We start from the raw sequence: 114,849 nt of genomic DNA, 5'->3' as shown, positions 1-114,849 counted from the left end.
TTTGTGATGGGCGTGGTGAGCGATGCCAATCCTACCAACCATCTGCATCAAGAACAGAATGATTTTGCCGCTGACGGCGTTACCGAATTATATGAAGTGGCTTATCACAACGATTCTTCAGGCATATATATTCGCGCCCAGGACGGACAGGCGTTCGACCTGAAATCTATGCGGTTTTCGGCTCCCTGGTCCACTTCCAGCCCGTTTGTCAATCGTAGAGCTGGCGCCTGGGAGATTTTAGGCTTCAGCCAAGCGCAGAATCTCAGTTTATCCAGTGGAGACGGCACTAATTATGCGACACGAGCGGCTTATAAAAGTGTTAATAACACCAGCGCGGACAGCTTTAACGGCATCATGGTACTGGGGAATGATTTTAAAAATATTTACGCGGTCTGGATTCATTTTATCGGCGAACCCGATTCGTTCATCACTGCCGGATCCGCCTACAAAATGCGCCTGGATGACGTTAGTTATTCCCGGCTGACTGGCGCCGACGCCGCGACAATTGCCCAATACAATCAGCAAGTCTCAGCGATCAACGCCATGCAGGCCAACTTGTTTCAACAGTTGGTGATCGATGCGTATAGAAATGTCCTGAATCGGATGATTCCACCGATGTCCTCCATCGTCCAAAAATATCAACAGCAACCGCTGGAAACCCGCACCATGCCGACTTTCAGCGGCAAATATTATTTTGACGACAACACCTTGGCGTTTTCCGGCGGCATGTCCGAAGAACCTGACTTTATCTCCAATTTCGGCTCAGTGACTTTAAGTCACGAATTTAACAACAAACTAAGTACCGTATCCGCTGGTTACAATATTTCCAGCAATCAAATTACGCGAAGCACCGACGCCGCCCACGGCGCAGCCGACGAACACACGCATGGCGATAATGACAATTCTCCCAATTATCAGGCACTGAATGAGACCAGCGCATCCCATGGTTTTAATCTAGGTTTTTCGCAAATTTTAAGCAAAAACACCCTGTTCCATTCGTCTGCCAGCTATACACGGCAAAACGGCTATTTGAGCAACCCTTACAAATACGTGTACATCCGTGGCGAAGTGACTCCGGAGGAATACTATCAAATCTATCAAGGCTCTAACGGTGCGCCGATCGACTGGAATGCCATCACCAAACTGGAAATGGTTGGCACGGAACTGTTTCGGGAAGTGAGACCGGATCTACGCAATCAATGGTCTATTTCCAACCGCATCAACCAATATATTCCTTCACTGGATGCCTCGGTGCATTTTGATTACCGTTTTTACGCCGACGATTGGGGAGTGAATTCACATACTGTTGAGCTCAAATGGTATCAATCCTTACCGATGGGCATTACCATCACGCCAAGCTTTCGCTATTACTCACAGTCGCAAGCCGAATTTTTTGCGCCGTATTTTTTAGCGCCGCGCGCTGATGGACATTATTCCAGCGATTTTCGCCTAGCGGATTTTGGCGCCTTGAGCGGCGGGATTACCTTCAGCAAACAATTCAATAAAGGTGTGACGCTGGATGCCGGCTTTGAGTATTACACCCGGCAAAGCGGTTTGAAGTTAGGCGGCGGTCTGGATAACAGTTACGCCGACTACAGCTATTACATGGTGCATGGCGGATTGAACGTCAATCTATCCGCGTTAAGTTCGCAGTCCGGCGAACATGCTAATCACATGCATCACAACCACGGCGCACCGCTACCCGCCGGCGTTATGTTCGGCCACATGATGAACACCCCCGGTGAGCTGATGGTCGGCTACCGGTACGCCTACACCAATCAAACCGGCGGCATGCAATTTGGCTCGGGCACGGTGGACGACGCATCTTTGTTGAACTCAGCCTGCGGCAACTACCAATGCGCCTCGCGTCCCAGTGAAATGAGCATGAATATGCACATGCTGGACATCATGTATGCACCCACCGATTGGCTGAATTTGATGTTGATGCCGCAAATCATGGACATGAAAATGTCGTTATCGAACATTCCCGGTTCCACCGCTAGTAATGAACATGGCAGCGGCCATAGTAGCGGCGGCCTCGGCGATACCATTATGACCGCCATGTTCAAAGCCTTCGACACGCCCAACCATCACCTGCATGTCGGGCTTGGTGTCAGCGCTCCCACCGGCAGTAACGAAGTGACCGTCGATGGGCAAGACGCCCTGACCAGCCAAGTCCAGGATTATGGGATGCAGCTCGGCAGCGGCACTTGGGATTTCAGACCCAGCTTGACCTACACCGGTCAATTTGCAGACTGGTCTTGGGGTGCACAAATGAGCGGCATCAAACGCATGCAGGATAGAAATCGCGTTGGTTATGCCCTGGGCGACGCATTCCAATCCACCGCATGGGGTAGTTACAAAGTATTAAATTGGCTTTCTACATCGTTGCGCGGCATTTATTCCGAACAAGGCGCGATTAAAGGTCAATTCAACCGCAGTCACTCACTGAGCTCAACAGTTGACCACACCGGCAATTATGGTGGACGCTTTTGGGATATCGGTTTGGGTTTAAACGCCACCCTTCCCGACGGCGCGCTCGCCGGTCACAATTTCAGCATCGAATGGCTGCAACCGATTGCTGACGATTTCAATGGACACCAGTTGGAAAGAGAAGGCACCTTAAATGCCACTTGGACTTTCGGCTTTTAACCTTGCCAGCCCCCGTTAGCAACAGTTTTATATCCCTGACCACATGCTCCATATTTCTCGCCAAAAAACATAACCGTCCGCGAAGTAGGTTACTAAAACACTCTTTAGCGATAACTTGAATAGCCTTCCATTTGAAATTAGGTCATTTCACACAAAGTGCGGCATATCACGCACTCATGACGACAAAAGGCATTTATTTCTATAAATTTCATGTAATTACGAATGGCATACTATGTGCTTTTAACCGAGTGTGCCTCCGTTAACTCAGGCACATCATTTTGAAGACCTACAGTGATCGTCGATGTTAATTAGCTTTTAGAACAGCTTCACCGCCGCCACACATTCTTCTAAATGTAACTAAGGCCGACCCCCTCCCCCTTTTCAAATCGGCAAACATATATTATTGCGAGGAATTACATGCTAAAAACCAAGTTATCTCAGGCCATTGCTTTTGCCTTGACTGGCGTCACCATTACCGCTATTTCCACATCGGACGCCGCTGCCGCCGCTACTGTCTCGTATAATGCGTTCAACCATGACCGTTCCGCGCCTAACACATTGGTGTCCGGTGGCAATGGAACGGATGGCTGGATGAGAACCGGCACTAATGCGTGCGGTGCGGCAGGCAGCACCTGCGGGAATGGTCCAACCACCAGCAATAATCCGACAAAGGTTGTTGCCGCAGGAAATGTGGCAGTACCCTGGGTTGGCAACGATGCACGTACCGATTCAAACTTCAACTATTCAGGCACACAGACATTAAACTGGACTGCGGTCATCGGCGCCGGCGAAACCGCAGTCGTGTCCAGGCTGGACTCCAACACCCGCTACGGCGGCACGGTCCTGGCGGACGGCACGACGTTCAACTATGCGGATATTGATACCGCAAAAGGCGCATGGCACGACGGCGCTAGCGACGGTTGGAAACACGACACCGATATCGGTTTGTTCAAGTCCAACGTCACTCAGACTGTCACCCTTTCGATTTCCAGCCTGCTGGGCAATGGCACTCTTAACGAAACTCCGGATTATGGATTTACTGTGTTTGAAGGCAAAAATACTGGAACCGCCAACTATTCTCACCACGGCGCCTGGCATTCAATTGATCCGGCCAGCGCGCAAGCCGTAGGTAATAATGACACCCAAATTACCGACCCCAATCCCTTTGGCGGCAGCGGACTCACCGCCCTGATACTCGATGACGTCATCGGCAATAGCGCTACATTTACTGCTGAGGCCGGCAAAATATACACCATCATGCTGGGTGGCTTTCAAGCGGGAGACTGGATAGAAACCCGCAACGACTATCAATTGACGATCGCAGCGGTTCCCGTTCCGGGCGCGGTATGGTTGTTTGGTAGCGCTGTGACGGGTTTTATTGGCTTGCAACGCCGTAAACGCGCACTTGCATAACACTCAAAGCCATTAAGCCGTATTAACCTGTTCGGACCATGCTCGGCCGAACAGGTCTATCTGCTCCAAAATAATGAATCAGCAATAGTCGCCAGAATTACTTTTCCTTAGCTCTTCCGCCTGAGTGACACTCTCTCCCACCTGTAACGTAAAATAACAAAAACAAACGGGAGAGGTATTCGCGGGACGTCAACGAACGCCATCTCACAAACCTTTTTTGAAGCTTGAATTAGCAAACCATAATTACCATGACCCCATTCATGCATCTCGGCCAAACCGCCGTCCAACAGAAAAACTTCAGCGAAGCCGTGGCATGGTTTACCAAGGCGGCTGCGGATAGCCCCAAAGATCCGCAAATCATGGCCTGCCTCGGACAATCGCTCTGTTGGCTGGGTAAGCGCGAGGAAGGCTTGGCACACCTTCATCAGTCCGGGCAACTGCTTTTAAAAAAGGCCCGTAAAAGCCGCGACATTGGTTTGGCTCTGGATTTAGTGGACCAATTGCAGTATTGGAACGATTTTCCTGGCGCACTGGGGATATGTAAACAAGCCGTGCAAATAAACCCAGGATACCTGCGCGGCTATCAATTGTTGGCCTTGACACATTCCCGCCTAAATCAGAAAAAGCCCGCCCTCGCTGCCGGCAGACAAGCATTGAAACTGGCGCCAAACAGCGCGGTTCTATCGATTCTTCTCGCAACCTTGGAAGCTGCGGACGGCCTCAACCACGAAGCCAGACAACGATTGGAAAAGGTATTGCAAAATCCCTTACTGACTGCGGAAGAACAGTTCCGAGCCAATAAAGAGTTAGCTCGCATCCTGGACAAACTCGGTGAATACGACCGAGTCTTCGTTCATTTGCATGCCGCTGCCGAAGTAGCGCCGCGTTTGCCTGAGGTAAAACGCCAAGACGCCGGTTTAGTCCCTAAAATGCTGGAAAACTATAAGGCGGAATTTGACAGCGAATTGCTGGGACACTGGGCCAATGCCGACTTTCCGGCCAATCAACCCGCGCCGACTTTTCTGCTGGGTTTTATGCGCACCGGCACCACACTGACCCAGGAAGTACTGGCCGCCCACCCGGACGTTTTTGTCGCCGACGAAACCGATCTGATTGCCTCAGTGGCGAAGGAATTGGACCGCCTTTCGAATGGACAAGGTAGCCTGCCAGAACAACTGCGAAAACTCGACTTAACCGGCGTGTTGCATTTACGGGCCTTTTACTGGCATCGGGCCCACGCCTTGTATGGCGATAAAATAGGAACCCGGTTATTGCTGGACAAAACCACCATGAACACCATTGACTTAGGCTTGATCAACTGCATTTTCCCGGACGCCAAGCTGGTGTTTTTACTGCGCGATCCGCGCGACGTTTGTTTGAGTTGCTTCATGCAAACCATGTTGCCGACGCCATCAACTGTGCAATTAATAAACTGGAAGAGCACTGCCCGGTTTTATGCCCAAGTCATGGATTGGTGGCTGACTATTAGACCCCAATTAACGATGCGCTTTATCGAATTCCGATACGAAGACGCGGTATTCAACTTCGAACCGGCATTCCGTAAGGTGTTTGATTTTATTGGTTTGGAGTGGGATCCGGCAGTCGCTCAATTCCATAAAAAAGCAGCTGAAAAATACATCGCCAGCCCCAGTTTTAGCCAAGTCGCGCAACCTTTATATTCATCATCGGTTGGCCGTTGGCAGCATTATCGAGCGGAATACACAACCATCCTGCCTGAGCTGCAAACATTTATAGAGGAGTTTGGCTACGAAAATTAGCTTAATTAGGGGCTGGGAAGCGAAATTCATGCCTGTGAACGCCCGGCCTATTCAAAGCGATCACATTTCCTAGCCATTAACCGGGAACACCCGATTCACATCAACTGTAAGCGGTTTTGCCGCAAGCCACTCAGTTCGGCCGCAGAACCCTGACAATCTGGAAATTAAGGGAAATCACCTAGTTTCTGACGCGTGAAATATACAAAACTTACTTCCCATAGGAATCCGTACGCAAAAACCAGAAAGTTTATGTTGGAATTTGCCATACAAAAAAATATTTCCTACAAAATCCTCTAATAAAACTGTTTATAGAAAACTTACAGTAATTTAAGCGCCGGCAATCTAAATAACTGTGTCATATAACGCTCACCTGAGGCATATGACCCATTCACCCGGAAGCTAAAAGTTTGACATATCGAAAAAATCATCTAGCGGCCCTCTTATGCTTGACCCCAACTAGCAAAATCAGAACACAAAAACGTCTTGCAATTGATTTTTAAGACATTTTTATACCAGATTTCTATGAAACATAATCAGGCATGGCTATTGCTGTTGCGAAGGGGATGCCGCGCTGGAACACAATTCAATTGGTTACCATGATCAGAAACATCGGGAACCGTGCTTTCTATCAAATCCCGTCGTTGTCCGCCGCATCAGCCTTATTTAGCTCAACCCAGGATTATAAGCATGAAAAAACAATTAAAAATTCCCTTGGCTTTTGTCGCCGCAATCGCTTTGGGCTATGCTCTCACCCCCAAACCGGAAACCCCTTTCACCGGCCATGGCAATGCCGACGCCTTGAATAAAGTGTACGAACGCTGGAAATCCGCGCACGAAGAACAAGGAAACCTAGAGGTTTTACGTGTCGGCTTGAGTTTTTCGCGAGCGCAATCTCGACAATTTACCGCCGCCAGCGGCGAAGCAGCGTTGAATCTGGTCAACGGCCGATTACAAGTCGCGGTCAACGGCTTATCCAATCAAGAACAGTACGATGTTTGGCTGCTGGACAATCACAAATCCGGCGATAACCCGAACGAGAAAGCGGTCAAAATCGGTCCTTTGTCGGCGCGTGACGACAAACATATACTAACAACTCAACTGGACCGCGACCGTTTCGCCGGCTTTACGATGGACGCCGTCGCAGTTGCCAAGTCCGGAGAGACACCACAAGCCGGCGGCCTGTTATTCGGCTCGCCAAGCCTACTGCAAAGGCTTTACTACACCGAGCGCTATTGGCCGGCGGCAACGATAGGCTCTGTCTCAACGGAAAAAAATACCCCACCCGCACAAACTGCGTTCGAATTTTTATTACCCAAAACCGCGCAAGCGGCGGTGACGTCCTCTGCTGCCACCTCTCCCGAACAAATGACGCAATTGATTGCCACCGGTCAACAGCTGTTTACCGAACAAACCTTTAACGGTAACGGCCGTACTTGCGCCACCTGCCATAGGCCGGACAATAACCACACGATCGACCCTGGTTATATTGCCAAGTTGCCGAAAACCGATCCACTGTTTGTTGCCGAAACCAATCCGGTGCTGGCCGATCTGGAAAAACCTGCGCTGCTTAGACAGTTTGGTTTATTCGTGGCCAACGTCGATGGCTTCGATAGACCGCCGGTGTTGCGCAGCTCGTCGCATCTGCTTGGTATAGCCAACACCTTGACCTTCGAAAAAACCGTCAATCCAGGTTACGGCAACGGCGAATTTACTCAGGATACCGATTATTTCAATGCTCACGATCCCGAAGCGCAGCAATCCGGTACGCATACTCATGCTATCGGTTGGTCAGGAGACGGTGCACCCGACGGCGGATCGCTGCGAGATTTCGCTAAGGGCGCCATCATTCAGCATTTACCCAAAACCCTGACTCGTGCCGAAAACATCGACTTTAGATTACCCACCGAAGCCGAACTGGACGCTTTGGAAGCCTATATGTTGTCTCTTGGTCGCAGCGAAGAAATCAATCTTGCCAATATGTATTTCAAGTCGCCGCTGGTACAAAACGGCTTGTTATTGTTTAACACCAAAAACAATCCGAAACTTGCGGACGGTACGGTCTTATTCGGCACCACCGGCAACTGCAACGGCTGTCACTCCAACGCCGGCGGCATCAGCTCCACCACCAATGCCAATCCTACCCGCGACACCGGCGTAGAGCGCATGCGCGACCAGTTGCATCATTTGGCCGATCCTAATCTGGCCTACGATGGCGGTTTCGGACAAACACTACAAACCGATTGCGGTCCGAACTTTAACGAAACCTGTTATAGCGACGGCAGTGTTGCACCCGCCGGCACCACTACTCGTCCTACGGGCCATCACGGCTTGAATCGCTTCAACACCCCGTCGCTAATCGAAGCCGCCGATACCGCGCCGTTCTTCCACAACAACAGTGTGACTACGCTGGAAGAGACCGTAGCTTTTTACAGCTCCGACGCATTTAACAGTTCGCCAGGCGCATTCACCTCAAGCAAAGCTAATCGTCAAGGCAAGCTGGATTCTTCGCAAGTTATTGCCGTAGCCTTATTCCTGCGTTCGATCAACGTACTGGAAAACATCCGCAGCTCAAATCTTTTGGACCAAAAAGCCATTGCATTGAGCGGCGATCAAAGCGTTAAAACCTTGAAATTGGCGATTGCCGATACTCAGGATGCTATCGACGTGCTCAAGGAAGCGGTGATCAATCCCTATCCGGATGCGTTGGACAAACTGCAACAAGCGCTTTATTACGAAACACAAGCCACGAATAAGTTTTATCCAAACCGCTCGACACTCATGCAAAACGCTATAAATCTGAAGAATCAAGCGCGAACTATGATCGTCAGCGGCGGTTAGTAACTGCTGCCGGGGCTGCCATATGTTCCAGTCCCGGCACTTCGGCAAGCTATTAACCCAGCCTTTAAATATCGTTTCTCCTGCATGAGCCGAAGCCTAGTTCTCTCGTTTTTTGGGAGTGTCGGCTCCGGGGAACTTAAACGCCGGGTTAATAACCCCCATTCGCAAGGCACTTGTCATACCTGCCGAACCGGAATGGTTTCTTATTCAAACTGAACCAGAACAACAATGAACACACAGCTCAAACAACTATTTAAAACCAGCCTGATTGCACTAATCCCAATATGCGCGGTCAGCAACGCTCACGCCGCAATACTTACTTTTAGTTTGGATTACAGCGGCTTAGCATTTGGAAACGGTGCCACAGCGCAAGGCATCATCAGCCTGGACGACCAACTGATTCCTAATCCAGGCTCGACTTTTCTTGACTTGGGTAGCAATGAGGTAATCAAAGCTTTCACATTGACCGTTTCCAACGCCACAGGCGGCTTAGGAAACGGCACTTTTCAGATGACCGATTTCGATTTTGCCACCTGGGATAGCGCAGGAGAAACGCTGGACTTAAGCCAACAATTGCTTGGGCAGTGGACGCAAGGTGGCGGCTGGGGAACGAGCGCTAGATGGGACGGCGGCGCGGGTGAATTTAACCTTTATGCCAAAGCCGGGTCCTACGCACCAACCAGTTCCGGTTACTTCACCCTGGCGGCGAATAACGACTTTCTGAATGGCGATTTGTTGAGATTGGTGTCGTTCAAACCTGTGTCCGGCTCCGTTCAGCCAGTTCCATTGCCCACACCAATTTGGCTATTCGGTAGCGCTCTCGGCGTGTTCCTTAGCAGAAAAACAGCGAAGAAAGGCAATTATTAACCCTGCCCTTAAATATCGAAATATCGGCGCTCCCGCTAAGGCGGGAGCCTAGGGAGCCATACTGGATTCGCTTGCGCGGTTTAACGCTTCCAGCCTTCGAGGGAATGACGAGTTGCAAATGCAAGGTTCATAAAGATTAACACTGATTTACCACTTGGCACTAAGACTAAGAATTGACGATGTATTTCTCTAAAAGCAAACCAATGTTTGCGTCCAATAAGTACATCAAAAACCCTGATCTAAAATCGATACCTACGCTGACTTTATAGCCCATTGCATGCATAAACTGCTCAACCTCAGCTAGCAAGCATCAACTATTGCATTACCGAGTTAGAGATATATGAATCCGATATTTTCAACAGACATAAAAAAACCGGATGGAGCACTAGACTCCATCCGGTTTAAAAGCCCGAAATACTTAGGCTTGAACGGCCGCTTTACGACGACCGGTATACAGGAAACCCAACAAAGCACTCGTCATAAACCATACAGAGGCAGGGAGAGGTACGCCTGACACAGGATTTTGATCTGCTGCGGGTTTTAAATCAAATCCATACAAAAAGCTCAAATTATTAGTCAAACCTGGCTTAACAAACGCCAACATAAATGTATTGGGAGCGCTCAGTGCGAAATTTCCAGCCTCACTCACCCAACCACTTGTTGTCAACAGACCCAATTGAAAAGGGCTTGCAGATGAAAAACTGCCTACACCGGAAAAGGTGTATACAGGCGCATCTGTACCCAGATTAGCGGTAGCTGAAAAAATACCGAAAGTGTCGCTTGAAGGGAATGGGAATGATGAAGCACCGAAGGAGATAAAATTGCTATCGCCATCAGTTGATTCCCAAATGATGCCAGCCGAACTTGCAGTCGAAACTGCAAACAGGCAAACAGCAAGCCAAAGTTTTAAAGATAAAAGCGTTTTCATGGATATTCCCCATTTAAAATTAACGTTAACAATTGGTCATCCTTTTGACCACCTTACTCCGTAGCTGAAATTGTTCCTCAATCCCAACTAAGAAGGGGAGTGGATATGTACAAATATCCACTCAAACACAGTATAGCAAATACAATGCCATATTTATTTTTGTTTTTTTTCAAAAACTTACAGACGCACAAAGCACGAGGTGTAAATATTACCGACACGTTACGAAGGATTTTTGCCTTTTAGATAAAAAAGTCACCAAATCGGTGCGTTTTGAATTTGAAACCGCGACTAGGTAATTCTGCGCACATAAAAAAGCCGGATAAAACTAAATTTGTCTCATCCGGCTCAAAATCACTTAAAGCGTCAGTATCAACGCAGTCGGCATCAGGCGCTTATTTCAACGCATTTCCGCAGTCTAAATCGGCCAGACGTGTGTACCCAACATTCTTGAAAGTAGTGCCCTGGGCCGCAACGAACCGAATGAACAATTCATCTCGGAGCTTGTTGCGCTGCCTGATCTCCACTTTTACACCTTGGTCGGCCAACTGATTTTTATAAAGCGTTGCGCGCTGCCGGTCGTTGAACACTCCGAGCGATATAGCCCCCTTGATGTCGCCATCGCTTACCGGCCACACATCGTTAAATCCTTTGGCTTTTAACATCATCTTATTGATACGGGTTTGCTCGGCATCTTTTCCAGCGGGGTAGTAAACCTGGAAATCCGACGCGACAATTATTGACTTGTTCATGGCTTTGAACTCAGCTAAACGCTCAGTATTGGCCCATCGCCGCAACGCGTCCTGATCGCTGAACGGTCCAGCCTCGTAACAATGATTGATCGCGGCTTGCTGCCTACCGGAAACTGCTGGCTTAGGAGCATGGGTGCTGGTTTTGAATATCCAAGCAGCGTGGGGCGGATTCAAGCGTTGCAGAATGTCCGTCGCTTGCTTAGCTTGTAATTCAGCGGCCGCGCTATCCAGATAAGTAGAAATTTGTGCTCCACGCCTAGCCGTTTGTCTTTCGCTTACCATTAATAATGCCGGAATATTACTGGCTGGTTCGACCGATGGCGTCAGCGCACCAAAATGTAGCTTCCAGAAAAAAAACAACACATTCAGCAGACATAACAAAAAAAACAGCGCTTTCATGAGACGTTTTCATTTCGGCAATAATTGAGCAAACCTTTAAAGACCAAATCGCCGTCGACAATGCTTGGAACTGTCAGGTGTCTGGCTAAGGTCTCGCCGTCGCCTCCGCTCAACACCAGCCGATACGCTTTGGGCTGTCGCGCCAAGGCGGCCTCTACCAGACCTGCCGCTGCTAACAACGTACCGTTATTGATGGCTGCCGCTGTGACGACCGCCAAGCTTGTCTCTGCCTGCTCTTCGCTAAACGGCAGCGCGGCGGTATTTTGCGCCAAGGATTTTTTCATTAACAACAGCCCCGGACTGATTAAGCCGCCAAGATGGCTACCATCGGTCTCGATAAAATCTATTGTAATGGCGGTACCGCAATCGACAATACACGTATCCCCCGGATAATAACGATGTGCCGCCTGCAATGCCAACCAGCGATCCACCCCCAACTTTTCCGGTTGTGCATACGCATTTTTGACATTAAAAGCCGTTGGCGAAGACTGCGGAATGATTACCTCAATGCCGGGCCATAGTGCCCGCGCCATGTCAACCAGCAACAAGGTCAGAGAATTTTCCGATACCGACGCAATAGCTATTTGCTTGGGAGCTGGGATATTCAGCCAAAACTCACGCAAACGTTCTAAAAAATCCGCTTGCCGATAATCCATAAAAATCGTCGGTTGCAGCCGGTCGGCATCTACCTGGATCCATTTCAGACGCGAGTTGCCAATATCGACCAGTAAAATCATAGGTGTCGGAAACTCACTTCGCCCGACGCGAACGCGCGGATTTGACCATCCGCTAGTTCTAGCAGCAATAGGCCTTGATCGTCGATGCCCGCTACCACGCCGCTAAACGTCTGTTCGTGCATAAAAATATCGACCTGCTTGCCTTGCATGCAATCGTAGCCACGCCATTCTTCAAGATAATGACCCAGCGAACGGGTCTCGTACTCCGCCAGCACCGGTAACAACTGATTCAATAATTCGCCTACCAGCCCATTGCGTTTACCGTGAATCGATTCTGCCAAAATACCGTGCAAATCGACCCAATCCTGCTCGATACCCTCCCCTTCATGCGCCGGCAAATAGACATTTAAGCCCAAGCCCATCACCGCGTGGCACGGTCCGCTAGTTTCTCCGGACACCTCTATCAAAATCCCGGCCAATTTACGTTGCCGCCAATAAATATCATTCGGCCATTTCAAACCCACATCGGCAATCCCGAAACCTCGCAACGCGCGGATTACCGCCACGCCCATCGCCAGACTCAATCCGGTGATCGCTGCCGGCCCACCCTGGAAGCGCCACAAAATCGATAAATAAATATTGTGACCAAACGGCGAAACCCAATGCCTACCGCGCCGCCCTTTCCCCGCGGTTTGCCGTTCGGCCAGACAGACCGAGCCGATGTCAGCGCCCTGCCGCGCCTTTTCCAATAAATAGGTATTGGTAGAATGAATCTGATCGTGAATTTCCAGCTCAGCGAGTAACGGTCTGACCCAAGACTCCAAATACTGATCGATCAGTTGCGCTTCCAGCAGTTGTAGGGGGCGATGCAGACGGTAGCCTTTGCCGGATACCGCTAGTAACTCAACACCGAATTCAGATAAAGCGCTTAAGTGCTTCCATACTGCCGAACGACTGACGCCGAGCAAGCCCGCCAATTCGGTCCCAGAATGGAATTGACCGTCTGCCAGGACATGTAACAACTGTTTGAGTTTAGGAGAGATCAATCGTCAACCTGCCGAACGTGCTGTAGAACTGCACTACGCAGCTAAAACTCGTTTTTATCACGCAATTGCTGTAGTTGTTTTTTAACGACATGCTTGATCAACAGCTCTCTATCGTCTTCAGTGAGGTTGACGTACTCGACGCAAATAGAATACGGCCGCTCCGGGCTCTCTGCCGAAATATCCTTACAATGCACGACATTGGCGTAGGCAACGATGACTGCCATACACGAGGTCAGCAGCATCCGCAGTTCCAATAGCTCACCAACCTCTATCGGCGTTTCATTACTAAAAGCCAACCCGGTCGCGCTGAGACTCACTTCGCGGGTATCGTGCTCGGAAAACTCCTCGCTCTGCGCGCTGATCGCCTGTGCGATCAGGTTGATCTTGGTGTCGATGATCTTAAGGTATTCGAACATTTCCGGATCGCGTCTTTCCAGACGCGGCGACAACATTCGCGCTTCTTGCGCCAATACGTCCAACGCGGACGTCAATGAACAATTTCCCAACACATCATTCGAAACATGACTCAAGGCGTCGACGTGTTTTTTGTCGATGACTTTGTGCAGCAGATTTATCGTGTCGTTGACTCGGAAATAGCGCCTTTTTTCTTCAATTTCATCCGCCATGGTGTGCTCGTCCTCGGTCTATTTAAGTGGGGTAATATTTCGAATAAGGAATTTTAGCTTAAGCGGCTTCAACTGCTTAATTCCATCGCGTCAATCAGGAATAATAAGGTCATAAGTGCGCATCAAGCCGCTAACTTCGGCGCGTGGCAGACTGACAACAGGCAAGATCAAATCCGTGGATGTTAGCCCGGCCGCCTGCAAAGACTCTTGTTCTATGAACACATCGTTGACGTCGTAAATTTGCAAGGCCTGGAAAATTGCCGAGGTATCCTTTAAACCTAATCCGGCCGGCTGCTGCTGATTTTTCAATTGCCACACGGCATCGTCGACGAATAGTAATGCAACGTGCTGATCAAAGGCAGCCGCAGTCAAAATCACGTCCAGGGTTTCTTGCAGATGAGTACCGCTGTAAGGCAAGCGACGCATAATAAACAGATAGCGTTTCATTACAGCTAACCGAAGACAATACTGCGGTCCGCCAATAGTGTGGCTTCCAGCCATTGCCCCAAACCGGCTATCCGAAACCCTGGCGCCGTATCGTCATCCTGCTTATCCTGCCGCACCGCTTCATCGGCACACAACAAACCCCGGCGCTGTGCGGCTGAGATGCATACCACTAAATCCAAGCCATATTGTTCAGCCAAAGCAGACCAATGCTGGGTAATCGACAATTCGTCATCCGGAGGATTTGCATAACGAAAAGCATGATAGATGCCTTCCTTGTAAAAAAATACTCGCAGAATTTGGTGCTCGGCCGCCAACGCAGCTTGAATAAACCGGTAGGCATTCAGGCCGGCATTGCTGGCGTAAGGACTGGCATTAACTTGTACGGCATATTTCATCGCGCTGTAAAATAATCGTTAAACTGATATCTGGCGTATTTTAATACGAGCACACTCAAGCTGCCCGTTTTTGCCGCGCATTGTTTTGCCTTTGAACCAAATTTACCGCTTCCAGTCCGAGCTTCCATGACACTTAAGCCTCTTATTTTTAGCCTTGGCCTGATCCTGTTCTGTTCTTCGCCGCGAGCCTTGGATATCGAAAAAATCCAACTGCCGGACATGGGCGATTCGGCTGGCGCCATCATTTCACCCGCCCAGGAAAAGGAATTCGGCGAAGCATTTTTTCGCAATTTGCATCAACAAACCGAGATTAATCAGGATGTGGAAATCCAGCAATACATCCAGAACATAGGTCGGCAATTAGCGTCCCATAGCGATACACCGTCCAATCCCTTCCACTTTTTTGTCGTGATGGACCCCAATATCAACGCCTTTGCCGGCCCGGGCGGATACATCGGGGTAAATTCCGGCTTAATTCTGTTGACCGAAGCAGAAAGCGAACTGGCGTCGGTAATGGCTCACGAGATTGCTCACGTTACCCAACGTCATCTATATAGATCGATCGAAAAAGCCAGCAAAATGTCGATTCCGACAGTCGCGGCCACGTTGGCGGCCATTTTAATCGGCACCCAGTCGCCCAACATGGGTCAAGCGGCTTTGATGGCAATCCAAGCCGGCAATATTCAGTTTCAAATCGACTTTACCCGCGACCACGAAAAAGAAGCCGACCGCGTGGGTATGCAAACCTTGGCAGGCGCCAATTACGACCCGCGCAGCATGCCGACCTTTTTCGAACGCTTGCAGCAGTCCACCCGTTATTACGGCAAAGGCGTACCGGAATTTTTAAGGACGCATCCGGTATCCGAGAACCGCGTCGCCGACACCCGCGGCAGAGCGGAAATCTATCCGTACCGGCAATATCCGGATTCATTAGCGTATTTGTTGACCAAAGCCAAGCTTACCGTGCTATCCGCACAGGACAAACGCACTCCGCTACAGCATTTCACCACGCTTGAAATGCAAGGCACGCAGGAGCAGAGAGCTGTCGCCCGCTACGGCATAGGTTTGGTGTATTTGGAAAATCAACAGTATGCCGCCGCTAGCGAAATTTTTCAAAAACTCACCGAGCAATATCCGACTCAACCGCAATATATATCAGCCTTGGCCCGCACGGCCATGGATGCTCACGACTACGAAAAAGCCGGCAAATTATTTGAAAAAGCGATTAATACCTTTCCCAGCAACGACGCCCTGAAAATCCAATATACCCGCAGCCTAGTCAAAAACGCTCAACCGCAACGCGCGAAGCAAGTATTACAAAGCTTGTCGGACAGCGAGAAAGACCAGCCATATTATTACGAACTACTCGCGCAGATTTTCGCCGACCTCAAGCAGCCAGGGGAATCGCATCGCTACATGGCCGAGTACTATTACGCCAGCGGCGAAACCGAAGCGGCGATCATGCAAATCAGATTGGCAAAACAGCAGAACGTTCTGAGCTTTCAACTACAGGCCATCCTGAACGAACGGCTTAATTTCTTTCTCAGCGAGGAAGAATCGCGCCGAGCGGAGCGCTAATTTCAAACATTAGAAAAACCTGATACTAGCTAAGTTTTTGTTTAAGAAAATTAATTTCGTGGCGAAACTATTTCCCAAAATAAAACTGCTTTTTTTGTTGGACACCCGGTTTTTTTTAAAATACACTTCGCCCACCTTGAATACGGAGTGCGTTCAACCTTAACGGGTTGTATCTTTGAGGGGGGAGGGAAACAGCCAGTAAAATGGCTGATAATAATAACTATAAAATAGTAATTGCTTGACTAAACTGCCCTAAGGCAGGCGTCCAACACAATAACAATAATAATTACAACAAACAGGACGGGCCCGCGTATAGCGGGCTTTTTATTGCCTGTCGTTTTACCTTCTCCAGCTATCCGCTTGCAGCCTCGATTGGCCTAAGTGCGCCATTTATCTTATAATTCAACCTTGTCCGCTCGATACTGTTACAGTCTACCGGGCAAAGCTCCCCCGCAAACTCAGATAAGGTTTAATCATGGCACGCGTTACCGTTGAAGATTGTTTGGAAAATGTTGAAAACCGTTTCAAATTGGTGTTACTCGCCAGCAAAAGAGCACGGCAGTTGGAAAAAGGCGCCGATGAATTCATTCCGCGCGGCAAAGACAAAGACACCGTATTGGCGCTTCGCGAAATTGCTGCCGGCTTTGTCAACGAAGAAAATATCGACCGTTTGCATCGCGCGGGATACGTTTCGGAAACCCATCTGGAAATCTAACGCCCATGCCCGAGATAGCTGTCAAACTCGCACCAGCGCTACCTGCTATCGAGCATCCTGAAGAAAAACTTCTTCATCAGCTCTGCGAAATCCTGCGCAGCTATCTCGACCAAGAACAAATCAACGATGTGATCCGCGCCTACCATTTCGGCGCGGCTGCGCATTCCGGGCAATTCCGCAGAAGTGGCGAAGCCTATATCTGCCATCCGGTATCCGTAGCGATCACTCTGGCCAGCATGCACATGGATCACCATGGCATCATGGCGGCCATCCTGCACGATGTAATCGAAGACACCCCTATCAGCAAGGAGCAACTGGGCGAGCAGTTTGGCGTCGAAGTTGCCGAGCTGGTTGACGGTGTGACCAAACTCTCCAAAATCGACAGCCGCTCGCGCGCGGAAGCACAAGCGGAAAACGTCAGAAAAATGTTCCTGGCCATGGCGCAAGATCTGCGCGTAATTGTCGTCAAACTCGCCGACCGTTTGCACAATATGCAAACCATGGGCAATATGCCGGTCGATAAAAAACGCCGCATCGCCAAGGAAACGCTGGAAATTTACGCCCCGATCGCTAATCGTCTGGGTATGAACGATGTTCGGCATCAGCTGGAATCGTTGGGCTTTAAAGCGCTCTACCCCAACCGCTATACGGCCATCAATAATGCCGTAAAAAAATCGCGGGGTAACCGTAAGGAAATCATCGATACCATCCAGAATGCCATCCAAAATCGTCTAAACGAATCCAACTTGGACGGTGCTGTAGCTGGACGAGAGAAAAATATCGCCAGCATTTATCAAAAAATGCTCAGTAAACGGATTTCCTTTACCGACGTCTTCGACGTTTACGCCTTCCGGATTTATTGCCAACAAGTCGACGACTGTTATCGGGCTTTAGGCTGCGTACATAATTTATATAAACCCGTTCCCGGCCGCTTCAAGGACTACATAGCCTTGCCCAAAGCCAACGGTTATCAGTCGCTACATACAATATTGATAGGCCCTTACGGGGTGCCCATCGAAATTCAGATTCGCACCCACGAGATGCATCGTCTTTCGGAATCGGGGATTGCTGCGCATTGGCTGTATAAATCCGACAACGATAAAAGCGAAACCATCCAGGCCCGCGCTAACGAATGGCTGCGTGATTTATTGGAGATTCAAAAGTCCGCTGGCGATTCGCTTGAATTCATCGATAACTTAAAAGTCGATCTTTTCCCGCAAGAAGTTTTCGTGTTTACCCCCAAGGGCAAGATCATCAAGCTGCCGCGCGGCGCGACCATCGTCGATTTTGCTTATCTGGTGCATACCGATGTCGGCAACGCCTGTATTTCCGCGCGGATCGACAAGAAACTGGTGCCGCTGCAAACCAAGCTGGAAAACGGCATGACGGTGGAAGTGATCACCGCCACCTGGGCCAGACCGAACCCCTTATGGTTAAACTACGTCACTACCGCCAAGGCTCGCAGTTGCATCCGCGCCTATTTGAAAAACTTCAACCAGCAGGAAGCGATCAATCTTGGCCGCCGCCTGCTGGAAAAAGAATTGCAGAGCCTGGGTATTCAACTGGAAAATGTCGACAATACCCGCATCATTCAGGTATTGCAGGTGTTGAAAAAACACTCGATGAACGAGTTGCTGGAAGACATCGGCCTGGGCAATCGCATGCCCTTCCTGGTGGCCAAACGCATCAGCCAAACCGATGTGAACGCAGCCGTCAAACTCGACGATAACGAATCCACTCATAAAACCCCTTTGATCATCAAAGGCACCGAGGGCATCGTAGTCAGCCTGGCCAAATGCTGCCGGCCGATTCCCGGCGACTCGATTATCGGCTTCTTCAATCCCGGCAAAGGCATCGTCGTCCATCATCACGAATGCCGTAACAGCAACGAAGTCAGAAAGAAACAGACTACTTGGCTGGACGTGGAATGGAGCCCGGAAGCCAGCGGCGAATTCCCCGCAGAAATCCGCATCGAATTGCTGAACCAACGCGGCTCGCTGGCCACCATAGCCTCGACCATCTCCAGCATGGATTCCAATATCGAAAATATTACCGTGGTCAGCCAGGATGATCGCGTCTCGGTGGATTTGCTGACCTTAGCCGTAAAGGATCGCGTGCATCTAGCCACTATCATCCGCAAACTGAAAAAACTCTCCATCGTTTTAAAAATCACCCGCATCAAGGCATAGTATGAACAAGGAAATCATCTCGACGCCGTTGGCCCCGCAAGCCATCGGCACCTATTCCCAAGCCATCAAAGTCGGCGAGACTGTTTACTTATCCGGACAAATCCCGCTCGATCCGGAAACCATGCAAGTAGTGGATGGCGACATTGCCGTGCATATCCGCCGGGTATTCGATAACCTGAAAGCCGTAGCCGAAGCCGCCGGCGGCGACTTCAACGACATCGTCAAACTCAATGTGTTTCTAACCGATTTAAGCAACTTTCCTATCGTCAACGAGATCATGGCCGAATATTTCAGCCAGCCCTACCCCGCGCGCGCCGCGATTGGCGTTGCGGCATTACCGAAAGGTGTTGGCGTGGAAATGGACGGCGTGATGGTATTGCGCAACGAATACTACTGATAAAGCCAACGGGGCGCTTTAACCCGCCTCATTTGTGTATTCATGAATCATCCGGAACCGCATAAACAGCCTGTCACCGCGCTGACAGGCATCGGTTCACAATCCGCCGCCCGCCTGGAAAAACTGGGTATCCATACCCTCCAAGACTTGCTGTTCCACCTGCCCCTGCGTTACCAGGATCGCAGCCGCATCGTGCCCATATCCCACTTATCACCTGGCATGACCACGCTAGTCTGCGGCACGGTCGAATTTACCGACAGCATTCAACGCGGCCGTCCCAGTGTGATTTGCCGCATCGCCGACGACAGCGGCAGTTTGTCGATTCGGTTTTTTCACTTCAGTGTCCAACAAAGCCAACAGCTTAAACCGGGCACCCTACTAGGCTGTTTCGGCGAAATTCGTTACGGTTACAACGGCCTGGAGATGGTGCATCCGGAATATAAAATCGTTTCTGCTGCCGAGCAACTACTGGAAACTACGTTAACACCGGTCTACCCACTGACCGAAGGCATTTCTCAATCCACGCTCCGCAAAGCCATCAAACAGGCATTAACACTTTGCTTGCAAAGCGACAGCGCGATCACGGATTGGCTGCCGGCTAATTTATTGACCGAGCATGGCTACCCTTCCCTGAACGACGCTCTGCAAACCCTACATAATCCGCCGCCGCATTTGTCCGCAGAAATCATCAGTGGCGGTTCCTTACCAGCATTAAAACGCCTAGTGTTCGAAGAGTTTCTGGCCCACCATCTGGCGCTACTGCAAGGCAAATTGGCTTACAAAAGCTGGCAGTCGCCGGTCTTTGAATTAAACAATGCAGCCAAACAAGCATTCCTGAAAAGCTTGCCGTTTCAGTTGACCGGTGCGCAGCAGCGCGTCAGTACCCAGATCGAAAGCGATTGCCGCCAAACACAACCCATGCTGCGCCTAGTGCAAGGAGACGTTGGTTCCGGCAAGACCGTGGTAGCTGCTCTGGCCAGCTTGCTGGCGCTAAACTCGGGTTATCAAGTCGCGATCATGGCGCCCACGGAATTATTAGCCGAACAACACTTTCGTAACTTCAGCCTATGGTTCGCCGAAACCGGTTACCAAATGCTGTTTCTGACCGGACAATTGAAAGGCAAATCCAGACAAGCCACGTTGGAGGCACTAACCGACGGCTCCGCTAACATCGTGATCGGCACGCACGCACTCTTTCAAGATAGCGTGCATTTTCATAGGCTGGGCTTGATCGTCATCGACGAACAGCACCGCTTCGGCGTCCATCAGCGCTTGGCCCTGCGCGAAAAAGGCCAGCATGGCGGATTACGTCCGCATCAATTGATCATGACCGCCACGCCCATTCCGCGTACCTTGGCGATGCTGCAATATTCTGACCTGGACATTTCCATTATCGACGAGCTACCGCCGGGACGAAAACCCATCGCCACCAGCGTGATTTCCTCGGAACGCCGCGAAGAAGTCATCGGCCGTATCGAACACTGGGTCGCACAGCAACGCCAAGCCTATTGGGTATGCACCCTAATCGAGGAATCGGAAGTCCTGCAATGCGAGGCCGCCGAGAAAACCGCCGCTTATCTGTGCCAAGCCCTGCCGAACGTACGCGTCGGCCTGGTGCATGGCCGGATGAAAGCCGCTGAAAAAGACGCTGTGATGCAAGCTTTTAATAATCGCGATTGCGATTTACTGGTTGCCACCACGGTGATAGAAGTGGGTGTGGACGTGCCGAACGCCGGCCTGATGATCATCGAAAACCCGGAACGTTTGGGTTTATCGCAATTGCATCAGTTGCGCGGCCGGGTTGGCCGCGGCAATCAGGATAGCTATTGTCTGCTGCTCTATCAAGCACCACTCTCGCAAGCCGGCAAACAACGCCTGGCTATCCTGAAAGAAAGCAATGACGGCTTCGTCATCGCCGAAAAAGACCTAGAATTGCGCGGCCCCGGCGAAGTAATGGGCACCCGCCAAACCGGGCAGATGCAGTTCAAAATCGCTGACTTGAGCCGCGACAGCGACCTGCTGGAACTGATCCCGGCCGCGGCGCAATTGATCCATCGCCAACATCCAGACGCCATTCAACCGCTGATCCAACGCTGGATCGGCCATAGCCGCCATTACGCCGAGGTTTAGCGCTTGCCCGACAAAAGTTTTTTATTCAGCCGCCCGCCTGTCTGGAAAAGCCACGAACAGAGCAGCCAACGGCAACTACCTGCTGACTTGCAATCCTGGCTCAATGAAACCGGCTCGCTGACCAAACGTCTACGCGGCATACACGGCAACCGTTTCGGCGTAAAAGTGTTATTCCACCGCTGGAAGCCGGCTTTCATAGACGAATGCCGACTATTAGGCTTGCCGCCGTGCCGCTATCAATTGATCCGCGAAGTGATGCTACATGCCAATGGCGTGCCTTTGGTGCTGGCCCGTACTATTTTGCCTGAGCCCACGATAGAAATCGCCCACCGCAATCTGTCCCACCTCGGCACCCGGCCGTTGGGCGAAGTGATTTTCGCCTATCCGGATTTGGAGCGCCGCCAGCGGCAATTTAGCCGGGCCGACAGCAGCGTTTGGTCGCCAGGTCTGCAAACGGCGGTTGGTGTTGACGATGCTATTTGGGGGCGCCGAACGGTTTATGCGATCCATCGGCAACCGTTGCTGGTGGCAGAGTTTTTTTTACCTGCGGTGCTGGCGCCGGCAGTTGAACACATGCCGGAAACCGCTAAGCCGTTTATTCAAAAATCTTGAACAACACTTCGGCTACCGACGCCACTAAATCGCCATCTACGCTCTGTTCGCCGTAGCTTTGTTGCGGCCGAGAATAGTCTTTCCGAAAGGCTTTTTTGAATTGCTCGGCACTGGCTTTTTCTTGTTTGGCAGCGATTTTTTTCTGATTCAAAATCTGGCCGCCGGCTTTTTTCCACTCCAACAAGTGACTGATCTGTCCACCATCCAGCCAGATGCCATGGCTCCTGCATTGGTCGATAATCACTCCACTGCGATAACCATAGATCACCCGATTCATCAAAACCTGGCACACCGGGCATTTAAGATATTTTACCGTAGCATTTTTTGGATAACGGTCTTGGTTGATGTTGCTCAGCAGTTCTAAATTAACGGTAACGACCGGCGCTACCGCACTATCCAACAAGGTTTCAATTTCACCAGGATCGAAAAACAAGCCGTAACAGTTGGCGCAACGCTCTATGTGCAAGGAACCGGCGGTATCCAGACTAATGGTTTGCAGGCTTTGTGCGCATTCCGGGCAAACTCGCTCGCTGGTGGAATCGACGACTTGGTAGTCGTGCTTGCCTAGCAGATCAATATCGTTGCGGACTCCGCAATAACTGCAATATTGCGTGTTGGCTGGTAAGGGCGCAGAACAACTTGTGCAATTGGCCATGCTAAAACTTAGCCAATATTTGTTGTTTCTTGGCCGCGTATTCGGCTTCGGTAATCAGTTGCGCCTCGAATAACTGCTTCAATTCGGTCAATTTCGCAACCGTTTGATTACTATCGGCAGCCGCCTGATTAGTCGTCGCGCTCAGCGATTGCGCCATCCCTTGCCCCAAGCCGATGCCGGCCCCCATCCCCATACCAAGACCTGCCCCACCGCCTTCGTTACGAGCCGCTTCACGCAAGGCATCCAGCTGTTGCACCTTGGCGTAATCCAGACCCACGGCTTGCGCGGCTTGCGCTTCAGCGGTCAGATCGGCAATACGATTGATACGGCGCAAGGTGTCTTCATCAAAATCGGTGCCTTCGATGCGAAAATCGCTAATGCTAAAGCCCAGCTTTCGAAACACGATGGCCAGTTTAATGGCTATGCCCCGGGCTATTTCGTCGCGGTTGGCGTCGATGTCTGCAAAGCTATGCTGACACTCCGCCAGGTAATCGGAAATGGGATTGATGATTCGCGCCGAGAGAATATTGCGGAAATCGTCTATGCGCATTTGGTTATGGCTGCCGACGATACTCACGAAGAAATCGCTGGGGTCGGCTATCTGATAGCTATAGTTGCCGTAGGCTTTTAAAGCGACCGGGAAATGATATTTCGGGTCCTGATATTTGATTGGCGAGGTAGTGCCCCATTTCTGATCCAGAATTTTGGTTTTGCGGAAGAAATAAATCCCCACCTTGTGTTCGCTCTCAAAAAACTGCATGAATTTTTTGATCGTGGTCCAAAACGGCACGTTGTCGGTTTCCAGATTGATCATGCATTGCTCTTCGATAATCCCCTTGACCTGCCCCTGATACACAAAAATACAGCCCTGCCCCGGACCGACGATTAGCTTGGAAGCATTTTTGATTTCGTCGCCGTTTTCGGTCCATTGCGCCAACAACAGATCGGGATCGGGATTTTCCCATTCGATAACCGAACGCAGTTGCCGTTTGATACCGTCTATGAATGCCATTACTACCCTCGCTGGACTGGAGAAGAATCGATTAATTGCGTAACATCGCGGTTTAATTATGGCAAAAAACGGGAGTTGCGGTGGCAATCAGAACATATAAAGGCAAACAGCCAAAAGTCGGCAAAAACGTGTATATCGACGCAGCAGCGGTAGTGATCGGCGATGTGACAATCGGCGACGATGTATCGGTTTGGCCAACCACGGTGATACGCGGCGATGTGGAAGCCATTACCATCGGCTATGGCACTAACGTTCAGGACGGCGCGGTGTTACATGTCTCCCACGCCGGCGATTATTCGCCGCAAGGCCATCCTTTGACAATCGGTAAAGGCGTAACCATCGGTCATCGCGCCGTGGTGCATGCCTGTACGATAGGCGATTATTGCCTTATCGGCATAGGTGCTATTGTGATGGACGATGCCGAACTGGGAGATCATGTGATGTTGGGCGCCGGCGCGCTGGTGCCGCCAGGCAAAAAACTGGAAGGCGGTTTTTTGTATGTCGGTTCACCCGCCAAACAAATCCGGGCGCTGACCGACTCCGAAAAAACCTTTCTGGAGTATTCGGCAAAACATTACGTAAAGTTGAAAAACGACTATTTGGCCGAATCCGCAATATAAACACTGTTCTGTGTAGCCGAAACGATTATTAAAACAGCGCACTCCTCGCCACACTAGCCATTGGCTCTCATCGGACTTTTACGTCGAATATCTTTTATCTTGTTAACTAGCCGACTTGGATGCTTTGCCGGCTAGTTCCCAGCTAGCATTAGTTAATGAATGTGCACTTCCCGAGATTTGGATTTATCGCTTCTTGCCAGCGTATAGTCGTCCTGGTCGCCCAGCATGGGCGTACCATCGCTGTTGAGTTGAATCAACGTCCCTTCGTCTTTAATACTAAATTTGCGATTGAGATCGTTTTTATTGGCGGTTAACGACAGTATGTGGGTTTTGTCATCCCAATCGTACTTACCTTTTTCGTAAAACTCTCTGGAGGAGGCTTTTGCGTATTGGGTTACCAATAAATAATTGTTTTTTTGTTTCAAAGACAAGGTCATTTTGAAACCATCGCAATCTTTTTCCTTGCAGGGCAAATAACCGTAAAACACACCACGAAATCCCTCTGTTTTGTCCGCCAGGTCGGTATGGGCGGAATGATCCATGTCTTTCTGATGAATCATTTCCCGCGCCTTGAGCGTTTTTTCCTGGAGCTGCTTATCGGATTCCGCCCAAGCCGGGTTGAGTGTCGGAAGCAACGCACCTAAAAAAATCACGGTCACATTTTTTTTAATTTTTCTAGTTAATGTTTGCATATGAGATTTTTCTATTTCTGTGAGTAAAGTAATTAGACAAGATCAAAACCGAAGACTACCAGGATAATCGCCAATTTCAACTTGGCGAGTATTCTATCGCCAAATGTGCGCCCCGTTTTCCAGACTTTTCAAATAAAGCGCCGTGGGCTTTGTAAGCCAAACCGCGTCAAATCAGATTGGTGGAAGCGGATGATAGCGCAAAATCCAAGCGCTATTTGCGGACAGTCTTTGCGGAAACAACGGCAAACTCATAATATTGATACGATATTTGTTTGACAAGCCCGCTCATTTCTTTTATTGTTTCGATTCGCTACCATGAAGCAGACCGGAAATGCCTAAATCAGGCTTTTTCAATCAGGAACTGCTTATTTGGAGGTGTAACGCAATTCCTGGCTGATGCATTCAATGCTTTCAGCGAAATATTCGATCTGGCTCTGCGGCGCAAGCAGGCTGTTGGTATCGGAGAAATCGCTTTGATTGACGTCAAATCAGTGCCGGCCCTGATATAGGGCGAACAGGTTTTTCAATACAAATTCGGTTCGGCACTGACCGATTTACTATTACAAGAGGTAAAACCATGACAGAAGTAAAACAAGAAAAAGATAACTTCGTGTTGTATGTGGTGCTGGCTACCGCAGTTGTTGTTGGCGCCATCCTGGCGGTCAAAATGAGCGAAAACGAAAAATTTGCACCAATCAAAGACCAAATTGCCGAAGAAAACCGCTTAATGAACATCCGCGTTATCGGCAATCGCGAGGATTAATATGATGAAAACGACTTTTATCGGCACGCTGTTAGCCTCTTTATTGTTAGCCATCCCTGCCCAGGCTACCGAGTATATTTACCGCGACATTATGGCGAACACCTTGGCCCCTGAGCACTGCCAAGTTGAGAGTAAAGCCAAGGAGAATGCCTCTAAAAATTACAACATCGATAGATTCAGCAAGAAATTCTGCCAATCGCAAGGTTACGGCTGGCATGTCGATGCGGTAACAAGCACTGGCAATACGGTTTGCGACACTTGCAGCAATCCACAGGAAGCAAAATGCCGTCAGGAAGACGTAGTGGTTAGTTGTAAACGGATTAAACCGGGTACGGTAGGCATGTTACCCGGCAAAGGATAATCAAAGGCGGACACCCAAGGGATAAGCAATCCCGGATACTTCACACCTGTCGCCGCCGGAAAACGAAGGTTACCGGCGGCCCAGTCGGCGCTTAATCAGGGCTGCAACCATTCGATAATATGATCTTCCAGATCGGTGACTTGCGACTCCTTGATCGCATAGCTGCTAATAGACACCCCAGCCTCTTTGACTGACTCGCTAGTCCCCGTAAGCAAAGGATGCCAGCCAGGTAAAGGTTCACCGTCGGTTAACAAGCGATATGCGCAGGTTGAAGGCAACCAGTTGTATTCGGCGAAATCGTGTTGCTTCAAGTCGATGCACTCCGGCACCAGCGTGCAACGTTCGCTATATCGCGTACAACGGCAGCTCTCCAAATCGATCAAATCGCACGCCACGCTGGTAAAGGCAATTTCACCGGTGTCTTCGTCTTCCAGCTTATTCAAACAACACTTACCGCAGTTATCGCACAGCGATTCCCACTCTTCCGTGCTCATTTGCGCCAAGGTCTTGGTTTCCCAAAATTTCATAGGCTTATTGCGGTTTAAGTTGGCGCAATTGATAGTGCAGCACGGCCCAGGAGCCGACTACCGCCAATACCGACGAGATCATCAATAGCAAAATAAACTCCGAGAAACTCAAAAACAGTAAGTCGAAAGAACTGTTGTACAAGGTCGATAACTTCTCTACCGGCGTTTCCAGGATCAACAGCATGATCGTCATGATCAGCCAGCCGAGAAAACCCGAGATAAAACCCAGCCAAAAACCGGTGTACAAGAATGGCCGCTGAATAAAAGCATGGGTCGCGCCGACCAATTTGGAAATAAATACTTCATCCTGGCGATTCTGCAATTCCAGCCTAATAGTATTGCCGGTAATGAACGTTACCGCAAAACCCAGCAACAAGCTGACCAACATCACGCCACGGCTGGCGATCAGCATGATGGTTTGCAAGCGTGCCACCCACTGCATATCCACCTGCACGAAATCGACTTGCGGGAATTGCTTAAAATCGGCCATCAACTTTTCGATGTCTTCGTTGTTCTCCAGTGCATTTTTCGGCACTACTTGAATCACACTGGGCAAGGGATTGCGTTCCAGCGCATTCAACGCATCGCTGAAGCCGCTATTAGCTTTGAACTCCTCCAACGCTTGCTTCTTACTGATGAATTTAACGTCCACGACACTACCGTTTTGTTGTATCTGCTCGGCAAGCTTCTGCCCGGCCGCATCGGTAATGTTGTCGTGCAAAAACAAGGACATCTGATTGCTGGACTCCAGATTACCGGTCAATTGCTGAATATTGGCGACGACAATATAAAAGCTACTGGCCAAGGAAATGGCAATGGCCAGTACCAATATGGTCATGACAGACGTAAACGGCGTGCGGCTCAAACGACCCAGGCTGGAAAACAAGCCGTGAGCATGATTAAGCAGATAAGCCTGGAATAATTCCACCAGCCTGCTGCCGGCTTGTTTGCGGTGATTGCGTTTCATCGTCAACTCGCAACCAAATGGCCTTTATCGAGTGTCAATACTCGATGGCCGAGATGATTAATCAACTCTATATCGTGGCTGGCTATCAACACCGTCACCCCGACTTGCTTGAATTGCTCGAACATGAACATCACTTCGGCGGACAGATCAGGGTCCAGGTTACCGGTCGGCTCGTCGGCCAGAATTAATTTAGGTTTATTAACTATGGCTCGGGCGATACCCACGCGCTGTTGCTCACCACCGGACAGCGCCAAGGGATGTTTTTTTTCCTTACCCAACAACCCGACCTTATCCAAGGATGCCCGCACCCGCCGCGCCACTTCCTGATGGTTATACCCAGACACCACCAACGGCAAGGCCACGTTATCGAATACCGTTCTATCGTTCAGCAATTTGTAATCCTGAAAAATCAGGCCCAAATTGCGGCGCATATAAGGAATCTTCCGCTCGCCGATGCGAGTAATATCCTGACCGTCCAGTGATACGCTGCCGCGCGTGCATTGTTCCATCATCGCGATCAACTTCAGCAAGGTACTCTTGCCGGCGCCGGAACGGCCGGTTAAAAATGCCATTTCGCCGCGATGCAAGTGAAAACTGACATCGGTCAAGGCCTCACCGGCATCGGGATAGCGTTTGCTTACGTGTTCGAATCTCAACATGGGATCAGTCTATTACGCGTCATTCTTGAACAAATAAGGCATCGACGAAGTTTTGCGCATTGAAGTCCTGTAAATCGTCAATCTGCTCGCCCACGCCGATAAACCGAATGGGGATATGCAGTTGATTGGCCAGCGCGAAAATAATCCCGCCCTTGGCGGTACCGTCCAGCTTGGTTAAGGCGATGCCGGTCAATTCCACTGCTTCGTTGAATAGTTTAGCCTGCGACAGAGCATTTTGCCCGGTGCCGGCATCCAGGATCAGCAATACCTCGTGCGGCGCCGACTCGTCCAGTTTGGTCATGATGCGTTTGATTTTTTTCAACTCGTCCATCAGGTTGGACTTGGTATGCAACCGTCCGGCGGTGTCAGCTATCAGTACATCCACCCCTTTGGCTTTGGCGGACTGCAAGGCATCGAAAATCACCGATGCGGAATCCGCGCCGGTGTGCTGCGCCACAACTTGAATATCATTACGTTCGCCCCAGGTCTGCAACTGCTCGACTGCCGCAGCCCTGAAGGTATCCCCCGCAGCCAGCATCACGCTATGGCCTTGTTGTTGCAGGCGTTTGGCCAGTTTACCGATCGAAGTTGTCTTGCCGGCACCGTTAACACCTACCACCAGAATTACGAACGGCCCATCCTGCTTGGGAATTTGCAGCGGCAAACTGCAAGGCTCCAGCATCGCTAATAAGTTTTGCTTCAAGGTCTGGCTTAACACCTGACCATCTCTAAGTTGATCACGCTCTAAACTATCGGTCAGTTGTTTAATCAATTGCGTGGTGGTTTCGATACCCAAATCAGCCATCAATAACTGGGCTTCTATATCCGCCAACAACTCCTTGGTAACCGCTTTTTGCCCGAAAGCCAGACTGCTCAGCACACCGCCAAGACCAGTTCTGGTTCTTTTCAGCTGGGTGGTCAAACGCAGATATAAAGAATCTTCTCTGCTGACCTGTGGTTGTTCCGGCGCCTGTTCAGCTGAAACAACCTCATCAGCTTCAAAGCTTAAGATTTCGTCTTCAGCGCCTGTGCTGTATCGGCTATAAAACAAAATTCCCAGCAAGGGCAACATCAACAAGGCCGCGAACGCATTGTGCGCGACAGCCAAAGCCAATGGAAGCTGGTACTTGACGCTAAAAATCCCCAGCGCGATCTGCACCAATAACAGCATACTGAGAATATTTCCCGCCAAACGTACCGGTTTTGGATAACGTTCCGAAGTAGCGGACAACATTAAGGCACTTAAGACCAGGAAAGTAAAAGCCGCCAAAACCCGATGCAGCGCCTGAATCGCCATTTTCGCATCGGCCGACAGACCGCTGTCTCTGAACAGATCCAAAATGCTCAGATAATCGGCGCCCGGCAACCATTCGCCGTTGCAGCGCGGAAAATCGCTACAGGCCAACCCGGCATAGTTGCTACTGACCCAGCCACCCAGCACTATCTGCCCCAGTAACACCAGTATCGCCAAACCGGTAAATACTACCGGACCGGAACGAACCGGCCTTAGCGAGGCAGCCGGATTAAGTCGTAAATAACTCCAGCCCAGCGTCCAAAACGTGAAAAACCCCAGTAACAGATGCGCCGTTACGACACCAGGTCGTGTGCCGGATGTCACCGCCCACATGCCTAAACCGGCTTGCCCGACTATCAACAGCAATACCAAGGTGGTCAGCATCACTGCGGGCGCTCGGGGCTTTTCCCTCCACGCCAGTCCAAACCAAACCAACACTAATAACGCCAAGCCGCCAGCCAAATAGCGATGCGCCATCTCTTTCCAGGCTTTTGCGGTATCCAAGGCATACTGCGGAAATCCTACGGCAGCGTCGGCTTTAAATGCCGCGCTGTCGCTGACGAATGCTTTGCCGTAACAGCCAGGCCAGTCCGGGCAACCCAAACCGGCGTGCGTGAGCCGGACATAAGCGCCGACGAGTATGACGAGCAGCGCCAAAAACGCGCAGCACAGAGTTAATTTTCTGAACATATTTCTAACCGATTTGTGAAATTCTGAGTAATTTGCTTAAGTCGCTTTTGACTTGATAAGGGTCGTAACCTGGGGCGTATTGCATCATCAGATTCCCAAGTGGATCCATGATGATCAGCATTCCCTCTGGCAAAGGCTGCACGCTTAATTGCTTTAATTTTTCCTGCAGCGAGACGGCTGGCAAGGCTTTTAATAAACGCCCGTCATCGCGCCATTCGGCCGGCAACTGATAAGTTTTATCGAACAGCACCGCCAAGCGCCGAATCCGGGCAATATCCTTACCCATCATTAATGTCAGTTGATTAGTTTTATACAAGGCATCGCGACATGTTTCCTCGCAATTCTTCGGCACCGGATTGACTAAAACCCAGTGGCCTTTCAACTCCAGCATGTTTTGCGCGGAAAATGTATCGTAGCCGGAAAACTCGTCAACAGAGGTTACTTGCGGCGGACTAATTAGCGCACCATTGTTGGTGCCAAGCTTAACGATGTCCGGATTTTTCGCCAAAAACCATGCAAACCCAAAGGGCACAATGGACATGGCAAATATCACTATGATCGTGATGCGGTTTTTTTTATATTGATTATCCACGGGGTATTTTTCGACTACTAGTCCAAACAAATAGGGCTGTTAATGTCAGCGCCAAACCGAACCATTGTACTGCATAGGCTCTATGTTTTTCAGGCGGGATTGCGACAGCAATCTTCCATTGCCGTTGATAACCCTCGGACTGGGCCGGGTCCAGTTCGATCTGATAATCAGCCAACGCATACCCCAATTTATCCGCCAAGAGTTTGCTATCTAAAACTTGCACCCTGACCGGCCATGCTTCCCCTGGAATTTCCGCACCTTTTAATTTCAGACCAGGCTCCGGAAAACGGTTGATTCTGCCTCGTACTTGCTGAGCGACCATGCTGATACTGATGTCCGGCAAAACGTCACGGGAGACGCCTAAAGCGACCCAGCCGCGGTTAACCAATATGCCAGGCTGACCGCCGTCGGGCAAAAACGGTGTTAAAACCAGATAACCGGGTTTACCGTTCAGCATTTGGTTATCAATCAAAATCTGATGCACAGCATCATAATGGCCGCTGACTAAAACGGGCCGATAACGTAAAGCATCACTATCGATTCCGGTTTGCAGAGTTAAATCCAAGGCTTCAGCGTTGCTGGCCTCTTGCTGTTGAGCTAACAAAATCGTCTTCTGCTCGCCTCGACTCAGCTGCCACAACCCCAAACTGCACAACAAGCCGAATAACAGCAGGTATCCGCCCAATGCCGGTAGCGAACAACGGAATTCGATACCGCCCGTAGTCAATTTGATCATATGTGAAAACTCCAGTATGAATATGCGCTATTGGCAAGCGTACCCGAATCGCCGAGAATGCAGGTTTTTATTTATTAACGCCGCCATGCTCATCAAAACGCTCACTATCGTCGCATTCCTGGCCATCGTCATCAGTCTTGGTTCCGCGCTGTTTCATATTGTCAAACACAAGGAAGACAGCGATTCGGCAAAGACTGCCAAGGCGTTGACCATGCGGATCGGCCTATCGCTGGCTTTGTTCATTCTGCTGTTCATCGCCTACGCCAGCGGGATGATCCAACCCCACGGCATTGCTGCGCGCATGCATGCCAATCAAAACCCGCCAACAGCAACTTCAACCCCATAAGAGCCGACAAAAAAAAAGCGCGATCTGCACAGACCGCGCTTTTTCCGGTGTAGTAGATCGGTGTTACATCATATAAACAAACACGAACAGACCCAACCAAACCACGTCAACAAAATGCCAATACCAAGCCGCCGCTTCAAAGGCAAAGTGGTTTTCCGGGGTGAAATGACCTTTCCAGCTTCTGAACAACACCACGGATAAAATAATCGCACCGACACAAACGTGGAAACCGTGGAAACCGGTCAACATGAAGAAGGTTGAACCATAAATACCGGAACCCAGTGTCAGACCCATTTCGTGGTACGCTTCGTAATACTCGGTTGCTTGAAATCCCACGAACAAAAAGCCCAAACCAACAGTAGCGATTAAACCTTTGATCAGTTGGTCGCGGTTTTTCGCCAACAGGCCATGATGTGCCCAGGTGCAGGTTACGCCACTAGACAACAGCAATAGCGTATTCAGGAACGGTAAACCAAAAGCGCCCATCGGCTCGAAATCGCCGCCTACTTTGCCCGGACCGTTAGTCGGCCAAACCGCTTGGAAGGCAGGCCATAAAGTATCGTGTGTCGAACGGCCCGGTCCACTTGGAAGACCGGTTTCACCCAACCAAGCCACCGATAGATTACGCGTATACCAGAGTGCGCCAAAGAAAACGGCGAAGAACATGACTTCGGAAAAAATGAACCACATCATACCCATCCGATAGGAAATACCGACGCCATGGTTGTACATACCGGATTCGCTCTCGGTGGATTGCAACGCAAACCACAAACCCAGCATCACCAAAAAAATTACGAAACCCGTCAGCATCATCCCGGAACCTATCGACGAACCGTTCAAATGATTGGCAAAGCCGGCCAGCGTCATCATCAAGCCGCCGGTAGCCAAAACCGGCCACACGGCTTTATGCGGTATGTAATAACTATCGTGTGTAGACATATCCTTCCCCTCTATTTTTTACTGATGTTAGTGTTATCAAAAAAAGTGTATGCAAGCGTGACGGTCTTATAGCGTTCGGGTAACGTCGGTTCTACGACGAAACGGACCGGCATGGTTTTTTCTTCGTTCGCAGCAAAGGTTTGTTCGGTAAAGCAAAAGCACTGGGTCTTTTTAAAAAACTCTGCGGCCAGGCCCGGCGTAATACTGGGTATGGCTTGGGCAATCATCGGCATGTTAGTGGTATTTTTGGCATAAAAATTAACCGTGTAGTATTCACCCGGATGCACTTTCATGCTTTTCACTTCTGAGCGAAACAGCATCGGAGTGGACTCGTTTAAGGACGTGAGAAACTCTACTGTCACTTCCCTACTTTTATCCACCTGATACGCCGTTTCTTGAACGGCTTGACCTTCAACCTTACCGTTCAAGCCGGTCAAATCGCAAAGCACATCGTAGAGCGGCACCAGAGCATAACCAAAACCAAACATGGCAATTGCGACAAGCGCCAATTTACGGACTAACTTGGTATTTTTTTGCCCAATATCCTCGCTCATTGCGAGATAGCCTTAATGACCGCAAATACGTATATCGTGAAGGCCACCGCAAACAACACCAAAGCCGTCAAAATGTTTTTCTTTTTTGTATCCATTTATTTACCCGATAGGCCATGTCAAACGACATGGCCCATTTCAGTCACTCATTTCAAGCCTTAAAAATGCTCGGTAGGGATTCTCGCCGGCGGCGTGCTGAAGGTGTGATAAGGCGCAGGCGAAGGCACGGTCCATTCCAGACTGTGTTTGCTGGCATCTTCCCAAACCTCGTCGCTCACTTTTTCGCCGGTTCCACCACGGATGGTATCGATGACGATGTACACAAACAACAATTGGCTAAAACCGTAGATGAACGCACCAATACTGGACACCATATTCCAATCAGCAAATTGAATCGCATAATCGGGAATACGACGCGGCATGCCAGCCAGACCCAAGAAATGTTGCGGGAAGAACAATATGTTCACCGAAACGGCTGACAACCAAAAATGCAGTCTGCCGATTTTCTCGTTGTACATATTGCCGGTCCATTTAGGCAGCCAGAAATAACCGGCAGCCATCAGGATGAAAATAGACGCTGGCACCAAGGTGTAATGGAAGTGGGCAACGATGAAATACGTGTCGTGGTATTGAAAATCCACCGGTGCTACCGACATCATTAAACCGGTAAAACCGCCCATGGTAAACAGCACCACAAACGCAATCGAAAACAGCATCGGCGTTTCGAAAGTCATGGAGCCTTTCCACATGGTTGCGGTCCAGTTGAACACTTTTACGCCGGTCGGAATCGCGATCAGCATGGTGGCATACATAAAGTACAACTCACCCGCGACCGGCATACCCACGGTAAACATGTGGTGAGCCCAAACGATAAAAGACAAGAACGCAATCGCACCGGTCGCATACACCATAGAGGCATAACCGAACAGGGGTTTACGCGCAAACACCGGAATGATGGTAGATGCCACGCCGAAAGTCGGCAGAATCATCACATACACTTCAGGGTGACCGAAGAACCAGAAAATGTGCTGATACAACACCGGATCGCCGCCGCCAGCCGCATCGAAGAAGCTGGTATCGAAGAATTTGTCGGTCAGCAACATGGTTACCGCACCGGCAAATACCGGCATGATAGCGATCAACAAAAACGCTGTGATCAGCCAAGTCCAAACGAACAAAGGCATTTTCATCAAGGTCATGCCGGGCGCCCGCATGTTGAAAATGGTAGCGATCACGTTGATCGCACCCATGATCGAAGAGATACCCAGTAAATGCACAGAGAAAATAGCGAAAGGAAACGATTTACCGTTTTGAAAAACCAAGGGCGGATAAAAAGTCCAACCGCCCGATGGTGCACCACCTTCCATGAACAGAGTGCTGGCCAACAACAATACGCCGGCTACCAACATCCAGAAGCTCATGTTGTTCATCCGCGGCAAGGCCATATCCGGGGCGCCGATCATCATCGGAATCATCCAGTTGGCCAAGCCGACGAACGCCGGCATGACGGCGCCGAACACCATCACCAAGGCGTGCATGGTTGTCATCGAGTTAAAGAAGTTGGGATCGACAAATTGCAGACCAGGCTCGAATAATTCGGAGCGAATGACCAAGGCCATGGCACCGCCGACAAAAAACATTATCAGGCCAAATACCAGATACAAGGTGCCTATATCTTTATGATTGGTGGTAAATATCCACCGTAAAACGCCCTTTTCGGGGCCGTGATCGTGGTGATCGTGATGATCATCATGTTCAGCTACGACAGCAGTCATACTTTATACCTCAGCAAAAATTAGAAAATGAGTTCATTGCGAAAATCAGTGAATTACTCATCATCGTCCCATTTAGGTGTGATTTTATTAGGCTGAATCTCATCACCCACGTTGTTACCCAATGCCGGCGCGTTTCTGATGTAAGTAATCAGCTCGGCCAATTCGTCATCCGGCAATTTTTTGAAGGCCGGCATTTTGCTCGTACCTGCCTGAATAAAACCAATCAGCTGATCCATATTGCCGGTGACTTTCTCGCTGCCTCTCAACGCGGGGAACCAGCCGGAGATACCGTTACCGTCGATCTGGTGGCAAGCCACGCAGTTTTTCAGATAAACAGACTCACCTTTTGCCATCAGCGTATTGCGGGTTTGGTCGCTCAAGTCAGGCTTCTGATTTTGCTTATCCAAAGTCGCTTTAACCCAGGCATCGTATTGATCTTGCTCCATCGCAATCACCACCACCGGCATGAAACCGTGGTCGCGGCCGCACAACTCGGTACATTGACCGCGATAAGTGCCGGGTTTGTCGACATAAGTCCAAGCTTCGTTAACGAAACCGGGGTTAGCGTCCTTTTTCCAGCCCAGATCCGGAACCCACCAGGAGTGAATTACGTCGGCAGCGGTAAACAGAAAGCGGATTTTCTTGCCGACCGGCACAACCAGCGGTTTGTCAACGTTCAACAGATAGTTGGGTACGTTATGAGGATCCATTGTGCTGACCCGGTGGGTTTTTTCGCTGGCCTCGTCTAAATGACTTTCGAAATGCACGCCGCTATCCAGGTATTCGTATTCCCAATACCATTGTTTACCGGTGACTTTGATGCTCATCTCGGAGTCCTGCACCTTGTCCAGATCGATAACGGCTTTGGTGGCAGGAATCGCCATACCCACCAGAATCAGCGTGGGAATGATGGTCCAGATAATCTCGACAGTCGTATTCTCATGAAACTGCTCGGCTTTATGACCCTTTGATTTACGATGATGATAAATCGAGTAAAACATAGTGCCGAATACCGCGATCCCAATAAACACACAGATCCATAGAATCAGCATGTGCAAATCGTAAAGCTCGTTACTGAGTTGCGTCACGCCCTTCATCAGGTTGAGTGTATAGTCCGCATGCGCAGTCCCCAGGCCTAAAGCCATCAAGACCAGACAAGCGAGCAGTTGCTTTGTTTTCTTCACGGAGCAGCCTCCCCATTAGTAGTTATAAACTTGTATGCGTTATATCTTCGTAATATCGTCGCACGACATCAAACGCGCGAACAATTCCATTTACTGATAATTATCATAAATTAACTGGGCAATTTTAACCCATGACTCACCCACAAACCAGAAGAGGTTTTCCCGTTTGTAAAAAATACACATAAAAAAGGCTTGGGAGCATCACTGCTCGCAAGCCTTTTGTTGCATATTAGAGACAGATTTATGCTGTCATTACTTCAATGCGTCCGCATAAGCCATGTCGAATTTCGGAATGTGATTATCCAACCAGCCTTTTACCAATTGACCTACGTCCTCTGTGACTTCCGCTTCGCCAGCATGGAATTTTTTCTGCAAATCCGCGCAGATACCGATCAATGCTTCATGCTCGGCTTTATGACGATCATAACCGCCAAAGCCTTTGGCAACCATTTCCCTTTCTTCGTGAGCAAAGTGATCGACCACGTAGGTAATCAATGCATCCAGCGAAGCGCCAACAGTAGCGCGCGCCGCGCCGCCCGTGGCCTCATCGTACAGTTTATTCAGCAAACCGAACAAGGTTTGATGTTCTTGGTCGGCAAATCCGACATTCGTGCCATACTGAGCCGCAGTCCAAGTAATTAAAGCCATATAACGTCTCCTGGTTGTTTTTGTAATGGAGTCGTCATTTTGAACATCTGTTAATCATTTTTTTTGATGTACATCAACTTTTTGCCAGTTTGGTAAACTCAAGTTCGTCGCCAAAAGCTCAAAGTCGGCAGCAGCCAAAAACGGCAGAACACCCAACAGCCGTGCCTCTATCACTTCGTGCAAAAACGCCAGATTGCCATCGAAACCGGGCATCTTAGGGTCAATTTGCACCGCAACCCAACCGGCACAAGACAAACCGGCGTGGCGTATAGCCGCCATCGTCAAGCGCGCGTGATTGATACAACCCAGCCTGACACCCACCACCAGAATCACCGGCAAACGCAAGGCTTGCGCAAGACCGGCATTGTCCAAAACACTGCTCAATGGCGAATACCAGCCGCCCGCACCTTCAACCAAAACCACATCAGCCAGCTGTTGTAATCGGATAAATCCATCCGAAATAACATCCATCGAAACCTCAACATCACCACAAGCCAAATGCGGAGAAATTGCCGCTTCAAAGGCATAGGGATTAATTTGCCGGTATGCCAGTGGCACTGAAGCGTATTGCTGCATCAGTAGCGCATCGGAATTTTTCAGCATGCCGTCTTGCCATTCGCAGCCGGCGGCTACGGGTTTCATCCCTACCACACTCAAGCCCTGCATTTGAAACCAGCGCATCAACGCAATAGTTGTCCAGGTTTTGCCGACATCCGTATCGGTACCGGTGATGAAGAATGCGGATTTCATGGCCTTGCCCTAACGAAAATAATTTCATAGCTGGCCACTATTTCGCCGTTTACCATGCTGCTTTCATACTGCCGTATCATTTGCTGCAATTGTGAACGGGTGGTGAGCCGCCGATTTCTGGCATCGCTGACATTATGTGCCCCAAGACCTTTTAGCTCTCGCATCAAAGCCTGCACCGAGGGGTAAGCTAAGCGATACATCACAGTTTCCACATCGACCCGCCCTAAGCCGGCGAGCGCCAGAAATTCGCAAATCTCTCCGACGCTATAAAAATCGTTAACATGAGCAAAATCGTCGACACCGGTCCAAGCTGCTTTCAACTCCTTTAAGGTTTCCGGACCGAAGGTCGAAAATACCAGTTGTCCCTCCGGTTTCAATATTCGCCGCACATCGGCAAACACCGCCGATAAGTCCTGACACCACTGCAAAGCCAGATTCGAATAAACCTGTTGCAGGCTGTTATCCGCAAACGGCAATTTTTCGGCATCGGCGCAGACATAATCGACCGGCAAATCGCGGTTATTCCGCCGCGACGCTTGCAGCATGGGCAAAGCAATATCCAATGCCAAACAAGACTGATCCAGACTGCCGCACGCCAAACACCGCGTCAAAAAGCCGGTGCCGCAGCCGACGTCCAGCACCCAACCCGGTGTGGGCTGCAATGGAAATTTTTCCAGCAAAGCCAATCCCACCTGGCGTTGCAATATCGCCGCCGAATCGTAGCTTTCGGCCGCAGCGGCAAACGAACGCCTGATTTTGGTTTTATCCAGCACGGCAAGACTCATTCAGCCGCAGCAACAATGTCGCATAACTGCTGGGCATGCGACAGAAACGGCACGTGTCCGGCATTTGCCAATACATGCAGTTTGACGCGCGAATTTAAAGTCTTTATCGATTGCCCGGTTTGCACCGGAATCAAAGTATCTTTATCGCCTTGCATCACCGTGATCGGACAACGCAAGCCCACTAAGGATTTACGTACATCACTGTTTTTCAGAATCTGCAAGCCGCCCTGCAAGGCATCGCGCGCCGGCGCATCGCACTCATGCACCGCCAAGCGCAATTGCTGCAACAATTGCCGGCTTTCTGGCAAACCTTGCACTTGCAAACCCAAAAAGCGTTGCAAGGTCAATTTCGTGTCATCGCTAAGCTGTGCGACGAAACCATCCAGCACTTCCGGCCTCACTCCCGGCCAATCGGCAGTCTTAACAAATTTAGGATTACCGGATAACAAAAACACCGACTCTACTCGCGCGGGGCAGTGCGCCGCCATATCCAAAGCAACTGTGCCGCCCAACGACCAACCTAACAGGCTAAAACGATTGACAGGGATCGCGTCAAATAAGGCAGAACCGATAGTTGGTAGATCGAATCGGTCCAATCCGGCGCTACGGCCATGCCCAGGCAAATCCAGGCAAATGACTTGCCGATGCCGAGCCAGTTGTCTGGCAAATTCGCGCCAGATCCCGCTATGCATCGCCCAGCCGTGCAGCATGACCAATGGTCTGCCTTGGCCATATATTTCTCTGTGAATGCCAGTCATGAAAAAGCCTTAGCCAATGCCGCCAACAAGGCATCGACCTGCTGTTCTGTGTGATTAGCAGAAAAAGTGATCCGCAAGCGAGCGCTGCCGGCCGGCACCGTCGGCGGCCGAATCGCGCTAACCCAAAACCCTTGCTCCAGCAAGCGCTGACTAGCCGCCACGGTTTGGCCGCTGTCGCCGATCAGAACTGGTTGAATCGCGGTAAAAGAGTCCATTAGTTGCAAGCCTTGTTGCTGCGCACCTTGTCGGAAACGGGCGATTAGATTTTGCAGCTGTTCACGGCGCCAGGACTCCACTTGCAGCAAACGCAGACTGGCGCGAGTCGCCTCAGCCACAGCCGCCGGCAGTGCGGTCGTAAACACATAACTCCGGGCTTTTTGAATCAACATCTCGATCAAGTCCTCGGAACCGGCCACAAACGCGCCGAAGGTCCCGAAAGCCTTACCCAGTGTGCCGATTAGGATAGGCACCTGGTTTTGACTCAAACCGTAATGCTCAACCACGCCGCCGCCATTTCTCCCCAACACGCCAAAACCATGAGCGTCATCGACCAGCAAACCGGCATGATGCCGTTCCGCCAACTCGACCATGGCCGGCAGCGGCGCCAAATCGCCATCCATGCTGAACACACCGTCGCTGACCACCATGGCCTTGCCGGCAGCATTCGACAGCTTGGCCTGCAAGTCTTGGACATCGGCATGCCGATAGCGCTGAAAACGTGCCCGCGACAGCAAGCCGCCGTCCAGCAGCGAAGCATGATTCAAGCGGTCCTCCAATACCGTATCACTGCGTCCCAGCAGAGCAGAAATTACACCTAGATTCGCCATATAGCCGGTAGAAAACAGCAAGGCCCTATCGCGTCCGGTAAACGTAGCCAACTCGTCTTCCAAGGCATGATGCGCATTACTATGTCCGCAGATTAAATGCGCGGAACCGCTACCGACGCCGTAACGATCGACGCCGGCCTTAAACGCCGCCTTCACCTCCGGATGATTAGCCAATCCCAAATAATCGTTGCTGCAAAAATTGATCAGCTGCCGTCCATCGGCATTCAGCATAATATCTTGCGGGCCAGCGACAACGCGGCGGTGGCGATACAGATTATCCTGCTCCAGCCGCCGCAATTCACCGGCGAAGTCGTAGAAAGCGTTGACCATTAAGCGTAACTTGATCCGCCCATCCGCACACCCAAACGCTCGAACAACTGCTGGTCGTGGTTGGTCATCGGATTATCGGTGGTCAGCAGCTTGTCGCCGTAGAAAATCGAATTGGCGCCGGCCAGGAAACACAAAGCTTGCATCTCGTCGCTCATCGCTTTGCGGCCAGCCGACAAGCGCACCCGCGATTGCGGCATCAGAATCCTGGCGACAGCGATGGTGCGCACGAAGACAATAGGATCCAGCGCTTCAGTGCCGTGCAGCGGCGTGCCTTCGACTTGCACCAACATGTTGATTGGCACGCTTTCCGGATGCTTAGGCATATTCGCCAGTTGCAACAGCAATTTCGCGCGGTCGGTTGCCGATTCGCCCATCCCGATAATCCCGCCGCAGCAGACGTTGATACCGGCATCTCGCACCCGCTCCAGCGTATCCAGGCGGTCTTGATAGGTCCGGGTGGTAATGATTTCGGAATAATAGTCTTCCGAAGTGTCCAGATTGTGGTTGTAATAATCCAGGCCGCCGTCTTTTAAGGCTTGCGTCTGTTTATCGCTGAGCATACCCAATGTCACGCAGGTTTCCATACCCAGCGCCTTCACGCCCTGCACCATTTCCACGACTCTCTCGATGTCCCTGTCCTTCGGACTACGCCAGGCCGCGCCCATGCAAAACCGCGATGCGCCCTGCTCTTTGGCCTGCTGCGCGGCTTTTAATACTGCATCCACAGGCAACAGGGCTTCCGGATTTAAATCGGAATCGTAGCGTGCGCTTTGCGGACAATAACCGCAATCCTCGGAACAGGAACCGGTCTTGATGCTCAACAGACTGCTAACCTGTACCTCGTTAGGATCGAAATACACTCTATGCACGCTTTGCGCCTGAAAAATCAGATCGTTAAACGGTAGCGCCAGCAAGGCTTCGACTTCGTGTAACTGCCAATCGTGACGGATGGTAGCCGCTGATTCCAAGGGTTTCTGGCTTGCAGACATTTTCTGATAATCTCCGAGTTTAAGGGCAACAGCGGCGCTAGCCGACTTATCAACCTATATTTAAAATTATGGTAAACAACTGGCTGAACATTATACAGAAGAAATTGCTGCCGCCACGTTGTGTGTTATGCGGAAGTCCGGGATATGCCGATTTGGATTTGTGCCTGGGCTGCTTGACCGACCTGCCGCGTAACCTGTCTTGCTGCTACCGTTGCGGAGAACACTTTGAAACTGCGATTGATGTCCCTCAATTATGCGGCCGTTGCCTGCAGAAATCGCCGGCCTTCGACGAGACCTATGCGCCGTTTTTGTACCAAAGCCAGATGCGCTATTTAATCGGCCAATTAAAGTTCGCCAACGATTATAAAAACGCCCGCTTAATGGCTGCCTTGCTCGCTGAGCATATTGCCGATAGTGCGGAGTTGCCGGATTGTCTGTTACCCGTACCGCTGTATCCCAAGCGCTATCGGGAACGCGGCTTCAATCAGTCGATAGAAATTGCCCGGCATTTGTCCAGACTGCTCCGCATTCCACTGGATTTACGCAGTTGTGTTCGCCAGCGCGACACCGGCCATCAAACCGGCTTACCGGCCAAGCAGCGCCGAAAGAACATGCGCCTGGCCTTCAAGGTTGTTAAGCCCCTGGCGTTTCAACACATTGCGATCATAGACGACGTGATGACCACCGGCGCTACCGCCTCGGCGCTGGCCGCTACGCTAAAACGAGCCGGGGTCGGCAAAGTTGATGTCTGGGTTTGCGCCCGCGCTTAAAGTACTACCTCAATTATCTCGGACGACCGAGGCTGCAAGGGGTAAACCGAAGTTTTGCGTGGCGTTGAGAGCAGTCAGCAACTTTTCCCGCCGCGAACCGAGCAATTGAAAGCCGTGCATCAGCATAGTGATTTCATCCTGCAAATTTTGTTGATCGACGCCCATGACATTTAAAGCCTCGACAGCGGATGCCAGCGCCAGTTCATGCTGACTTTGGTAAGGCCGCTTGAAACGCGCCTGAAAGCCGTCCCGCAATTTTTCCAGCAAGTCTTCGAAACGCTGTTCGGTGAACTCCTCTGCTTGCATGCGTTCCAGCAAGACCTGCTCGGCATCGAACACCTCTTCATGAAAGGACTGCCGATATGCCGCGCACAACTGCTCCACCAAGTCTTTATGCTGTTCTCGCTGCCCTTGTAACTGTGCTACCAATCGGGCCGCGTTTTCTTCCAGGCTGAACATCGGCCGCTGATAACGCATTGCCTGCAAGGCTTCTAATGTGGTGACCAATTCGATTAGCCTGGGCTCGGCGTAGTTTTCGGTTTCCAGCCAGCGATAAAACAGCTGTTTGAAGGTATTCGGAAAACGGCCAAACTGCTCGCAGTAGGCTTCTACAAATTCGCCGGTAAACCGCTCCAGCTCCGGTTGATCGAGCAATTGATGTTTCATCGCCGACAACAGCCGCCGGCTCAACTCGCTGACACTAAGCTCCGTTTTATCGGCTGCAAGCCAGGAATTAACCGACGCAGTCGGTTCGCTTTCGGCAGTATCGGCCGCCGCATGCCTATACGGCGCGGGGGTTAACAAGGCTTGCCAGTAATCCGGCAGCCCGGTGCCGGCCGTTTCGCTACCGATGTGCTTGATAATATTATCTGCTAGCGCAAACAAACAACGGCTGCCCGGGGAATTGGCGGCTAAATCCACCACCGACATTTGCAAAGCCACGGATTTGGGCAGATTCTCGTCACGAATGACAAAGCCGCCGTACTCCACTTTCAGTTTCAAGCATTTTTCCGCCACGGCGGCAAAACGCCGATAGGTATCGGTCGCAGCCGGATAGTCGACGGCCTGATTAACCACTACCCGCAAGCTGCCCAAATACTGGCGGGCATTCAAGGTCTTCAGCAACGCAAACGCATCGGTTAGCGCCGCCGGATCACCGCTGACCACTAAAAACGTAGATTGCGCCAGCTCGATAAAGCGCAACACGGTTTCGGTATGGGTCGCGGCGGTGTCGATCAAAAAATAATCGAATTGCGCTTCCAGCTCGGTCAACGCTTCCGTCAGCTTAGTCATCTGCGCGGCAGAAACAGGTGTGCCACCAATTAAGCTTGCGGCGGACACCACGCCCACATCCTCGCCGGTCTTCAGCAAAACCTCAGCAATCGTTTTTTCGCCGCATAGCACCTGCTCCAAACGGTGCGCCGGCCGCAGCCCGAGTAATGTGTTGATATTTGACAGACCGGTATCGACGTCCAATACACAAACGCGCTTGCCGCGCATTGCCATCGCTGCCGCTACATTAGCCACCACACTGGTCTTACCGACCCCGCTCTTGGCACCGGCAAACACGATAATGTGCGGTTTTAATTGAGCGTCAGCGCTGTGCTGTTCTGAAAAATGTAAACTGTCCATCGTGGCAATGAAATAGGCTGTTTAAGGTCGAAAACCAATAATCTATCGGCAAACCAAGCCAGCCGAATTAAAGCAATATTGTAAGCCCAATCTTACAAATTCATGAACTCATACAACAAACCAGACTATCTATGTCGACGCATGAGCGACAGACAGGACCGTATCACCGACGAATGGTCGATTAGCCGCCGTCTTCACGTATAATGCCCCGTCCCCAAAACTAATGCATACACCATGACCACGCCGCGTCTCGCCTGGGCTATTACCGGCTCCGGACACTACATTGAAGAATGTCTTGAATTCATGCTGACGCTGGACAACGTCGATTTGTATTTGAGTCAGGCCGGCGAGGAAGTCTTGAAAATGTACGGCATTCGCCTGGACGACATCAAAGCCAAAATGCCGGTCTATCGCGATAAAGCCGCCTCCGCGCCGCCGGTCGGCTTGTTCTATAAGGGCTATTACCATACCTTCGTGATGGCCCCGACTACGTCCAATACCATCGCCAAATGTGTGCTGGGCATCGCCGATTCATTGGTGACCAACTTGTATTCTCAAGCCGGCAAATGCCGCGTGCCCAGTATCGTCTACCCTTGCGACACCATGCCGGAAATTGAAACCACCGCACCCGGCAAGAAAAAATTCATGGTCTATCCTCGCCCCATTGATTTGGAAGCCACCGACAAGATTCGCAGTTTCCCTTACACGCAGGTCGTCGATGATGTCGAGCAACTAATCTCTGCGGTCAAGGCCCGACTGGCCAGTCTATGACCGAACGTATCCTGTTCATCACCGGCCGACTGGCGGAGAAGCAAGTCCGGCAGGTATTGGAAAAAATGCAACCGGATTTCCAATACAAGGTTTACGTGATGGGCGTGACGGTGGCAGCGCTGATTACCAGCGACATGATCATCCGCCGCATGCCCGACGTGCAAGGCGCTGACCGGGTGATCTTACCCGGCCGCTGCCGCGGTGATCTGGAGGCGCTGGGCCAGCATTTTGGCGTGCCCTTCGAGCGCGGCCCGGAAGAAATCAAAGACTTGCCGCAACATTTCGGCATGGCCGCCCAGCATTACGACCTAAGCCAATACCAAACCAAGATTTTCGCGGAAATCACCGACGCGCCCAGCATCAGCGTCGAGGCAGTCATCGAGCGCGCCTACTACTATAAAGCCAACGGCGCGGATGTGATCGACATCGGCTGTCTGCCCGGCACGCCGTTTCCGCATCTGGCCGAGTGCATCCGCACCTTGAAACAAGAAGGCTTTACCGTCAGCATTGATTCCTTGGAAGACGCTGACTTATTGGCTGGCGGTCAGGCTGGGGCCGATTACATGTTGAGCCTGACTGCAAAAAGTTTGTGGATCGCCGACGAAATAGCGACCACCCCGATTCTGATTCCGGAAACACACGGCGACTTGAGCACGCTAGATAAAGCCATCGAAATCTTGAGCGCGAAGAACCGCGCCTTCATCGTCGATCCAATTCTGGACCCGATCCACTTCGGTTTCACCGACTCCATCGTCCGTAACCATGAATTCCGCCGCCGCTACCCGAACGTGGAAATGATGATGGGCGTAGGCAATCTCACCGAACTAACCCACGCCGACACCTCCGGCATCAACGCGATGCTGCTGGGGATTTGCTCGGAGTTGAATATCAACCATATTCTGGCCACCGAAGTGAGTAAACACGCGCGGCGGGCGATCAAGGAAGCGGACAGCGCAAGGCGCATTATGTATACCGCCAAGCAGCACAACACCTTGCCAAAGCACATCGCGCCGGACTTGCTGACTGTGCACGACAGCTCGCCTTTTTTGAATAGCCGCGAGGAAATCGAAAGTTTGGCAGCGGAAATCAAAGACCCCAGCTACCGCATTCAGGTCAGCAGCGACGGCATTCATGTGTTTAACCGCGATGGCTTGCATACCGCACAAGACCCTTTTGACTTATACCCCAAGCTACATGTCGAAACCGACGGCGGCCATGCCTTTTACCTGGGCGTGGAACTGGCCCGCGCCGAAATCGCTTGGCAGTTGGGCAAGCGTTTTACCCAGGATCAACAACTTAGTTGGGGCTGCGCCGCGCAGAGCAGCGAGCCGGTGGTGGATTTGCACACTTTCAAGCCGGCCGGCAGCACCTTAAAAAAACACGAAGACTAAGCCGTTTGTCAGCTGCGCTTGTCGTAAACTCGACAAATCTCCTATCCATTTCTATATCAGTCTCGCTACAAACCCACTAATCAAGCCTTAATTCATCTGGTATTGGTCTTGCTTGCGTTTAACCAAGCCTTAGCAAGAACCTATTAAATGAAATCTGAACAAACGAACACCCATGACTGAATTCCCGTTAAAACTGGCCGTTGCTACCAAAGACAACATTTCCATCAACGAGCATTTCGGCCACGCCAAGCAATTTTCGGTGTACAGCGCCTCGGAGGCCGGCTGCGAACTACTGGAAACCCGGGAAGTGGCCAATTACTGTCTCGGCCAGCATGCCGACGAATCCGCAATGCCCGGCATTTTGGAAACTATCAAAGACTGTTATGCGGTGTTCGTGGCGCGCATCGGCGATGGACCCACCGCAAAAGTTAACGCCATCGGCGTCCGCGCGGTATCCGAATATGCCTATGCCTCAGTCGAAGAATCCTTACTGGACTATGCCAAACGCACCGCTGCCGGCGAGGAGATCGGATGACATCCGAACACGTCCAACAATGGGTCAACAACCATCCACTAAGCCCCATTCACGTCGATTGCGCGGTGACGGTGATGCTGAAAATCATCGACGGCAAATGCAAAATGCGGTCGACCGAAAAAGTGGTGATGGCCTTGCTGTACGACTGCATCAAACACTTGCCGGGGCAAATTCTGGAAGCCGATTTACACCCTTTGATCGCGACCGCCCGCGTCAATGAAAATGACGAGGCCTTGAAAAACCTGATTTACGAAAAACGCTTGATGGCGGAAACCGCGATTTCCCGGCCAGTTATGAAAGCCTTTAAAGCCATGATCCGTGAGCAGGGTTTACTGGAACGCCGAGAGGAAGAAGAAACAGAAGCCTGACGCCAAGTTCAATCGAAAAAATCGAAACTCATCTGTCCGCCTAAGTTTGGCGGACGGAACAAATCGCTGCGTAGTGGTGGCAGTGAACGCGCCAAATCCAGCTGTTTAGTAATCAACTTGAAGCGCTGCGCCAGCAAATCGGCATAACTGCCGCTGCCCGTTTGACGTTGATGAAACGCCGCATCGTAGGCTTTGCCGCCCCTGCTATCCCGCACCCGGTTCATCACATGCTCAGCTTTTAATGGATAGTGTTGCGCTAACCACTCGGCAAACAACTCGGCGGTTTCCAGCGGCAGGCGCAGCAAAATGTATTGCACACTTTGCGCGCCGGCTTGGTGAGCTTCGCCGACGATGGCTTCCAACTCGTAATCGGTCAACACTGGAATGAGCGGCGCCACCATTATCCCAACCGGAATTCCCGCTGCTCGCAAGCGGGCGACTGTCTCCAAGCGGCGTTGCGGAGAGGCAGCCCGCGGTTCCAGAGTCCGCGCCAGCGTTCTATCCAACGTGGTAATCGACAGATAAACTGACAACAAACCTTGGCCAGCCATTTCCGCCAGAAGATCGATGTCGCGTTCAATCAACGCCGACTTGGTGACGATGCTGACCGGATGGCGGGTCTCTGCCAGCACTTCCAAAATCTGCCGCATGATACGCTGCTGTCGCTCCAGCGGCTGGTAAGGATCGGTATTGGTTCCCAAGGCCAGGGGTGCGCAGCGGTAATTGCGTTTCGCCAATTCCTCACGCAACAGGCGCGCGGCGTCGGGCTTCACCAGAATTTTGCTTTCAAAATCCAGCCCGGCGGAATAGCCCAAGTAGGCATGGGTCGGTCTGGCGAAGCAATAAATACAGGCATGCTCGCAGCCGCGATACGGGTTTATGGACCTATCAAACGGTATATCCGGCGAATCGTTATACGTGATCACCGATTTGCTGCTGTCGATGATCACTTCAGTCCGCAAGGGCGGCAGTTCTGCGTCCAAACTACCCCAACCATCGTCCTCAGCTTGCGTGCGCTGCTTTTCAAAGCGGCCAGCCGCGTTGCTGATACTTGCTCGACCCTTGTAAATCAATGGCTTGGTCATAGCATAATCAACAAACAGGAGAAAATTTTGGAAAAGGGATTGTACCCATCACACGCCAATCTCCAGATCACTGCTCAGAAGTAACCACCATGTTACCTGCCGACGTTCGGTTTTGCGCCTCAGCGTCTTATCTTGTAGCCGCTCTTGAATACCCACCAGACAAAAGTAAGGCAAACCATGAGAAAGCCGGAAATCATGCCAATGCTCACCGCAACATCCACATCGGCTATCCCATAAAAGCTCCAGCGAAAGCCGCTGATCAAATAGACCACCGGATTAAACAACGATATCTGCTGCCAGATAGGCGGCAACATGTTGATCGAATAGAACGCGCCGCCCAGAAAGGTCAGCGGAGTGACAATCAACATAGGTATAACCTGTAGTTTCTGAAAACTATCGGCCCACAAGCCGATGATGAAACCAAACAGACTGAAGGTCACGGCGGTCAGCAACAAAAAGCCTATCATCCACACTGGATGGGCGATCTGGTAGGGTACAAAAAAACGTGCAGTGCCCAGAATCAGCATACCCAACATCACCGATTTAGTGGCCGCCGCCCCCACATAACCGATCAACACTTCAATCCAGGATACGGGGGCCGATAGCAGTTCGTAAATCGTCCCGGCCCATTTGGGCATGTAGATACCGAATGAGGCATTGGAAATGCTCTCGTTTAGTAAACTCAACATCACCAAGCCTGGGATGATGTAAGCGCCGTAACCGATACTGTCGATGTCGCCCATCCGCGAGCCGATGGCTTTGCCAAACACAATAAAATACAGCGAGGTGGTCAATACTGGAGCAGCGACACTTTCCATTAAGGTACGGAAGGTGCGGGCCATTTCAAAACGATAAATCGCGCGAATGCCGTAAATATTCATGCCTGTGCCTCCATGGGCCGATGTACCAGGCTGACAAAGATGTCTTCCAATGAGCTTTCGCTGGAGCGCAAATCTTTAAACTCGATGCCGTGCTCGCCTAGCGCGCGCAACAACTCGGCAATGCCGGTTTCTTCCGTCTGCGTATCGAAGCTGTATACCAAGGCGTGACCGTCTTCGCACAGCGTTAGCGACCAATTGCTTAGCTCTGCCGGGATAATACTCATGGGCTGTCGTAACCTGAGGGTAAGCTGCTTCTTGCCGAGTTTGCGCATCAACACCTCTTTATCCTCCACCAGGATCAGCTCGCCCTTGCTGATCACCCCGATACGGTCGGCCATCTGTTCGGCTTCCTCAATGTAGTGCGTAGTCAAAATAATGGTAGTGCCCTGCTCTCGCAGTTCGCGGACCATCCGCCACATATCGTGGCGTAATTCCACATCCACGCCGGCACTCGGCTCATCGAGAAACAATATCGTCGGTTCATGCGACAGCGCCTTGGCGATCAACACCCTACGCTTCATGCCGCCGGACAACGCCATGATTTTCTCGTTACGCTTATCCCACAGCGATAAATCACGCAGGACTTTTTCCAGGTAAGTGGGGTTGGACGGCTTACCGAACAGGCCTCGACTGAATGTGACCGTGGCCCACACCGATTCGAACGCGTCGGTGTGCAGTTCCTGCGGCACCAGTCCAATAGCGGCGCGCGCCGCACGGTAGTCGCGGGCGATGTCGTGACCGTCGGCGATGATGCTGCCGGCAGTGGCGTTAACGATGCCGCAGACAATGCTGATCAACGTCGTTTTGCCGGCGCCGTTTGGTCCAAGCAATGCAAATATCTCGCCGCGCTGAATATCCAGGTTTATATTTTTTAGCGCTTGAAAACCGCCGGCATAGGTTTTATTGACCCCACGCACGCTAATGATCGGTATGGAACTCTCTGCGGATAGTCTTGCTGTGGGCGATTTATTCATGGATGAAGTCAAGGTTACGGGGTGGCGCAGGGGCACCAATCGTTTCACGGCTGGCGTTAGCAATCAAGCATGCAGCAATATTTGTTTGGTTGCTCACTGACTGAAAACCATCTCCTGTGCCCGGTCAGTAACAAGGACTTTAACCTGGTCAACAAAGCGTCCTTATAGACGCACTCATTCCGGCGGATTGCCGGAATTCAGGCTTCATGGATGATTCAGAGCCTAACATTCACGGCACAGGGTACCCGTTCTTGTGCTCTGTGGGTATCCGTGCGGCTAAAGCACTTAGCTGAATATTCTTGCTGATCAGGAAAGTTAAGGTGCAAAAAAAAGCTTGCATCGCTGCAAGCTTTTTTATTCAAGCCTATTGATTTATCACGATAGCTAATTGATCAAAAACTCCGAGAAGAAGACGTCGCGGAAACCATCGCTATTTTGAGTTTTGGTCAACAAATCGGTGATCAATTGTTTGGTCTTCATTCGTAGCGCTTCACGCTGTTCCATGGTTTGCAGGTCGGCGCTTTTCATGCCGCTCAGCATCATGATCATCTCATGCCGTAAAACCGGCATATATTTTTTGATTTTTTCGACGTGTTCGGCGCCTTCCGCCAGTAGTTGCACATTCAGCATCAAATATTTTTTAGGCTCGGCCAGATTGACGGTGAACTTAGGTTTCATCTCCACATACTCAATAACCGGACCTGCACTCTCGTCGGCTTTCTTCTCGCCGGAATTAGCCCAAGTCATCGTCGGCAACAGCATCAAACTGATCAACAAAATAAATGTTCGCACGGTTTCCTCATATAATGTGATGGTTAGACCAAAAGTATATTCCATTTTCACCATTTATCACCATGAAACCACAAGCTATCGGCCCGGTCATGATAGACATTGAGGCCCACAGCCTCAGCGCGCTGGACAAAGAAAAAATTGCTCACCCCAATACCGGCGCGTTAATCCTGTTCGCTAGAAATTACGACAGTCCTCGGCAAGTCGCCGAATTGATCAAACAGATCCGCACCGCGCGTCATGGCGACATTTTGATCGCCGTCGATCAGGAAGGCGGCCGCGTACAACGCTTTCAAAACGGCTTTACCCGTCTGCCGGCAGCGGCCTATTACGCCGAGAAACCAGAGTTGGCCGAAGCCGCCGGCTGGCTGATGGCCAGCGAACTGCTGGCGGTGGATGTGGACTTTAGTTTCGCGCCGGTGTTGGATGTGGATTGCGGCGTTAGCGAGATCATCGGCAACCGCTCGTTTTCCCAAGACGCGAAATTAGCCGGCGAACTGGCCGGCGCGTTTCGACAAGGCATGCGCGCTGCCGGCATGGCAGCCACCGGCAAACATTTCCCCGGACATGGCGCGGTGGCGCTGGATTCGCATTTGACCCTGCCAGTCGACGAGCGCGACCTGGAAACTATCCGCCAACACGATTTACTCCCCTTCAAGCAATTGATCGAGCAAGGCATGGAAGCCATCATGCCGGCTCATGTCGTTTATCCGCAAGTAGATCGCTACCCGGCTGGATTTTCCAGCTTCTGGCTGCAAAACATTTTACGTGGCGAACTGGGTTTCGACGGTGCAATATTCAGCGACGACCTGAGCATGGAAGGCGCGGCCAGCATAGGCGACTTCACCGAACGCGCCGGTCTTGCCCAACAAGCCGGCTGCGATATGCTGCTGGTTTGCAACAATTCGGCAGCCGCCGAACAAGTGCTGGATAAGCTGCCTATCAGCCAAAACAGCAAACGCGAACAACGCTTGCAAGCCATGCGCGGCAAATGCCTGCTGGACAAGGACGCCTTGGCAAAAAATGAAAAATGGCAAACAGTTTCCAAACAAATCTCGGAATTTTATGAAACCCATGCTTGAGGAAATCGACATTGTTAAACAGCAAGCGCTGTTATTACACAGCGCCGATGAAGTCGAAGCTGCGCTGGATAACATGGCGGCGGCTATCACCGATAAACTGCAAGACAGCAATCCATTGGTATTGTGCGTAATCAACGGCGGCATCATCGCCACCGGCAAATTGCTAACACGTCTGGACTTTCCGTTAAATCTGGATAGCGTTCACGCCAGTCGTTACCGCAACACCACCTCGGGCAGCGATATTCATTGGCTATTCAAACCGACTACTCCGTTGGCTGGCCGCACAATATTGGTGGTGGACGACATTCTCGACGAAGGCCATACACTGCAGGCTATCGTCGAATATTGCCGTGAACAAGGTGCTAGCGCCATATACACGGCCGCACTGTTCGACAAAGATCTGCAAGTCACCAAACCTATAGAACCCGACTTTATCGGCCTCACTGTCGCCAATCATTATCTGTTTGGCTACGGCATGGATTACAAAGGTTATCTTAGAAATGCGCCAGGCGTGTTTGCCTGCAAGGACGTGTTATGACATTGGCAATCATCGGCGGCACCGGCCTCACCCAGATCGACGAATTAACCATTACCGGTGAAGAACGCGTTATGACGCCTTTCGGCGAGCCGTCTGCACCTTATTTGCTTGGCGAGCTAAACGGCAAGAAACTAGTTTTCCTGGCCAGGCACGGCAATCCGCATCGAATCCCTCCGCACAAGATCAACTACCGGGCCAATATCTGGGGTTTAAAACAGCTGGGCGTGACCGAGATTATCGGCGTCGCGGCAGTCGGCGGTATAGGCTCGGAAATGGCGCCGGCCGTTATTGCGATTCCAGATCAATTAATTGACTACAGCTATGGCCGGGAACATACGTTTTTTGCCGACGATCTGGAGCATGTCACACATATCGATTTCACTGAACCTTACACACCGGCATTACGCACGTTAATTATTCAAGCGGCGCAACAGGCAAACATTTCGATAAGTACCTCAGGCACTTACGGCTGCACACAAGGACCGAGACTGGAAACAGTCGCCGAAATCAAACGCATGGCTAACGACGGTTGCGATTTGGTTGGCATGACCGGCATGCCGGAAGCCTCGCTGGCGCGGGAATTGGGTTTGGCTTATGCGAACATCTCGGTGATAGCCAATTGGGCGGCCGGCGTAATCGACGGTGAAATCACCATGGCCGAGATCGAGAAAAATCTGGAAATAGGTATGGCCAATGCCATCGCCTTGCTGAAAGCAACGGTATTGTTTAAGGACTTGTAGAAACAGAAACGGATTTTGACGGGGCCCGGATGCCCCACCAAAATCCGCGAATTTGGGAAACGCAGATCACATTTCCCGAAACGCTGAAAAGGGCTTATCTTTTCGCGCCACCGCTGTGAAGTACATCATTGCGGTAAGCTGAGTTGGCGGAGTCTTCGGCGATATTTTTTGCCGCAGTAGCATATTTGTCATGCTCGGCATTTTTTACCATCAGTACAGCGCCAGCCGCCAATACGACAGCAATGACGATATAGAGCCAGAAATTATCTTTTTCTTGTACTTCACTCATTTTGTACCTTCCTTTTGTTGTTTGTGATGGTGGTGCTGAAAAAATTTCAACGGGGCAAAAGATAACAAGCGGAGGCTTATTTTTTTTGATATACATCAATATTTTTATGGTTATTAAATTTTATGCCTAGCACCCGCCGCCTATTTCTAAAGCACTCCGGTATTTTGCTGGCCGGGGCTTTGTTGGCAGGCAAGCCCGCAAGCGCAGTTGCCGAGCGGTTGGCAAAGTATTTTGCCGCCGAGGACTTTGCCACCCTCTACGCCCAATTTATCGATCAGCGAACGGTGATTGATAGCGATAAACTCAATTTGATTCTGCCCGAGATTGCCGAAGATGGTGCGGTGGTGCCGGTGAGCATTGCTAGTGAGCTGGACGGCATCGAGAAACTTTATCTATTCGCCGATAAAAACCCTACTCCGCTGCTGGCGGAATTCGAACTCACGTCACTGATAGTGCCCTTCGTCACCGCGCGGATTAAATTAGCCGAATCTTGCAACGTGATTTTGCTTGCGGAACACAACGGTGAGCTACTGCGCACCAGCCGCTGGGTCAATGTGATGCGCGGCGGCTGCGGAACAGGTTGAATGGCTAACAGTATAAAAATCAGAAGCCAACGGCGCGACGGCTACGTAGAAGTTAAATTGCTGATCTCGCATCCGATGGAAAACGGCCGCAACCGCGATGCCAACGGTGAGTTGATTCCGGCGCATTTTATCGAGCATTTGCTGGTTAAACTAAACGATCAACTGATTCTAACCGCCAATATGGCCGGCAGCATATCCAAAAATCCGTTTTTTACGTTTAGATTAAAAACAGGAAATAGCGGCGATAGACTCAGCGCCGAATGGACTGACAATAGACAAAGCAAAGATAGCGCCGAGCATGTGCTCGACTGAAGCAAACGCTAACTAACAATAATTTCGGCTGTCTGATTTCGAGCGCTGGCCACCAAAAAACTCAACGGCGATGCGGCGAATTGCGCTTCCAACCGAGCCAGTAGCTCCGCCGCGCGTTGCGGATCGGCAACCGCACAAAATCCGGTCGGCCCCCACGAAGTCTGACCTATCGCCACCGCTCCTTGCCCTGCCAGACTAGTCATCGCTGCCGCGACATCCGGGCTGGTAAATACCCCGCCTTGTACCGGCGCGAAATGCTCACCCACCGCTTGTTGCAACGAAGTAATGACTTCGCCGAACTTATCAAGATCGCCTTCAGCCAGAGCCGGCAAACCCTGCATCAGCAGCAAGTAACACAAGCGTTCGGCCTGTGCTTGGGGAAACGGCGGCAATTGCTGAAAAGCGCTGACTTCCTGTTCGCCGTGCAAACCTTGGCCGCGTTGATCGAATACCAAAATAAATCGCCAGTCTTCAGGCACAGCCATTTGCGCAATAATCGGCGGGGTCTTGGTATCCGGTCCGCGACCGCCATCCACTACCAAGCCGCCTTTTTCAAAGATACCGATACCAATACCGGAACGCGCGCCGCGATCGGAGAGCTGCGCTATTTCCCGCACCGACAGCCCCAGCCCATAAAACGCATTCAACGCAGCACCGACAGCCAAAGCCATTTGCGTGCCTGATCCTAACCCAATATGTTCGGGGATGGCATTCTCTATAGTGATATTGAGTGCATCAGGAACGCCCAGCAACTGACAAAATTGCCGGGTACATTTCAGGGCACGATCAGCTGACGGGCCGCTAACTTGCAGGCTTTCCGCTGCGGTTATGGTGAGCCTGGTATTGATTTCGTTCAGTGCCAAACCAATGCTACCGAAATGCCGCCCCAACGCCCCGCTTAAATCAATAAAGCCCATATGCAAGCGAGCCGGCGCTATCACCGTGACTGTTTGGTACCGCGCTTTCACCACCTGGATTCCGTCAAATAGTAAGGAGCGGGCATTATAGCGGATGATTTTGGCGGGCCGAGATAAAATCGGCCACTTGGTGCAGATCGTCCATTAGAAAATCGGCGTGTTCGGCGGCCCATGCGTCAGCTGGTCGTAACGACGGCACGAAGACGCAAGGCGCTCCAGCGGCCAGAGCCGCGCGGACGCCTGTCGGCGAGTCTTCCAGCACCAAACAATCTTCAACCGGCTGTGCCAATTCTGCGGACGCGCGCAAAAAAATATCCGGGGCGGGCTTGGCGGCGCGCACCGTATCGCCGGCAACAATACAGGAAAAAATATCCGTCAATCCGGCCCAGGCCAGGCACTGTTGCGCCGCCGCGAGTGGGCTATTCGTTGCCAGACAGAACGGCAAACCGTGCAGAGCTAATACGTCCAACACGGCAAAAAAACCGGGTTTTACGGCGATACCGTATTGCTGCACATGCGCGAGCCAATAAACGCTACTTAATTGCTGAAACTTTTCCAGATTGAAACCAAGCCCGCATTGCTTTTGCAAACGCTGAGTAACTGTCTTTCCCGAGCAACCGGACAAGCCATCCCAAAATTCGGCCGGCATCGTAAACCCAAGCTCATCGGCCGCAGCCTGCCAAGCTTGCACATAGGTAGGTTCACTATCCAAAACCAGACCGTCCATATCAAAGATAACCGCCCGCCAACGCCGACCTTTCAACGGATTACCTTGATAAATTCGCCTATGGCTTCCCGATTCGAGCCTACCACTATGCGCTGGATACCGTCTTGATCGACTTCTAACTGCCCGGCCACGCGAACCCGTTCCCCGGTTTGTGCTTGACCGTTATAAGTCGCGGTAAAACACACCACGCTATCGACTTGCGGATGTTTAATAACAAACCGAGCGGGATAATCGAAACTGAATTGGTCATCGCACACTTCGGCGTCGATACTGATAAAGCCCAGTTTACGGTAGCTGCGGTCCTGTGCGTCCGGGTCGGCAACCGTTAGCGACAAATCGAATTTGCGCCCATTGATCATGGCCTTGTTGTACTTGCGCAGTTCGTGCCAGACATATTCGTCAAAGGCAAAATCACAGGCTCGCCGCTTATAAGCCTCCAACCAATCCTCGTCGTTTAACGCCTGACAGCGATCTTCGGCAATCAAGGCCTGGACGATATTGCGCGCGCGATGAAACTCGCCGCGCTCGTAGCAAACCAAATCAATATCGGAACTGTGTTTTTGCATACCCACCAGTAGCGAACCGGTCACGCCGAATCGGCTAAGCGCCAAGCCATTGTCCCGCAACAAGCCGCACAGTTTGTGCAAATCGGCTAATACCGGGTCACCGGGGTCGTCAGCCAATAAGCGTTGCAAGACTGGTTGCGGTTGGCAATGCCGGGCAATCGCCGTAACCGGCACGGCATGTAAATGCGCATCGAGCAGCGCCGAGTAATGCAGATATTGCGGGCAATATTGCTCAAGATAGCGATTCGCCAGCTCGGTATCGACCTTGCGCCAAACACCCTCCAGACAGAGGTAGCGCAGAAAACACAACACCTTCCCGTTTTCCTGGCCCTGGGCAACTACCGCGAAAATCAAACCTTCCGCAGTTTCTATAAAATCTTTGGCTCGATACACGATTAAGTTATTTCCACCCGGTTCCGGCCATTATGTTTGGCCTTGTACAAGGCGGCATCGGCCGCTTCTAGCATTTCCCGTTCGGTTTTGTACTGACCAACATAGGTAGCAACACCCAAACTCAAACTAACGCGCCGCGCTTCCGTCTCCTCAACGGCAATATTTGTTTCAAAAACCTGCCGGCGAATAGTTTCGGCTAATGCACGAGCATCCTGTAAAGGCGTGTCGGGCAAGATCGCTACAAACTCCTCGCCACCATAGCGGCAAACTAGATCGCTATTGCGTTCCAACTGTGCCCTCATAACTTTGGCCACCTCAATCAAACAAACGTCGCCTTGTGGATGACCTAAGGAATCGTTGTAGTTTTTAAAGAAATCGATATCGCAAATGATCAAAGACAATGGCGATTTATTGCGGCGGGACAGCGCAAACTGCATGGCAAGATTACTATCGAAATGGCGGCGATTGCCCAAGCCGGTTAATTGATCGCGCAATGACAAGCGCTCCAATTCCAGATTGGCGGCCTGCAATTCCAGTTGGGTTGTTTGCAGCTTTTGCCGCATGACATAAATCCGCTCCATCGCGATCACTGTCAGCCGCAAACGGGTAGGATTCAGCGGTTTAGGCAGATAGGCATCGCCGCCGGCCAAAATACCGTTAACGAACGATTTGTCGTCATCATGCATGGTTAAAAAAATAATCGGAAACCAATCGGCTTTCTTTAACTCGCGGATCGCTTTGGTGGCTTCGAAACCGCTTAGAAACGGCATTTCCACATCCATTAGAATCAAGTCCACATCATGGTCGGCGATATACTGGAGCGATTCGGCGCCATTCTCGGCATAAGCCAACTCATGCCCCATGTCCTTTAGACATTCGGTGACCAGTTGCCTGATCATTTTGCTATCATCGACCACCAATATCTTCATTGTTCTTCTAGTTGGCTTGAGCAGACCCTCGGATTTTAGCGTAATTCGCCACGCCCACAGAAAACAATTGATAAAACCGGTTCAATCCCCTATCCTCGCCCGCTGGCTTTTCGGCCTAATAACAATCCGTTCTTTCCCTCCAAACCTTAGGAGAAATCATGAAAATCGGTGTTCCCAAAGAAGTTCACGACGGCGAAAAGCGCGTCGCTACCACGCCAGACGCCGCGGAAAAAATCATCAAACTGGGTTTTAAAGTACTGGTGGAAAGCGGTGCCGGCGACAATGCCAATATTTCCGATGATGCTTATCGCGCGGCAGGTGTACAAGTCGTCGCCTCGGCACAGGAACTATGGCAAAACAGCGACATCGTCATGAAAGTCCGGGCCCCCGAGTTTCATCCGCAATTGGCTATCGACGAAGTCGATTTGCTGCGCGAAGGCCAGCAATTGATCAGCTTTATCTGGCCGGCGCAAAACGAAGCGCTGATGCAAAAGCTCGCAGCAAAAAAAGTCTCAGTGCTGGCGATGGACAGCGTGCCGCGTATGTCCCGCGCGCAAAAGATGGACGCACTCAGCTCCATGGCCAACATCGCCGGCTATCGGGCGATAGTGGAAGCCGCCCAACATTTCGGCCGCTTCTTCACCGGTCAGATCACCGCTGCCGGTAAAATCCCTCCCGCCAAAGTGTTGGTGATCGGTGCCGGCGTCGCCGGTCTGGCTGCCATCGGCGCCGCAAAAGGCATGGGTGCCATTGTCCGCGCCTTCGACACCCGTCCGGAAGTAAAAGAACAAATCGAAAGTATGGACGCCGAGTTTCTGATGCTGGATTTTCAGGAAGACGGTTCCGGTAGCGGCGGTTATGCCAAAACCATGTCCAAAGAATTCATCGAAGCCGAGATGGCCTTGTTTGCCCAACAAGCCAAGGAAGTGGACATTATCCTCACCACCGCCTTGATCCCCGGCAAACCCGCACCGGAACTGATTACCGCCGAGATGGTGGCTTCGATGAAACCCGGCAGCGTCATCGTGGATTTGGCCGCCGAACAAGGCGGTAACTGTGCCTTGACCGAGAAAAATCAGGTAGTGGTCAAACACGATGTGACCATCATCGGTTACACCAATTTGCCCAGCCGCTTGGCCAATCAATCCAGCCAGCTTTACGCCACCAACCTGCGGCATCTTCTCACCGACCTGACCCCCGGCAAAGACGGCAACACCGTCATCAATATGGAAGACGAGGTGATTCGCGGCGCCACGGTAATTAAGGAAGGCAACATCACCTGGCCGCCACCCCCGCCTAAACTGTCCGCCGCACCCAAACAAGCTGCGGCGACCGAAACGGCTGCTATCACCGAAACCAAATCTCTGTTACCGGAACCGGTTAAACAATGGCTGCCGATTGCATTGGCTGCTCTGGTGTTCTTTGCGGTAGGCGCGACGGCACCTACCTCGTTTTTATCGCACTTCACAGTATTTGTGTTGGCTTGCTTTGTCGGCTACCAGGTGATTTGGAACGTCTCACCGTCGCTACATACGCCATTAATGAGCGTAACCAACGCCATCAGTGGCATTATCGTGATCGGTGCCTTGGTGCAGGTGTCCTCAGCTGAATCGACAATCGGCATTTTGTCGGCGGTGGCCATTCTGATCGCATCCATCAATATTGCCGGCGGCTTCCTGGTGACGCGCCGCATGCTTGAAATGTTTAGAAAATAAGGAGAGCTACATGTCAAACGGTCTAGTTACAATGGCGTACATTGCGGCCTCGATTCTATTCATACTCAGCCTCAGCGGCCTGAGCAAGCAAGACACGGCCCGCCAAGGCAACTATTACGGGATGACCGGTATGGCGATTGCGATTATCGCCACGGTATTCGGCGGCAGTGTGACCGCCTACGTGATACTCACGATTGCCCTGCTGATCGGCGGCTTCATCGGTACTAAAGCCGCCGCCAAGGTGGAAATGACGCAAATGCCGGAGTTGGTGGCGTTAATGCACAGCTTGGTCGGTATGGCAGCAGTGTTGGTCGGTTACGCCAACGCCATGGATCATTCCAATAGCTTGGTCGGCGCCGAAAAAACCATCCACGAAGTAGAAACCTACATCGGTATATTTATCGGTGCGGTGACATTTTCCGGCTCGGTCATCGCCTTCGGCAAGCTCTGCGGTCGCATCAGCGGCAAACCGATCTTGCTGCCGGCGCGGCATTGGTTGAATCTGGCCATGTTGGTCGCCACCGTGATCTTGGGCGGCAGCTTTTTGAGTGCGGCTGAAAGCGGTGGCGGAATGATTCCGTTGGCGATTATGACCGTTATCGCCCTGGTATTTGGCGTACACATGGTGATGGCCATCGGCGGCGCCGATATGCCGGTGGTGGTATCGATGTTGAACAGCTATTCCGGCTGGGCCGCAGCCGCTACCGGCTTCATGCTCAGCAACGACTTGCTGATCGTCACCGGCGCCTTGGTGGGCTCCAGCGGGGCGATTCTGAGTTACATCATGTGCCGGGCGATGAATCGGCACTTTCTCAGCGTCATTGCCGGCGGTTTTGGCAGTGCGGGCGGTGAAGCGGCGGAAGTGGTCGGCGACGTGCAGCCCATTGAAGTCGAAGAAACCGCACAATTACTGCGCGACGCCAAAGAAATTGTGATTATCCCGGGCTACGGCATGGCGGTGGCGCAAGCTCAGCATACGGTCAATGAAATCACCAAATATCTGACCAGCCACGGCAAAAAAGTCCGTTTTGCGATTCATCCTGTTGCCGGGCGGATGCCGGGCCATATGAACGTGTTGCTGGCGGAAGCAAAAGTCCCGTATGACATCGTCTTTGAAATGGACGAAATCAACGAAGACTTCCCGCATGTCGATGTCTCCATCGTCATAGGCGCCAACGACATCGTCAATCCATCAGCCTTAGACGACCCCAACAGCCCGATAGCCGGCATGCCGGTCCTGGAATGTTGGAAAGGCGCCACCACCATCGTCCTGAAACGCTCGATGGCCTCCGGTTACGCCGGCGTCGGCAACCCGCTGTTCGTGCATGAAAACACCCGCATGCTGTTCGGCGATGCCAACGACAAATTGCAGGGATTGTTGAAGGCTTGGCAGGGCTAAATCTGAGGTAACTTATCGACCCGTAATTGCCAACTTTAGTTGTTGGCAATTACGTCAAACAAAATGGCGGGCTTTATCTTTAAATATTGGGAGGATTATTCAGCCTTCCTGGAATGCTTTCCATTGCCGCAATATGAATTGACCAAGGTTCGGCACGGGAGTTGATACTCTGTCCCGCTCATGGGACATTCAAACTGCCATGGCTCGATAGACCCAAAGCCATCTGACGATTTTGACGGGCAAATTCCGACCCGTTGCCGTCAGCCACTTGTTTAGATTCAATGTCGGCAATTAGATCATTACCAGTCATAATTGCTTTACTACCGATGATATACGAAAAGAAATACGTAGGTTGATTGATTGATTGATTGATTGATTGATTGATTGATAAATTTTCGTATAGTGGAGCAGTTGCTGGTAAATATATAGTTAACTAAGTTAGGCTGTTACAGCAAGGCGATTCTCCTAACTAGCTTTTGTTAAAACAATTTTGGCCTTCTACTTAGCAAGGATCAAGATTAGCTGAACAGAGTGATTTGTAGCTTGGATTTTTTCTATTTAGAATGACTACATTGAGCTTTGTATCTGCTAATCGAGGTTGCCAATTTGTATGTGTTATGGGTTTTAGAGGAGTTATTTGAACGATACGGTTTGGTTCATGCCCACTATTACGGTCTTTTTTCTATCCTCATAATATTTCTCGAGAAATATTAAATTTTTAATTTCGTCTTAAATTTGGAGCTAACAATGAACGTCGTAGAATTTGATGTGGATACCGTAAAGATTCGTTTCGAAGCACCTAAAGGTGCGTTGGTTCAGGGGAAGAGCGACGATGGTAAACCTACACTTCTTGCAAAGGCCGCATCCACATTAGAAGAGGCTGCCACGGCTACTGGCAAATTAGTCGAAATATTTTCAAAGAACTTGATATCACCAGATATCGAGTCCGTAGAAATTGCCTTGGGTATAAAACTCGAAGGCCAAACTGGATTTTTGTTCGTTAATTCTAAAGCTGAAGCAGCAATTACGGTCACAGCTACAATGAAACCTAAGAAAAAGTAGACATTCTGAATCGGAGAGTGTTTCGTGCCACCGAAAACCGCACCACCATGTTCATTACGCTTTCGCCGTTCCGTCGTCCGTGTTGATTGTGGTTCAAAACATGGCACTGCGTTTCTCATCGATAGTAAAGGGCTCTTTCTAACTGCGCGTCACGTTGTCACGGGAGAGCGAGGTAATGTGTCGAAAATCCTGCTTTCTGTCCGTGAGGGTGTGGAGTTTGAAGCACATATATTAGACGAAGCGCCGTCGCGCGATTTGGCATTGCTTATAGCAGAATTGCCTGATGACCGAAGATTAAAACCAGTGGCGATCTCTGCCCCTTGGAGTGTAGGTCCTGTAGCCATTTTTCACATGCTTCATCTCAAAGATGGTATTGTCGCGCCTCTACGTGCAGAGTTCTCTTCAGTTAGCCTGAGCGCGGTCAATTACGAAATTGACTACGAGATTACAACAATCGACAAGGTATGGACTCATAGCGGCCTAAAAATTGAAGGAGGAATAAGCGGAGCCCCCGTGGTATCGGAGAGAGACGACTCAGTCGTTGGGGTTGCATGTGCTGGAGCGGATGAGATCAGCTATGCTTTTTTTGTGCCTCTGGTTACGCTACAAAATGAACCACTAAGTAAGGCTCAATCTATCTCTCAAGCGGTCTATGGGGCAATGGAGAACGCCACACGCCTCGGGCGGCTTCCAAACAGACGCGGCGTAACCTTAAGAAGTTGGCAAGCCACTCGTAACGCTGTCCAGAGCTTAGCAATTACGGGGGTCTATGAACGCACTTATGCCATCAGCAGACCATCATTGCAATCCGCTATAGATAATTTTCTTAAAAGCGAAGCAATTGTTTCGATACTTGCCGGGGCTTCAGGTGTCGGAAAGAGTGCCAGCATAGCCTATATGCTCCGCCGCATCCGATGGAACCGGCCGATCATGTACTTGCGCGCCACACAATTTATCGTAAACAAGCATCCTCTCCAAGAAGCTTTAGCACATGCACTTGGGCTATCCGATACCAATACGCTCAATGAGTTCCAGCCCTTTCAACCGCCTTACCCCCTCCTGGTTATTGATGGTCTGAATGAATTAACACTGCGCAAGGATGAATGGCCGAATTTCATTTCACAGGAATTACCCGTATTCATCGCGCTGCTTAAATCCAAAAATTGGAAGCTTCTCCTGACTACACGTACCGAGCACCTCGACATATTCGACCATCTACCCGACTTACTCAAACGTTCACTTTATCACCCTTTCTCAGAAGTTCAGGATGAGAAACCACCTTACGAGGTGTCTCATATTCGCTTGGAGAGTTTTAATAGGAGTGAATTCGATGAATTGAGAGCGCGGTACGGACTCCCACAAGATATCCCTTTCGCTGAACTTCGTCATCCCATTGTGTTTAAAATCATGGTGGAGGCACATGGAACATCAGAAAGCAATCGGATTCGAGTTCGAGAGATTCTCGCAGAGTATGTTCGCAAAACCGTAAAAAAAATTCATACTCGTTGTTCCAATAGGGCTCCTGACAAAATATTCTCGATCATCGAAAATTGGACGGCGCTAAAAGTGAAGATGGCACTCGGCTATATTCCTAGTGATGCTATTAACGAGGCTCGCGATGAAGAGATTGCGGAGGCGGCTGTAGCAGAGGGTTTGTTCGAACGTGTTCCTTGCGGATATAGATATGTGTACGATGAAATATTTGAATTCGTACGCGCGAAATCTTTAGCGCACGAGTTGTTGACTCTGACATGCGAAAATCTTAACAACGTAACAAATGTCATCTCATCTTCGGTTGAGGGCGGTTTAACGGCTGGAATTATTGCGCGAGCACTGGAGCTTATCGAGAATCAAAGTCCTGCCTGGGTCAAAGAATTTGCTGTGAAATGGTCGAGCGAGCTGGAAGTTAGTCAGACGTTTGATCTGCATAACCAATATTTGGCGGTTGAAATTTTATCGCGTGTCGAGAAAGGCGGGCCTCTCGATCAGGTCAAGGACATATTGCAAATCTTGCGAGTTGACAAGGAAGACGGATCTAGTAATGGCTGGGGTGAAATTAGCAACCTGCCAAAGGCGGTATCGTTCGATCATATCTCCTATGCCTTCGACCTCAAGCGGGCATGGCTTATGGTTTGCAACGCTGTTAAGGCCAATCCTAATTCAGACAGTCATCCGTTTCGTTGGAAAGATATCGGTACTAATTATGATGGTTCCTGGGATTCTGCAAAGTTTAAATTAGAGAACATGGAACGTTATAAAGTTCTACGACACATGATTGATGGTTATCCAAAAGAGACGTTTGCCAAACTGGTACAGGGTCTGGCAGAAACAGTAGAGGTAGGTCGTGAACACAGCTTAGCGTCATTTTGTGCACAAGTAATATCCATCTATATTGATCGCTTTCCACTATTAGAAGTAGTTCGCGCTGTTGTTCTAGATAACTATATTCCAGAGGTTGTTCAGCGGTTAGCAGTGAATCGTGGCGAAGAAATACTTGAGCTTTTATTCCATCCACGCCTAAGATTATACGAAGCGCCATCTAAAACATCAAATTGCTTGTTTACAGTGAGGAGTGTTCGCCCAGACCTCACCTATGAAGTGGAGTTAATAGCTAAGAAAATGGTGTTTGATTACGATGCTCCCATTTGCCTTTTCATAAATTTAATATCTAACTTTGACTCCGATCACCAGTGTAAATTAATTCAAACACGACTGGTCGCTGAATGGAACGATGGACTGGCTAACATAATGCAACTGGACGTAGCAATGCAAATAGGACTCGTGTCATTTGAGGAAATGGTTGAGTTTTATTCACAGCGACTTAGAAATGGAAGTTTTACGTATCTTGGTGAAGATATGAGACTGATGATGGGTAATCTCAGCAATAAGATTAGATTGACGATTGATCCAATCTTACAAGCTCAACAAATTGACTTAGTAATTGAAGCCCTCTGCCGTCCATGTTTAGGTCAATTTGGTTACGACGGTTACGATTTAATTATCGCTGCGGAGGAGCTGCTTTCATGCATTCTTCCTAATAAAACAAATCCAAAGGCTCTTCTCGCCTATATTAATGATGTATGCCATTTATACCCACAAAATGCTGAGATCCTAAAGTATTTTTTATATGCCAGGCATGACGATAAGATTGCGTGGCAAAGTTTAAAATGTAGGGTTTGTGATGTTATTTTCGCTAACGTAGCTGATTTAGACGTTTTGGCATCAATCCTACGGCATGGCTGTGAACAGTCGCACCAGCCGGAAATTTTAAGGTATTTTTCCGAAAGTATGTTTCGAAATATTGGTGAAGAAGCTGTCTTCAAAATAGTCGTTGACTATATTTCAATGTACCGTGAATTTAATTTTCTCCCAGAGGGAACGATTTGCTTATGTCAATTGCTGAAGCAGATCGCCCCAAATACTTACGAACGCTATCGAGAACATTTGGACTGGGTGCTTGATGATAACCAGCAATTTGATTTGTAAGTAGATAATTGACAATGCTGCTTTCTAACAAATAGGTTAATCCTATGTCAATCAAGCCTCTATAGTTGAACTGACAGGCACGTATCCATTCTACTGCTGTCGGTGAGAGTCGAAATACAGTCGTGAGCTTTTTGACGAACTCGAACCTTTGAATTGGATAGTCATCAGCCCAACCAAACGACTCGTCGGCATTGCGATCAAATTTAAATCCGTTAACAAATCAACCCCTCTAATTATTCGGGTTTGGATAGGTTTGAATCCTTGCCGATTTTCCACTACACTCAGCCGGCAACCGACAGGCGAATCATGATAGGCGTTTATTCGACATATTTTGCTGATCGGTTGTTTAAATAGGCAGTTTAAGCATGTAGCGACTGCTATCTCTCTACTCTCACCTTAAATTATCGGGATTCGATCCGTTCGATGCAGACATCGACAGGCATCCCGGTATCAATTTTTTTGACAAGGAGCGATTATGAACAACGATTTAGTCAAGGGCGAACTCTCCGCCGACCAGCAGAATGCCGTGATGGGTTTGATCGGTCAAATTCAAAACCTGTTACCGTTTTTGATCGATTTAAACGCCGACGAGCGCAGGGCCTTGCCCAAGCTGGGCGACAAGAGCCGAGCGTTTGTGGACCAGGGCTTGTATTGGCCGTGCAAAATCCCGGCATTTTGCCCCGCAGTTTCGATTTGGACGAATATCAGCGCGACGTGACCTTAGTCCGGCAGTTGGAACCGCTGGTGTTGGCCTTGGGCCAGCTGCAAGGCCGGCTGGAGGATACGTTTTTGGCGGCGGGCAGCGATGCTTACAGCCAGACTTTGCTGGTGTATCAAGCGGCGAAACTGGCCTGCAAGAATGGCGCTCTGGAACAGCACCTGGACGGTTTGAGTCGCCGCTTCGCCAGAAAATCGACCAGCGCGACCGCCGCGGCAAATATCCCGTCCGCTCACTAATCACCCTCTCCGATTCGACTTATTTTCTTGGCCATTGGACAAATTTACTTCAACGGCCAAGCTTTTTTCTCGATCATTGAACAAAATAACTCCAACGTTTTAGCTCGGAGCTTGAACGATGCAGCTTCGGCGGAGAATGGTTGAGAAAATAACTCGGCCGTTCCGGGTCAGAGCTCGATCAATTGAGAAAACTTCTCGGCCAATTGAGCTCGCAGCTTGGTCTTTCGAGAAAATTTCTCGGTCATCCGAGCTCCGAGCGTGATCGATGTAGAAAATAACTCGAACGTTGCTGATTGGAAACGTAATCACGGACTCTCCCGCCGGAACAATTCCCCAAAACACAACAGCTGTTCGCCATTTGTCGGGGGGAATAGGCATAACGGCAAATTCGCTGAAGAGAAACCACATAGTCAGATCGAATTATCCTGATTACCGCGACCGTTTATCATGGTGGATTGCCTATCGGCAAAATGGCGGAACGCCTGTCAGCTAGTCCGCGGCAAAAGTACCCGAAAGCAAGTGCCCTTTCCGAGTTCGCTCTTCACCTCTATCCGCCCACTGTGCTTTTTAACAATCCCATAGGATAGCGATAGACCCAGGCCTGTACCCATACCGACCGACTTGGTGGTAAAGAACGGATCGAAGATTTTTCCAAGCTGTTCGGGTCTGATGCCCTTGCCGGTATCCTCCACCTCAACCCAGACATTTTTCTCATCATGACCGGTGCGAATCGTAATTCGACCGTGCTCCTCGATCGCCTGCACCGCATTGATCAGAAGGTTCATGAACACCTGGTTAAGTTGGGACGCGATGCAGTTGACCTCCGGGATTCCGCCATATTCCTTGACGACGTCGGCTTTGTACTTGATTTCGTTCCACACCACATTAAGCGTGCTGTCGAGACCCGACTCAAGATTCGCCGATTGCTGTTCCAATTCGCCGACGTGAGAGAAATCCTTCAGATCCTTAACGATGCGCCGCACCCGCTGCAAGCCGTCGAGAGATTCCGCCAGAAGATTGCCGATGTCGCCGCGCAGATAGCCGATATCGATTTCCTGCTTCAGATGCGTAATATCTTGCAAGGCCTCGTTCACCAACGTATCTTCGATCCGTTCGTAAGCCGCCAGCAATCTGAGCATCCCATCGACATACTCCTGCAAGGTACTCAAGTTGGAGTTGACGAAGCCAATGGGATTGTTGATCTCATGAGCCACGCCGGCAGCAAGCTGGCCAATCGAAGCCATTTTTTCGGATTGCAGCAGTTGCATCTGGGTTTCTTCAAGTTGCCCGATGAGCTCCTCTTGACGCGCCTTCTCGGCCAGCAATTGCGTATTCGCCATTTGCAGGGAGGCAGTGCGCTTATGCACCTGCTCTTCGAGTTCGTCTCGGGAATCGCGCAAAGCTTCCTCGGCCCGTTTGCGTTCGGTGATGTCGTTGAAGCCGAAGACACGGCCGATGATGTGCTCACCCAGATATTGCGGCCGCGATCTGCATTCGAAAATCCGGCCATCCTTGAGACTCAGGATATCTTCGGTTTCTGTGTTGCCGACCAGCTCCCGCAGGCGAACACGAAATGCTTCCGGCTCGACGACCAGCCCGGCAATGAACTCGAGAATATCCGCTTCCTCCCTCTCAAGCAGCAAGTCGTCCGAAATGCCCCACATGCTACTGAACTGGCGGTTCATGTTGGCGATCTTGCCATGCCAATCGATGACCAGAATGCCGTTGCCTGTCGATTCCAGCGTTGCCCTCAATTGGGACAATATCTGGGCCAGGGCATCCTCGGCCTTGTGTTCGTTCTGAACATCCGTGGCCTGTATCAGAATCAGAGGGCTGCCTTCATGCTGAATGACCTTGACGGATTTGGTCACCATCAGCATCGAACCATCGGCGCATTGATAAAGTCCGTCCTGGGTCTCGATATCGAGATATTGGCCGTTACGGACATCTTCCCAATAAAAAACGTCTTGCAATGAACTTTCGATATTGGTGATGGCCATGGTCAGCAATTCCTGTTCCGAATAGCCAAGCATCTTCTCTACCACCTTGTTGGCAATGATGATCCGCAACTCACCGGGTTCAACCAGCAACATCATATGCTGGCTGTAATCAATCATCAGATGTTCGAGGCTGCTCATCTGGCGGTTTGCTCCTGGCCGGGTTGGCTCGGATCGAAATAATAATTGACCCGTTTGCGTGGACTGAGATAGTTGTATATTTCCCGCGGCACCTGCGCCGGTCTGATCGCCTTCGCAATATTCGCATCCGCTTCGCACGCCATGTCCACCAGAATCGCTTCATCCCTGGGGATATCCGCGTCGTAAATGAGCACCAGCGGTTTCATCGGCTTGGCCGTATTGACGGTGACGACCATGCCGATCACACCATTGGAAAACTGCACGATTGTGCCCGGCGGATACACCCCAAGACAACGGATGAAGACCTGGAGCAGTTTCTGATCGAATTTATTGCGCAACTTGGCGAACATCGTCGACAGAGCTTCATGGGGCGTCAGTGCATCGTTAATATTCACCGGGTTGCACAGTTCATCGTAATGGTTGGCAATGACGACAATGCGGGAAAGCAAACCGATCGCTTCGCCTTTGAGCTTACTAGGGTAGCCAGTCCCATCGAACAATTCGTGATGTTCGCTGATGATGGTCAAGACGGCGGGTGCAAGCCCCAGTCGCTGGCCGATACCCACGCCGTACTGGCAATGCATTTCGAATAAATGGCGCTCAGCCTGATTGAGCGGGTCCTTTTTCATAAGGATCTTTGCGGGAATCTCCTTATGACCAATATCGTGGAATAGTGCGCCTATTCCCAAGGTGCTGACTACCTGTTGGGGCAACTGGATGTCGCGCGCCATCATCAGGGACAGCATGGTGACATTCAAGGAGTGGTAATACATTTCTTCGGCACCCGCCTTGCCTATCATGACGTGAATAGCGAGTTCCGGCGCAGAAAGCAGCGAGTCGATAATTTGGTCTACCAATTGTCCCGCCTTGCGCACGGTCTCTGCCGGCATGGTATACAGGTTTTTCTCGATGCCTTGAATCGTTTTAGCGGTATTGACAAAGGCATTTTCAACCCGCACCGCCGCCTCTCGCTGCTGCTGGATGCGCTCGACTAGCGCAAGCTTGGCCGCCAACACCGGCGAAATATCCGGCTTGGCTGCAACCGGTGTCTGCTGTACCTGTTGTGTTTTTTGAGGTAGCGGGTTGACATCGCTGAGGACCGGATCGTAACGAATTGACTTGAGCCCGAGACTCTGGATGGTCTTGATCTGCGCCTCGTTCTTTATCTTGAAATGACTGAACGAGAAAGGGTGATCAAACCATTTCAGATCGAGGTGGATATACAACCCAACCCGCAGCTGATCCATGGTAATGTTGAAGTTATCTTGCATCGGGATTGACAGTCCGATCTACTTTTGTCAAATGGAAAAATGCGGAATGCATGCCGTCTCGCCCAACGCTCCGCCCCCGTCCATTCGAAGTTTTGCGGCCATCTTTAAACGGATGTAGACGCCGCATCAGTGTGTTTGACCGAAAGCGTATGGTAAATAAGGAAAATAAGCAAACCAGGATTCAAGTTGAGTTGATCTCCGTGTCCAACAGAAGCTAGGAAACTAAATGGCGAGGAATTCTCCTCTCTCCAAACCTCTCGGCAATTGCTCCATGCCTTGACCTCTGCATCCATATAGTCGTCCATCAGGAGAGAGTAATTTCTCGACGCTTTGCAGAATCTTGCGATTCGCTGAATAGTTGCAACTTACCAACGTTTGAGTTGGCAATGACATGAAAGTGTTTAGCTTAATTTATGCCGATTACCGGGATCTTTTATCCCGTTCCAGTTCCAAATATTTATGCCGTAAATCGACATAATTGCCGCCTATCCATTGCCAAAATGTCGCCGCTGCTTCCGGATCGGTGCTGATTAATTTCACGGCTATCGCACCGTTGCTGCTGATGTCGGTAATCTGTGCGTCGATATCGATGCTGGCTTTGTTCTTGACGACGCGCCTGTCGGTATCGACCCGAAAAGTCACCGGCTCGCCCACCTGAAAGACGATGTCCCGTTTTAAGCCACCCAAAAACTTCAGGCGATATTCCGGAACGGATTGAAACGGCAATACAAACTCTGCATGCCAGCGAAACGGCGGACATTGGATGGGGCCGCTGTTCTTCGGAAAATGCACGGTGTAGCCATCGTCGACCTTGGCTTTAACCACCCCTCTGGTATAAATTTCGTGACAATTGGTCAGTACCGCGTCGCCCGGCTCCAGGCCGTATTTCGCAGCGTGTACAGACAAGCTATTGAAAGCCAGGATAAATCCCAAAACGATTATTTTCATGCTGCTCTCCTGATTATTATTGTTAACTTTCATCCCTAAACGTTCGGCTCGGCCAAGCAGATACTAGACTTCAAATCCAATCCCTAGCTTAGCGGCTGTGCACCCAGTCTGTAACGGGCACCAGATGTTGTCAATATTTTGCCTGCAATCAAGCATAACCGGGGGGCGGAAAACCAAATCCCATCTTTATCACGGTGGCGCCGTGCTGGGTTGAAATGGACCAAGCAGGCTACGCACCAGCGTATTGGTTTCGTCGATATCCACAGTGATCATGTGCCCTGTGTTAGTACCTAAATAGGCTTGCATGGCCGCCGCCATATACGGGAACACCAGGCGCAAGTCATTGCTGGAACCGTTGCTTTGCACGCTGGTTTTCCATAGCTGTTTGCGCTGTTGCTGTTGCAAATAGGCCTCTTTATCGCAGGCTTCCAGCACCAGATAGCGCCGGAATGTCGTATAGGATTCGGTACGTTGCGAATAGCCGCCGACGCCGAAGCCCGGATAATAGCCGTTGTAAAATCTGGACATTCGGTACGGATAGTAATACCCCATGTCGTTCCACAACGGTACCTCGTAAGTGTATTGATGCACTTCCGGGGCACCGACACCGTAACTCAGGAACATCACCAAGTTGCTGTCCTGGATACTGTTGGCCTTGCTGTAACCGCGATTAGCCAGAACTTTTTCGATATAGGTTTTAAACTCGATAAACTGCAAATCCTGTTCGTTTGCGCCGGCATTGCCCGGCAATACCACGAATCGCATATTGCTTTGCGGAGCGCTAACGGCGACTAGCGAATCGATTTCCGTGCGAAATTGCAGCGGACGCGGCGTGGTACTGCAAGCCGCCAGCAACGCGGTTAGTAGCAAAACCAAAAGCCGATAACTTACACCTATCAATTTATTGCTCTGCATGATCACTCCCTGTTTCGTTCGTTGAACCATTCTCTTGCCATAAGCTTTGCGTGCGTTGCTGCAAGCGAATATCGGCAAGCACCTTTTTATCGTGCAATTCCGCCTGATGGGTCAATTGTTCTGAGAGCTGCTGACTTTCCGCAAGCCTTTGCCTAGCCTGCTGGGCTTCCTGGGCAAGCAACTCCGCTTCCAGACGCATGGCCTTTAATTCGTTTTCATGGCGTAGCTGTTCGGCATACAAACGCTTCTCAAGTTCCAGTTGTTGACTGAGCTGATCTTGTTTGTCTTCCAGCAGGCGCCGCTGTTTTTCGGCTTCCTGAGCCTGCATCTGCAATTCCAACTCGGATACGCGGCGCAAATGTTCCAGTTGCAGGCGCTTTTCGTGTATTTCCTCCTCTTCCAACAAGCGTTGTTGCCGGGACAGCTCGCGGGTGCGCGCTTCATTCAATTCAAAAGTCTTTTTCAACACGTTCAGATAAACGCTATCCCGGCCCAGCTGCACGGTCGGAAATTCGTTGAAACTGGCCGTTAGACTGCATAGTGCTTGCGATTGAATATGCTGTTGCATCAACACTTGGTTGATAGCCAGGGCGATACGTTTTTCGATGTCGATCAGGCCGCTATGAATCCAGTTGCCATCGGCCAGCGCTTGCAGCTCAAGATTGACCACATCGTCGATAATATCGCCATACAGCTGCTTGATGTGTTGGTTAATCGTCGGTAGCATTTCGCTGTTTTTCAGCACATAAGCCAAGGTAGCCTGAAAACGCAAATCCAGCGCCAAGTCCACTGTGCAAAAATCGTCGAACATACTCAGCTGCCGCCGGTATTGCCAGCTTTCTATCGTCAGCGGGTGAATATGGTGATAGAAGCGTTTGACGAATTTTTTCGGCCGTAGATAGAGCTTTTTATACGGCCCGAGTTTGAGCTGCACCACTTGCCGGTCGGCATCGAAACCGGCAATCCACTGCTCCGTATCGGCGAGCGACTCTTCGAATAAGTCGCAGCCGGCCAGCCAGGCTTCCAATTCGGTTCCGGGGCTATTCATGGCTAACGGCGCTGGACGCGGCAACGGATTTTTGTTTAAGCGCGGCGATTTTGTCGGACATTTTTTCCGCAATCAGCGGATACAGATTCGGTGCAAACTCCACCGTTCTATCGTCCACTTTGCGCAAAAAGCCGCGACTGAGTAGTAGGCCAACCACGAACATCCGCGACCAATCGGAATAGCGCCGGGCTTTTTCCAGATCGGATTTTTCGATGACCATTTCCAGTTCGTCGTTCTCGTTGATCCGAAACTCGGTGAATTGCCGCAGGCATTCAAACACCAACTCTTCTTCCTGGATTGTTAACGGTCCCGGCGCGGTGAACTCCAAGCGATAAGACAGCAGCACCGTGAAAAAATCCACCATCGCCGCACAAGCAAACGCGAACCAGGAAAACCCACGCCACATCGCAAACGAAGGTTTAACTTCCTCGACAAACTGTTTATAGGTCATAAGCAAGGGCGCATCGGGTAAAGACAGGCCCATGCTGCTGGCCAATTGATTCACGCCAAGCTGAATATCCTGATAATTCTTTAAAAATTGTGAATAGGTGCCTTCCTTGTCGTTAGTCACGTCCAGCTGATTCAAATTGCTTTGCAGCAACCGAATATTGCTGTCCAGCGTCTGAAATGCTTGTTCCTGCTGTTGCAAGGCCTGCTTTTTTTCTTGATAAATTTGGTTGTAGTGGCGCCAGAACGGCCCTTCTCCTACCTGATTTTTATAGCCGGGCCCGATCTGATTGTGCGTGCCGAAATAGGCCTGACTGGCATCCAAGGAAGCTTTTTCCAGATCAAGTTTTTGTTGGTGCAGCATCTGGCTTTTAACTTGCAGAATACCGTCCAAATAACTTTTAGTTTGCTGCCTTAACTCGTTCAGCCGATTGATATGCAGGGTTTCCTGCTCGGATATTTCGTAAAACTTGAAATAGGAAAACGTCACCGAAGCGGTAATCGCCACCGCCAACGACGCTACCACGGTAAAGTAGCGCATGCGATTGGCTTTCCAATGAATGCCCGCCATCTCCAGGGAGCAGATCACAATGATGGATTGAATGGCGATGGTAATCACCAACGCAATCCAGGGGGTGATGAAATGCGATAAACCGTAATAGGTGGTAAAGCCGGACGACAGGCTGAGCATCAGGACGATGGGTATCGTCCAGATACGTAACATGCTGACAAAAAGGGTTTGAATGCGGTTAATAAAATAACCTAGTCCGGTGGAACGTATTTTGATGCTGGGATTTGTCATTGTTATTATTTTTGCTCCAGCAGAATGCGGGATAAAACGGCGTTAGCTCATACTTAAATAGCGCTCGCCGGTGTCGTGAATAATGGTCACCACGGTTTTACCGGCACCCATCTGTGCGGCGACGCGCACCGCCGCGCAAACACTGGCACCCGAGGAAATACCGGCCATTATGCCTTCTTCTTGGATCAGCCTTTTGCGCATCGTAAAGGCTTCTGCCGTGGTGACTAATTCAATGCCATCCAACAGATCAACCTCCAGATTCTTGGGCACAAAACCGGGCCCTATACCCTGAATTTTATGCGGCGAATGCGTGCCGCCAGAGATCAGCGGGGACTCGGCCGGCTCCACCGCAATCACTTGAAACTGCGGTTTACGGTTTTTGATCACGTCGGCAACCCCGGAAATGGTACCGCCGGTACCCACCCCGCACACAAAGGCATCAAGTTGACCATCGGTAGCAGACCAGATTTCCTGGGCAGTGGTTTGTCTGTGAACTTCCGGGTTAGCGGGATTTTCGAATTGATGGGGCATAAATGCCCCCGGCGTTTGCCTGACGATTTCCTGCGCCTTGGCAATTGCACCGGTCATACCTTCAGCACCCGGCGTCAACACGATTTCCGCACCATACAATGCCAATAATTGCCTGCGCTCGATAGACATGGTTTCCGGCATCGTCAAAATGCAGTGATAACCGCGCGCAGCGGCGATCATGGCCAAAGCAATACCGGTATTGCCGGAGGTCGGCTCGACAATAGTACCGCCGTTGCGCAAGCGCCCCGCTTTCTCGGCGGCTTGAATCATGGCCAGACCGATTCTGTCCTTGACTGAACCGCCGGGGTTTCTCGATTCCAACTTTGCCAGCACAGTCGCGGAGTTTTCCAACACAACTTTATGTAATTTCACTAAGGGCGTATTGCCGATCAATTGCGTTACATTGCTGGCGGTAGGCATTGAGTTACCTCAATTATTTCTCGATTTTAAACGCTAAAAACACCGGACTGCCGTTACGTTGTACCAAAAGTGCTATCGATTTTTCAACCGGTAATTTCGCGACGATGGAATTAAACTCGGCGGCATCGCGCACCACATTATTTTGAATGCGTAAAATAATGTCACCAGGCTGGATGCCGGCATCCATCGCAATACCTTTATTAACTTTTTGGACCAATACGCCGTTTTTTTCCACCTGCGATTGCTGGCGTTGTTCGCTGGTCAAATCAGCAACAGCCAATCCCAGTCGATTCACGGCCACTTCAGGGGCGGCGGCGGGCGCGTTTGCCAAAGAGGAAGGTTGCGCAGGCAGCAAACCGATTTTCACACTCAGATCCTGCTTATCACCTTGGCGAATGATTTTAACCTTGGCTTTTTCATCGATAGGCGTCATGCCCACTCTAGGCGGCAATTCGCCGGAAGTTTCGATTATTTGACCATTAAATTCGACAATAATATCGCCGATTTGAATACCGGCTTTTTCTGCAGGGCCGCCTGGAATAACTTTTGATACCAATGCACCGTGCGGTCTATCCATGCCAAACGACTCCGCCAACTGCCGGGTCACATCCTGGATTTGTACACCCAACCAGCCGCGCGAGACTTTACCCTTGCTCTTGATTTGTTCGACCACGTTCATCGCCACATCGATAGGAATCGCAAACGATAAACCCATGTAGCCGCCGGAACGGCTGTAGATTTGCGAGTTAATCCCTACTACCTTGCCTTGCATATTGAATAAGGGGCCGCCGGAATTGCCCGGATTGATGGCCACGTCGGTTTGGATGAAAGGCACATAGTTGCCATCCGGCAGACTGCGCCCTTTGGCACTAACGATGCCGGCGGTGACGGATTGATCAAAACCAAACGGCGTACCGATGGCCAATACCCACTCGCCCACTTGCAATTGATCGGGAACGCCGACTTCCACGACCGGCAGATCTTTCGCCTCTACCTTCAACAAGGCCACATCGGTACTTTCGTCGGAGCCGATCAATTTGGCGATCAACTCCCGGCGGTCTTTTAATTTGACGACAATCTCGGACGCATTGTTGACCACGTGGTGGTTAGTCAATACGTATCCGTCTTTGGAAATCACAAACCCTGACCCCAGGGAATTGGTTTCTCGTGGAGTATTACCACCACGCCCGGGCCCCTGGAAGAACCGTCGAAAAAACTCCTCCATTTCCGGTGGCATATCCTCCGGCATTTGCTGCTGATCGACGCCGGCCTGCGGATCGGCAGCCTTTTGGGTAGTACTGATATTGACCACAGCATCCCCGTTGGTTTTCACCATTTCAGTAAAATCAGGCAGTTGCGCATAGCTTGCATCAATCGCCACTAAAAATATCAAAACTCCATAAAACAGCTTATTAAGCATGTAATCTCCACTCATACATTTGATTTGTTACAAAAAGGACACGCTAACGTAGCGCTATGCCGTCAGCAATTAGCTCGACTGTTTTGGCGGGTACTTCGCCCAATACGGTGAATTGCGTATCGCCAATCACCTTACTGAAAGAATTGACAGAACCCAGACTATGCAAACCGTTCATACCTTGTGATTCTTTGGCTTCCAGATACACCGACACCGTAGAGAAACCGTCGCTAATCAATAGATGATCCACAGCTTTCTGAGATTGCTGGATGGAATTGCGAATAAAAAATACCGGCTCAAACCCTGCCGGCCAATTCTTCAACACGAATCTGGCATTTTCAAACGGTTCGGCTTGAGTAGCGTGGATGTGTTTGACATGAAAGCTGTTGTCGTCGACATTGCCGGCATGGGGCTCGGCTGATGAATCGGTCATTAAATCGGTGAAGACTACTTGTTCCAGGATGCTGCCGTCTAAATTGTAAACTTCTACTTTCAGCGGCAAAAAATGCTGGGTATCCACCCAGATTTTTCTCGGGTAACGCAGCGCATCGGTAGGTTCGACACTAACGATTTGCGTCGGCAACATGGCGATAGATTCCTGGCCGGACAAACCTAGTTGGTAATATTTTTCCAGGGTTGCGGTGTTCTGCGGCAAATTGACGATAAACGAGCTGTCAAGCGGATGGTGATTCACCACTTTCTGACTGGTTTCTTTAAACACGCAGGTCACTTCGTTAGATTTGCGAGTCACTTCCCGCATCGGCGAATTCAACGACGCCAAGTGCTCCTGTTCAACGCCGTTTTCGACACTGTGCCGATATTTCATCGTATCGAGCTGGCCGTTTTTCATGAAAATCACGGTACCTCGATAATTGAGGGTTTTCATCGCCCGGTTCATATTATCCAGCCATTGCCGCGCCGTAACTTGATCCTTATCGGCAACAGCGCTTTGGCAAACAACGCATAGCAAAAAAGCTTTTAAAACTCTCACGTGGTTATTCCTGCCGATAGCCCACCACCCGCGCATAGGGCTGCCCCGCTTGCACGCTATTGACATACATCGCGTTATCATGAGCTTCCAGATAATCCTTGAATCTAGCATGCATTTCCTCGGCTGATGCCTCTTTACTCTGGGCAACTATCTCGACCGTGGCGAAAGGATTATGCATTTGCTTATCCACTTTGCTACTGACCCATACGACGGCCAACGCTACCGAAGCGGCAATCGCCAGCGCCGCTTTTTGCCAATTTACCGCCGACTTTTTCCGGGGTAGGAAGTAAGTAGGTTCTTGCCGAATCTGTTCGTGGATCTTGTCTACAAAATCGCTGGTAACGTGGGAATATTCGCCACTCTTCATTACTTGGCTGGCAATTTGATAGCGTCGCAACTTGTCTTTTAGCAAGCCGTCGTTCTGCAAAGACTTTAATAGCGACAGCGCCTGCTGACTATCCAGTTCGTCGTCTATCAGTTGAGAAAGTTTTTCGTTAAGTTGTTCTTGCATCGATACACCTTTAGTCGAGCAATGGGTTTAATTTTTGGTCTATGGCTTCGCGAGCCCTAAAAATCCGCGAGCGTACCGTACCGATGGGGCAATCCATCGCTTCCGCGATCTCCTCGTAACTCATCCCTTCAAACTCCCTGAGCGTAATTGCAATCCGCATCTCTTCTGGTAACCTCTCGATAGCCGATTTAATGACCGCCACGATTTGTTCATTCATCAACAAATTTTCAGGCGTTTCTATATCTTTCAGTTGCGGCGCGTTTTCTACTTGTTCGGCGTCTTGGACATCGATCTCGTAATCAAAATGACGGCGCGAACGCGACAACAAATAGTTTTTGGCAGTGTTGATCGCTATGCGATACAACCAAGTGTAAAAGGCGCTGTCACCCCGAAAATCACCCAAGGCCCGGTAAGCCTTGATAAAGGTGTCCTGAGCCACATCCTGAGCTTCGCTCGGGTCCTTGACGTATCGGTTCACCAAGTGGACGATCTTGTGCTGGTACTTGATCACCAAAAGATCGAAGGCGGATTTATCCCCTTGCTGCACACGCCGCACCAGCTCTTGATCCAGATCTTCGGTATTCCTTTCTTGTTCGTTCACTGCGCTATTTTGATATTGAAGTGGACAGAATTAAACCTCATTAGTTCTGGCAACACAAAAAAAATTACCGCAGGATTAAAACCAGATATTATTCAAAAACGCTAAAACTATTCATCCGGCCGCAAAGTTGACCACACAGACAGCAAACCAACCCATCAATACCGCTGATTCTTATTATGACATCCTCATCGCCGGCAGCGGAGGCGCCGGCCTGAGTCTTTCGCTCCATCTTGCCGACACCTACAAGGTGGCGGTGCTCGCCAAATTCGCGTTGACCGAATGCAGCACTTACTACGCTCAAGGCGGCATTTCCGCCGTGTTCGACGAAGAATACGATTCCATCGAATCGCATATCGAAGATACCTTGATTGCCGGCGCCGGCCTGTGCGACCCGGAAATCGTCAGGTTGACCGTCGCTCAAGGCCGGCAAAGCATCGAATGGCTACGGCAACAAGGTGTGAATTTTACCGAAGAGCGTAACGCCGACGGCGCCAAACAATTGCATTTAAATCGCGAAGGCGGTCATTCACATCGCCGTATTGTGCACACCGACGACGCCACCGGCAAAGCGGTCTCGCTGTCCTTGATCGAACGCGCCCAGGCTCACCCCAACATTACCCTGCTGGAATACCACAACGTCGTCGAACTAATCACCGCCAGCAAGTTGGGGGCGAGCGAACAACGCATATGCGGTGCCTACGTGTTGGACAGCAAATCCGGCAGCATCAAATCGATAGCGGCGAAAGTGGTGGTATTGGCGACGGGCGGCGCCAACAAGGTTTATCTGTATTCAACGAATCCGCATATTTCCAGCGGCGATGGCATCGCGCTGGCCTGGCGAGCCGGCTGCCGGATCAGCAATATGGAGTTTATGCAATTTCATCCGACCTGCCTGTATCACCCGACCGCGCGTTCGTTTTTAATCAGCGAAGCGGTGCGCGGCGAAGGCGCGCATTTGATCTTGCCGGATGGCGAGCGCTTCATGCGCCGTTACGACGAACGCATGGAACTGGCGCCGCGCGACATCGTCGCCCGCGCCATCGATAGCGAGATCAAAAAACACGGTATCGAATGCGTCTATCTGGACATCAGCCACAAATCGCGAGAGTTTATCCAAAAGCACTTTCCCACCATTTATATGCAATGCCTGGAACTGGACATCGACATCAGTGAGCAACCGATTCCCGTGGTACCGGCAGCGCATTATACCTGCGGCGGCGTATTGACCGACGCCAACGCCCGCACCGACATCCCCGGTTTGTACGCAATCGGCGAAGTCGCCTGCACCGGATTGCACGGTGCTAACCGCATGGCCAGCAACTCGTTATTGGAATGCCTGGTATTCGCCGAACAAGCCAATCAGGACATTCGCCGCACATTCGCTCAATTACCGGCACCGCTGCCGCTGCCGGATTGGGACGAATCCAAAGTCGGCGACTCGGATGAGGAAGTGGTGATCGCTCACAATTGGGATGAATTACGCCGCTTCATGTGGGATTACGTCGGCATCGTTCGCACCAATAAACGCCTGGAACGCGCGATGAACCGGCTAGTCTTGTTGAAAGAAGAAATCGCCGAGTACTACGGCCAGTTCCGCATCACCAGCGACCTGCTGGAACTGCGCAATCTGGTCATCGTCGCCGAGCTGATCATCCGCTGCGCGCAACAGCGCAAGGAAAGCCGGGGCTTACATTACACCAAGGATTATCCGGATCTGGACAACAGTCAGCCGCCGCAAAACACCGTGTTGACACCGGAAAAGCCCGGCCGGAAAGCTCACTGATTGCGGTTGTTGTTTTGTAAATAGGGAACTTTCAAAAGCAAAAAAATCGGGTCGGACACCCGGCTCCGACCCGCCACCTTACCTGCGAATTGACGGCACCAGTAGCCTCCTCTTCCCATTTCTCCAATTCGTTACGCCCCGCCCAACCGTTGGTTGATCAGCTTTTTCATCAGTCCGCGGCTGACATATTTCTGACATATTCGCTCACTAGAATCCCCGCCATACTCCTTTTTCCAGGACACTGAGCGATGATCGATGCTGAACGCATACTGCAAGAAACCTATCCCGACTTTCAATTAGGTAAAGACAACAAACTGGTCGTAAAAGCTTTAAAAAAACTGATCCACGAAGACGATTTCAACGACGTTATCCGCAAAAACCAACATCTACGCGGCTTTGCCTTTCTGGACAAATTGCTGCATTACTTCAAATTCAATTATCAAGTCAGCAACGATTGCTATAACAACATTCCCTCCGAAGGCCGCTTGCTGATCGTCGCCAATCACCCTATCGGCACCCTGGATGGCTTGGCTTTGGTGAAATTGATTCGCTCCGTGCGGCCCGACGTGCGCATTGTCGCCAACCGGGTCTTGTCGCACATGGAGCCTTTGCAATCGATCTTTCTGCCGGTCGATGTGCTGTCCGATAAGAAAAAACTTAAAGACGTTTACAAAGTAATGCTGGATGCGCTCGAAAACGAAGAAGCCATCATCTTCTTCCCGGCGGGTGAGGTTTCGCGCATTACACCCAAAGGCATCCGCGACGGCGCCTGGCAATCCGGCTTTATTAAACTGGCCCGCCGCGCCCAATGCCCTATCCTGCCGATCTTTATTAAAGCCAAGAACTCGGCCTTGTTCTATAGCGCCTCGACGCTATACAAACCGCTGGGCACGATGCTGTTAGTTAAGGAGATGTTCAACAAGAAGGGTCAGGAAATCAAATTCATGGTCGGCGCGCCGGTGCCTTACCAAGTCATCGCCGACAGCGAGGAAAGCAACAAACAGCTCAGCCAACGCTTTCGTAAGCACGTGCAAAACCTTGGCAAGAAAAACAAACCCGCGCTATTCGAGACGGTCGCCACCGTGGTGCACCCTTCCGATACCAAAGCGGTGAAGAAGGCGCTGTACCAATCTCGTCTGCTTGGCGAAACCCGCGACGGCAAGAAGATCTTTTTATACCAGTTTCGGGACGATTGCCCGGTCATGCGGGAAATCGCCCGCCTGCGCGAGCTGACCTTCAGAACCGTCGAAGAAGGTACCGGCCTGGCCTTGGATTTGGACAAATTCGACATTTACTACAGCCACATCGTGCTGTGGGACGACAACGATCTGGAAATCGTCGGCGCCTATCGAGTCGGCGAAGGCCCGGCCATTATGGCCAGCCACGGCGTGGACGGTTTTTATACGCAAACCTTGTTCGATTTGCGCAGTGAATTCGAAGCTTATCTACCCTATAGCATTGAACTGGGCCGCAGCTTCGTGCAACCGCGCTACTGGGGACAACACAGCCTGGATTATCTTTGGTACGGCATCGGCGCCTATTTGCGCGAACGGCCGGACATCAAATATCTATTCGGCCCGGTCAGTATCAGCAATGCCTATCCACAGGCCGCGAAAGAACTGATTATCGGCTTTTATCAACAGCAGTTTGCCTCAGATTTACAGCACACCAAGGCAAGAACGCCATTCGTAATTTCGCAACAAGGCAAGGCATTTGCCGCAACCGAATTCAGCGCCGATTACTCAACCAGTTTTAAAGTATTGAATAGCGAACTGAAAAAACTGGGTGTGAAAGTCCCTACGCTTTATAAACAATACGTGGAATTATGCGTCGATAAAGGCTGCCATTTCGTCGCCTTCAATATCGACCCGGACTTCAACAATTGTATCGACGGCCTGATCATGGTGGAGGTCGATAAAATCGCGCCCAAGAAAAGACAACGCTACATCGAAAAATCGCTGGCCGGCTAGAGTTGCGCGAATTCATGGAAAATCGTTCATTCCCGGAGCTGGAACAGCTGGAAACGCTGATCGAGCAATTCGGCGACCGCGCCCGTTGCGAGATCGTCGAGCAAATAATGTATAAAGACAGGCAATTTCCCATTCATTGCCTCAGCCTAGGCTCAACCAGTCCGGATGTCCCGGTATTGGCCTTTTTCGGCGGCGTGCATGGTCTGGAGAAAATCGGCTCGGAAGTGATACTGGCCTACTTACAAACCATCCTGCAATTATTGGATTGGGATGAGGAATTTAACGCTCGCCTGCAACATTCACGCCTGGTATTCGTACCCATCGTCAACCCGGTTGGCGTCTATCGAGGCACCCGGTGTAACGGTCATGGCGTGGATTTGATGCGTAATTCGCCGATCGAAAGTATCGGTAATACCCGGCTATACAGCGGCCAGCGTTTCAGTGCCAAACTGCCCTGGTATCGCGGCGATGAATCGAAAATGGAAAAAGAGGCTCAGGCGCTGTGTCGGGTGGTACATAAACATTTGTTCAACGCGCCCTTGTCGATTGCTATCGATCTGCATTCAGGGTTTGGGATCCACGATAGATTGTGGTTTCCCTATGCGTCCTGCCAAACGCCGTTTCCGGGCATTGCCGAAGCATACGGCTTAAAACAGCTATTTGATCGCTGCTACCCTCATCATTTCTATAAAATCGAGCCAATGAGCCAGGAATACGTCATCAGCGGCGACTTATGGGATTATCTATATGACGACTTTATCGACCGGCACGGCAAACAGCGTGTGTTTCTACCCTTAACCCTGGAGATGGGCTCCTGGCTGTGGCTGCGCAAAAGCCCGACGCATTTGTTTCAACGTCACGGCTTGTTCCATCCCTTGCTGCCGCATCGCCAACAGCGCATTATGCGCCGGCATCTAACCTTATTCGATTTCTTGTATCGCAGCCTGCTTTACCCGCAAAAATGGGCGACGTTAAACAGTCTGCAACAAGAGAGCTATCGGCAACAGGCTATGGATTTCTGGTATGCGTAAGTCAGCCGGGCAACATTGGTTGTTACTGCGTGGTCTATGCCGAGAGGCTGCACATTGGGGAAATTTTCCGGATTTTTTGCAGCAAGCTTTTCCACAATCAACCGTCATCACTATCGATTTACCCGGCACCGGCCGGTATTACCGCGAACCCAGCCCGGACAACATTGAAGCGATAACGGAACAAGTCCGCCGCCAGGCGTTAGCCGACGGTTTAGTGGCAAAGCCTGTCACGCTACTCGCATTATCCCTCGGCGGCATGGTAGCCTGGGAATGGTTGCAGCGCTATCCGCAAGACATCGCCGCAGCCGCCCTGGTTAATACCAGCTTTGCCGGCTTAAGCCCGTTTTATCGGCGCATGCGTTGGCAAAGTTATCCGCAGTTTATTGAGTTATTACTGGAAAGGGATTTGTACAACAGGGAACTAGCGATACTTCAGCTGGTTAGTAATCGGCGGGATCATTACCCGGAAACAGCCAAAACCTGGACCGCCATACAGCAAGCTCGGCCGATCAGTCTTGCGAATTGTGTCAGACAGCTGAAAGCCGCAGCGCGATATAAGCCTGATCATAGAAAACCCGAAACGCCGTTGCTGCTATTGAACGGCCGGGGCGACCGTTTAGTCGCACCGGCTTGTTCCGACACCATTCATAACGAATGGCAAATCGACATCTTCACGCACCCGTGGGCGGGGCATGACCTATGTTTGGACGATGGAGCCTGGGTGGCAAACCGCTTGCAGGACTGGATGAACCAGCCAACGGTTTAAATCCGAAGATTACTTAATTTCAAACTCGGCTTTATTGCGACCGGACGCCAGTAATTCCTGCATCCATTTCGGCGCCAACCCACGGCCTGACCAAGTTAAAGACGCATCGTTAGGGCTACGGTATCTAGCCGCAACTTTACCGGTTTTTCTTTCGGATTTCTTCTCGCCGTCTTGAATATCGACAGTTACACCGATAGAAGCCGCCAATTCCTTAATTTGCGTAATAACTTCCTTACGTTTACTGGATTGTCTTTCTTTTAATGCTTTTTCGGCATTATCAATAACAGCCTGTAATTCGGCTTCGGATAGTTTATTAAAGTCAGTCATATTTTCCTCGTTAATCAAAAAACGCAATCAATTCTATCACCCGGCGTTTCTAAATAAAACTATTATTCGGGATTTACTGAAAAATTGACTTCGGAATATACCTTGCCTTTCTTGTCCGTCAACTGTACTTGCCATTCGCCTTTATCTTTAGCCGACAAGGTTTTACTGGACCACACCTTGGATATTTTATCTTTCATATCCAATTGTTTTTGATGCACGATTTGACCGTTACGCGACCAACGATGAAACAAAGATCTGCCCTTCATGTTTTTTATCTCGCTAAAATAAAAAACTTCCTGGGATTGGTTAGGAATAACTCTCAGCGGCGACTTAATCGGCTCGCCAGGTTCATCATCCTTGGGCTCACTATTTAAAGACGCTCTGATAACCTTACGATCCAATATAATCGCCGCCGGCTTTTTAACAGTGTCGATTTTTTTAACACTTTCAGAGTGGGCTGATTCCTTAGGCACTATCGCCGGCACTGGCTTTTCTATTACCGTAGGCTCTTGCCGTTCAACAATTTCAGCATCCGGGGTATTAAATTGTTGAACTTTTTCCGTGGTATCGATCTGAGTATCACTATCTTCGTCAGCGCCGCCAAACCATGAAAATAATACTATTAGTATCAAAACTAAGGCCAGAACCGCAACCAGTATCCTACGAATATGCCAAACCGTTACCGTTTGCGGCTCCGTGTTTATGCCTGAGTGTTTCTTATCATAATTAATTTTGATAACTACTTTATTATCAGCCATGTTTTTTCCCGATATTGAATCAACCAAATGAAACTGGAATCACTTGATGCACTAGCCCGTTACAACACATTGTCCTTGGTAATATAACATTTTAGTTCTAACATAATCGGTTCAACTTGCCGAAAACCTGGATGTTTGCATGAGTAGCCTGCTTAAACAATTCGAAGAGTCCTCCTCATTGTACGGAGGCAACGCCCATTTCATCGAGTACTTGTACGAACAGTACTTGAGCAATCCGGAATCCATCAGCCCAAGCTGGCGACAGCGCTTCGACCACATTCGTAGCGGCGCCACCGAAGATACGCCGCATAGCGTGATTGTGGAGCGCTTTGAAAAGCTGGCGATTGCAGAACCGGGCAGGCTGGCCAGAATGCAAGGTTTTACCGAGCAAAGCGTCAAGAAACAATCGGCGGTAGCCCGCTTGATCAATCATTACCGGGTCAAAGGCCATCAGATAGCCTCTAACAACCCGCTTGGTCAATCGCAAAGCGTCCCCGCCGACTTGGAACCTATATATTATGGTTTGACGGATGCGGACATGAGCACGCTGTTCGACACCGGCGGCCTGTGCGGTGTCGACCGCTTGCCCTTAAAAGCGATTATTCAAACGCTTAACGAGATTTACTGCGGCAGCATCGGCAGCGAATACATGCACATCGTCGATGACGAAAAGAAGCGTTGGATCAAGGATAAGCTGGAAGGCGCGAAACCGGATTTCAGCAGCCATCCGGAAAAACGCCAATGGCTGTTAAAGTTATTAATTGCCGCCGAAGGCCTGGAGCGGTTCCTGCATCGTAAATATGTCGGCCAAAAACGCTTTTCGCTGGAAGGTGGCGAGTCCCTTATTCCGGTGCTCGACGAATTGATCCAGCGCGCCGGCGAACACAAAGGCAAGGAAATCGTGATCGGCATGGCCCATCGCGGCCGTTTGAACGTACTCATTAATATACTGGGCAAAAGTCCGGCGGTATTGTTCGGCGAGTTCGAGGGCACCCACACCTCCTCGCCAGGCGTACTTACCGGCGACGTCAAATACCATCAAGGCTTTTCCTCCAATATCGCCACACCGGGCGGCCCGATTCATTTGACGCTGGCTTTTAACCCCTCGCATCTGGAAATCATCAACCCGGTGGTGGAAGGCTCGGTAAAAGCCCGCCAAGATAGGCACGGTCCGGATGGTTTCGATGCGATCCTGCCGATCTTGATTCACGGTGACGCCGCTTTTGCCGGCCAAGGCATTGTCATGGAAACCTTGAACATGTCGGAAACGCGCGCCTTCTCCACCGGCGGCACCGTGCATATTGTCATCAACAACCAAATCGGCTTTACGACCAGCAACCCGTTCGACGCTCGTTCCACGCTGTATTGCACCGACGTGGCCAACATGATTCAGGCGCCGGTATTTCACGTCAACGGCGACGATCCGGAAGCGGTGATTTTCGTTACGCAACTGGCGCTGGATTACCGTAACACCTTTCATAAAGATGTGGTAATCGACTTGATTTGCTATCGCCGCCACGGCCACAACGAAGCGGACGAACCGGCCGCTACCCAGCCGATGATGTACAAATCCATCCGCGATCACCAAACCCCACCGCAAATCTATGCGCAGAAATTAATTGCGGAAGGCGTGGTCACGGAAGACATGGTGCAGAAAATGGAGCAGGACTACCAACAACTGCTCAACGAAGGCCAACCGGTTTCGCGGCCGATTATCGAAAACAACATCTATTCCTATTCGGCGCGCTGGGTACCGTATCAAAACAAACATTGGGACACGCCCGCCGACACCTCGATAAGCCTAGAGCATCTCCAATTCTGCAACCAACGCCTGCAAAGCTTGCCTGAAGGTTTTGAGTTGCACCCTAGAGTGGCCAAGGTAATGGAAGACCGCAATAAAATGGCGGCCGGCGAAATCCCGATGGATTGGGGCTTCGCGGAAAATTTGGCTTATGCGACGCTGCTACTGGAAAAATACAATATGCGCTTGACCGGCCAGGACATCGGCCGCGGCACTTTCTCGCATCGCCACGCTATTTTGCTGAATCAGGCCAACGGCGAAAACTACATCCCGCTCAAACACCTAAGTGAAGACCAGGGCCGCGCGCAAATCTTCAACTCGCTGCTCTCGGAAGCCGGCGTCTTGGGTTTTGAATACGGTTACAGCTCCACCGAACCGAATAAACTGGTGATATGGGAAGCGCAATTCGGCGATTTCGCCAACGGCGCGCAAGTGGTAATCGACCAGTTCATTTCCTCCGGCGAAACCAAATGGGGCAAGCTCAGCGGCTTGGTGATGCTGCTGCCGCACGGTTTTGAAGGTCAAGGCCCCGAACATTCTTCGGCTCGCCTGGAGCGCTATTTACAGTTATGCGCCGACCACAACATTCAAGTCTGCGTCCCCACTACACCGGCGCAAATTTTTCATCTATTGCGCCGGCAAATGTTGCGCCAATATCGTAAGCCGCTTATCGTAATGAGCCCAAAAAGCCTGCTACGACACAAGCTGGCGGTATCGACGCTGAGCGATTTGACCCATGGCGAATTTTTAAACGTGATAGGCGAACAGGACGATATCGATCCTTACCATGTCACCCGCATAGTGTTGTGCGCCGGCAAGGTATATTTCGATCTATTGGAAGCTCGCCGCCTGGATCAGGAACAACTGCGCCATGTCGCTATTATTCGTATTGAGCAGCTCTATCCTTTTCCCAACGAACAATTCAAACGCGAAATCGACAAATATCCGAATATCGAACATATTGTCTGGTGTCAGGAAGAACCGAAAAACCAAGGCGCCTGGTACCAAAGCAAGCACCATTTTTTCGATTTGCTAGACAAGAATATTCCGATCAGCTATGCCGGCAGGGTCGCCTCGGCGTCACCGGCGGTCGGCAATTACAAAACCCATCTCAATGAACAACGCGCCGTGGTAAACGCCGCACTCTATGGCAGCAACGAAGGAAATACACATGAGCTTTGAAATTCTGGTCCCCAGCCTTCCCGAATCCGTATCCGATGCCACCTTAGTCGCATGGCACAAACAGGCCGGCGAATGGGTTAACGAAGGCGACAATCTGGCCGATCTCGAAACCGACAAAGTCATCCTGGAAGTACCGGCACCCAAATCCGGGACGCTGGTGGAACTGGTGGTTCAAGACGGCGAAACCGTGGTTGGCGGTCAACTACTAGCCAAACTGGACGCCCAGCAAGCCAAACCGGCTCAGGTAGCCGAAAAAACCGAAGAAGCCGTCCTTAGCCCTTCTGTCCGCAAACTGGTCGCCGAAAAAGACCTTGATCCGCAAGCCATCGCCGGCTCCGGCAAACATGGTCGGATTCTGAAAACCGATGTGTTGGATTTCTTGAACGAGCAAGCGAAAGACCCCGCGCCTGCTCCGACACCAGCACCGGTAACGGAAACCCACTCGCCGTTATCGGCCACAGCCGTCGCCAGCCTGCGCCCGGAACAGCGGGTGCCGATGACTCGCTTGCGCGCCAAAGTTGCGGAACGTTTGCTGCAAGCCCAGCAAAACGCGGCGATGCTGACCACCTTTAACGAAGTTAATTTAAGTGCCGTCATCGATCTGCGCAATCACTACAAAGATCGTTTCGAAACCAAACACAGCATCAAGCTGGGTTTCATGTCCTTCTTCGTGAAGGCGTCCATTGAAGGCTTAAAACGCTTTCCGGCGATTAACGCATCCATTGACGGCAGCGATATTATCTACCATGGTTATTACGACATCGGCATCGCAGTAACCACGCCACGCGGCTTGATCGTGCCAATTTTGCGCGATGCTGATCAGCTGGATTTTGCCGGCATCGAAAAAGGTATTCACGATTTCGGCAACAAAGCCCGCAACGGCTCGATCAGCGTCGAAGACCTCAGCGGCGGTACCTTTACCATCACCAACGGCGGCATCTTCGGCTCCATGCTCTCCACGCCGATTTTGAATCCGCCACAATGCGCGATTTTAGGCATGCATGCTATCAAGGACAGACCGGTAGTGGAAAACGGCGAAATCGTCATCCGGCCTATCATGTACCTGGCCTTGTCCTACGACCATCGTTTGGTGGACGGCAAGGAAGCCGTGCAATTTTTGGGCATCATCAAGGAATGTTTGGAAGCACCGGCGCACTTACTGTTGAACATCTAAATACACCAAACCACAGCTCCCGCGTAAGCGGGAGCCAAGCAAACCAGCTATTTACCGAGCATGCGCTACACCATAATCCCCGTCACCGCCTATCAACAAAATTGCACCTTGCTGGTCTGCGAACAAACCAATAAAGCCGCCTTGGTCGATCCGGGCGGCGATCTCGATGTATTGCTGAAGGACGTTAAAAAACAAGGCGTAGAGTTGGAATCGATTCTGGTCACCCACGGCCATCTCGATCATGTCGGCGGCGTCGCCGAGCTGGCTGAAAAACTCTCGTTACCGATCATCGGCCCGCATCTGGAAGACGATTTCTGGATACAGGCTTTGGCGGAACAATGCCGAATGTTCGGTTTTCCTGAATCGAAAAGCTTTACGCCGCAGCGCTGGCTGAACGACGGCGACACGGTAAAGGTTGGCAACGAAGTGTTACAGGTGATTCACTGCCCCGGCCATACGCCCGGCCACGTGGTGTTTTTTAGCGAAGAACAGCGTTTGGCCTTGGTTGGCGATGTGTTGTTCAAAGGCTCGATAGGTCGTACCGATTTCCCCAAGGGCGACTATCAAACCTTGATCGACTCAATTCAGTTAAAACTCTGGCCCTTGGGCGAGGATGTGAAATTCATCCCCGGCCACGGTCCGATGTCTACTTTTGGCGCGGAAATGCGCAGCAATCCATACGTTGGGGCCTACCGCTAACCGAGCAAAACCAGCCCAAGGCTAGGTTGAAATGGAGGAACTAGCATTCCGGGTAATAGCCTTTTATTGACAACGGTAGAATGGGTAGAGCCAAACGAAACCCATCAAATATCCTAAAACTGATGCTATGGGTTTCGCCTATCGCTTCTACCCATCCTACTCATTGCAATGCCTTAGCCCTGTTTTGGCAGTACTGCGTCCAAGCCACCCGACAGGGGGCCGGGCACCAAATCGCTCAAAACCGCCTTATCCAAAGTCTGTAAAAACTGTTCTACAGCGCTGCCTAACAATCCTATCAACCCGCAACCACTCTCCAGAGCGCAACGGCCCTGTTTTTTAGGATTAAAGCATTCGGCCATCTGAAAGTGCCCCTCCACTTCCCGCACCACATTGCCGACACTGATCTCCCGCGCCGGCCGGGATAAGCGAATGCCGCCGCCCTTGCCGCGCACAGTTTGCACAAAACCTTTTACGCCTAGTTTGTGTACCACCTTGACCAAGTGGTTTCTGGAAATGCCGAAAAATTCGGCCAATTCCGTAATGGTTACCCGTTTTTCGGTGTTGATAGCCAGATAAATCAGTACGCGCAGCGCGTAATCGGTGTGTGCAGTCAATTGCATGTCGGTGAGTTCAGTTAAAGCCGTATTTGAAATAAATGTTAATGACGCTTACACTTGCCAAAAAGTTGCATTTTAAACGCATGTTATAAAACTTTCCGGCGGTAAAATTTAATGTTGATCGAACCCGTTGCCCTGTCCGATTTTTTCCTGAGCTTTTTCAGTGCGGCATTGATCATCTTGCTGGCTACCGTGTATGCCGCGTTGTACGCCTGGTCCAAGATCAGCGGCCGCCGCGCGTTCGGGGTTGCCGCCTGGTTAATCTACGCCGGGTTGCTGATTTGCGTCGGCGTATTCAGCTACGTCAATCATTTTAACGATTATTGGCTGCTGCTGTCGTTGTTAATGGTACTCGGCTACGGCTGGATGCCACGGCTGATCTGGAAGCTGTGCGCCGCGACGCACGACGAAGACACTCATCACTCTCATCAATCTGGAGGTCATCATGACTGAGCAAATCCCGCCCCGCTGGGCGTCGGAAACATTCTGGAAAAAAACCGCGATCTGGGTCACCGGCGGTTCTTTTGTGCTTTTAGTAATTTTAAGCTTCGATTCGATGAAACAAATCAGCGCTGGCGGCCCGCGCGTGCCGGCTTATAGCGTGATTAACAAAGACGTCAGCTACCGCTTCGACAAGGCCAAACAGCGCTATCAACCGACCATAGGCGATGACGCACCCTTGTTCGGCAAAACCTTAAGCGAAGAAGAAGCGGAAAAACTGGTCGATCACGGCAAAAAGACCGTACAAGCCAAAAACTGCATGAATTGCCATACCTTGCTCGGCAACGGCGCCTATTACGCACCGGATTTGACCAAAGCCTGGCTGGATCAGGGCTGGGGCGCTAAGGAATCGCGCGAACAGATGATGGTGAATTTCCTGCTCGATCCGGAAAAAAATGCCCGCACTTACGGCTCCAACCGCAAGATGCCCAATCTGGACATCACGCCGCCGGAAGCAGAAGCCATCGTCGCCTTCCTGAAATGGATGTCGTCTATCGACACCAACGGCTTCCCGCATAATTTTATCGCACTCGGCGAAGAGGACAAATAAATGACGCTACAAGCCTATCAAGAAAAAACGGCCGCCTGCTGGGCCGGTTGCAAACAAACTCATGCCGAGTTCATGGCCAATCCGAATTTAAGCGGCGGACAAAAACTGGCGGTGCATTATTTTACCGTCGCCATGGTGTTGTTTATGGCGCAATTGCTATTTGGTTTACTGGCCGGATTGCAGTTCATCTTCCCGAGCTTTTTGTACGAAATCCTGGATTTCAACGTCAACCGCATGGTGCACATCAACGCGATGGTGGTGTGGCTGCTGTACGGCTTTCTCGGCTCGGTGTACTGGTTTCTGGAAGACGAAAGCGGCGTCGAGATCGTTGGCCTGAAATGGGGCCAACTGGCGTTTTGGGTGCTGACTGGCGCTGTCACCATCGTGGTCTTGGTTTATTTGCTGATTCAAATCGGCAGCGGCACCGACACCTCGCTGTGGTTGATTAACGAAGGCCGCGAATACATCGAAGCGCCGCGCTGGGCCGACATCGGCATCGTCGTGGTAATGCTGACCTTCTTTTACAACGTGGCGGCCACCTTTTCTAAAGGTAAATGGTCGGGAATCGCCGGGGTGTTAACCCTGGATTTGGTAGCCTTGGCCGGCTTGTATCTGGCCGGCATGTTTTACGTCACCAACATTTCCGTCGATCAATACTGGTGGTGGTGGGTGATCCATTTGTGGGTGGAAGCCACCTGGGAAGTGCTGGTGGGTTGCATCATGGCCTGGAGCTTGATGAAATTGCTGGGCGTGCGCCGCAAAGTCGTGCAAACCTGGCTGTACATCGAAGTGGCGTTGATGTTCGGTTCCGGCATTTTAGGCTTGGGCCATCACTATTTCTGGATCGGTACGCCGGAATATTGGTTCACCATCGGCGGCTTCTTCTCGGCTTTGGAACCAATTCCGCTGGTCGCAATGGTGGTGCATTCGATTTACGATGCCGGCGCGCATAAATTTAAAAACAGCAACCACCCGGCCCTGGCCTGGATCATCGCCCACGCCTTTGGTAACTTTCTCGGCGCCGGCGTTTGGGGCTTTATGCATACGCTGCCGCAAATCAATCTGTATACCCACGGCACGCAATGGTCGGCTTCGCATGGTCATTTAGCTTTCTTCGGCGCTTATGCCACCATCAACATCGCCTTCTTTTATCTGGCCGCACAGCAAGCGCGCGGTAACGTCTGGATGGGCGGCGGGCTTGCCAACGGCTGGCGCTGGAAAACCGCTGCTGTCCTCTTGAACTTGGGCGTAATGGGCATGACGGTGGCTTTATTGATCGCCGGCTACGAGCAATCGTTTATCGAACGCGCGGTGGAAGGTTCGACCTGGGCCGGCTATTTCGCTGCGCAAAATCACCCCTGGTTCATGCAGGCGATGATCTGGCGCATGGTATTCGGTTTGATGACTGCGGTAGGCGGCGGTTTGCTATTCTGGGATTTACTGGAAATCGGCAAGGGCGAACAACGGCCGGCGGCAGTGATCGATAGCGAAGCCGTTAACCCGTAACGCAGTGACGGGTGGATTGCCGGCCGGCAATCCACCCGTCAAAGACTATTCAAATTGCAATAACGCGTTTCATCGACAAAATCACACCGGCGAACACTGCGGACATGCGGTAGGCTTGGTGAATCGCTCGCTGGCTTTCTTCGCCGCGCTTACCACATTGCTGATCGATCCCAGGTAGTAAATCGCATCCTTGGCCGGCAGCGCCGAGCAAGTCGATTTGTGAACCAGATGCTCGCCGGTTTCCTGGGCACTTATCTCAATAAAAAATTCAGCCATGGTCTAATCCTCTTGAAATTTGTTATGCGGACGTTCGATTGACACTTAAGACTAACCACTTTACCGAGCGGCTGTCGGCCATCGAACATTCGAGCTTGAGCAATGTTATGAAGACTACAGGAAATGCTTAAATTCCCGGCCGTTTCAAGGCTCGGTTAGCTACCCAGCAAGAGCTGTACCAAAAGACAGGAGAAACCGGGAACTGAAGAAGGATTAAAAATTGCGGCCCCACAAATCGCATTCCTATCTGATACCGCTAACTATTCCGCTCAAAAACAACCGCGAATTTCGTTCGCGCCACGGCCGCACATTCCGATAGGATTACGCTGGTTGAATGACTACTTTTGGGATTAGTGGATTGGCGCTATCGCCCGAAAGGAGACGCTTGATCCAGTTTTTCAAATGGCAATTTTTTATGCTGAACAGCCATTCGTTGAACACAGTTTTTATTTGTTCAATCGAAGCAGGCTACTTGAGAAAAAGTCATTGAGATCAGCCTATCACTGATGTCTTTACCCTTAATCGCAATAGCAGTGAAACCTAGAAAAGGTTTCCTTCCAACGTAAGTTCGCGGGTATCCCATTCCGTTTTAATATCTAGAATTTTTGGCAGAATATCCATGAACGCCTGGACTAAGCGACTATCGAGATGTGTTCCGGCATTTTCCTTGAGGAAATCCAGTGTCTTATCCAAAGGCCACGCCTCTTTATAGGGACGTTTCATGGAAAGGGCGTCAAATACATCAGCAACCGCCACAACCCGCGCGGACTCAGGAATCTCCTGCGCCGACAAGCCATACGGATATCCACTGCCATCGCATTTTTCATGGTGGTATAACGCAATTTCACCGGCAAGCTGAAATAACGGTGCCTCGCTTTGTTTAAGGATGCCATGCCCTATGGTTGTGTGGGTCTTCATGATCCGCCATTCTTCCGCATCCAGCTTGCCCGGCTTTTTCAATACAGCATCTGGGATGCCGATTTTGCCGGTATCGTGCATGGGCGCAGCCAGTTCCAACAGGTTGCAGCGCTCCTCGTTCCAGCCTATCGTTTCGGCTAGAGAACGGCTGTATGCCGCCATGCGCCAGATATGGGCGCCAGTGTCGGTATCGTTGTAATGACCGGCTTTGCCGAGCATATGGATCGCATCGTGATAACTTTTTTCCAGTTTATCGGTCCGCACCAGCGACAGGTGAGTTTGCACCCTGGCTTGTACGATAGGTACTGAAATGGGTTTGGTAATGTAATCCACCGCGCCGACGTCGAACCCGGCTTTTTCGTCGATTTCTTGCCTCATCCCAGTGACGAAGATGATCGGAATATCCTGCCTCTCACGATTACTTTTGAGTCGGCGACACACTTCGTATCCATCCATGTCAGGCATCTGCACATCCAGTAAGATCAATGCCGGATTGTGTTTTTCCACGGCCAATAGGGTTTCCTGACCGCTACGGGCAAAGGCAAGGGAATGACGCCCTTTTAACGCCATGCGCAGGATGCCAAGGTTGTAGGGTTCATCATCGACACATAAAATCGGACCGTTTGACATGGTTAAACCTCCTGTAAACTAACGTTTAACCGTTTAATCAGGGCTCTGGTCTGTTCCTCGGCGGCGCGGAAATCAAAGTTATCCAGCAGTTCCCGAATGGGTTCCAGCATTTGTAATGGCAGGATTTGCTCGAGGGCGCTCAGAGCAGGTTCCGCTTCATCAGGGTCGTCTCGATCGAGAGCCAACAATAAGTCGCGCAACAAATGCAAGGGGGTATCGCTATCAACCACGCAGGAAATAGCCCCATCATTCGGTGAATTTGGTTTGGTAAGGCCTGTTATTTTGGCCAATACGTCATCAAGAGCCCGTTGTAGGGTTTGCGGCCAATCGCCTGTTTCACGATTTTCGGCCAAGGCTAGTTCGATTTTTTCAGCGAGCTCCCATACCACCATCATTGCCAAATTACCGGCGGTGCCTTTTAATTTATGCGCCAGAACCCGAGCGTGTTCCAGCAATCCCATCGTGATTAGCCCACCAATTTCGTCGCCATCGTGCCCGTGGGCATCGGCAAACTTGCGTAGATACTTATGGTAAGTCTCTACATCGCCCCAACTATGCACACCACGCTCCAGATCAATAATGGGAGTTGGCCTGACTTTAGTGGTGGTAGCGCGTGAGGTCTGGATCGATGCTATGCTTTCCTGATTTTGCTCCGTGGCATATTGCTGCAGTTGTCTAATCAAATCGTCGACATCAAAAGGCTTGGAGATAAATCCATTCATGCCGGCCGCCAGTGCCGCAGTCTGCTGGTTTTTGAAGGCGCCCGCGGTCAGGGCGATGATGGGTAATGAGGCCAAGCCCAGTATGTCGCGAATTCGCCGAGTCGCGTCATAACCGTCCATTAACGGCATCTGGATGTCCATTAAAACCACGTCGATTCGGTCAGGATTGTTACTTAGCCATTCCAATGCGGTTTTACCGTCATCGGCGAGATGAACGATCGCGCCCTCCGATTCCAGGATGCGGCACGCCATATCACGATTGATTTCGCTATCATCCACTACCAGCACCTGAAGCCGGTGCAGACGCCTATCGTTTGCCACCGAGGTAGTAGAGGCCGGCTCTAAATCCTCATGCTGGTGCCGTTTGGCTTCGGATACGACGTTATACAATGCCGAGGCCGTTACCGGCTTGTTCAGGATGGCATCCGCTACGTTTGAACCGGGCTCACGCACCAAAGCATCTCGGTCATTAGCCGTGGCCATCACGATCAGTGGTGCGTTGGGGATGTCGCCCAAGGCTTTCTTAATCTGCTGTCCGGCCGTCAGCCCATCCATGCCCGGCATGCGCCAGTCCAGCAACAGCAAGTCCGGGAGCTTGTTGTTCTGTGCTCGGGCAATGACGCGCTTTACAGCTTCCTCGCCGGAGGACACGACTTCCGGATTCCAGCCGAGACTGCGCACGGTGGCGGCCAGCATCTCTCGGGCAACCGGGTGGTCGTCGGCGATCAGGACATTCTGGAAAGCCATGACCGGTTGCACATAGTCCTGAGGCTCAACCAACTCCACGGGCAGCACAAACCAGAATTCGCTGCCTTTGCCGAGTTCGCTGATGACACCGATCTCGCCACCCATCATCTTTACCAGGCATCGGCATATGGATAGTCCTAGCCCGGTGCCACCGAAACAACGTGTCGTAGAAGTGTCTTCCTGAGCGAAGGGGGAAAAGATTTCAATCTGCTTATCGAGAGCGATGCCTTTGCCGGTATCCCGTACGCTGAATCGCAAACGATCGCGCCCATCAATCGCAGATGCCCGCGCTACAGTAAGCGCAACACTGCCGCGCTCGGTAAATTTGAGTGCATTGCTAGTCAAATTCACCAATATCTGTTCTAGTCGCAGTGCATCTCCGCGCAGAAATTCCATACCTTCCGGTGCGGGTCCCATCACTAATTCGACATCATGTTTATATTCGACGGCCGACATTAGTGTCGCCACATTATCCAGCACGTCATTCAGCCGGAACGGCGCATGCTCGATTTCAAGGCGCCCGGATTCGATTTTGGAAAAATCCAGAATGTCGTTGATGATCCCCAGCAACGAACGACCGGCAATGCGAATTTTTTTGACCAGTTTGTGTTCCTCGGTCGGGAGATGGGCCTTTTCCAGCAAATAGGCCAGTCCAAGAATGGCGTTCATCGGCGTACGTATTTCATGGCTCATGTTGGCCAGGAAATTTCCTTTGACGCTGGCCAGACGCTCCGCCTCTTGTCGAGCAGTTTGAAGTTCGGTCGTCCGCTCGGCCACGCGCTGTTCCAGAACTTCATTCATACGCACGATCTCGTCCTGGGCGCGCTTGCGCTCGGAAATATCCACTACCGTGGCCAGCACAAAATATTGATTATTATCCCGATAAGGACTCAAGCCGATTTCGAGCGGAAACACGCTGCCATTCTTGCGGGTGCCATGCAGATCCCTACCGGCGCCCATGGCTCGAGTGGTGGGCGCGCGAAGATACGCTTCGCGTTGTTCGGCGTGATAGGCGCGCATAAGCTCCGGTAAGAGCATTTCGACAGGTTGGTTCAGTAGTTCCGAAACTCGGTAACCGAACATGTCCTCGAAGGCTGGGTTAGCCATGATGATTCTGCCGCCAGCATCAGCCACCAATAAGCCGCTGGTGTTGGCCTCAAATAGCATCCTAAAACCGGCTTGCGCTTCCTGCAACCTATGGGCTGCTTCCACCTCGCTGCGCGCCAACGCCGCCTCCTTTTCGGCCTTCGCACGCGCCGCTTTTGCCTGGACCAAACGGTCAATACCGAATCCAAACAGCGAAAGTATAATTAACGCGCTTCCCAACTTGACCGGCCAAACCTGATATTCCAAAGCAGACAACTCGCTTGCCGGCAGATGGGTAACGACTTTCCAGTGTATGTTATGCGATAGCCGGGTATCCCGTTCCGGAACGGGCGATACCGAACTCCAGGTCCAAAGTCCATCCGGCAAATGAACTTGTCCCTTATCCGCCTTCGATATTGCTTCCCAAGCCTCTGGGTATCGGTTGGCCAAGGTCATTTTGCGCTGAAACATGAAATCCCATTCGTCGGACTCGTCGGGGCTCTTGAGCCAATAACCGTCGGCATTGAGCAGCATCATGCGATTGGCTGCGGGGCCGGCGCTGCCGACAAAGGCGTTCAGCATTGAACGAGCGGCAATATTAATAATCAGGATGCCGCGAGGTGTGCCATCTGCGGCAAAAATGCGAGTTGCCACCCTGATAGTCGGTTTGTAAGGTAGTTCGAACTGACCATTTTCCATGTTTAAATCGAGTGGAGAAATATAAATCTCACCCTTTTCAAGCCGAAGTGTATCAATGAAAAAATAGCGGTCGTGTTTGTCCTGTAAATCGCCGTGCGGGACTAGCTGAGGTTGTCCGTTGCTATTATTGACCCGAACACGTTCCAGTCCATGATCGTCAATCCAACGCACCTTATCGTAGTTAGGGTTGCGCGACATTAACGAAATAAAAGCCTCTTCCATTTGCGCGGCGTTTGATCCTTCTAAGGCCTCATACACGTGACGCACAGGCTTTTCATTGGCTAGGCTAATCATATGCCGTATCGGCACTGCCAATTCTCGGGCCAAACGTCCCTGGCTTAGCTCTACATAAGTCTTTTCGTCAGCCATTAACATCGACTTTTCGGTATTGATACGCGATTCGCCCAAAGACCAGGTACCTATCGAAACGAGCATAACGATAGGCAGGAACAACAACAGAAACTCCCCTAGAATGCCGACTTGCGTGAAGGCATTAGATTTGTGGAATAGCCTTTTTGAGGTAATCAAAAAATTTTCCATAGCGGTCTAAAAAAGATATTTTCAGCGGAAGTTTGCTCTTCAACGACAAGCCCCAGTGCTACAAGGAATACTATTTCGATAAATATTGAAGCGCTTGGATTGATTCTTCTGAGAGTGCTGAATGATTAAAAAACGATAGTGCTCGCACGTAGTCAGCATATCTTATACACCAGACTGCGATACATTAAAAACAACAAAATTCGCGCGTATTTCAACGTGATTCTTATCAGCCAAACTGAGGCGATCTTTTCCCCATCATTCATTGCGGCTTGGATTGAATATTAGATGTCTCGCCATGCTTTGCTAGCCTTTATTCACAAGAACATACAGACAAAAGCTTAATCCGCATTCTGATGCGAATGCTCCTATTTTCTTAACGCGAAGCCTACTCTGCCTGAAGTCGAGTCGACCGGTCTAATTTTTGGGTTCCACAGTTTATCAAGGAGAAGAGCCGAGTTTAAACTTATGCTATACCAAAGACATATGACGCTGTTTTGGGGTTACGGGCTTTGAAAAATCAAGGTCAGCTTTTGACTGATCGCTATCTATTCCACTCATTTTCCGCGGAGACCGAGCTTTTTTCTTGGCCGTTGCAGTTCAGAGCTCGAGCATTGGACAAAATAACTGCAATGTTCTGGGTTGGAACTGAAACGTTGGAGAAAATTTCTCGGTCATTCGAGCTTTAAGCTCGATTATTCAAGAAAATTTCTCGATCATTGCCGCTCTGGGCTTGAGCATTGGACAACATAACTGCAACGTTCTCGTGCGGAAGTGGAACGTTGGCGAAATTAGCTGCAAACCGTCATGGCTTCAACCCGCCAACAAAACCCGACCCAACAAACTCCCCTGCTCTATCGCAGCGACCGGCCCGGCGCCGCACTTGGCCAGTATGATTTGTAATTCCTGCTGTAAGCATTCATTGCGTTGCTGCTCGGCCAGCAATATTTGCTCGACTTCAGCCCTAACCGTCGCCAATGCTTGTTGATAGCCTTTCTGCAAGCCTTTCAAAGCGGCCTTTTGCAAGGATGGCTGGATTTTTTTGTGCAGGAAAAACGGGATCAGCCAACTGAGACCGATCAACAGCACGCTATGAACCGCGAAGTCGGTACCCAAGTAAGCAGTGGCGTCGGCGGCGCTGTGGTAGTAGCCGGAGAACACTTGATATCCCACCGCCCCCATCGCCGCCAGCGGCAAAACAGTCTCACAGATCGCGGTGAATCTCAGCAGGAAACGCTGAGCGCCGTTACCTGGCTGCAATAACGCCTGCCGGCCAGCCAGCTCGGTTTGAGCGCTGAGGTTTTTCTCGGTTTGCTCGCGCACATTTTGCAAGGCGCTTTTCAAGGGTTTGCTGGGGATGTTGGCTTGCGCGGCTTGCAACACCAATTCGTCCAGCAAATCGTTCAGGCGGTTCTGCGCCCAGTCGTCCCACAGCTTGATGTCTGCTGCTTGGCCCAGGTTTTCCGCCCAGAATTGTGCGAGTTGCTTGATCGGCCAAGCCAGACCTTGTTGCAAGCTGGCTTCGGTATGCTGCCAGAGCGCATCGAAATTCTGCTGTAATTGCGCGTAGTCTTGCGTGGAAAAATCGTCGGCCAGTTGTTGCAAGGTCTGCTTTAGATGCTGGCGGCGCAATTGCTCGCCGCGCTGCTCCAATTGGGCGACGCTATGCTGTCCAGAAAGTTGCCGCAACTGCTCCAGCAAGGCGGCAAATTCGTCGCCGTCCGGTTCGCTGCAACTGGTGCAAAAAATTAAGGGATCAGTAAAACCGGCCTTACCCAGCTGCTGTTTAAAATCGTCGTATTGCACCAACTGACCACGATCCCATTGATTCATCACAAACAGCCAGGCGTGTTTTGCACCTTCCGCCAGCAGCAATTGCCAGGCTTTGTTGTCGCGGTAGCGCTCGGGACTGACTACATATAACAGCACATCGATATGCGGCAGCCACTCCAGCACCAAACGCTTATTGCTGAGCTCGACGCTATCGAAATCCGGCATGTCGATCCAAACGATATGGCTGTTTGCAACTTCGCTGTGCTGGCTGATCTTGATGCTGTCCAGCGGCAGGCCGGCCGGTAACTTATTAATTGCCAGACTTTGATGGTAATACAAAGTCACTTCCCGCGAGGTCGGCCGCTCGATGCCGGCCCGGGCAATCGCCTGCCCCGCCAAACGATTCAGTAAGCTGCTTTTACCAACACCGGTGCCGCCCATGAACGCCACAATCAACGGCCTGCTATCCGGATCGGTTTGACTCGCGGCAAACAGGCTTTCCGTGCTGCGCGCGTCTATCGTGGTCAATAATTGCGCCCGTTCCGCGCTTAAACGGCCTTCGGCTTGCGCCGTTGCGGCCCATTGCCGGGCTTGGGTCAGCAATTCAGAGTAATCGTAAGCCATGTTTCTTCTCTTTCAGCGCCTGCTCCGCGGCGTGGCATTGTTGTTCGGAGATATTAAAGCGGGTGGGCGACAGCACGCCTTGCGGCAACAAATACAAGCGCTGTTTCAGGCAGGCCTCGAACAGCGCGGTTTTCACGGTGTTGAGCTGATGCTGTTTTAATTCGGCTTCGACCTTATGCATATAACTGCCGATAGCGCTTTCGGCTAATAAGGAAGTAATGGTCAGCATCAACGGCGTGATCACCAAATCATGGATACCGATACCGCCGGCCTGGATCGCCAGCAATAAGGCACCGGCGTCGGTCGTGACACGGGTGGCACGCAGACTGTTCAAAACCATCGGCTGCTCTTGCAGCTTTACGTATAAGCGCTGCGCCGAGGCTTCCACATCCTGCTGAAAATCGCTGTGATAGTCCGTCACCGCCTGGCGATAAATCTGTAATAAATCGCCGCGTTTCTGTCTCAGCGCCATCGCGGTTTCTTTCCACCAGCGACTATCGGCGGGCTCGGTTTCGGTTTTCTCCAGCAAGCGGTCGGCAATTTGAATCAACAGATGCTCGCCTAACTGATTCAACACGCCGAGCTCCTGATTCGGGTTGACGGCAGCATTGCCGCCGCCCAAGGCAAATAATTTACGAAACGGCCAGGTCATGGCCCTTCGGGTCTTGCCTAGCGCTTTGGCGATACCGGGGATTTCCAGCAAGGTGAGCAGATTTAATAAGGCGTTTTGAAAGGTTTCGTAATGATGCGGATGGTTAAGATAATCGCGCTGGTACTCCTTAACCGCCTGCGCCAAAGCTTGATCGACCAGGGTTTGCCAATGATGCTGCGCATGGTGTTCGGCAAACACCGGTTGCAGCCAGTCCAGCCAATAACGGCTAAGTAATTGCTGTTGGCGAGCAGCATGTTTGTGGCGGGTGACCTTTTTCGCCAGATCGGCAAATGCGTGCGTAGCCGACTGCGGCCAGCTCGGCACGGCCGGGGCTTTTTGGAATAACAAAGGCACCACGTTTGGCAATGGATCTTGCCGGGTCTGTAGCCATTTTTGCCGCAACGAATCCAGAATCACCGGCTCGCTGCCTTCGTTAAGTTTATTCACGCAAATCAAGGTAGGCTGCTGGAAAACCTCGATGGCTTTCATCATTTCCCAAACCGATTGATCGGCGTATTTTTCTTTACTCACCACCAGTACCACGATGTCCGCCAGCGCGATGGTGCGGATCACGCCTTCCCGATAATCAGCGGCGTCTATTGAATCGAAATCAGGCGTATCCCAGCAGACGCAAGCCGGCAACAAGGCCGAGGCGCCGGGGCTTGGACTCAAGGAATAGCAATCGTATCTTCCCGGCCGCAGCTCAGTTTGCTCCAAACGTTGAAAGCGGCCGAAATAATGTTGCATGCCATCGCAATCATCGGGGGTCAGGCTGTGGCAAAAACCCTGGGCCTGTACCGTGTAACCGGCCAGCGGACTCACACCGGCGGCATTGGCACTTAACAGCAGGTTGACGACAGAACTTTTACCGGCCTGCGTCGGCCCGATCACGGCGATTTGCAGCGGAAATCCGGGGTTGTTGTCCAGCAGCTCACCTTTGCGAATAAAGGCTTCGCCGTGCAACAATTGCTCTATACGTTGCTGATAATCCAGGTACTGGGGATTTTTTTTATCCAGCTGCTGTAGCACAGTTTGGTAACGCTGTTTGAGAAGTTGGATAAATTCCAGCATGTGGTAAGCTTGTGTTTTTAATTACCGAGTAATTTGGTTTGTTTGGTAACCCGCGTTGCAACCATTATAAATACAAAATTCGGGTTTGTTTATTTAGCCACTGGGGGGCTACATCATGAAAAAAGCGTCAACTGTTTTGGTTTTTTTAATCTGCGCATTTTTGGCCGGTTGCAATAAAAGCAATCAAATCAACGGTAGCAGTTTAAAAACGGTCAATCGATCAATCAGTCAAATCAAGGAAAAATTGCCGCTGGACCAACGCATCGAGTTTGAAGTGTCTTTCTGGACCTTACGCGATGAAATCCGCAATAACAAGGAGTTTTTGGACGCTATCGATGGCAAGACACCGGAACAATTGGTAGAAGCCGGCAAAGAGCTGTTTGCCAAACGCAAAGCAGCCGGCAGCAAAGACTATGAAAAATACGCCAACTGGGACCAAATGATTTCACAATATTCGCAAGAACGTATTGATCAAAACCGCAAGAAAACCCCTGACCAACGTGATAAAAACCCACCGGCACGGGTCGATTACAAAATGCATTCCATGTAATTTATTTGCGCACCGGGGCCGGCAGTTGTTTCTGTTCCACCAGAACCGCGACAAACTGACTGGCCTCGCTGATGGTTTTTTCCATCACCTCGATCAATCTCGAAATATCCACACCAATTTCCATAAACTCGTGCCGCAATGCAGCTATCGCATGCGCATTCAAGTTGTGCTTTAAAAACAATACCTGATCTTGGAACGCCGCCAACACTGGATGCATGCGGGTTTCCGCGGTCTGCAAGGCTTTTAACAAACGGGCGTATTGCTGCCGTGACTTTTTCAACTGCTGCTGGCTGCGCGCCTTCAAGGCCCGGTTGCTGTATAAAGCCAGCTCGGCTTCCCATTCGTTGAATAGAGCTTCACTAATCTCTTCGACCGCCTGAATTCTTTGACTAACTTGATCCGCCTTACCCTTGCATAGGTCATAGCGGCGTTTGAGTTGCTGATAGCGTTGTTCCAGCGAACTATCCTGCAAGTTGACGATGCTTTTGAATTTATCCAGCGCATCGACGAACTGATCCCGGCTTTCTTTCAAACTCTCGCAAGCCTGCCCGACCTGCATCACCACGATGTCGCGTTTTTGATGACCCAGCAAGGATTCGCGACTTTGGTAGTAAGCCTTGCGCAAGCGCTTGTTCAGAATGGCTTTGATAAAATTAATCATGGTGGGACAGGAAACGGTCTTTATTAATCACTTTGATTTTGTAGTTAACCTGGGTGGTGAAGCGTTGAAAAGCAGCATCCAGGATGCCTTGTCGCTGCAAGTCAGGCAAACTCGCTTGCTCCGAAATTGGCGCCGATTTAACAACAATTAGCTCGTCGGCTTCGATATAGCCAGCCAACCAGGCCGCCAAACTATCGGAAGTAATATCCCAACTGGCGACAATCTCAGCCTTATCCAGTTGCTCGACTTGCGGAGACCAGATCAGCACAGGTTTGACTTGCCACGCGGAGCATAAACTATCCGCATCGACGACGATTGCAAATTCGGGCATTAGGCTGTGCATCAACAAGGCCATTTGCTGCATCGCCAGAATAGCCATCCGGTGCGCGGCAACATCATCAAAATGCCACCGCCTTTGCGCGATGCGCACTTGTTCGGCGAACGGTCCGCCGCCGGGCACGATTACGATTGGGCCGGCTCGATTTGCAATGGCCGCCAAGCAAGCGGGTAAAGCAGCCGTTTCCAGCAAGCTACCGCCCAGCTTGATCACACAAGTCATACGCTAAATTGTTTGAGCAACTGCAATAAGGCGGCGGCCTTGTCGAAGCATTCCTGATATTCCTCGTCCAGCACCGAGTCATTGACGATGCCGCCACCCGCCCAAAAGCGTACCGTGCCGTGATTGTGGACCAGAGTGCGAATGGCGATATTGGTATCCATATTGCCGTCGAAGCCTATATACCCAATCGCCCCGCAATAAATGCCACGCCGGTGCGGTTCCAGTTCCTCGATGATTTCCATCGCTCGGATCTTAGGCGCGCCGGTAATCGAGCCGCCCGGAAAGCAGCTGCGCAATAAATCGATGGCATGTTGGCCGGCCGCTAGCTGACCCGTCACAGTACTGACCAAATGATGTACGGTGGCATAGCTTTCTACAGAAAATAGGCTTGGCACCCACACCGAGCCTTTCCGGCAACTCTTGCCCAAATCGTTGCGTAACAGATCGACGATCATCACGTTCTCGGCTCTATCCTTGGTGCTGGATACCAAGTCTTCGATCTGCGCCTGATCGTCTTCCCAGTCGCTCCGGCGCGGACGGGTACCCTTGATGGGTTTGGTTTCTACCGCTCCCTCCGTTACTTTTAAAAAGCGTTCCGGCGAAGAACTTAAGACCTGCACATCCGGGAAATTCAAATAGGCGCTAAAGGGTGCGGCGTTGATCTGCCGCAGCACTTGATAGGCTTGCCACGGCTCGCCTTGGCAAGGGCTCTCGAAGCGTTGGGTCAAATTGATTTGATAGCAATCGCCCTCTTTCAGATAGTGCTTGATACGTTGAAATGCCGTAGCGTAGGCCTCTCGATCCATGTTGGCGCGCGGGGCTTGCAGAACTTTAAATTCCGCAGTTTCTACTGGGGTAGTAATTGTGCTGAATTCGGCGATAAGTCTTTGCTGCTCACATTCCGGTAGGTCATAACCGACCAACCAGCTTTGCCGACGCTGATGATCGACAATCACCGCCCAGCGATAAATGCCCACCGCCATTTCCGGCAGTTGTTCGGCATCGCCTGCTATTTCAGGCAATCGCTCAATGCGTCTGGCCAGATCGTAAGAAAAATAACCGATGGCACCACCATTGAACGGCAAGCCCTCAATACCAGCTAATGGCGTGCCCAACTGCTGCTTCAGTACCTGAAAGGGGTCTTCCGTGCTTTCAGTCACCATACCATCGCGTTCGATGCGAGTGATATTGCCGCGCGTTTGCAAGGTTACGACTGGAGCGTAGGCGATAATGTCAAACCTATCCTGCGTGCTGTAAGGCTGGGCGCTATCCAGAAATACCGCCCAAGGCTGCTGCGCCAGCGGGGCGAATAATGCGGAACTGTCCTGAAAATAAGGCAGAGAATGTTTGATGGGTTTTGCTAAAGGCATTAAGGGGTGCTAATAAACGGCCGGAATGTGCCGCGAAGACATGATTTGCAATCTACCGATTTTACCCCAGCCGCCGGCTTTAACCAAACCCGCCGGCAAGATAAGCCACGGCAGCGGCCGGCGCGCAGTCGGCTGCGTCGATAGCCTGGGTTTTATCGGTTGCTGGCAGCAACTCGGTAAAGTCCAGATAATCAACCCCTAAATCCCTGGCAATGTCCCGTACCAAAAACCGGCCGACGCCGGCACCGACTAATTTAATCGCCGAGCGGGTTTCCGCTCTTTGCAATTGCCTGACACAAGCCAGACTAATTTTTTGTATTTGCTTGGTTTTTAGTTGCTCTGCAAATGCCAACCAGAGTGCGTGATCGCTCTCGCTGAACTCGTAACCGGTCAACCGCGACAAGCGGCGGGCACTGGCCGAAATCGACTTTTCCGCGCCATCGGCGGTATCGCTTTGATCGTGCGCTTCGTTCAAGTCGCCGGTCAGGCGATACACATCGGCCATCGTCGCGAAATATTCGGCCATCAAGCCCATTTGCTGGCCGTTGAACTCTGCCTCTTGGGCAATCGCCATTACCGCCGTGCGGACAATGCCGGTATACACCAATTCGCCGGAGACCAAGCGCTGATAGTCGGTAAAGCCTTGCACTTTAAGCTGGTGGTTTTCGACAAGCAAAATATCGCTTGTGGTACTGCCTATATCCACAAATAAGACGTTCGGCAGGCGTTTTTCTACCATTAACAAGCTGGCCAGCCAGTTAGCGGAGGCGATCTCCATGCAATCGGCCGGCTGAATTTGCGCTGCCGGCAAAAAGCCGCGCGAGCCGGCAAATACCGATACCTGCTCGGCGTTGAATTGTTCGCAAACAGCCTGGACGATGGCATTGACGCCTTGCTCGCGACTGGTAAAGCAATCCACCAGTTCGCCGGTCATTGTCACGGCATGCTGGCAATCCTGCAAATCGAACTGGCCGGCCAAATCGGCCAGGGTGCTATGCAAGAAATCCACGCCCTTCCATAGCGGACAAGCCTGCTGAGCAACTGTCCGGACATGCCCGGAGCCATCCAACAAGGCCAATTTGACGTGCGCACCGCCAATATCCCAACCTGCTATCTGTGTATTCATATCCCTTTTTAATTGATACTGATTTGGACCGTTTCATTTCTACTGACCCGAAAAACCGGGTCTGCATGCCGCAGGCGCAATACCTGCTCTGCCACGTTGATGCCGGTCGCTTGTTGGATACCGACGTAAGAACTCGTCAGACGCGGATTGATTTCCACTACCAACGGACCTAATTCGGCGTTCTCTATAACATCAATACCAACATAACCCCATAAGCCGGGCATCGCTTCGGCGATTTCATTTACCAGGTTTCGATAAAAATCCAGCTTATCGGTTGGCATATTGACTAAACAGCCTTGCAAACTGAATCGGCCATTTTCCAAAACGATTTGCTGGTGGTTATAGCAAATAAGCCAAGCTTGGCCGTGTTTGAACAAGCAAGACAAACTGGCGGCCTGTCCATGGATATAGGGTTGCAAGACATAGCTTTGCGGATCGTTTAATTCGGCAATAGCGGCCGGCAGTTGTTTGGCATCGATTTGCAAACTATCGAGGCACCCGACGCCGTCGGCAATTTTTATGACGATATTATCGCCTAAGCCATCCACCCATTGATCGAGCAAGCGAGTCTCCACCAATGGAATCGCGCATTTTTTCAAAGCTTGATAAGTCGCATACTTGTTGGCGCAAACAGCCAAGGCGGCGGAGTTTGATAACAAAACCTCGACATTCGCGGCAATAGCCAGCTCAGCCAAGCTTTGCAAAATGCCATTGCTTTCCGGCGCGATTGGCCAAAACAAATCGGCTTCAGTTAGTAAATCCCGCAACAGTGCAAAGATGTCGCAAGCGGCGCTTACCGTTACAATTTCCGATTGCGACAACATATCCGATCTGGCGCAACGCTCGTCCAGCGGTACGCATAGCTGAATATCGTCCAGACACTTCAGCTCGACGATTAAAGTCTGTAACATCATCTCGCCTTCCGTCGCCAACGAAGCAGGCAATGCCTGCCCGACCAAACCGCCGCCGGTAATATATTCAAATACCAGAATTCTCAATTCTAAAACTCGCTTGGCCTATGCAGATTATTCCAGTCATTGATTTAAAAGGCGGCCAAGTGGTCCATGCCGCAGGCGGCGACCGCAGTCGCTATCAACCCGTACATCACACTTCGTCACTGTGCGATAGCAGCGAGATAAACTACGTGGTAGCCCGTTTTTTAAAGCTGTATCCATTTCAAACATTTTACATTGCAGACCTCGACGCTATCGGCGGCAACGGCAATCACGACGTGGCCATCGATGACTTGCTTAGCCAATATACAAACCAGGAATTTTGGCTGGATAACGGCAGCAGCTATCAAGCTCTAACTACGACCACTCGTCCAAGTAACTGTAAGCCGGTCATCGGCACCGAATCGCAACAACTACCCGTATCTTTAAAAAACGCCGGTCTCATCCTATCCCTGGATTTTAAACATAACCAGGCTTTGGGTCATCCTGGATGGTTGGAAAGCCTGGAACTGTGGCCGGAAACTGTAGTGGTGATGACCTTGGATTTGGTCGGCAGCAATAAGGGCCCGGACTTTGAAAAACTAAGCAAGCTTTGCAAGGAACATCCAGACAAACGTTTTGTCGCGGCTGGCGGTGTGCGCGATATTAACGATCTCATGCAACTGAAAACCATCGGCATTGATGCCGTGTTGCTGGCCAGCGCTTTGCATAACGGCAGTATCGACGCCGCCATGATGGAAAAATTTTAGGCAAAAAAATACCCCGGCAAGCCGGGGTATCTTCGACAGCCTTTGAAACTAAAAACTTAAACGTTGTTAGCAGCAAATGGGTGTTTTGCACCAGATTTAGCAGCAACTACTTCTTTAGCAGTTGGAGTACCGGCAACAGCGCGAGCGATTGCTTCTTTGGTAGCTTTGTAGTTGAATTCTTCGATTTTTGCATCGTCTTCAGCCAACCAGTGGATGAAAACACCAACAGAAATGAACAAATCGTCAGCTTCGTCAGCAGGGATAGTGCCGTCTTCAACGGAATCAGCAACAGCCATAGCAACAGCGCGTTGAGCTGGTCCAAACATTTGAACAGCTTGTTTTGCGCCTTTGATGGTTACTTTGTTGAACAGGATGGTTGCAGGTTTAACCAACAGGTTAGGAGCAACAACAGCCAACAGAGTAGAGAAACCGTCTTTGTTGTTTGTCAAAGCATTTGCGAAAGCAGTTTCAGCTGCTGAGCCGCGTGGGCCGATGATCAAATCGATGTGAGCAATTTCGTTGCCTTCACCAACCAAAGATTCGCCAACACGCAAGTTATTGATTTTTGCCATTTTAAATTTATCCCCTAAAGATAAGATTGAACCAAAAAAATAGACACGTTAGTGTCTCAAGATTGTAGTTTCTGCTTAGTTCCCTCTATAACCCACCGGTTTCTTCACCGATAAGTTGTTCCAGAAGCACCACCAGTACTGTCGCTACAGTTATGTCAGCTGTTGTACCCGGATTGATCCTTTGTGCCTTAAAAGCTTTGTCCAGATCATACAATACTGGCAAAAGCTCTTTAGGCTCACAAGCTGTTTGCATCGCTCTATCGAGCTTATGCATCTCAGCCTTGATCCACTCTGAATACCGCTCTCCATACTTCCGCTCAATATGACTATCGGGATATTGAGCCAACATTGCGGCAAAAACCGCTAACGCAGCCCAAGCACAATCGCCAGACAAAACGAAAGCACGATTATATCGTAAAACGCCGAAATCAAAAACGTCTTTAAAAATTGTTGCGTATTGCAACGCAATTCTGTCCTTGTCAGCGGCAAAAACCATAGCCTCGGTCAGGTTCACATCCGCCGGCTTTTGTACGTCGTGTTGCGCGGATTCGCCCAAGCCCGCCGGAGCGGCCAAGGTCACGGCCTTGAAAACCCAATCGGCATCCTCGCGAGTAGTTTTTTCCAGCAATAGTCGTAAACCATCGCGCAAGTTTTCACCTTTCGCCAACCTAGCCACCGCCTGCAACAAAGGCGCGCAAAGCAGAATAATACCCAGATTGGTATTGCAAGCCACCGCCTCGCGGGTAGCCTTGACCGCATAGTAAATTTTCTCGCCCAAGCTGTAATCGGGATTAGTGATCGGCTCGCTGCTAACCCGAGCGCTGACACGAAAATCCTCAACCGTCATATCGTCGGCAGCGCTGTAGACGCTGACATTGCCGGGCTTAAAGGCTTGCAACTCGGTTTCGCAAGCTTGCAGATAAACGTCTATCAATTGCTGCCTGCTCAGCATACTTTTTCCTTTACGCAATAACGATCGAGCAAATCGGCCACCAGGTATTCGGCGATGTTGATCTCGCAAACACTTTGCAAGCCTTTCCAGGCCGGCACGCTGTTTACTTCGATGATGCGATAACAGCCGTCCTCATCCTGAATGACATCCACACCGGCGTAATCCATTTTTAACGCATTGACAGCGGCAATCGCCAACTCTGCTAAGTCAGGCTCCAGCTCAATGCATTCACAAGACGCGCCTCTGGCCACATTATTCAGCCAAGAAATACCGCGCCGCCGCATCGCAGCAACCGCTCTGCCGTTGATCACGAACACGCGCACATCCGAATAACCATCGCCTGCACATTCCACAAAGCGCTGCAAATAATAAATACCGCGACTGCTGGTCAACCACAACAAATCGGTGGATTTTTCGATACGCCGAATGCCTTCGCCTTGAGAACCGAACAAAGGCTTGCTGATTAGATAATAGCCCTCGCGTAACTGTTGCTCGGCAATCGCCAATGCTGCGTCACGATCGCGTAACACCCAGGTCATCGCAGTCGGCAAGCCGGCATGCCGCAATAAAAAACTGGTCATGCCCTTATCGACGCTACGCTCGATCGCGCCGGCATCGTTATATACCGGCACCCCCAGTATCTTTAAGGCGTGCAAGACATCCAAATAAAACACCACCTCTTCCAGTGAACCGCCGGGCACGCCCCGCACGAAAACCGCCGCCGGCAATTCTTGCTCAAAACCGGGAATAATAATGGGCAGTTCGGTGATCGTTAACTGCAATTTGCAGGCAGTCAGCGATACATAGTCGGCGGCATAACCGCGCTCGGCAAAAGCCAAGCACAACTGCTTGCCATGCCAACCGGGATCGTCGGTGATAATTGCAATTCGGCGCAAGGGAATGTGTTACGAATGAAGTTAGCGATACAAGCTAACCGACCTTGCGCGGCAAGGCCAGTTAGCTGTCGAAGAGATTTAGAGCGGATTAAGCCCCGAACGAAAGATCGAGCAAAGCATTATCCAATTTGCCGGCGCGGAAACTTTTACCTGATTCTACTGCGGTGACGATAACGCTGGCCGGGCTGAACAACATCGCATCGACTTTGAAGAAATCGTATTCGTAGGCTTTGAAAATATCGGCAAACGGTTTACCGTAATCTTTTGATGTCGAACTTGGCAACTCCTTGGCCAATTTTTCCGCTGCTTCGTCGCTGCCTTTCACAAACAAATGCACTTGGCCGGCAAACAAAATAGCATCGTTAGTGCGGCCCATGGCTTTAACAAAGTTAGGATGTGGAGGGCAAATCGGCGCACTGCCGGAACCGTCGATAATGTTTTCCAATGGAAAATGCAGCGCGTGGGCTTTGTGCATCGCTACTTCCAACACCCGACCGACTACTTGTACACCACCCGCCAAACTGCTGGTAGGCGTGACAATAATCGTCAAATTAGCCGGCGAAACGCCGCAAGCCGCCGCGACTTTCTCGACGATTTCCACCGGCGGCAATGCATCGTTTTCGATGACCAATGCGGTTTGCGCCGCGCTGTCGCGGTATTCCAGTTCTTTATAAAGCTCTTCGACAGGCTCGACGACCCCTTCTTTTAATTTGGTCGCCATCGCCCGTGCCGGCCCGGAACCCAAAGCATAATATTTACCATGCGACAAACTCCACCCGGCATATTGGCTACCCAGGCAAGACAATACCGGATTGCTGGCGTGAACGTTAATGGTCAGCGGCCAATTGGTGGTGTACGGACTTTGCGAGATCGTCGCGGTACCCAAACCGCCCATGCAGATTTCAGTGATAATCCGTCCTGCTTCCAGACCGCCCGGCACTTTGATACCCGCATCGATAACAGTGCAGCCGTTTTCCAGCTTTTCGATACCCAACCGTAATTTATCCGCGTTATCCAGCAGTTGTTGAACCAAGGGCTGGGAAAATTTATTGACGCTTGCCTGGTATTGCATGAGTTTTAAAGACCTGTTTCCAAAAGATTTGCAAGGATGCGTTGTTGGCGATGCAGATTATCCAGCACCTGCCCCGAGTTTTTTCCGGTGGCAATAATACTGCATATCGGCTCGCCTGTGGCAACAATTGCGCCGGGATTCGGCCTATCCACTGCCCATATCGGCCATGCCAGTCGTTCAGGTATCGTCACTTTTTCTCTCGCATAAACTACCTGATAAGCACTCGGCCCTATCAATAATTCGACACTATCGTCCAGGCAGTTTTCAAAGCCTTGCAAATGTTTCAATAACAGCGATTTGCCATAAAGCTGAGCGCTAGCGGAAATCCGCGCATTGATCTCCAATACATAACAGGTGCCGTCTTGCAGCATAAAATCCATGCTATTTAAACCTCGCAACTGATAAGCCTCTACAAGCTTGCCTAAGCAATCCGCAATTTCAGCCTGGATAGACATAGAAACCTTGGCATGACTGGCAATCCCGGCAAATAGGAACGACTGCCCGTCATCCGGCTTTACAGTCCATTGCTCGTTAAAACCGATCAGCTCAACCCCATTGCGACTCGCTGCAAACAACACCGACATCGAACGACCTTCGATATATTTCTGCCAATAGCCGTCGGCAAAATCGGCTCGGCTATTACAACGCCTTATGCCCAAGCCGCCCTCGCCGCGCCACGGTTTAAACAACCAGTCAAAGCCATCGTCAGGCTTTGTGAAAACAACCTCTGGATGGGGAATTGACAATGAATCGAGCCGAGCAAAAAAATCGCGCTTATCTTGGATGCGGTGAAAAGTAGCGGCCGAATTCCCGATAATCTGCCAATCCTTTTCCAGACAGCTCAAGGTTTCCGGGTATGTTTCCAAACCACTGCCGTATAACAATTCAGTTAAGCCATAAATCTCCCGAACCGCTGCCACAGTAGCGCTAATATCATCCCATGCCAGTGACGACACCTGATATGTCTGCTTTGCCATTTGCCGAGTATCGCTATCGACAAAGCAATCGATAGCCACCACTTCGCACCCGGAATCGATGCACATTTGCACCAGCATTCGTGCCGATTTGGCAATCACTAACAAGCACTTAGGGATAAAGGGAGATTGCATTCGACTGCGATGTTAAGCTGGATTGGCAAAAAACGCTGGATTTTAAAATATTTTCTGTAATAATACGCGGCTGTTGGAGAGCTGGCTGAGCGGTCGAAAGCGGCGGTCTTGAAAACCGTTGAAGGTTTATCCCTTCCTGGGGTTCGAATCCCTAGCTCTCCGCCATATTACTGAAAAGGCCTTGTAAATCAAGGCCTTTTTTGTTTTAAAGCCTCAATGAGCGACGTTTGCTACAAAACGATGCTACAAAGAGGCTTGCTATCATGGCAAAAATCCCCTATCTAGTAAGACGAAAAAATGTCTTTTATTTTCGTCTCGGCGTTCCCGTTGCACTTCGCGAAATCGTCAAAAGTCTTAAAACCGAAGACAGCGACGAAGCAACGCGCCGAGCGTTAAAGCTTGCGGCTCATTTCAAATCGCTTTTACACGACCTAAAAACAGGCAAGACAAGCTCAACAATCTGTTTTGATTCGCTCGACCTTATTTCCGCGAAAAGCAACACACAAGAAACGCCAAAGCAGCTAGAGACAGTCGCTGCCCCTACCCCACCAGCAATAAAAACCCGAAAAGCGCCGCTATTGTCAGCCGTTGTTGACGACTTCCTGAAACGTTACGATCAAGAAAACAAGGCAATGCTAGGCAAGCTAAATGCTACCTTGCCCATTTTTGTTGAGCTGATAACTAACAAGTCAGTAAACGAAATATTACAAGCCGACATCAATCTGTTTTTTGACGACGTCCAACGATTGCCAGTAAGACGGGACACAAAAGAATTTCAACGGCTGCCAATTCGAAAAGTCATTGAAGCCAATACTGGGCCGACGATTTCGGAAAAGACCTTCAAGTCAACTTATCGAGCCTGTATCAGCTTTTTTTAAACTGGGCTGCTGTTCATTACAAAGACCAAGGCTTTCCGTCCTTAAGTGTTGATGGCGCTATTTATCGCGGCGAACGTGCCGACGCCATCAACAAACAATGGGCCATGAAACCCGAAGAGCTGCAAAAGTTGTTCAATAATCCCAAGATGAAGATCTATAAAATAAGGGCTTTGTTGCATAAATC

The 114,849-nt window shown here is 50.8% G+C and carries 110 protein-coding genes and 1 tRNA gene; 46 read left to right on the top strand and 65 right to left on the bottom strand.

All coding sequences use genetic code 11. The features are described 5' to 3' along the window. The 5 genes from A1332_RS11525 to A1332_RS11505 form a co-directional block, all read left to right on the top strand. Positions 1 to 2,652 (top strand): DUF3570 domain-containing protein (locus A1332_RS11525; RefSeq protein WP_157203997.1); only part of this gene is annotated, 2,652 nt, incomplete at its 5' end. Between the two features lie 417 nt (positions 2,653 to 3,069). After that, positions 3,070 to 4,065, top strand: coding sequence for a hypothetical protein (locus tag A1332_RS25990; protein WP_064008624.1), 996 nt, complete (start codon positions 3,070 to 3,072; stop codon positions 4,063 to 4,065). A gap of 248 nt (positions 4,066 to 4,313) precedes the next feature. After that, positions 4,314 to 5,843 carry a tetratricopeptide repeat-containing sulfotransferase family protein gene (locus tag A1332_RS11515; RefSeq protein WP_231890272.1) on the top strand — a complete coding sequence of 510 codons (1,530 nt, stop codon included), beginning with the start codon at positions 4,314 to 4,316 and terminating at the stop codon, positions 5,841 to 5,843. A gap of 687 nt (positions 5,844 to 6,530) precedes the next feature. Continuing rightward, positions 6,531 to 8,681: a c-type cytochrome gene (locus A1332_RS11510; RefSeq protein WP_157203996.1), complete on the top strand. Its 2,151-nt coding sequence runs from the start codon at positions 6,531 to 6,533 to the stop codon at positions 8,679 to 8,681. A 228-nt stretch (positions 8,682 to 8,909) separates the two neighbouring features. Then, the gene (locus A1332_RS11505; RefSeq protein WP_064008622.1) at positions 8,910 to 9,548 is read left to right on the top strand and encodes a hypothetical protein; all 639 of its coding nucleotides are present in this window, start codon (positions 8,910 to 8,912) and stop codon (positions 9,546 to 9,548) included. Positions 9,549 to 9,966: 418 nt separating this feature from the next. Here A1332_RS11505 and A1332_RS24775 read toward each other — a convergent pair whose 3' ends face one another. The 7 genes from A1332_RS24775 to tusD all read right to left on the bottom strand — a co-directional run bounded on the left by A1332_RS24775 (position 9,967) and on the right by tusD (position 14,815). Further along, positions 9,967 to 10,476: a hypothetical protein gene (locus A1332_RS24775; protein WP_082879654.1), complete on the bottom strand. Its 510-nt coding sequence runs from the start codon at positions 10,474 to 10,476 to the stop codon at positions 9,967 to 9,969. Between the two features lie 392 nt (positions 10,477 to 10,868). Further along, positions 10,869 to 11,624, bottom strand: a complete 756-nt coding sequence (locus tag A1332_RS11500; protein WP_064008621.1) for a hypothetical protein — start codon at positions 11,622 to 11,624, stop codon at positions 10,869 to 10,871. Next, on the bottom strand, positions 11,621 to 12,361 hold the full coding sequence (locus A1332_RS11495) for a type III pantothenate kinase (protein ID WP_064008620.1): 741 nt from the start codon (positions 12,359 to 12,361) through the stop codon (positions 11,621 to 11,623). The genes A1332_RS11500 and A1332_RS11495 overlap by 4 nt, the downstream gene beginning before the upstream one ends. Next, positions 12,358 to 13,347, bottom strand: coding sequence for a bifunctional biotin--[acetyl-CoA-carboxylase] ligase/biotin operon repressor BirA (birA, locus tag A1332_RS11490; RefSeq protein ID WP_064008619.1), 990 nt, complete (start codon positions 13,345 to 13,347; stop codon positions 12,358 to 12,360). The genes A1332_RS11495 and birA overlap by 4 nt, the downstream gene beginning before the upstream one ends. 41 nt (positions 13,348 to 13,388) lie before the next feature. Continuing rightward, positions 13,389 to 13,973 (bottom strand): PilZ domain-containing protein, encoded by a 585-nt coding sequence (locus tag A1332_RS11485; RefSeq protein WP_064008618.1) that lies wholly within the window; start codon positions 13,971 to 13,973, stop codon positions 13,389 to 13,391. 90 nt (positions 13,974 to 14,063) lie between these two features. Next, positions 14,064 to 14,420: a sulfurtransferase complex subunit TusC gene (gene tusC / locus A1332_RS11480; protein ID WP_064008617.1), complete on the bottom strand. Its 357-nt coding sequence runs from the start codon at positions 14,418 to 14,420 to the stop codon at positions 14,064 to 14,066. Positions 14,421 to 14,425: 5 nt separating this feature from the next. Further along, on the bottom strand, positions 14,426 to 14,815 hold the full coding sequence (tusD, locus tag A1332_RS11475) for a sulfurtransferase complex subunit TusD (RefSeq protein WP_064008616.1): 390 nt from the start codon (positions 14,813 to 14,815) through the stop codon (positions 14,426 to 14,428). Positions 14,816 to 14,941: 126 nt separating this feature from the next. On the opposite strand from tusD, the gene A1332_RS11470 reads away from it, so the two are divergent. From A1332_RS11470 to A1332_RS11445, 6 genes are all read left to right on the top strand, one after another. Next, entirely contained in the window at positions 14,942 to 16,393 is a 1,452-nt protein-coding gene (locus A1332_RS11470; protein ID WP_064008615.1) for a M48 family metalloprotease, read from the top strand. A 475-nt stretch (positions 16,394 to 16,868) separates the two neighbouring features. Continuing rightward, complete coding sequence (rpoZ, locus tag A1332_RS11465) at positions 16,869 to 17,108, top strand: DNA-directed RNA polymerase subunit omega (protein WP_020482113.1); 240 nt, start codon at positions 16,869 to 16,871, stop codon at positions 17,106 to 17,108. 5 nt (positions 17,109 to 17,113) lie between these two features. Beyond that, complete coding sequence (locus A1332_RS11460; protein ID WP_064008614.1) at positions 17,114 to 19,297, top strand: RelA/SpoT family protein; 2,184 nt, start codon at positions 17,114 to 17,116, stop codon at positions 19,295 to 19,297. 1 nt (position 19,298) lies between these two features. Further along, positions 19,299 to 19,694, top strand: a complete 396-nt coding sequence (locus A1332_RS11455; protein WP_064008613.1) for a RidA family protein — start codon at positions 19,299 to 19,301, stop codon at positions 19,692 to 19,694. A 42-nt stretch (positions 19,695 to 19,736) separates the two neighbouring features. After that, positions 19,737 to 21,824, top strand: coding sequence for an ATP-dependent DNA helicase RecG (gene recG, locus A1332_RS11450; protein WP_064008612.1), 2,088 nt, complete (start codon positions 19,737 to 19,739; stop codon positions 21,822 to 21,824). Positions 21,825 to 21,827: 3 nt separating this feature from the next. Beyond that, positions 21,828 to 22,436 carry a chorismate--pyruvate lyase family protein gene (locus tag A1332_RS11445; RefSeq protein ID WP_082879652.1) on the top strand — a complete coding sequence of 203 codons (609 nt, stop codon included), beginning with the start codon at positions 21,828 to 21,830 and terminating at the stop codon, positions 22,434 to 22,436. Here A1332_RS11445 and A1332_RS11440 read toward each other — a convergent pair. Together A1332_RS11440 and A1332_RS11435 are read right to left on the bottom strand one after the other, a co-directional pair. Further along, positions 22,420 to 23,091, bottom strand: coding sequence for a zf-TFIIB domain-containing protein (locus A1332_RS11440; protein ID WP_064008611.1), 672 nt, complete (start codon positions 23,089 to 23,091; stop codon positions 22,420 to 22,422). The two genes, A1332_RS11445 and A1332_RS11440, sit on opposite strands and share 17 nt — an antisense overlap. A gap of 1 nt (position 23,092) precedes the next feature. Then, positions 23,093 to 24,103 (bottom strand): SPFH domain-containing protein, encoded by a 1,011-nt coding sequence (locus A1332_RS11435; protein ID WP_064008610.1) that lies wholly within the window; start codon positions 24,101 to 24,103, stop codon positions 23,093 to 23,095. A gap of 80 nt (positions 24,104 to 24,183) precedes the next feature. On the opposite strand from A1332_RS11435, the gene A1332_RS11430 reads away from it, so the two are divergent. Further along, positions 24,184 to 24,723 carry a gamma carbonic anhydrase family protein gene (locus tag A1332_RS11430; protein ID WP_064008609.1) on the top strand — a complete coding sequence of 180 codons (540 nt, stop codon included), beginning with the start codon at positions 24,184 to 24,186 and terminating at the stop codon, positions 24,721 to 24,723. A gap of 152 nt (positions 24,724 to 24,875) precedes the next feature. Here A1332_RS11430 and A1332_RS11425 read toward each other — a convergent pair whose 3' ends face one another. After that, on the bottom strand, positions 24,876 to 25,415 hold the full coding sequence (locus tag A1332_RS11425) for a copper resistance protein NlpE (protein WP_064008608.1): 540 nt from the start codon (positions 25,413 to 25,415) through the stop codon (positions 24,876 to 24,878). Between the two features lie 272 nt (positions 25,416 to 25,687). On the opposite strand from A1332_RS11425, the gene A1332_RS11420 reads away from it, so the two are divergent. From A1332_RS11420 to A1332_RS11410, 3 genes are all read left to right on the top strand, one after another. Next, positions 25,688 to 25,924: a hypothetical protein gene (locus A1332_RS11420; RefSeq protein WP_064008607.1), complete on the top strand. Its 237-nt coding sequence runs from the start codon at positions 25,688 to 25,690 to the stop codon at positions 25,922 to 25,924. A 68-nt stretch (positions 25,925 to 25,992) separates the two neighbouring features. Further along, on the top strand, positions 25,993 to 26,178 hold the full coding sequence (locus A1332_RS11415; protein WP_020482122.1) for a hypothetical protein: 186 nt from the start codon (positions 25,993 to 25,995) through the stop codon (positions 26,176 to 26,178). Position 26,179: 1 nt separating this feature from the next. Then, the gene (locus A1332_RS11410; RefSeq protein WP_082879651.1) at positions 26,180 to 26,539 is read left to right on the top strand and encodes a hypothetical protein; all 360 of its coding nucleotides are present in this window, start codon (positions 26,180 to 26,182) and stop codon (positions 26,537 to 26,539) included. 95 nt (positions 26,540 to 26,634) lie between these two features. Here A1332_RS11410 and A1332_RS11405 read toward each other — a convergent pair whose 3' ends face one another. From A1332_RS11405 to A1332_RS11380, 6 genes are read right to left on the bottom strand one after another with little or no spacing between them, the layout of a single operon-like run. Next, positions 26,635 to 27,066, bottom strand: a complete 432-nt coding sequence (locus A1332_RS11405) for a YcgN family cysteine cluster protein (RefSeq protein ID WP_064008606.1) — start codon at positions 27,064 to 27,066, stop codon at positions 26,635 to 26,637. Between the two features lie 4 nt (positions 27,067 to 27,070). Further along, on the bottom strand, positions 27,071 to 28,033 hold the full coding sequence (gene ftsX, locus A1332_RS11400) for a permease-like cell division protein FtsX (protein WP_064008605.1): 963 nt from the start codon (positions 28,031 to 28,033) through the stop codon (positions 27,071 to 27,073). 2 nt (positions 28,034 to 28,035) lie between these two features. Next, the gene (gene ftsE, locus A1332_RS11395) at positions 28,036 to 28,692 is read right to left on the bottom strand and encodes a cell division ATP-binding protein FtsE (protein WP_064008604.1); all 657 of its coding nucleotides are present in this window, start codon (positions 28,690 to 28,692) and stop codon (positions 28,036 to 28,038) included. A 19-nt stretch (positions 28,693 to 28,711) separates the two neighbouring features. Then, positions 28,712 to 30,676 carry a signal recognition particle-docking protein FtsY gene (gene ftsY / locus A1332_RS11390; RefSeq protein ID WP_064008603.1) on the bottom strand — a complete coding sequence of 655 codons (1,965 nt, stop codon included), beginning with the start codon at positions 30,674 to 30,676 and terminating at the stop codon, positions 28,712 to 28,714. Positions 30,677 to 30,680: 4 nt separating this feature from the next. Beyond that, positions 30,681 to 31,217: a hypothetical protein gene (locus A1332_RS11385; protein ID WP_331709873.1), complete on the bottom strand. Its 537-nt coding sequence runs from the start codon at positions 31,215 to 31,217 to the stop codon at positions 30,681 to 30,683. A gap of 43 nt (positions 31,218 to 31,260) precedes the next feature. Next, on the bottom strand, positions 31,261 to 32,004 hold the full coding sequence (locus tag A1332_RS11380; protein WP_064008601.1) for an SURF1 family protein: 744 nt from the start codon (positions 32,002 to 32,004) through the stop codon (positions 31,261 to 31,263). Between the two features lie 85 nt (positions 32,005 to 32,089). Between A1332_RS11380 and A1332_RS11375 the strand changes: the two genes are divergently transcribed. Further along, positions 32,090 to 32,350 carry a twin transmembrane helix small protein gene (locus A1332_RS11375; RefSeq protein WP_064008633.1) on the top strand — a complete coding sequence of 87 codons (261 nt, stop codon included), beginning with the start codon at positions 32,090 to 32,092 and terminating at the stop codon, positions 32,348 to 32,350. 63 nt (positions 32,351 to 32,413) lie between these two features. On the opposite strand, the gene A1332_RS11370 is transcribed toward A1332_RS11375, so the two are convergent. From A1332_RS11370 to bioB, 10 genes are all read right to left on the bottom strand, one after another. Next, positions 32,414 to 33,289, bottom strand: a complete 876-nt coding sequence (locus tag A1332_RS11370; protein ID WP_064008600.1) for a cytochrome c oxidase subunit 3 — start codon at positions 33,287 to 33,289, stop codon at positions 32,414 to 32,416. A gap of 11 nt (positions 33,290 to 33,300) precedes the next feature. Next, positions 33,301 to 33,843 carry a cytochrome c oxidase assembly protein gene (locus A1332_RS11365; protein WP_064008599.1) on the bottom strand — a complete coding sequence of 181 codons (543 nt, stop codon included), beginning with the start codon at positions 33,841 to 33,843 and terminating at the stop codon, positions 33,301 to 33,303. Between the two features lie 155 nt (positions 33,844 to 33,998). Further along, a complete protein-coding gene (gene ctaD / locus A1332_RS11360) occupies positions 33,999 to 35,615 on the bottom strand; it encodes a cytochrome c oxidase subunit I (RefSeq protein WP_020482134.1) in 1,617 nt (538 codons plus the stop codon). Between the two features lie 53 nt (positions 35,616 to 35,668). Beyond that, on the bottom strand, positions 35,669 to 36,799 hold the full coding sequence (coxB, locus tag A1332_RS11355; protein WP_064008598.1) for a cytochrome c oxidase subunit II: 1,131 nt from the start codon (positions 36,797 to 36,799) through the stop codon (positions 35,669 to 35,671). A 252-nt stretch (positions 36,800 to 37,051) separates the two neighbouring features. Further along, the gene (locus A1332_RS11350) at positions 37,052 to 37,447 is read right to left on the bottom strand and encodes a bacteriohemerythrin (protein ID WP_020482136.1); all 396 of its coding nucleotides are present in this window, start codon (positions 37,445 to 37,447) and stop codon (positions 37,052 to 37,054) included. 54 nt (positions 37,448 to 37,501) lie between these two features. Further along, entirely contained in the window at positions 37,502 to 38,197 is a 696-nt protein-coding gene (gene bioD, locus A1332_RS11345) for a dethiobiotin synthase (protein ID WP_064008597.1), read from the bottom strand. After that, complete coding sequence (bioC, locus tag A1332_RS11340; RefSeq protein ID WP_064008596.1) at positions 38,194 to 38,982, bottom strand: malonyl-ACP O-methyltransferase BioC; 789 nt, start codon at positions 38,980 to 38,982, stop codon at positions 38,194 to 38,196. Before bioC ends, bioD begins: the two co-directional genes overlap by 4 nt. Beyond that, entirely contained in the window at positions 38,979 to 39,740 is a 762-nt protein-coding gene (bioH, locus tag A1332_RS11335; protein ID WP_064008595.1) for a pimeloyl-ACP methyl ester esterase BioH, read from the bottom strand. The genes bioC and bioH overlap by 4 nt, the downstream gene beginning before the upstream one ends. Next, positions 39,737 to 40,897 carry an 8-amino-7-oxononanoate synthase gene (bioF, locus tag A1332_RS11330; RefSeq protein WP_064008594.1) on the bottom strand — a complete coding sequence of 387 codons (1,161 nt, stop codon included), beginning with the start codon at positions 40,895 to 40,897 and terminating at the stop codon, positions 39,737 to 39,739. The genes bioH and bioF overlap by 4 nt, the downstream gene beginning before the upstream one ends. Then, positions 40,897 to 41,886 carry a biotin synthase BioB gene (bioB, locus tag A1332_RS11325; RefSeq protein WP_064008593.1) on the bottom strand — a complete coding sequence of 330 codons (990 nt, stop codon included), beginning with the start codon at positions 41,884 to 41,886 and terminating at the stop codon, positions 40,897 to 40,899. Before bioB ends, bioF begins: the two co-directional genes overlap by 1 nt. A gap of 68 nt (positions 41,887 to 41,954) precedes the next feature. Here bioB and A1332_RS11320 point away from each other — a divergent pair, with 68 nt between their 5' ends. Then, positions 41,955 to 42,656, top strand: a complete 702-nt coding sequence (locus A1332_RS11320; RefSeq protein ID WP_064008592.1) for a ComF family protein — start codon at positions 41,955 to 41,957, stop codon at positions 42,654 to 42,656. Between the two features lie 9 nt (positions 42,657 to 42,665). Here A1332_RS11320 and A1332_RS11315 read toward each other — a convergent pair whose 3' ends face one another. Next, on the bottom strand, positions 42,666 to 44,288 hold the full coding sequence (locus A1332_RS11315; protein ID WP_064008591.1) for an AAA family ATPase: 1,623 nt from the start codon (positions 44,286 to 44,288) through the stop codon (positions 42,666 to 42,668). A 234-nt stretch (positions 44,289 to 44,522) separates the two neighbouring features. Here A1332_RS11315 and A1332_RS11310 point away from each other — a divergent pair, with 234 nt between their 5' ends. The 4 genes from A1332_RS11310 (at position 44,523) to A1332_RS11295 (ending at position 47,353) form a co-directional block, all read left to right on the top strand. Then, on the top strand, positions 44,523 to 45,059 hold the full coding sequence (locus tag A1332_RS11310) for a flavoprotein (RefSeq protein WP_064008590.1): 537 nt from the start codon (positions 44,523 to 44,525) through the stop codon (positions 45,057 to 45,059). Beyond that, a complete protein-coding gene (locus A1332_RS11305; protein WP_064008589.1) occupies positions 45,056 to 46,450 on the top strand; it encodes a DUF6513 domain-containing protein in 1,395 nt (464 codons plus the stop codon). The genes A1332_RS11310 and A1332_RS11305 overlap by 4 nt, the downstream gene beginning before the upstream one ends. Before the next feature lie 172 nt (positions 46,451 to 46,622). After that, positions 46,623 to 46,985: a NifB/NifX family molybdenum-iron cluster-binding protein gene (locus tag A1332_RS11300; protein WP_064008588.1), complete on the top strand. Its 363-nt coding sequence runs from the start codon at positions 46,623 to 46,625 to the stop codon at positions 46,983 to 46,985. Further along, positions 46,982 to 47,353, top strand: a complete 372-nt coding sequence (locus A1332_RS11295) for a hypothetical protein (protein ID WP_064008587.1) — start codon at positions 46,982 to 46,984, stop codon at positions 47,351 to 47,353. Before A1332_RS11300 ends, A1332_RS11295 begins: the two co-directional genes overlap by 4 nt. Before the next feature lie 8 nt (positions 47,354 to 47,361). Here A1332_RS11295 and A1332_RS11290 read toward each other — a convergent pair whose 3' ends face one another. The 4 genes from A1332_RS11290 to A1332_RS11275 all read right to left on the bottom strand — a co-directional run bounded on the left by A1332_RS11290 (position 47,362) and on the right by A1332_RS11275 (position 51,085). Beyond that, positions 47,362 to 48,438 carry a PA0069 family radical SAM protein gene (locus A1332_RS11290; protein WP_064008586.1) on the bottom strand — a complete coding sequence of 359 codons (1,077 nt, stop codon included), beginning with the start codon at positions 48,436 to 48,438 and terminating at the stop codon, positions 47,362 to 47,364. Positions 48,439 to 48,557: 119 nt separating this feature from the next. After that, entirely contained in the window at positions 48,558 to 49,319 is a 762-nt protein-coding gene (locus A1332_RS11285) for an ABC transporter permease (RefSeq protein ID WP_064008585.1), read from the bottom strand. Beyond that, positions 49,316 to 50,293, bottom strand: coding sequence for an ABC transporter ATP-binding protein (locus A1332_RS11280; protein ID WP_064008584.1), 978 nt, complete (start codon positions 50,291 to 50,293; stop codon positions 49,316 to 49,318). The genes A1332_RS11285 and A1332_RS11280 overlap by 4 nt, the downstream gene beginning before the upstream one ends. Positions 50,294 to 50,677: 384 nt before the next feature. Further along, complete coding sequence (locus tag A1332_RS11275) at positions 50,678 to 51,085, bottom strand: flagellar basal body-associated FliL family protein (protein ID WP_231890271.1); 408 nt, start codon at positions 51,083 to 51,085, stop codon at positions 50,678 to 50,680. A gap of 62 nt (positions 51,086 to 51,147) precedes the next feature. Between A1332_RS11275 and nagZ the strand changes: the two genes are divergently transcribed. The 3 genes from nagZ to A1332_RS11260 are packed head-to-tail and all read left to right on the top strand — an operon-like array spanning position 51,148 to position 53,442. Then, positions 51,148 to 52,164: a beta-N-acetylhexosaminidase gene (gene nagZ, locus A1332_RS11270; RefSeq protein ID WP_064008582.1), complete on the top strand. Its 1,017-nt coding sequence runs from the start codon at positions 51,148 to 51,150 to the stop codon at positions 52,162 to 52,164. Next, complete coding sequence (locus tag A1332_RS11265; RefSeq protein WP_064008632.1) at positions 52,157 to 52,702, top strand: hypoxanthine-guanine phosphoribosyltransferase; 546 nt, start codon at positions 52,157 to 52,159, stop codon at positions 52,700 to 52,702. Before nagZ ends, A1332_RS11265 begins: the two co-directional genes overlap by 8 nt. Next, entirely contained in the window at positions 52,699 to 53,442 is a 744-nt protein-coding gene (locus A1332_RS11260; protein ID WP_064008581.1) for an S-methyl-5'-thioinosine phosphorylase, read from the top strand. Before A1332_RS11265 ends, A1332_RS11260 begins: the two co-directional genes overlap by 4 nt. A 94-nt stretch (positions 53,443 to 53,536) precedes the next feature. Here A1332_RS11260 and A1332_RS11255 read toward each other — a convergent pair whose 3' ends face one another. After that, positions 53,537 to 53,731, bottom strand: coding sequence for a hypothetical protein (locus tag A1332_RS11255; RefSeq protein WP_020482153.1), 195 nt, complete (start codon positions 53,729 to 53,731; stop codon positions 53,537 to 53,539). Between the two features lie 122 nt (positions 53,732 to 53,853). Between A1332_RS11255 and A1332_RS11250 the strand changes: the two genes are divergently transcribed. Both A1332_RS11250 and soxZ read left to right on the top strand, forming a co-directional pair. Next, positions 53,854 to 54,315, top strand: a complete 462-nt coding sequence (locus tag A1332_RS11250; RefSeq protein WP_064008580.1) for a thiosulfate oxidation carrier protein SoxY — start codon at positions 53,854 to 53,856, stop codon at positions 54,313 to 54,315. Continuing rightward, on the top strand, positions 54,316 to 54,627 hold the full coding sequence (gene soxZ, locus A1332_RS11245) for a thiosulfate oxidation carrier complex protein SoxZ (protein ID WP_064008579.1): 312 nt from the start codon (positions 54,316 to 54,318) through the stop codon (positions 54,625 to 54,627). It begins immediately after the preceding gene. A gap of 8 nt (positions 54,628 to 54,635) precedes the next feature. Here the strand turns inward: soxZ and A1332_RS11240 are convergent, their stop codons facing one another. The 4 genes from A1332_RS11240 to A1332_RS11225 are packed head-to-tail and all read right to left on the bottom strand — an operon-like array spanning position 54,636 to position 58,159. After that, positions 54,636 to 55,595, bottom strand: coding sequence for a beta-ribofuranosylaminobenzene 5'-phosphate synthase family protein (locus tag A1332_RS11240; protein WP_082879649.1), 960 nt, complete (start codon positions 55,593 to 55,595; stop codon positions 54,636 to 54,638). 34 nt (positions 55,596 to 55,629) lie between these two features. After that, complete coding sequence (locus A1332_RS11235) at positions 55,630 to 56,307, bottom strand: HAD family hydrolase (protein WP_269454653.1); 678 nt, start codon at positions 56,305 to 56,307, stop codon at positions 55,630 to 55,632. Then, positions 56,304 to 57,230: a hypothetical protein gene (locus A1332_RS11230; RefSeq protein ID WP_064008577.1), complete on the bottom strand. Its 927-nt coding sequence runs from the start codon at positions 57,228 to 57,230 to the stop codon at positions 56,304 to 56,306. Before A1332_RS11230 ends, A1332_RS11235 begins: the two co-directional genes overlap by 4 nt. 2 nt (positions 57,231 to 57,232) lie before the next feature. Beyond that, entirely contained in the window at positions 57,233 to 58,159 is a 927-nt protein-coding gene (locus tag A1332_RS11225; RefSeq protein WP_064008576.1) for a diguanylate cyclase, read from the bottom strand. 158 nt (positions 58,160 to 58,317) lie between these two features. Here A1332_RS11225 and A1332_RS11220 point away from each other — a divergent pair, with 158 nt between their 5' ends. The 6 genes from A1332_RS11220 (at position 58,318) to A1332_RS25645 (ending at position 66,778) form a co-directional block, all read left to right on the top strand. Continuing rightward, positions 58,318 to 59,874 (top strand): Re/Si-specific NAD(P)(+) transhydrogenase subunit alpha, encoded by a 1,557-nt coding sequence (locus A1332_RS11220; protein ID WP_064008575.1) that lies wholly within the window; start codon positions 58,318 to 58,320, stop codon positions 59,872 to 59,874. Between the two features lie 10 nt (positions 59,875 to 59,884). Continuing rightward, entirely contained in the window at positions 59,885 to 61,273 is a 1,389-nt protein-coding gene (pntB, locus tag A1332_RS11215) for a Re/Si-specific NAD(P)(+) transhydrogenase subunit beta (protein WP_064008574.1), read from the top strand. Positions 61,274 to 62,020: 747 nt separating this feature from the next. Further along, positions 62,021 to 62,335 carry a CU044_2847 family protein gene (locus A1332_RS11210; protein WP_064008573.1) on the top strand — a complete coding sequence of 105 codons (315 nt, stop codon included), beginning with the start codon at positions 62,021 to 62,023 and terminating at the stop codon, positions 62,333 to 62,335. 24 nt (positions 62,336 to 62,359) lie between these two features. Then, a complete protein-coding gene (locus A1332_RS11205; protein WP_197491445.1) occupies positions 62,360 to 65,821 on the top strand; it encodes a S1 family peptidase in 3,462 nt (1,153 codons plus the stop codon). A 475-nt stretch (positions 65,822 to 66,296) separates the two neighbouring features. Continuing rightward, positions 66,297 to 66,539, top strand: a complete 243-nt coding sequence (locus tag A1332_RS25650) for a hypothetical protein (protein ID WP_197491444.1) — start codon at positions 66,297 to 66,299, stop codon at positions 66,537 to 66,539. Next, complete coding sequence (locus tag A1332_RS25645; protein ID WP_197491443.1) at positions 66,515 to 66,778, top strand: hypothetical protein; 264 nt, start codon at positions 66,515 to 66,517, stop codon at positions 66,776 to 66,778. Before A1332_RS25650 ends, A1332_RS25645 begins: the two co-directional genes overlap by 25 nt. Before the next feature lie 485 nt (positions 66,779 to 67,263). On the opposite strand, the gene A1332_RS26305 is transcribed toward A1332_RS25645, so the two are convergent. The 11 genes from A1332_RS26305 to rpoE form a co-directional block, all read right to left on the bottom strand. Beyond that, on the bottom strand, positions 67,264 to 68,916 hold the full coding sequence (locus tag A1332_RS26305) for an ATP-binding protein (protein WP_064008571.1): 1,653 nt from the start codon (positions 68,914 to 68,916) through the stop codon (positions 67,264 to 67,266). Then, positions 68,913 to 70,187, bottom strand: coding sequence for an HD-GYP domain-containing protein (locus A1332_RS11190; protein WP_064008570.1), 1,275 nt, complete (start codon positions 70,185 to 70,187; stop codon positions 68,913 to 68,915). Before A1332_RS11190 ends, A1332_RS26305 begins: the two co-directional genes overlap by 4 nt. Positions 70,188 to 70,607: 420 nt before the next feature. After that, entirely contained in the window at positions 70,608 to 71,135 is a 528-nt protein-coding gene (locus A1332_RS11185; RefSeq protein WP_231890270.1) for a hypothetical protein, read from the bottom strand. 189 nt (positions 71,136 to 71,324) lie between these two features. After that, positions 71,325 to 72,050: a hypothetical protein gene (locus A1332_RS11180; RefSeq protein ID WP_064008568.1), complete on the bottom strand. Its 726-nt coding sequence runs from the start codon at positions 72,048 to 72,050 to the stop codon at positions 71,325 to 71,327. Continuing rightward, positions 72,037 to 73,098, bottom strand: coding sequence for a hypothetical protein (locus tag A1332_RS11175; protein ID WP_064008567.1), 1,062 nt, complete (start codon positions 73,096 to 73,098; stop codon positions 72,037 to 72,039). Before A1332_RS11175 ends, A1332_RS11180 begins: the two co-directional genes overlap by 14 nt. Beyond that, positions 73,091 to 74,347, bottom strand: coding sequence for a hypothetical protein (locus tag A1332_RS11170; protein ID WP_064008566.1), 1,257 nt, complete (start codon positions 74,345 to 74,347; stop codon positions 73,091 to 73,093). Before A1332_RS11170 ends, A1332_RS11175 begins: the two co-directional genes overlap by 8 nt. Before the next feature lie 42 nt (positions 74,348 to 74,389). After that, positions 74,390 to 75,298, bottom strand: a complete 909-nt coding sequence (cysK, locus tag A1332_RS11165; RefSeq protein ID WP_064008565.1) for a cysteine synthase A — start codon at positions 75,296 to 75,298, stop codon at positions 74,390 to 74,392. 13 nt (positions 75,299 to 75,311) lie between these two features. Continuing rightward, positions 75,312 to 76,718, bottom strand: a complete 1,407-nt coding sequence (locus A1332_RS11160; RefSeq protein WP_064008564.1) for a DegQ family serine endoprotease — start codon at positions 76,716 to 76,718, stop codon at positions 75,312 to 75,314. Between the two features lie 43 nt (positions 76,719 to 76,761). Beyond that, positions 76,762 to 77,706: a MucB/RseB C-terminal domain-containing protein gene (locus tag A1332_RS11155; protein WP_064008563.1), complete on the bottom strand. Its 945-nt coding sequence runs from the start codon at positions 77,704 to 77,706 to the stop codon at positions 76,762 to 76,764. Positions 77,707 to 77,710: 4 nt separating this feature from the next. Further along, complete coding sequence (locus A1332_RS11150) at positions 77,711 to 78,217, bottom strand: sigma-E factor negative regulatory protein (protein WP_064008562.1); 507 nt, start codon at positions 78,215 to 78,217, stop codon at positions 77,711 to 77,713. A gap of 10 nt (positions 78,218 to 78,227) precedes the next feature. After that, positions 78,228 to 78,818: an RNA polymerase sigma factor RpoE gene (gene rpoE, locus A1332_RS11145; protein ID WP_064008561.1), complete on the bottom strand. Its 591-nt coding sequence runs from the start codon at positions 78,816 to 78,818 to the stop codon at positions 78,228 to 78,230. 127 nt (positions 78,819 to 78,945) lie between these two features. Between rpoE and nadB the strand changes: the two genes are divergently transcribed. The 4 genes from nadB (at position 78,946) to A1332_RS11125 (ending at position 84,368) form a co-directional block, all read left to right on the top strand. Next, positions 78,946 to 80,601 (top strand): L-aspartate oxidase, encoded by a 1,656-nt coding sequence (gene nadB, locus A1332_RS11140; protein WP_082879647.1) that lies wholly within the window; start codon positions 78,946 to 78,948, stop codon positions 80,599 to 80,601. Positions 80,602 to 80,849: 248 nt separating this feature from the next. Further along, on the top strand, positions 80,850 to 82,571 hold the full coding sequence (locus A1332_RS11135; RefSeq protein WP_064008560.1) for a lysophospholipid acyltransferase family protein: 1,722 nt from the start codon (positions 80,850 to 80,852) through the stop codon (positions 82,569 to 82,571). Positions 82,572 to 82,585: 14 nt separating this feature from the next. Then, positions 82,586 to 83,602 carry a M14 family zinc carboxypeptidase gene (locus A1332_RS11130; protein WP_064008629.1) on the top strand — a complete coding sequence of 339 codons (1,017 nt, stop codon included), beginning with the start codon at positions 82,586 to 82,588 and terminating at the stop codon, positions 83,600 to 83,602. Beyond that, a complete protein-coding gene (locus A1332_RS11125) occupies positions 83,595 to 84,368 on the top strand; it encodes an alpha/beta fold hydrolase (RefSeq protein ID WP_064008559.1) in 774 nt (257 codons plus the stop codon). The genes A1332_RS11130 and A1332_RS11125 overlap by 8 nt, the downstream gene beginning before the upstream one ends. A 9-nt stretch (positions 84,369 to 84,377) precedes the next feature. Here the strand turns inward: A1332_RS11125 and A1332_RS11120 are convergent, their stop codons facing one another. Next, the gene (locus A1332_RS11120) at positions 84,378 to 84,695 is read right to left on the bottom strand and encodes an H-NS family nucleoid-associated regulatory protein (RefSeq protein ID WP_064008628.1); all 318 of its coding nucleotides are present in this window, start codon (positions 84,693 to 84,695) and stop codon (positions 84,378 to 84,380) included. 62 nt (positions 84,696 to 84,757) lie between these two features. Next, positions 84,758 to 85,453 carry a DUF2914 domain-containing protein gene (locus tag A1332_RS11115; RefSeq protein WP_064008558.1) on the bottom strand — a complete coding sequence of 232 codons (696 nt, stop codon included), beginning with the start codon at positions 85,451 to 85,453 and terminating at the stop codon, positions 84,758 to 84,760. A gap of 139 nt (positions 85,454 to 85,592) precedes the next feature. On the opposite strand from A1332_RS11115, the gene A1332_RS11110 reads away from it, so the two are divergent. Genes A1332_RS11110 through A1332_RS11100 form a run of 3 tightly spaced genes read left to right on the top strand, consistent with a single transcriptional unit; the run spans position 85,593 to position 90,309 of the window. Then, positions 85,593 to 88,436, top strand: coding sequence for a 2-oxoglutarate dehydrogenase E1 component (locus A1332_RS11110; RefSeq protein ID WP_064008557.1), 2,844 nt, complete (start codon positions 85,593 to 85,595; stop codon positions 88,434 to 88,436). Next, entirely contained in the window at positions 88,426 to 89,610 is a 1,185-nt protein-coding gene (odhB, locus tag A1332_RS11105) for a 2-oxoglutarate dehydrogenase complex dihydrolipoyllysine-residue succinyltransferase (RefSeq protein WP_064008556.1), read from the top strand. The genes A1332_RS11110 and odhB overlap by 11 nt, the downstream gene beginning before the upstream one ends. Positions 89,611 to 89,670: 60 nt before the next feature. Then, complete coding sequence (locus A1332_RS11100; protein ID WP_064008555.1) at positions 89,671 to 90,309, top strand: MBL fold metallo-hydrolase; 639 nt, start codon at positions 89,671 to 89,673, stop codon at positions 90,307 to 90,309. A 173-nt stretch (positions 90,310 to 90,482) separates the two neighbouring features. On the opposite strand, the gene A1332_RS11095 is transcribed toward A1332_RS11100, so the two are convergent. After that, on the bottom strand, positions 90,483 to 90,929 hold the full coding sequence (locus A1332_RS11095; RefSeq protein ID WP_064008554.1) for an Rrf2 family transcriptional regulator: 447 nt from the start codon (positions 90,927 to 90,929) through the stop codon (positions 90,483 to 90,485). Positions 90,930 to 91,040: 111 nt separating this feature from the next. Here A1332_RS11095 and A1332_RS11090 point away from each other — a divergent pair, with 111 nt between their 5' ends. From A1332_RS11090 to A1332_RS11080, 3 genes are read left to right on the top strand one after another with little or no spacing between them, the layout of a single operon-like run. After that, positions 91,041 to 91,379, top strand: coding sequence for a hypothetical protein (locus A1332_RS11090; protein WP_082879646.1), 339 nt, complete (start codon positions 91,041 to 91,043; stop codon positions 91,377 to 91,379). Beyond that, a complete protein-coding gene (locus A1332_RS11085; protein ID WP_064008553.1) occupies positions 91,372 to 91,977 on the top strand; it encodes a c-type cytochrome in 606 nt (201 codons plus the stop codon). The genes A1332_RS11090 and A1332_RS11085 overlap by 8 nt, the downstream gene beginning before the upstream one ends. After that, positions 91,978 to 93,483: a cbb3-type cytochrome c oxidase subunit I gene (locus tag A1332_RS11080; protein WP_197491442.1), complete on the top strand. Its 1,506-nt coding sequence runs from the start codon at positions 91,978 to 91,980 to the stop codon at positions 93,481 to 93,483. An 81-nt stretch (positions 93,484 to 93,564) separates the two neighbouring features. On the opposite strand, the gene A1332_RS11075 is transcribed toward A1332_RS11080, so the two are convergent. The 5 genes from A1332_RS11075 to A1332_RS11055 form a co-directional block, all read right to left on the bottom strand. Then, complete coding sequence (locus tag A1332_RS11075) at positions 93,565 to 93,759, bottom strand: hypothetical protein (protein WP_064008552.1); 195 nt, start codon at positions 93,757 to 93,759, stop codon at positions 93,565 to 93,567. Positions 93,760 to 94,299: 540 nt separating this feature from the next. After that, the gene (locus A1332_RS11070) at positions 94,300 to 95,307 is read right to left on the bottom strand and encodes an HD domain-containing phosphohydrolase (RefSeq protein ID WP_064008551.1); all 1,008 of its coding nucleotides are present in this window, start codon (positions 95,305 to 95,307) and stop codon (positions 94,300 to 94,302) included. A gap of 2 nt (positions 95,308 to 95,309) precedes the next feature. Further along, positions 95,310 to 99,089 (bottom strand): response regulator, encoded by a 3,780-nt coding sequence (locus A1332_RS11065; RefSeq protein WP_231890269.1) that lies wholly within the window; start codon positions 99,087 to 99,089, stop codon positions 95,310 to 95,312. Positions 99,090 to 99,911: 822 nt separating this feature from the next. Continuing rightward, on the bottom strand, positions 99,912 to 101,495 hold the full coding sequence (locus A1332_RS11060) for a GTPase domain-containing protein (protein ID WP_064008549.1): 1,584 nt from the start codon (positions 101,493 to 101,495) through the stop codon (positions 99,912 to 99,914). Beyond that, positions 101,476 to 103,218 (bottom strand): GTPase, encoded by a 1,743-nt coding sequence (locus A1332_RS11055; protein WP_064008548.1) that lies wholly within the window; start codon positions 103,216 to 103,218, stop codon positions 101,476 to 101,478. Before A1332_RS11055 ends, A1332_RS11060 begins: the two co-directional genes overlap by 20 nt. Positions 103,219 to 103,333: 115 nt before the next feature. On the opposite strand from A1332_RS11055, the gene A1332_RS11050 reads away from it, so the two are divergent. Then, positions 103,334 to 103,768 (top strand): DUF6694 family lipoprotein, encoded by a 435-nt coding sequence (locus A1332_RS11050; protein WP_064008547.1) that lies wholly within the window; start codon positions 103,334 to 103,336, stop codon positions 103,766 to 103,768. A 1-nt stretch (position 103,769) separates the two neighbouring features. Here the strand turns inward: A1332_RS11050 and A1332_RS11045 are convergent, their stop codons facing one another. The 5 genes from A1332_RS11045 to A1332_RS11025 all read right to left on the bottom strand — a co-directional run bounded on the left by A1332_RS11045 (position 103,770) and on the right by A1332_RS11025 (position 108,482). Then, the gene (locus A1332_RS11045; RefSeq protein WP_064008546.1) at positions 103,770 to 104,429 is read right to left on the bottom strand and encodes a DUF2959 domain-containing protein; all 660 of its coding nucleotides are present in this window, start codon (positions 104,427 to 104,429) and stop codon (positions 103,770 to 103,772) included. Next, positions 104,422 to 104,988, bottom strand: a complete 567-nt coding sequence (locus A1332_RS11040) for a uridylate kinase (protein ID WP_064008545.1) — start codon at positions 104,986 to 104,988, stop codon at positions 104,422 to 104,424. The genes A1332_RS11045 and A1332_RS11040 overlap by 8 nt, the downstream gene beginning before the upstream one ends. Then, positions 104,985 to 106,358: an aminodeoxychorismate synthase component I gene (gene pabB, locus A1332_RS11035; RefSeq protein ID WP_064008544.1), complete on the bottom strand. Its 1,374-nt coding sequence runs from the start codon at positions 106,356 to 106,358 to the stop codon at positions 104,985 to 104,987. Before pabB ends, A1332_RS11040 begins: the two co-directional genes overlap by 4 nt. A gap of 79 nt (positions 106,359 to 106,437) precedes the next feature. Further along, positions 106,438 to 107,484, bottom strand: coding sequence for a hydantoinase/oxoprolinase family protein (locus A1332_RS11030; protein WP_064008543.1), 1,047 nt, complete (start codon positions 107,482 to 107,484; stop codon positions 106,438 to 106,440). Between the two features lie 8 nt (positions 107,485 to 107,492). Beyond that, complete coding sequence (locus A1332_RS11025; protein ID WP_064008542.1) at positions 107,493 to 108,482, bottom strand: ATP-grasp domain-containing protein; 990 nt, start codon at positions 108,480 to 108,482, stop codon at positions 107,493 to 107,495. Positions 108,483 to 108,502: 20 nt separating this feature from the next. Here A1332_RS11025 and A1332_RS11020 point away from each other — a divergent pair, with 20 nt between their 5' ends. After that, on the top strand, positions 108,503 to 109,186 hold the full coding sequence (locus tag A1332_RS11020; protein ID WP_064008541.1) for a HisA/HisF-related TIM barrel protein: 684 nt from the start codon (positions 108,503 to 108,505) through the stop codon (positions 109,184 to 109,186). Between the two features lie 56 nt (positions 109,187 to 109,242). On the opposite strand, the gene fae is transcribed toward A1332_RS11020, so the two are convergent. The 5 genes from fae to A1332_RS10995 form a co-directional block, all read right to left on the bottom strand. Continuing rightward, the gene (gene fae, locus A1332_RS11015; RefSeq protein WP_020482207.1) at positions 109,243 to 109,758 is read right to left on the bottom strand and encodes a formaldehyde-activating enzyme; all 516 of its coding nucleotides are present in this window, start codon (positions 109,756 to 109,758) and stop codon (positions 109,243 to 109,245) included. An 85-nt stretch (positions 109,759 to 109,843) separates the two neighbouring features. Next, positions 109,844 to 110,710, bottom strand: a complete 867-nt coding sequence (locus tag A1332_RS11010) for a triphosphoribosyl-dephospho-CoA synthase (RefSeq protein WP_064008540.1) — start codon at positions 110,708 to 110,710, stop codon at positions 109,844 to 109,846. Then, on the bottom strand, positions 110,704 to 111,606 hold the full coding sequence (locus tag A1332_RS11005; protein ID WP_064008539.1) for an ATP-grasp domain-containing protein: 903 nt from the start codon (positions 111,604 to 111,606) through the stop codon (positions 110,704 to 110,706). Before A1332_RS11005 ends, A1332_RS11010 begins: the two co-directional genes overlap by 7 nt. Positions 111,607 to 111,694: 88 nt before the next feature. After that, the gene (gene mch, locus A1332_RS11000; RefSeq protein ID WP_064008538.1) at positions 111,695 to 112,678 is read right to left on the bottom strand and encodes a methenyltetrahydromethanopterin cyclohydrolase; all 984 of its coding nucleotides are present in this window, start codon (positions 112,676 to 112,678) and stop codon (positions 111,695 to 111,697) included. A 5-nt stretch (positions 112,679 to 112,683) separates the two neighbouring features. After that, a complete protein-coding gene (locus tag A1332_RS10995) occupies positions 112,684 to 113,787 on the bottom strand; it encodes an ATP-grasp domain-containing protein (protein WP_082879645.1) in 1,104 nt (367 codons plus the stop codon). A gap of 75 nt (positions 113,788 to 113,862) precedes the next feature. On the opposite strand from A1332_RS10995, the gene A1332_RS10990 reads away from it, so the two are divergent. Beyond that, positions 113,863 to 113,952 (top strand) — tRNA-Ser (locus A1332_RS10990). A gap of 98 nt (positions 113,953 to 114,050) precedes the next feature. Beyond that, on the top strand, positions 114,051 to 114,665 hold the full coding sequence (locus A1332_RS10985) for a DUF6538 domain-containing protein (RefSeq protein WP_064008536.1): 615 nt from the start codon (positions 114,051 to 114,053) through the stop codon (positions 114,663 to 114,665). Positions 114,666 to 114,849: the final 184 nt, after the last annotated feature.

It is taken from the genome of Methylomonas methanica, assembly GCF_001644035.1.
Classification (GTDB): Bacteria; Pseudomonadota; Gammaproteobacteria; order Methylococcales; family Methylomonadaceae; genus Methylomonas; species Methylomonas methanica_A.
The sequence above is the reverse complement of the archived record's forward strand: the minus strand, read 5'-3'. Positions and strand labels throughout refer to the sequence as shown.

Coding starts and splice junctions, on each gene's coding strand:
- A1332_RS25990 (WP_064008624.1), top strand. CDS start 3,070: ATGCTAAAAACCAAGTTATCTCAGGCCATTGCTTTTGCCTTGACTGGC.
- A1332_RS11515 (WP_231890272.1), top strand. CDS start 4,314: ATGACCCCATTCATGCATCTCGGCCAAACCGCCGTCCAACAGAAAAAC.
- A1332_RS11510 (WP_157203996.1), top strand. CDS start 6,531: ATGAAAAAACAATTAAAAATTCCCTTGGCTTTTGTCGCCGCAATCGCT.
- A1332_RS11505 (WP_064008622.1), top strand. CDS start 8,910: ATGAACACACAGCTCAAACAACTATTTAAAACCAGCCTGATTGCACTA.
- A1332_RS24775 (WP_082879654.1), bottom strand. CDS start 10,476: ATGAAAACGCTTTTATCTTTAAAACTTTGGCTTGCTGTTTGCCTGTTT.
- A1332_RS11500 (WP_064008621.1), bottom strand. CDS start 11,624: ATGAAAGCGCTGTTTTTTTTGTTATGTCTGCTGAATGTGTTGTTTTTT.
- A1332_RS11495 (WP_064008620.1), bottom strand. CDS start 12,361: ATGATTTTACTGGTCGATATTGGCAACTCGCGTCTGAAATGGATCCAG.
- A1332_RS11485 (WP_064008618.1), bottom strand. CDS start 13,973: ATGGCGGATGAAATTGAAGAAAAAAGGCGCTATTTCCGAGTCAACGAC.
- tusC (WP_064008617.1), bottom strand. CDS start 14,420: ATGAAACGCTATCTGTTTATTATGCGTCGCTTGCCTTACAGCGGTACT.
- tusD (WP_064008616.1), bottom strand. CDS start 14,815: ATGAAATATGCCGTACAAGTTAATGCCAGTCCTTACGCCAGCAATGCC.
- A1332_RS11470 (WP_064008615.1), top strand. CDS start 14,942: ATGACACTTAAGCCTCTTATTTTTAGCCTTGGCCTGATCCTGTTCTGT.
- rpoZ (WP_020482113.1), top strand. CDS start 16,869: ATGGCACGCGTTACCGTTGAAGATTGTTTGGAAAATGTTGAAAACCGT.
- A1332_RS11460 (WP_064008614.1), top strand. CDS start 17,114: ATGCCCGAGATAGCTGTCAAACTCGCACCAGCGCTACCTGCTATCGAG.
- A1332_RS11455 (WP_064008613.1), top strand. CDS start 19,299: ATGAACAAGGAAATCATCTCGACGCCGTTGGCCCCGCAAGCCATCGGC.
- recG (WP_064008612.1), top strand. CDS start 19,737: ATGAATCATCCGGAACCGCATAAACAGCCTGTCACCGCGCTGACAGGC.
- A1332_RS11440 (WP_064008611.1), bottom strand. CDS start 23,091: ATGGCCAATTGCACAAGTTGTTCTGCGCCCTTACCAGCCAACACGCAA.
- A1332_RS11435 (WP_064008610.1), bottom strand. CDS start 24,103: ATGGCATTCATAGACGGTATCAAACGGCAACTGCGTTCGGTTATCGAA.
- A1332_RS11425 (WP_064008608.1), bottom strand. CDS start 25,415: ATGCAAACATTAACTAGAAAAATTAAAAAAAATGTGACCGTGATTTTT.
- A1332_RS11415 (WP_020482122.1), top strand. CDS start 25,993: ATGACAGAAGTAAAACAAGAAAAAGATAACTTCGTGTTGTATGTGGTG.
- A1332_RS11410 (WP_082879651.1), top strand. CDS start 26,180: ATGATGAAAACGACTTTTATCGGCACGCTGTTAGCCTCTTTATTGTTA.
- A1332_RS11405 (WP_064008606.1), bottom strand. CDS start 27,066: ATGAAATTTTGGGAAACCAAGACCTTGGCGCAAATGAGCACGGAAGAG.
- ftsX (WP_064008605.1), bottom strand. CDS start 28,033: ATGAAACGCAATCACCGCAAACAAGCCGGCAGCAGGCTGGTGGAATTA.
- ftsE (WP_064008604.1), bottom strand. CDS start 28,692: ATGTTGAGATTCGAACACGTAAGCAAACGCTATCCCGATGCCGGTGAG.
- ftsY (WP_064008603.1), bottom strand. CDS start 30,676: ATGTTCAGAAAATTAACTCTGTGCTGCGCGTTTTTGGCGCTGCTCGTC.
- A1332_RS11385 (WP_331709873.1), bottom strand. CDS start 31,217: ATGTCCATTGTGCCCTTTGGGTTTGCATGGTTTTTGGCGAAAAATCCG.
- A1332_RS11380 (WP_064008601.1), bottom strand. CDS start 32,004: ATGATCAAATTGACTACGGGCGGTATCGAATTCCGTTGTTCGCTACCG.
- A1332_RS11375 (WP_064008633.1), top strand. CDS start 32,090: ATGCTCATCAAAACGCTCACTATCGTCGCATTCCTGGCCATCGTCATC.
- A1332_RS11370 (WP_064008600.1), bottom strand. CDS start 33,289: ATGTCTACACACGATAGTTATTACATACCGCATAAAGCCGTGTGGCCG.
- A1332_RS11365 (WP_064008599.1), bottom strand. CDS start 33,843: ATGAGCGAGGATATTGGGCAAAAAAATACCAAGTTAGTCCGTAAATTG.
- ctaD (WP_020482134.1), bottom strand. CDS start 35,615: ATGACTGCTGTCGTAGCTGAACATGATGATCATCACGATCACCACGAT.
- A1332_RS11350 (WP_020482136.1), bottom strand. CDS start 37,447: ATGGCTTTAATTACTTGGACTGCGGCTCAGTATGGCACGAATGTCGGA.
- bioD (WP_064008597.1), bottom strand. CDS start 38,197: ATGAAATCCGCATTCTTCATCACCGGTACCGATACGGATGTCGGCAAA.
- bioC (WP_064008596.1), bottom strand. CDS start 38,982: ATGAGTCTTGCCGTGCTGGATAAAACCAAAATCAGGCGTTCGTTTGCC.
- bioH (WP_064008595.1), bottom strand. CDS start 39,740: ATGACTGGCATTCACAGAGAAATATATGGCCAAGGCAGACCATTGGTC.
- bioF (WP_064008594.1), bottom strand. CDS start 40,897: ATGGTCAACGCTTTCTACGACTTCGCCGGTGAATTGCGGCGGCTGGAG.
- bioB (WP_064008593.1), bottom strand. CDS start 41,886: ATGTCTGCAAGCCAGAAACCCTTGGAATCAGCGGCTACCATCCGTCAC.
- A1332_RS11320 (WP_064008592.1), top strand. CDS start 41,955: ATGGTAAACAACTGGCTGAACATTATACAGAAGAAATTGCTGCCGCCA.
- A1332_RS11315 (WP_064008591.1), bottom strand. CDS start 44,288: ATGGACAGTTTACATTTTTCAGAACAGCACAGCGCTGACGCTCAATTA.
- A1332_RS11310 (WP_064008590.1), top strand. CDS start 44,523: ATGACCACGCCGCGTCTCGCCTGGGCTATTACCGGCTCCGGACACTAC.
- A1332_RS11305 (WP_064008589.1), top strand. CDS start 45,056: ATGACCGAACGTATCCTGTTCATCACCGGCCGACTGGCGGAGAAGCAA.
- A1332_RS11300 (WP_064008588.1), top strand. CDS start 46,623: ATGACTGAATTCCCGTTAAAACTGGCCGTTGCTACCAAAGACAACATT.
- A1332_RS11295 (WP_064008587.1), top strand. CDS start 46,982: ATGACATCCGAACACGTCCAACAATGGGTCAACAACCATCCACTAAGC.
- A1332_RS11290 (WP_064008586.1), bottom strand. CDS start 48,438: ATGACCAAGCCATTGATTTACAAGGGTCGAGCAAGTATCAGCAACGCG.
- A1332_RS11285 (WP_064008585.1), bottom strand. CDS start 49,319: ATGAATATTTACGGCATTCGCGCGATTTATCGTTTTGAAATGGCCCGC.
- A1332_RS11280 (WP_064008584.1), bottom strand. CDS start 50,293: ATGAATAAATCGCCCACAGCAAGACTATCCGCAGAGAGTTCCATACCG.
- nagZ (WP_064008582.1), top strand. CDS start 51,148: ATGAAACCACAAGCTATCGGCCCGGTCATGATAGACATTGAGGCCCAC.
- A1332_RS11265 (WP_064008632.1), top strand. CDS start 52,157: ATGCTTGAGGAAATCGACATTGTTAAACAGCAAGCGCTGTTATTACAC.
- A1332_RS11260 (WP_064008581.1), top strand. CDS start 52,699: ATGACATTGGCAATCATCGGCGGCACCGGCCTCACCCAGATCGACGAA.
- A1332_RS11255 (WP_020482153.1), bottom strand. CDS start 53,731: ATGAGTGAAGTACAAGAAAAAGATAATTTCTGGCTCTATATCGTCATT.
- A1332_RS11250 (WP_064008580.1), top strand. CDS start 53,854: ATGCCTAGCACCCGCCGCCTATTTCTAAAGCACTCCGGTATTTTGCTG.
- soxZ (WP_064008579.1), top strand. CDS start 54,316: ATGGCTAACAGTATAAAAATCAGAAGCCAACGGCGCGACGGCTACGTA.
- A1332_RS11225 (WP_064008576.1), bottom strand. CDS start 58,159: ATGAAGATATTGGTGGTCGATGATAGCAAAATGATCAGGCAACTGGTC.
- A1332_RS11220 (WP_064008575.1), top strand. CDS start 58,318: ATGAAAATCGGTGTTCCCAAAGAAGTTCACGACGGCGAAAAGCGCGTC.
- pntB (WP_064008574.1), top strand. CDS start 59,885: ATGTCAAACGGTCTAGTTACAATGGCGTACATTGCGGCCTCGATTCTA.
- A1332_RS11210 (WP_064008573.1), top strand. CDS start 62,021: ATGAACGTCGTAGAATTTGATGTGGATACCGTAAAGATTCGTTTCGAA.
- A1332_RS25650 (WP_197491444.1), top strand. CDS start 66,297: ATGAACAACGATTTAGTCAAGGGCGAACTCTCCGCCGACCAGCAGAAT.
- A1332_RS26305 (WP_064008571.1), bottom strand. CDS start 68,916: ATGAGCAGCCTCGAACATCTGATGATTGATTACAGCCAGCATATGATG.
- A1332_RS11190 (WP_064008570.1), bottom strand. CDS start 70,187: ATGCAAGATAACTTCAACATTACCATGGATCAGCTGCGGGTTGGGTTG.
- A1332_RS11185 (WP_231890270.1), bottom strand. CDS start 71,135: ATGAAAATAATCGTTTTGGGATTTATCCTGGCTTTCAATAGCTTGTCT.
- A1332_RS11180 (WP_064008568.1), bottom strand. CDS start 72,050: ATGCAGAGCAATAAATTGATAGGTGTAAGTTATCGGCTTTTGGTTTTG.
- A1332_RS11175 (WP_064008567.1), bottom strand. CDS start 73,098: ATGAATAGCCCCGGAACCGAATTGGAAGCCTGGCTGGCCGGCTGCGAC.
- A1332_RS11170 (WP_064008566.1), bottom strand. CDS start 74,347: ATGACAAATCCCAGCATCAAAATACGTTCCACCGGACTAGGTTATTTT.
- cysK (WP_064008565.1), bottom strand. CDS start 75,298: ATGCCTACCGCCAGCAATGTAACGCAATTGATCGGCAATACGCCCTTA.
- A1332_RS11160 (WP_064008564.1), bottom strand. CDS start 76,718: ATGCTTAATAAGCTGTTTTATGGAGTTTTGATATTTTTAGTGGCGATT.
- A1332_RS11150 (WP_064008562.1), bottom strand. CDS start 78,217: ATGCAAGAACAACTTAACGAAAAACTTTCTCAACTGATAGACGACGAA.
- A1332_RS11135 (WP_064008560.1), top strand. CDS start 80,850: ATGATCGATGCTGAACGCATACTGCAAGAAACCTATCCCGACTTTCAA.
- A1332_RS11130 (WP_064008629.1), top strand. CDS start 82,586: ATGGAAAATCGTTCATTCCCGGAGCTGGAACAGCTGGAAACGCTGATC.
- A1332_RS11125 (WP_064008559.1), top strand. CDS start 83,595: ATGCGTAAGTCAGCCGGGCAACATTGGTTGTTACTGCGTGGTCTATGC.
- A1332_RS11120 (WP_064008628.1), bottom strand. CDS start 84,695: ATGACTGACTTTAATAAACTATCCGAAGCCGAATTACAGGCTGTTATT.
- A1332_RS11115 (WP_064008558.1), bottom strand. CDS start 85,453: ATGGCTGATAATAAAGTAGTTATCAAAATTAATTATGATAAGAAACAC.
- A1332_RS11110 (WP_064008557.1), top strand. CDS start 85,593: ATGAGTAGCCTGCTTAAACAATTCGAAGAGTCCTCCTCATTGTACGGA.
- odhB (WP_064008556.1), top strand. CDS start 88,426: ATGAGCTTTGAAATTCTGGTCCCCAGCCTTCCCGAATCCGTATCCGAT.
- A1332_RS11100 (WP_064008555.1), top strand. CDS start 89,671: ATGCGCTACACCATAATCCCCGTCACCGCCTATCAACAAAATTGCACC.
- A1332_RS11095 (WP_064008554.1), bottom strand. CDS start 90,929: ATGCAATTGACTGCACACACCGATTACGCGCTGCGCGTACTGATTTAT.
- A1332_RS11090 (WP_082879646.1), top strand. CDS start 91,041: ATGTTGATCGAACCCGTTGCCCTGTCCGATTTTTTCCTGAGCTTTTTC.
- A1332_RS11085 (WP_064008553.1), top strand. CDS start 91,372: ATGACTGAGCAAATCCCGCCCCGCTGGGCGTCGGAAACATTCTGGAAA.
- A1332_RS11080 (WP_197491442.1), top strand. CDS start 91,978: ATGACGCTACAAGCCTATCAAGAAAAAACGGCCGCCTGCTGGGCCGGT.
- A1332_RS11075 (WP_064008552.1), bottom strand. CDS start 93,759: ATGGCTGAATTTTTTATTGAGATAAGTGCCCAGGAAACCGGCGAGCAT.
- A1332_RS11070 (WP_064008551.1), bottom strand. CDS start 95,307: ATGTCAAACGGTCCGATTTTATGTGTCGATGATGAACCCTACAACCTT.
- A1332_RS11060 (WP_064008549.1), bottom strand. CDS start 101,495: ATGGCTTACGATTACTCTGAATTGCTGACCCAAGCCCGGCAATGGGCC.
- A1332_RS11055 (WP_064008548.1), bottom strand. CDS start 103,218: ATGCTGGAATTTATCCAACTTCTCAAACAGCGTTACCAAACTGTGCTA.
- A1332_RS11050 (WP_064008547.1), top strand. CDS start 103,334: ATGAAAAAAGCGTCAACTGTTTTGGTTTTTTTAATCTGCGCATTTTTG.
- A1332_RS11045 (WP_064008546.1), bottom strand. CDS start 104,429: ATGATTAATTTTATCAAAGCCATTCTGAACAAGCGCTTGCGCAAGGCT.
- A1332_RS11040 (WP_064008545.1), bottom strand. CDS start 104,988: ATGACTTGTGTGATCAAGCTGGGCGGTAGCTTGCTGGAAACGGCTGCT.
- pabB (WP_064008544.1), bottom strand. CDS start 106,358: ATGCCTTTAGCAAAACCCATCAAACATTCTCTGCCTTATTTTCAGGAC.
- A1332_RS11030 (WP_064008543.1), bottom strand. CDS start 107,484: ATGAATACACAGATAGCAGGTTGGGATATTGGCGGTGCGCACGTCAAA.
- A1332_RS11020 (WP_064008541.1), top strand. CDS start 108,503: ATGCAGATTATTCCAGTCATTGATTTAAAAGGCGGCCAAGTGGTCCAT.
- fae (WP_020482207.1), bottom strand. CDS start 109,758: ATGGCAAAAATCAATAACTTGCGTGTTGGCGAATCTTTGGTTGGTGAA.
- A1332_RS11010 (WP_064008540.1), bottom strand. CDS start 110,710: ATGCTGAGCAGGCAGCAATTGATAGACGTTTATCTGCAAGCTTGCGAA.
- mch (WP_064008538.1), bottom strand. CDS start 112,678: ATGCAATACCAGGCAAGCGTCAATAAATTTTCCCAGCCCTTGGTTCAA.
- A1332_RS10995 (WP_082879645.1), bottom strand. CDS start 113,787: ATGCAATCTCCCTTTATCCCTAAGTGCTTGTTAGTGATTGCCAAATCG.
- A1332_RS10985 (WP_064008536.1), top strand. CDS start 114,051: ATGGCAAAAATCCCCTATCTAGTAAGACGAAAAAATGTCTTTTATTTT.